This is a genomic window from Ruegeria sp. CF4 (assembly GCF_056537345.1).
On the sequence record NZ_JBQFRJ010000001.1, the window covers coordinates 451,959 to 563,492 of the forward strand.

At 59.5% G+C, this 111,534-nt stretch carries 114 protein-coding genes (1 of these 114 cut by a window edge); 64 read left to right on the plus strand and 50 right to left on the minus strand.

Annotated elements, in window-relative coordinates; translation table 11 throughout:
- Nucleotides 1-92 precede the first annotated feature (92 nt).
- Entirely contained in the window at nt 93-1,424 is a 1,332-nt protein-coding gene (tig, locus tag ACR0NF_RS02200) for a trigger factor (protein WP_480471888.1), read from the plus strand.
- Between the two features lie 101 nt (nt 1,425-1,525).
- Here the strand turns inward: tig and ACR0NF_RS02205 are convergent, their stop codons facing one another.
- The 6 genes from ACR0NF_RS02205 to rpsF all read right to left on the minus strand — a co-directional run bounded on the left by ACR0NF_RS02205 (nt 1,526) and on the right by rpsF (nt 5,366).
- On the minus strand, nt 1,526-2,380 hold the full coding sequence (locus ACR0NF_RS02205; protein ID WP_480469446.1) for an acyl-homoserine-lactone synthase: 855 nt from the start codon (nt 2,378-2,380) through the stop codon (nt 1,526-1,528).
- A gap of 120 nt (nt 2,381-2,500) precedes the next feature.
- Nucleotides 2,501-3,202, minus strand: a complete 702-nt coding sequence (locus ACR0NF_RS02210; RefSeq protein WP_480469447.1) for an autoinducer binding domain-containing protein — start codon at nt 3,200-3,202, stop codon at nt 2,501-2,503.
- 281 nt (nt 3,203-3,483) lie between these two features.
- Nucleotides 3,484-3,969: a transglycosylase SLT domain-containing protein gene (locus tag ACR0NF_RS02215; protein ID WP_480469448.1), complete on the minus strand. Its 486-nt coding sequence runs from the start codon at nt 3,967-3,969 to the stop codon at nt 3,484-3,486.
- 155 nt (nt 3,970-4,124) lie between these two features.
- On the minus strand, nt 4,125-4,745 hold the full coding sequence (gene rplI / locus ACR0NF_RS02220) for a 50S ribosomal protein L9 (protein WP_170414354.1): 621 nt from the start codon (nt 4,743-4,745) through the stop codon (nt 4,125-4,127).
- Nucleotides 4,746-4,757: 12 nt separating this feature from the next.
- On the minus strand, nt 4,758-4,985 hold the full coding sequence (gene rpsR / locus ACR0NF_RS02225; protein WP_005608650.1) for a 30S ribosomal protein S18: 228 nt from the start codon (nt 4,983-4,985) through the stop codon (nt 4,758-4,760).
- Between the two features lie 27 nt (nt 4,986-5,012).
- Nucleotides 5,013-5,366: a 30S ribosomal protein S6 gene (gene rpsF / locus ACR0NF_RS02230; RefSeq protein WP_170382745.1), complete on the minus strand. Its 354-nt coding sequence runs from the start codon at nt 5,364-5,366 to the stop codon at nt 5,013-5,015.
- Between the two features lie 279 nt (nt 5,367-5,645).
- Between rpsF and ACR0NF_RS02235 the strand changes: the two genes are divergently transcribed.
- Nucleotides 5,646-6,155: a hypothetical protein gene (locus ACR0NF_RS02235; RefSeq protein WP_480469449.1), complete on the plus strand. Its 510-nt coding sequence runs from the start codon at nt 5,646-5,648 to the stop codon at nt 6,153-6,155.
- Nucleotides 6,156-6,281: 126 nt separating this feature from the next.
- The gene (locus ACR0NF_RS02240) at nt 6,282-6,854 is read left to right on the plus strand and encodes a YceI family protein (protein ID WP_480469450.1); all 573 of its coding nucleotides are present in this window, start codon (nt 6,282-6,284) and stop codon (nt 6,852-6,854) included.
- Between the two features lie 61 nt (nt 6,855-6,915).
- On the opposite strand, the gene ACR0NF_RS02245 is transcribed toward ACR0NF_RS02240, so the two are convergent.
- Entirely contained in the window at nt 6,916-8,142 is a 1,227-nt protein-coding gene (locus ACR0NF_RS02245; protein WP_480777698.1) for a cytochrome b/b6 domain-containing protein, read from the minus strand.
- A gap of 173 nt (nt 8,143-8,315) precedes the next feature.
- Here ACR0NF_RS02245 and fabD point away from each other — a divergent pair, with 173 nt between their 5' ends.
- The 9 genes from fabD to ACR0NF_RS02290 all read left to right on the plus strand — a co-directional run bounded on the left by fabD (nt 8,316) and on the right by ACR0NF_RS02290 (nt 15,989).
- Nucleotides 8,316-9,254, plus strand: coding sequence for an ACP S-malonyltransferase (fabD, locus tag ACR0NF_RS02250; protein WP_480469452.1), 939 nt, complete (start codon nt 8,316-8,318; stop codon nt 9,252-9,254).
- Between the two features lie 44 nt (nt 9,255-9,298).
- Complete coding sequence (fabG, locus tag ACR0NF_RS02255) at nt 9,299-10,036, plus strand: 3-oxoacyl-[acyl-carrier-protein] reductase (RefSeq protein ID WP_480469453.1); 738 nt, start codon at nt 9,299-9,301, stop codon at nt 10,034-10,036.
- A gap of 210 nt (nt 10,037-10,246) precedes the next feature.
- Nucleotides 10,247-10,480: an acyl carrier protein gene (locus tag ACR0NF_RS02260; RefSeq protein WP_008756330.1), complete on the plus strand. Its 234-nt coding sequence runs from the start codon at nt 10,247-10,249 to the stop codon at nt 10,478-10,480.
- Nucleotides 10,481-10,621: 141 nt separating this feature from the next.
- The gene (locus ACR0NF_RS02265) at nt 10,622-11,161 is read left to right on the plus strand and encodes a GNAT family N-acetyltransferase (protein WP_480469454.1); all 540 of its coding nucleotides are present in this window, start codon (nt 10,622-10,624) and stop codon (nt 11,159-11,161) included.
- A 123-nt stretch (nt 11,162-11,284) separates the two neighbouring features.
- Complete coding sequence (locus ACR0NF_RS02270) at nt 11,285-12,028, plus strand: 1-(5-phosphoribosyl)-5-[(5-phosphoribosylamino)methylideneamino]imidazole-4-carboxamide isomerase (RefSeq protein ID WP_480469455.1); 744 nt, start codon at nt 11,285-11,287, stop codon at nt 12,026-12,028.
- Between the two features lie 209 nt (nt 12,029-12,237).
- Nucleotides 12,238-13,503 carry a beta-ketoacyl-ACP synthase II gene (gene fabF / locus ACR0NF_RS02275; RefSeq protein ID WP_480777699.1) on the plus strand — a complete coding sequence of 422 codons (1,266 nt, stop codon included), beginning with the start codon at nt 12,238-12,240 and terminating at the stop codon, nt 13,501-13,503.
- The gene (gene mltG / locus ACR0NF_RS02280) at nt 13,504-14,661 is read left to right on the plus strand and encodes an endolytic transglycosylase MltG (RefSeq protein ID WP_480469457.1); all 1,158 of its coding nucleotides are present in this window, start codon (nt 13,504-13,506) and stop codon (nt 14,659-14,661) included.
- A gap of 125 nt (nt 14,662-14,786) precedes the next feature.
- On the plus strand, nt 14,787-15,131 hold the full coding sequence (locus ACR0NF_RS02285) for a copper resistance CopC family protein (protein ID WP_480657337.1): 345 nt from the start codon (nt 14,787-14,789) through the stop codon (nt 15,129-15,131).
- A gap of 3 nt (nt 15,132-15,134) precedes the next feature.
- Nucleotides 15,135-15,989 carry a copper resistance D family protein gene (locus ACR0NF_RS02290; protein WP_480777700.1) on the plus strand — a complete coding sequence of 285 codons (855 nt, stop codon included), beginning with the start codon at nt 15,135-15,137 and terminating at the stop codon, nt 15,987-15,989.
- A 33-nt stretch (nt 15,990-16,022) separates the two neighbouring features.
- On the opposite strand, the gene ACR0NF_RS02295 is transcribed toward ACR0NF_RS02290, so the two are convergent.
- Nucleotides 16,023-17,282 carry a DEAD/DEAH box helicase gene (locus ACR0NF_RS02295; protein WP_480469460.1) on the minus strand — a complete coding sequence of 420 codons (1,260 nt, stop codon included), beginning with the start codon at nt 17,280-17,282 and terminating at the stop codon, nt 16,023-16,025.
- A gap of 298 nt (nt 17,283-17,580) precedes the next feature.
- Nucleotides 17,581-18,117: a winged helix-turn-helix transcriptional regulator gene (locus ACR0NF_RS02300; RefSeq protein WP_480657340.1), complete on the minus strand. Its 537-nt coding sequence runs from the start codon at nt 18,115-18,117 to the stop codon at nt 17,581-17,583.
- A 39-nt stretch (nt 18,118-18,156) separates the two neighbouring features.
- On the opposite strand from ACR0NF_RS02300, the gene ACR0NF_RS02305 reads away from it, so the two are divergent.
- From ACR0NF_RS02305 to ACR0NF_RS02400, 20 genes are all read left to right on the plus strand, one after another.
- Nucleotides 18,157-18,537 (plus strand): VOC family protein, encoded by a 381-nt coding sequence (locus ACR0NF_RS02305; protein ID WP_480469462.1) that lies wholly within the window; start codon nt 18,157-18,159, stop codon nt 18,535-18,537.
- Nucleotides 18,538-18,711: 174 nt separating this feature from the next.
- Entirely contained in the window at nt 18,712-19,056 is a 345-nt protein-coding gene (locus tag ACR0NF_RS02310) for a hypothetical protein (protein WP_480469463.1), read from the plus strand.
- The gene (locus tag ACR0NF_RS02315; RefSeq protein WP_480777701.1) at nt 18,965-20,335 is read left to right on the plus strand and encodes a DNA-packaging protein; all 1,371 of its coding nucleotides are present in this window, start codon (nt 18,965-18,967) and stop codon (nt 20,333-20,335) included. Before ACR0NF_RS02310 ends, ACR0NF_RS02315 begins: the two co-directional genes overlap by 92 nt.
- A gap of 108 nt (nt 20,336-20,443) precedes the next feature.
- On the plus strand, nt 20,444-21,247 hold the full coding sequence (locus ACR0NF_RS02320) for a class I SAM-dependent methyltransferase (protein ID WP_480469465.1): 804 nt from the start codon (nt 20,444-20,446) through the stop codon (nt 21,245-21,247).
- A gap of 120 nt (nt 21,248-21,367) precedes the next feature.
- Nucleotides 21,368-22,528, plus strand: a complete 1,161-nt coding sequence (locus tag ACR0NF_RS02325) for a phage portal protein (RefSeq protein WP_480777702.1) — start codon at nt 21,368-21,370, stop codon at nt 22,526-22,528.
- Nucleotides 22,521-22,739, plus strand: coding sequence for a GTA head formation protein, RCAP_rcc01685 family (locus ACR0NF_RS02330; RefSeq protein WP_010442100.1), 219 nt, complete (start codon nt 22,521-22,523; stop codon nt 22,737-22,739). Before ACR0NF_RS02325 ends, ACR0NF_RS02330 begins: the two co-directional genes overlap by 8 nt.
- A 26-nt stretch (nt 22,740-22,765) precedes the next feature.
- Nucleotides 22,766-23,311 carry an HK97 family phage prohead protease gene (locus ACR0NF_RS02335; protein ID WP_480777703.1) on the plus strand — a complete coding sequence of 182 codons (546 nt, stop codon included), beginning with the start codon at nt 22,766-22,768 and terminating at the stop codon, nt 23,309-23,311.
- A 30-nt stretch (nt 23,312-23,341) separates the two neighbouring features.
- Nucleotides 23,342-24,520, plus strand: coding sequence for a phage major capsid protein (locus ACR0NF_RS02340; RefSeq protein WP_170646364.1), 1,179 nt, complete (start codon nt 23,342-23,344; stop codon nt 24,518-24,520).
- 172 nt (nt 24,521-24,692) lie between these two features.
- Nucleotides 24,693-25,292 (plus strand): head-tail connector protein, encoded by a 600-nt coding sequence (locus tag ACR0NF_RS02345; protein ID WP_480666764.1) that lies wholly within the window; start codon nt 24,693-24,695, stop codon nt 25,290-25,292.
- Nucleotides 25,289-25,627, plus strand: coding sequence for a phage head closure protein (locus ACR0NF_RS02350; RefSeq protein ID WP_480469470.1), 339 nt, complete (start codon nt 25,289-25,291; stop codon nt 25,625-25,627). The genes ACR0NF_RS02345 and ACR0NF_RS02350 overlap by 4 nt, the downstream gene beginning before the upstream one ends.
- Nucleotides 25,624-26,037, plus strand: coding sequence for a DUF3168 domain-containing protein (locus ACR0NF_RS02355; protein WP_480469471.1), 414 nt, complete (start codon nt 25,624-25,626; stop codon nt 26,035-26,037). Before ACR0NF_RS02350 ends, ACR0NF_RS02355 begins: the two co-directional genes overlap by 4 nt.
- Before the next feature lie 20 nt (nt 26,038-26,057).
- Nucleotides 26,058-26,471, plus strand: coding sequence for a phage major tail protein, TP901-1 family (locus ACR0NF_RS02360; RefSeq protein WP_170374021.1), 414 nt, complete (start codon nt 26,058-26,060; stop codon nt 26,469-26,471).
- Complete coding sequence (locus ACR0NF_RS02365; protein WP_480777704.1) at nt 26,471-26,785, plus strand: gene transfer agent family protein; 315 nt, start codon at nt 26,471-26,473, stop codon at nt 26,783-26,785. Before ACR0NF_RS02360 ends, ACR0NF_RS02365 begins: the two co-directional genes overlap by 1 nt.
- Nucleotides 26,782-26,991 carry a rcc01693 family protein gene (locus ACR0NF_RS02370; protein WP_480777705.1) on the plus strand — a complete coding sequence of 70 codons (210 nt, stop codon included), beginning with the start codon at nt 26,782-26,784 and terminating at the stop codon, nt 26,989-26,991. The genes ACR0NF_RS02365 and ACR0NF_RS02370 overlap by 4 nt, the downstream gene beginning before the upstream one ends.
- On the plus strand, nt 26,978-27,640 hold the full coding sequence (locus ACR0NF_RS02375) for a phage tail tape measure protein (RefSeq protein ID WP_480777706.1): 663 nt from the start codon (nt 26,978-26,980) through the stop codon (nt 27,638-27,640). The genes ACR0NF_RS02370 and ACR0NF_RS02375 overlap by 14 nt, the downstream gene beginning before the upstream one ends.
- 12 nt (nt 27,641-27,652) lie before the next feature.
- Entirely contained in the window at nt 27,653-28,285 is a 633-nt protein-coding gene (locus ACR0NF_RS02380) for a phage distal tail protein, Rcc01695 family (protein WP_480469475.1), read from the plus strand.
- A complete protein-coding gene (locus ACR0NF_RS02385) occupies nt 28,285-29,169 on the plus strand; it encodes a DUF2163 domain-containing protein (RefSeq protein ID WP_480469476.1) in 885 nt (294 codons plus the stop codon). The genes ACR0NF_RS02380 and ACR0NF_RS02385 overlap by 1 nt, the downstream gene beginning before the upstream one ends.
- A complete protein-coding gene (locus tag ACR0NF_RS02390) occupies nt 29,169-29,609 on the plus strand; it encodes an NlpC/P60 family protein (RefSeq protein WP_480471889.1) in 441 nt (146 codons plus the stop codon). Before ACR0NF_RS02385 ends, ACR0NF_RS02390 begins: the two co-directional genes overlap by 1 nt.
- Entirely contained in the window at nt 29,609-33,574 is a 3,966-nt protein-coding gene (locus ACR0NF_RS02395) for a baseplate multidomain protein megatron (RefSeq protein WP_480777707.1), read from the plus strand. Before ACR0NF_RS02390 ends, ACR0NF_RS02395 begins: the two co-directional genes overlap by 1 nt.
- A gap of 7 nt (nt 33,575-33,581) precedes the next feature.
- A complete protein-coding gene (locus ACR0NF_RS02400; RefSeq protein WP_480777708.1) occupies nt 33,582-33,878 on the plus strand; it encodes a DUF7742 family protein in 297 nt (98 codons plus the stop codon).
- On the opposite strand, the gene ACR0NF_RS02405 is transcribed toward ACR0NF_RS02400, so the two are convergent.
- Complete coding sequence (locus ACR0NF_RS02405; RefSeq protein ID WP_480777709.1) at nt 33,859-34,197, minus strand: TraR/DksA family transcriptional regulator; 339 nt, start codon at nt 34,195-34,197, stop codon at nt 33,859-33,861. The two genes, ACR0NF_RS02400 and ACR0NF_RS02405, sit on opposite strands and share 20 nt — an antisense overlap.
- Nucleotides 34,198-34,281: 84 nt before the next feature.
- Here ACR0NF_RS02405 and cysE point away from each other — a divergent pair, with 84 nt between their 5' ends.
- On the plus strand, nt 34,282-35,091 hold the full coding sequence (gene cysE, locus ACR0NF_RS02410; protein WP_480469480.1) for a serine O-acetyltransferase: 810 nt from the start codon (nt 34,282-34,284) through the stop codon (nt 35,089-35,091).
- A gap of 3 nt (nt 35,092-35,094) precedes the next feature.
- Here the strand turns inward: cysE and ACR0NF_RS02415 are convergent, their stop codons facing one another.
- The 7 genes from ACR0NF_RS02415 to ACR0NF_RS02445 form a co-directional block, all read right to left on the minus strand.
- A complete protein-coding gene (locus ACR0NF_RS02415; protein ID WP_480469481.1) occupies nt 35,095-35,337 on the minus strand; it encodes a hypothetical protein in 243 nt (80 codons plus the stop codon).
- 148 nt (nt 35,338-35,485) lie between these two features.
- On the minus strand, nt 35,486-36,784 hold the full coding sequence (locus tag ACR0NF_RS02420; RefSeq protein WP_480777710.1) for a pyruvate dehydrogenase complex dihydrolipoamide acetyltransferase: 1,299 nt from the start codon (nt 36,782-36,784) through the stop codon (nt 35,486-35,488).
- Nucleotide 36,785: 1 nt separating this feature from the next.
- On the minus strand, nt 36,786-37,046 hold the full coding sequence (locus ACR0NF_RS02425) for a hypothetical protein (protein ID WP_480469483.1): 261 nt from the start codon (nt 37,044-37,046) through the stop codon (nt 36,786-36,788).
- Complete coding sequence (locus tag ACR0NF_RS02430; RefSeq protein ID WP_480469484.1) at nt 37,046-38,416, minus strand: pyruvate dehydrogenase complex E1 component subunit beta; 1,371 nt, start codon at nt 38,414-38,416, stop codon at nt 37,046-37,048. The genes ACR0NF_RS02425 and ACR0NF_RS02430 overlap by 1 nt, the downstream gene beginning before the upstream one ends.
- Nucleotides 38,417-38,430: 14 nt before the next feature.
- Nucleotides 38,431-39,420: a pyruvate dehydrogenase (acetyl-transferring) E1 component subunit alpha gene (pdhA, locus tag ACR0NF_RS02435; protein ID WP_170585104.1), complete on the minus strand. Its 990-nt coding sequence runs from the start codon at nt 39,418-39,420 to the stop codon at nt 38,431-38,433.
- Between the two features lie 172 nt (nt 39,421-39,592).
- Nucleotides 39,593-39,892, minus strand: coding sequence for an FtsB family cell division protein (locus ACR0NF_RS02440; RefSeq protein WP_480469485.1), 300 nt, complete (start codon nt 39,890-39,892; stop codon nt 39,593-39,595).
- A gap of 130 nt (nt 39,893-40,022) precedes the next feature.
- Nucleotides 40,023-41,213, minus strand: a complete 1,191-nt coding sequence (locus ACR0NF_RS02445; RefSeq protein WP_480777711.1) for a phosphoglycerate kinase — start codon at nt 41,211-41,213, stop codon at nt 40,023-40,025.
- Between the two features lie 136 nt (nt 41,214-41,349).
- Between ACR0NF_RS02445 and ACR0NF_RS02450 the strand changes: the two genes are divergently transcribed.
- Both ACR0NF_RS02450 and ACR0NF_RS02455 read left to right on the plus strand, forming a co-directional pair.
- Complete coding sequence (locus ACR0NF_RS02450; RefSeq protein WP_480469487.1) at nt 41,350-41,856, plus strand: peptidylprolyl isomerase; 507 nt, start codon at nt 41,350-41,352, stop codon at nt 41,854-41,856.
- Nucleotides 41,849-42,397: a peptidylprolyl isomerase gene (locus ACR0NF_RS02455; protein ID WP_480777712.1), complete on the plus strand. Its 549-nt coding sequence runs from the start codon at nt 41,849-41,851 to the stop codon at nt 42,395-42,397. The genes ACR0NF_RS02450 and ACR0NF_RS02455 overlap by 8 nt, the downstream gene beginning before the upstream one ends.
- Nucleotides 42,398-42,436: 39 nt before the next feature.
- On the opposite strand, the gene ACR0NF_RS02460 is transcribed toward ACR0NF_RS02455, so the two are convergent.
- The 7 genes from ACR0NF_RS02460 to ACR0NF_RS02490 all read right to left on the minus strand — a co-directional run bounded on the left by ACR0NF_RS02460 (nt 42,437) and on the right by ACR0NF_RS02490 (nt 48,567).
- Nucleotides 42,437-43,279 carry an alpha/beta fold hydrolase gene (locus ACR0NF_RS02460; RefSeq protein WP_480777713.1) on the minus strand — a complete coding sequence of 281 codons (843 nt, stop codon included), beginning with the start codon at nt 43,277-43,279 and terminating at the stop codon, nt 42,437-42,439.
- Nucleotides 43,280-43,382: 103 nt separating this feature from the next.
- The gene (aqpZ, locus tag ACR0NF_RS02465; protein WP_480469490.1) at nt 43,383-44,072 is read right to left on the minus strand and encodes an aquaporin Z; all 690 of its coding nucleotides are present in this window, start codon (nt 44,070-44,072) and stop codon (nt 43,383-43,385) included.
- A 444-nt stretch (nt 44,073-44,516) separates the two neighbouring features.
- Nucleotides 44,517-45,002, minus strand: coding sequence for an NAD-dependent epimerase/dehydratase family protein (locus ACR0NF_RS02470; RefSeq protein WP_480777714.1), 486 nt, complete (start codon nt 45,000-45,002; stop codon nt 44,517-44,519).
- A 208-nt stretch (nt 45,003-45,210) separates the two neighbouring features.
- Nucleotides 45,211-45,711 carry a bactofilin family protein gene (locus ACR0NF_RS02475; RefSeq protein ID WP_480469492.1) on the minus strand — a complete coding sequence of 167 codons (501 nt, stop codon included), beginning with the start codon at nt 45,709-45,711 and terminating at the stop codon, nt 45,211-45,213.
- Nucleotides 45,701-47,026, minus strand: a complete 1,326-nt coding sequence (locus tag ACR0NF_RS02480) for a DUF5930 domain-containing protein (protein WP_480777715.1) — start codon at nt 47,024-47,026, stop codon at nt 45,701-45,703. The genes ACR0NF_RS02475 and ACR0NF_RS02480 overlap by 11 nt, the downstream gene beginning before the upstream one ends.
- Before the next feature lie 178 nt (nt 47,027-47,204).
- Nucleotides 47,205-48,023, minus strand: a complete 819-nt coding sequence (locus ACR0NF_RS02485) for a ferritin-like domain-containing protein (RefSeq protein WP_480658550.1) — start codon at nt 48,021-48,023, stop codon at nt 47,205-47,207.
- A gap of 82 nt (nt 48,024-48,105) precedes the next feature.
- Entirely contained in the window at nt 48,106-48,567 is a 462-nt protein-coding gene (locus ACR0NF_RS02490) for a peroxiredoxin (protein ID WP_480469494.1), read from the minus strand.
- A gap of 69 nt (nt 48,568-48,636) precedes the next feature.
- Between ACR0NF_RS02490 and ACR0NF_RS02495 the strand changes: the two genes are divergently transcribed.
- The 4 genes from ACR0NF_RS02495 (at nt 48,637) to ACR0NF_RS02510 (ending at nt 55,183) form a co-directional block, all read left to right on the plus strand.
- Nucleotides 48,637-52,020: a YhdP family protein gene (locus tag ACR0NF_RS02495; protein ID WP_480777716.1), complete on the plus strand. Its 3,384-nt coding sequence runs from the start codon at nt 48,637-48,639 to the stop codon at nt 52,018-52,020.
- Nucleotides 52,021-52,065: 45 nt separating this feature from the next.
- Nucleotides 52,066-53,112, plus strand: a complete 1,047-nt coding sequence (queA, locus tag ACR0NF_RS02500) for a tRNA preQ1(34) S-adenosylmethionine ribosyltransferase-isomerase QueA (protein WP_480777717.1) — start codon at nt 52,066-52,068, stop codon at nt 53,110-53,112.
- Nucleotides 53,113-53,219: 107 nt separating this feature from the next.
- The gene (locus ACR0NF_RS02505) at nt 53,220-54,494 is read left to right on the plus strand and encodes an MFS transporter (RefSeq protein ID WP_480469497.1); all 1,275 of its coding nucleotides are present in this window, start codon (nt 53,220-53,222) and stop codon (nt 54,492-54,494) included.
- 107 nt (nt 54,495-54,601) lie between these two features.
- Nucleotides 54,602-55,183: a DUF924 family protein gene (locus tag ACR0NF_RS02510; protein WP_480469498.1), complete on the plus strand. Its 582-nt coding sequence runs from the start codon at nt 54,602-54,604 to the stop codon at nt 55,181-55,183.
- Here ACR0NF_RS02510 and ACR0NF_RS02515 read toward each other — a convergent pair.
- On the minus strand, nt 55,180-55,614 hold the full coding sequence (locus tag ACR0NF_RS02515) for a hypothetical protein (protein ID WP_480469499.1): 435 nt from the start codon (nt 55,612-55,614) through the stop codon (nt 55,180-55,182). The two genes, ACR0NF_RS02510 and ACR0NF_RS02515, sit on opposite strands and share 4 nt — an antisense overlap.
- Before the next feature lie 203 nt (nt 55,615-55,817).
- Between ACR0NF_RS02515 and lpdA the strand changes: the two genes are divergently transcribed.
- Nucleotides 55,818-57,212 (plus strand): dihydrolipoyl dehydrogenase, encoded by a 1,395-nt coding sequence (gene lpdA, locus ACR0NF_RS02520; protein ID WP_480469500.1) that lies wholly within the window; start codon nt 55,818-55,820, stop codon nt 57,210-57,212.
- A gap of 133 nt (nt 57,213-57,345) precedes the next feature.
- Here the strand turns inward: lpdA and ACR0NF_RS02525 are convergent, their stop codons facing one another.
- Nucleotides 57,346-58,731, minus strand: coding sequence for a dipeptidase (locus tag ACR0NF_RS02525; protein ID WP_480469501.1), 1,386 nt, complete (start codon nt 58,729-58,731; stop codon nt 57,346-57,348).
- 300 nt (nt 58,732-59,031) lie between these two features.
- Here ACR0NF_RS02525 and hemA point away from each other — a divergent pair, with 300 nt between their 5' ends.
- The 3 genes from hemA to ispG all read left to right on the plus strand — a co-directional run bounded on the left by hemA (nt 59,032) and on the right by ispG (nt 62,791).
- On the plus strand, nt 59,032-60,255 hold the full coding sequence (gene hemA, locus ACR0NF_RS02530; RefSeq protein WP_480666780.1) for a 5-aminolevulinate synthase: 1,224 nt from the start codon (nt 59,032-59,034) through the stop codon (nt 60,253-60,255).
- A 129-nt stretch (nt 60,256-60,384) separates the two neighbouring features.
- The gene (locus tag ACR0NF_RS02535; RefSeq protein WP_480469503.1) at nt 60,385-61,599 is read left to right on the plus strand and encodes a helix-turn-helix domain-containing protein; all 1,215 of its coding nucleotides are present in this window, start codon (nt 60,385-60,387) and stop codon (nt 61,597-61,599) included.
- A 70-nt stretch (nt 61,600-61,669) separates the two neighbouring features.
- Nucleotides 61,670-62,791, plus strand: coding sequence for a flavodoxin-dependent (E)-4-hydroxy-3-methylbut-2-enyl-diphosphate synthase (ispG, locus tag ACR0NF_RS02540; protein ID WP_480777718.1), 1,122 nt, complete (start codon nt 61,670-61,672; stop codon nt 62,789-62,791).
- Nucleotides 62,792-62,961: 170 nt separating this feature from the next.
- On the opposite strand, the gene ACR0NF_RS02545 is transcribed toward ispG, so the two are convergent.
- The 3 genes from ACR0NF_RS02545 to ACR0NF_RS02555 form a co-directional block, all read right to left on the minus strand.
- The gene (locus tag ACR0NF_RS02545; RefSeq protein ID WP_480777719.1) at nt 62,962-63,672 is read right to left on the minus strand and encodes a CHAP domain-containing protein; all 711 of its coding nucleotides are present in this window, start codon (nt 63,670-63,672) and stop codon (nt 62,962-62,964) included.
- Nucleotides 63,673-63,794: 122 nt separating this feature from the next.
- A complete protein-coding gene (locus ACR0NF_RS02550) occupies nt 63,795-64,553 on the minus strand; it encodes a DsbA family protein (RefSeq protein WP_480666782.1) in 759 nt (252 codons plus the stop codon).
- Entirely contained in the window at nt 64,550-65,932 is a 1,383-nt protein-coding gene (locus tag ACR0NF_RS02555; RefSeq protein ID WP_480469507.1) for a M48 family metalloprotease, read from the minus strand. The genes ACR0NF_RS02550 and ACR0NF_RS02555 overlap by 4 nt, the downstream gene beginning before the upstream one ends.
- Here ACR0NF_RS02555 and ACR0NF_RS02560 point away from each other — a divergent pair.
- The 3 genes from ACR0NF_RS02560 (at nt 65,931) to ACR0NF_RS02570 (ending at nt 70,966) form a co-directional block, all read left to right on the plus strand.
- Nucleotides 65,931-67,094 (plus strand): pyridoxal phosphate-dependent aminotransferase, encoded by a 1,164-nt coding sequence (locus tag ACR0NF_RS02560; protein WP_480657375.1) that lies wholly within the window; start codon nt 65,931-65,933, stop codon nt 67,092-67,094. The two genes, ACR0NF_RS02555 and ACR0NF_RS02560, sit on opposite strands and share 2 nt — an antisense overlap.
- Nucleotides 67,095-67,160: 66 nt before the next feature.
- Nucleotides 67,161-68,381: an N-acetylmuramoyl-L-alanine amidase gene (locus tag ACR0NF_RS02565; RefSeq protein WP_480666783.1), complete on the plus strand. Its 1,221-nt coding sequence runs from the start codon at nt 67,161-67,163 to the stop codon at nt 68,379-68,381.
- A gap of 95 nt (nt 68,382-68,476) precedes the next feature.
- Nucleotides 68,477-70,966: a penicillin-binding protein 1A gene (locus tag ACR0NF_RS02570; protein ID WP_480657377.1), complete on the plus strand. Its 2,490-nt coding sequence runs from the start codon at nt 68,477-68,479 to the stop codon at nt 70,964-70,966.
- Here ACR0NF_RS02570 and ACR0NF_RS02575 read toward each other — a convergent pair.
- Nucleotides 70,960-71,790, minus strand: a complete 831-nt coding sequence (locus tag ACR0NF_RS02575; protein ID WP_480777720.1) for an aminoglycoside phosphotransferase family protein — start codon at nt 71,788-71,790, stop codon at nt 70,960-70,962. The genes ACR0NF_RS02570 and ACR0NF_RS02575 overlap by 7 nt on opposite strands.
- 77 nt (nt 71,791-71,867) lie before the next feature.
- On the opposite strand from ACR0NF_RS02575, the gene prfB reads away from it, so the two are divergent.
- The 3 genes from prfB to ACR0NF_RS02590 all read left to right on the plus strand — a co-directional run bounded on the left by prfB (nt 71,868) and on the right by ACR0NF_RS02590 (nt 75,382).
- Nucleotides 71,868-72,992 (plus strand): peptide chain release factor 2, encoded by a 1,125-nt coding sequence (prfB, locus tag ACR0NF_RS02580; RefSeq protein ID WP_480469512.1) that lies wholly within the window; start codon nt 71,868-71,870, stop codon nt 72,990-72,992.
- Between the two features lie 180 nt (nt 72,993-73,172).
- Complete coding sequence (locus tag ACR0NF_RS02585) at nt 73,173-74,570, plus strand: amidase (protein WP_480777721.1); 1,398 nt, start codon at nt 73,173-73,175, stop codon at nt 74,568-74,570.
- Nucleotides 74,571-74,596: 26 nt separating this feature from the next.
- Nucleotides 74,597-75,382 carry a DUF2189 domain-containing protein gene (locus ACR0NF_RS02590; protein WP_480777722.1) on the plus strand — a complete coding sequence of 262 codons (786 nt, stop codon included), beginning with the start codon at nt 74,597-74,599 and terminating at the stop codon, nt 75,380-75,382.
- 17 nt (nt 75,383-75,399) lie between these two features.
- Here the strand turns inward: ACR0NF_RS02590 and ACR0NF_RS02595 are convergent, their stop codons facing one another.
- The 3 genes from ACR0NF_RS02595 to ACR0NF_RS02605 form a co-directional block, all read right to left on the minus strand.
- Nucleotides 75,400-76,125, minus strand: coding sequence for a helix-turn-helix domain-containing protein (locus ACR0NF_RS02595; RefSeq protein ID WP_480657380.1), 726 nt, complete (start codon nt 76,123-76,125; stop codon nt 75,400-75,402).
- A 282-nt stretch (nt 76,126-76,407) separates the two neighbouring features.
- Nucleotides 76,408-76,974, minus strand: a complete 567-nt coding sequence (ilvN, locus tag ACR0NF_RS02600; RefSeq protein ID WP_480657381.1) for an acetolactate synthase small subunit — start codon at nt 76,972-76,974, stop codon at nt 76,408-76,410.
- A gap of 67 nt (nt 76,975-77,041) precedes the next feature.
- Nucleotides 77,042-78,793, minus strand: a complete 1,752-nt coding sequence (locus ACR0NF_RS02605) for an acetolactate synthase 3 large subunit (protein WP_480777723.1) — start codon at nt 78,791-78,793, stop codon at nt 77,042-77,044.
- A gap of 424 nt (nt 78,794-79,217) precedes the next feature.
- On the opposite strand from ACR0NF_RS02605, the gene ACR0NF_RS02610 reads away from it, so the two are divergent.
- Complete coding sequence (locus tag ACR0NF_RS02610) at nt 79,218-80,063, plus strand: HalD/BesD family halogenase (protein WP_480657383.1); 846 nt, start codon at nt 79,218-79,220, stop codon at nt 80,061-80,063.
- A gap of 3 nt (nt 80,064-80,066) precedes the next feature.
- Nucleotides 80,067-80,492, plus strand: coding sequence for a bleomycin resistance protein (locus tag ACR0NF_RS02615; RefSeq protein ID WP_480692652.1), 426 nt, complete (start codon nt 80,067-80,069; stop codon nt 80,490-80,492).
- A 74-nt stretch (nt 80,493-80,566) separates the two neighbouring features.
- Here the strand turns inward: ACR0NF_RS02615 and ACR0NF_RS02620 are convergent, their stop codons facing one another.
- Together ACR0NF_RS02620 and ACR0NF_RS02625 are read right to left on the minus strand one after the other, a co-directional pair.
- Nucleotides 80,567-81,211: a response regulator transcription factor gene (locus tag ACR0NF_RS02620; RefSeq protein ID WP_480469520.1), complete on the minus strand. Its 645-nt coding sequence runs from the start codon at nt 81,209-81,211 to the stop codon at nt 80,567-80,569.
- The gene (locus tag ACR0NF_RS02625) at nt 81,211-82,644 is read right to left on the minus strand and encodes a cache domain-containing protein (RefSeq protein ID WP_480469521.1); all 1,434 of its coding nucleotides are present in this window, start codon (nt 82,642-82,644) and stop codon (nt 81,211-81,213) included. The genes ACR0NF_RS02620 and ACR0NF_RS02625 overlap by 1 nt, the downstream gene beginning before the upstream one ends.
- Before the next feature lie 245 nt (nt 82,645-82,889).
- Between ACR0NF_RS02625 and ACR0NF_RS02630 the strand changes: the two genes are divergently transcribed.
- The 3 genes from ACR0NF_RS02630 (at nt 82,890) to ACR0NF_RS02640 (ending at nt 87,390) form a co-directional block, all read left to right on the plus strand.
- Nucleotides 82,890-83,972 (plus strand): TRAP transporter substrate-binding protein, encoded by a 1,083-nt coding sequence (locus ACR0NF_RS02630; RefSeq protein WP_480469522.1) that lies wholly within the window; start codon nt 82,890-82,892, stop codon nt 83,970-83,972.
- 119 nt (nt 83,973-84,091) lie between these two features.
- The gene (locus tag ACR0NF_RS02635; RefSeq protein WP_480469523.1) at nt 84,092-85,018 is read left to right on the plus strand and encodes a TRAP transporter small permease subunit; all 927 of its coding nucleotides are present in this window, start codon (nt 84,092-84,094) and stop codon (nt 85,016-85,018) included.
- 17 nt (nt 85,019-85,035) lie between these two features.
- A complete protein-coding gene (locus ACR0NF_RS02640; protein ID WP_480777724.1) occupies nt 85,036-87,390 on the plus strand; it encodes a TRAP transporter large permease in 2,355 nt (784 codons plus the stop codon).
- Nucleotides 87,391-87,440: 50 nt separating this feature from the next.
- On the opposite strand, the gene ACR0NF_RS02645 is transcribed toward ACR0NF_RS02640, so the two are convergent.
- The 5 genes from ACR0NF_RS02645 to ACR0NF_RS02665 all read right to left on the minus strand — a co-directional run bounded on the left by ACR0NF_RS02645 (nt 87,441) and on the right by ACR0NF_RS02665 (nt 91,274).
- Complete coding sequence (locus tag ACR0NF_RS02645) at nt 87,441-88,799, minus strand: dicarboxylate/amino acid:cation symporter (RefSeq protein ID WP_480777725.1); 1,359 nt, start codon at nt 88,797-88,799, stop codon at nt 87,441-87,443.
- A 241-nt stretch (nt 88,800-89,040) separates the two neighbouring features.
- Complete coding sequence (locus tag ACR0NF_RS02650) at nt 89,041-89,448, minus strand: VOC family protein (RefSeq protein WP_480777726.1); 408 nt, start codon at nt 89,446-89,448, stop codon at nt 89,041-89,043.
- 5 nt (nt 89,449-89,453) lie between these two features.
- Nucleotides 89,454-90,278 (minus strand): arginyltransferase, encoded by an 825-nt coding sequence (locus ACR0NF_RS02655; protein ID WP_480469527.1) that lies wholly within the window; start codon nt 90,276-90,278, stop codon nt 89,454-89,456.
- Between the two features lie 75 nt (nt 90,279-90,353).
- Nucleotides 90,354-90,785 carry an RDD family protein gene (locus ACR0NF_RS02660; RefSeq protein WP_480469528.1) on the minus strand — a complete coding sequence of 144 codons (432 nt, stop codon included), beginning with the start codon at nt 90,783-90,785 and terminating at the stop codon, nt 90,354-90,356.
- A gap of 63 nt (nt 90,786-90,848) precedes the next feature.
- Nucleotides 90,849-91,274, minus strand: coding sequence for a DUF2852 domain-containing protein (locus ACR0NF_RS02665; protein ID WP_480777727.1), 426 nt, complete (start codon nt 91,272-91,274; stop codon nt 90,849-90,851).
- A gap of 145 nt (nt 91,275-91,419) precedes the next feature.
- On the opposite strand from ACR0NF_RS02665, the gene ACR0NF_RS02670 reads away from it, so the two are divergent.
- From ACR0NF_RS02670 to ACR0NF_RS02690, 5 genes are read left to right on the plus strand one after another with little or no spacing between them, the layout of a single operon-like run.
- On the plus strand, nt 91,420-91,809 hold the full coding sequence (locus ACR0NF_RS02670) for a DUF4440 domain-containing protein (RefSeq protein WP_480469530.1): 390 nt from the start codon (nt 91,420-91,422) through the stop codon (nt 91,807-91,809).
- A complete protein-coding gene (locus ACR0NF_RS02675; protein WP_480666791.1) occupies nt 91,806-94,577 on the plus strand; it encodes a [protein-PII] uridylyltransferase family protein in 2,772 nt (923 codons plus the stop codon). The genes ACR0NF_RS02670 and ACR0NF_RS02675 overlap by 4 nt, the downstream gene beginning before the upstream one ends.
- 2 nt (nt 94,578-94,579) lie before the next feature.
- Nucleotides 94,580-94,852 carry a hypothetical protein gene (locus tag ACR0NF_RS02680; RefSeq protein WP_480777728.1) on the plus strand — a complete coding sequence of 91 codons (273 nt, stop codon included), beginning with the start codon at nt 94,580-94,582 and terminating at the stop codon, nt 94,850-94,852.
- Between the two features lie 41 nt (nt 94,853-94,893).
- Entirely contained in the window at nt 94,894-96,096 is a 1,203-nt protein-coding gene (locus ACR0NF_RS02685) for an RSP_2647 family RNA methyltransferase (protein ID WP_480777729.1), read from the plus strand.
- Nucleotides 96,093-96,635, plus strand: a complete 543-nt coding sequence (locus ACR0NF_RS02690; protein ID WP_480469534.1) for an RSP_2648 family PIN domain-containing protein — start codon at nt 96,093-96,095, stop codon at nt 96,633-96,635. The genes ACR0NF_RS02685 and ACR0NF_RS02690 overlap by 4 nt, the downstream gene beginning before the upstream one ends.
- Before the next feature lie 49 nt (nt 96,636-96,684).
- On the opposite strand, the gene ACR0NF_RS02695 is transcribed toward ACR0NF_RS02690, so the two are convergent.
- The 7 genes from ACR0NF_RS02695 to ACR0NF_RS02725 all read right to left on the minus strand — a co-directional run bounded on the left by ACR0NF_RS02695 (nt 96,685) and on the right by ACR0NF_RS02725 (nt 103,505).
- The gene (locus tag ACR0NF_RS02695) at nt 96,685-97,374 is read right to left on the minus strand and encodes a M48 family metallopeptidase (RefSeq protein ID WP_480469535.1); all 690 of its coding nucleotides are present in this window, start codon (nt 97,372-97,374) and stop codon (nt 96,685-96,687) included.
- An 85-nt stretch (nt 97,375-97,459) separates the two neighbouring features.
- On the minus strand, nt 97,460-99,214 hold the full coding sequence (locus ACR0NF_RS02700; protein WP_480657396.1) for a hypothetical protein: 1,755 nt from the start codon (nt 99,212-99,214) through the stop codon (nt 97,460-97,462).
- A gap of 161 nt (nt 99,215-99,375) precedes the next feature.
- Nucleotides 99,376-100,560, minus strand: coding sequence for a vWA domain-containing protein (locus ACR0NF_RS02705; RefSeq protein WP_480657397.1), 1,185 nt, complete (start codon nt 100,558-100,560; stop codon nt 99,376-99,378).
- 4 nt (nt 100,561-100,564) lie between these two features.
- A complete protein-coding gene (locus ACR0NF_RS02710; protein WP_480469538.1) occupies nt 100,565-100,732 on the minus strand; it encodes a hypothetical protein in 168 nt (55 codons plus the stop codon).
- 6 nt (nt 100,733-100,738) lie between these two features.
- Complete coding sequence (locus tag ACR0NF_RS02715) at nt 100,739-102,103, minus strand: DUF2927 domain-containing protein (RefSeq protein ID WP_480469539.1); 1,365 nt, start codon at nt 102,101-102,103, stop codon at nt 100,739-100,741.
- A complete protein-coding gene (locus ACR0NF_RS02720) occupies nt 102,100-102,549 on the minus strand; it encodes an N-acetyltransferase family protein (protein ID WP_480469540.1) in 450 nt (149 codons plus the stop codon). The genes ACR0NF_RS02715 and ACR0NF_RS02720 overlap by 4 nt, the downstream gene beginning before the upstream one ends.
- Before the next feature lie 110 nt (nt 102,550-102,659).
- Nucleotides 102,660-103,505, minus strand: a complete 846-nt coding sequence (locus ACR0NF_RS02725; protein WP_480777730.1) for an AAA family ATPase — start codon at nt 103,503-103,505, stop codon at nt 102,660-102,662.
- A 352-nt stretch (nt 103,506-103,857) separates the two neighbouring features.
- Between ACR0NF_RS02725 and dksA the strand changes: the two genes are divergently transcribed.
- Entirely contained in the window at nt 103,858-104,280 is a 423-nt protein-coding gene (dksA, locus tag ACR0NF_RS02730; RefSeq protein ID WP_170432517.1) for an RNA polymerase-binding protein DksA, read from the plus strand.
- Between the two features lie 71 nt (nt 104,281-104,351).
- Entirely contained in the window at nt 104,352-105,503 is a 1,152-nt protein-coding gene (locus ACR0NF_RS02735; protein ID WP_480777731.1) for an FAD-dependent oxidoreductase, read from the plus strand.
- A 4-nt stretch (nt 105,504-105,507) separates the two neighbouring features.
- Here the strand turns inward: ACR0NF_RS02735 and xth are convergent, their stop codons facing one another.
- Both xth and ACR0NF_RS02745 read right to left on the minus strand, forming a co-directional pair.
- On the minus strand, nt 105,508-106,287 hold the full coding sequence (gene xth, locus ACR0NF_RS02740) for an exodeoxyribonuclease III (RefSeq protein WP_480469543.1): 780 nt from the start codon (nt 106,285-106,287) through the stop codon (nt 105,508-105,510).
- Nucleotides 106,288-106,575: 288 nt separating this feature from the next.
- Nucleotides 106,576-106,899, minus strand: coding sequence for a HesB/IscA family protein (locus tag ACR0NF_RS02745; protein WP_480469544.1), 324 nt, complete (start codon nt 106,897-106,899; stop codon nt 106,576-106,578).
- Nucleotides 106,900-106,975: 76 nt separating this feature from the next.
- On the opposite strand from ACR0NF_RS02745, the gene ACR0NF_RS02750 reads away from it, so the two are divergent.
- On the plus strand, nt 106,976-108,133 hold the full coding sequence (locus ACR0NF_RS02750; protein WP_480666795.1) for a deoxyguanosinetriphosphate triphosphohydrolase: 1,158 nt from the start codon (nt 106,976-106,978) through the stop codon (nt 108,131-108,133).
- On the opposite strand, the gene ACR0NF_RS02755 is transcribed toward ACR0NF_RS02750, so the two are convergent.
- Entirely contained in the window at nt 108,115-108,666 is a 552-nt protein-coding gene (locus ACR0NF_RS02755) for a putative pterin-binding protein (RefSeq protein ID WP_480777732.1), read from the minus strand. The two genes, ACR0NF_RS02750 and ACR0NF_RS02755, sit on opposite strands and share 19 nt — an antisense overlap.
- Nucleotides 108,667-108,795: 129 nt before the next feature.
- Here ACR0NF_RS02755 and argS point away from each other — a divergent pair, with 129 nt between their 5' ends.
- Nucleotides 108,796-110,541 carry an arginine--tRNA ligase gene (gene argS, locus ACR0NF_RS02760; RefSeq protein ID WP_480469547.1) on the plus strand — a complete coding sequence of 582 codons (1,746 nt, stop codon included), beginning with the start codon at nt 108,796-108,798 and terminating at the stop codon, nt 110,539-110,541.
- An 88-nt stretch (nt 110,542-110,629) separates the two neighbouring features.
- Nucleotides 110,630-111,534, plus strand: the 5' portion of a protein-coding gene (locus ACR0NF_RS02765; RefSeq protein WP_480469548.1) for an SPOR domain-containing protein. Its footprint extends 139 nt past the window's final position; the window shows 905 of its 1,044 coding nt (coding positions 1-905); it begins with the start codon at nt 110,630-110,632; the stop codon falls past the right edge of the window.

Sequence of the window (111,534 nt, forward strand, 5' to 3'; positions counted from 1 at the left end):
CCCTTGCACGTAGGGGGCTGGGCAAATAGAAGGCGTCAAATTTGCCCGGCGCGCCCTTTTTGCGCGCCCCGAATCCTATGGGGACTACCATAATGCAGGTTACCGAGACGCTGAACGAAGGTCTGAAACGCGGCTACAACATCGTTGTGACCGCAGCCGAGCTGGACGACAAGGTCAATGAGAAACTGACCGAAGCGCAGCCGGAAATCGAAATGAAAGGTTTCCGCAAAGGTAAAGTACCGATGGCTCTGCTGAAAAAGCAGTTCGGCCAACGTCTGTTGGGCGAAGCGATGCAGGAAACCATCGACGGTGCGATGAACAAGCACTTTGAAGACAGCGGTGAGCGTCCTGCGCTGCAGCCCGAGGTCAAGATGACCAATGAGGACTGGAAAGAAGGCGACGACGTTGAGGTCGCCATGTCCTATGAGGCGCTGCCTGAGATTCCCGAAGTCGACCTGAAATCGGTCGAGCTGGAGAAGCTGGTTGTTAAAGCCGATGAGGCAGCCGTTGAAGAAGCGCTGAACAACCTGGCCGAGACCGCTCAGAACTTCAAAGCGCGCCGTAAAGGCTCCAAAGCCAAAGATGGCGACCAGATCGTGTTCGACTTTGTTGGCAAGGTTGACGGCGAAGAGTTCGAAGGCGGATCGGCCGAGGACTACCCGCTCGTTCTGGGCTCGAACAGCTTCATCCCCGGCTTTGAAGAGCAGTTGGTTGGTGTGAAGGCCGAGGAAGAAAAAGACGTTAACGTCACCTTCCCCGAAGAATACGGTGCCGAGCATCTGGCCGGTAAAGATGCCGTTTTCACCTGCACCATCAAAGAGGTGAAAGAGCCGGTCGCGGCTGAGGTTGACGACGAGCTGGCCAAGAAATTCGGTGCCGAGGATCTGGCCGCGCTGAAAGCACAGATCGCCGAGCGTTTGGAAGCCGAATATGCCGGTGCTTCGCGCGCTGTCATGAAGCGGGCTCTGCTGGACGTGCTGGACGAGAAAGTCTCGTTCGACCTGCCGCCGTCGCTGGTTGAAGCCGAAGCCAAGCAGATTGCGCATCAACTGTGGCACGAAGAAAACCCGGATGTCGAAGGCCACGATCACGATCCGATCGAGCCCACCGATGAGCATAACAAACTGGCCGAGCGCCGCGTACGTCTGGGCCTGCTGCTGGCTGAGCTGGGCCAGAAGGCCGAGGTTGAGGTGTCTGATGCCGAGATGACTCAGGCAATCATGAACCAGGCGCGTCAGTATCCGGGTCAGGAACGCCAGTTCTTTGAGTTCGTGCAGCAGAACGCTCAGATGCAACAGCAACTGCGCGCGCCGATCTTTGAAGACAAGGTTGTCGACTACATCGTCGAGCTGGCTCAGGTCGAAGACAAAGAAGTCAGCAAAGACGATCTGCAGAAAGCCGTTGAGGCACTGGAAGAGGAATAATCCTCTTCCTTCCCCCACCATTCATGGGGGCACAAAAAAGCGGAGCCGTCTGGAAAAAGGACGGCTCCGCATGGGTGGCTTTGTGCTATGAGGTGAGGGGGTCAGGCCTCATGAGCAAAAGCACGGGGGGTCTGTAACAGAGCGGTCTTTTGCTCTGGGGTGAATGTGTCGGACAGAGCTTCGATCAATTTCAGCACTGCCTCTCTCTCTGCCTCGGTCTTTGCGGCACTCATCTGCTCGACAAAGTATTTCTCAAGATCAGTGAGCGGTTTGTGGTCGCGATTTGCCGGGCTGAGTTTCTCGGCCTTTTTGGCCTCGAAGAACTCCAACGCCTTTTCTTCCTCGATAAAGACATCGTGGTGAATGTCTGCGAATTCACGAAGGCCCGAAATCCTCTCTTCACTGCAATCCAGCAGAGCGGCCATCGCCGGCACCTTACCCATCGGAACGGTTTCGCCCACATAGTCGTAGGGCGCACAGTTTGAGCGTTTGAGGACGCGGTTCATAACCGGATCAATCACGGTGATAATGTCCTGAATACCCGCGTTGCGACAGTATTCCAGCGATCCGATCATCAATTCACAAGTCGCATAAGAGACCGAGTTCTTCTCTTTGCCACGTGTCAGGCGTTGCGTATCGACGCAGAACCGGGTGGATTCCCACATGGTCGCACTGCGCATTGGCGCCTCGCCGCATAGGATGTCCGAAAACACATCCGAAAGCATATGTGGACCGGTGGTCTGGAGTGCACGTACTGCGGCTACGACGTTCCCCTCATCGTCGAGACCAATTACGTATGCAGGATCCAGGTGATCGAACTGATCGATTTCTTTGCCGTCTTCGATGTGGACATCCCATCCAAGTCGTCCACCAAAAACCCGAGCGCGCAGTTCGAACATATCGTCAAGAACTTCGGTGAACAGATGTCTGTTCAGCCCATCAACTACCAAAATCATGTTAACCCCCTTCGAGTTGTCTGTCCTGTGGATAAGACGTTACCCGGATTCGCGAGCGAATCTATTGGGGGTTTCCCGTAATATTGGCTTTTTTAGGTCGGATTTCGGGGGAATTTTGCTTTAGCCCGGGTAAATTAGCCCGATTCCAATCGCACGGCCCACCGCCTGCGGTGTGGTCAGCGCATTAAGCTTTTCGCGAGAAGAGCGCAAGTGCACTTCAACTGTGCGGTGAGAAATCGACAGGATATCGCCGATATCCTGTTGCGATTTACCTGCTGCGGCCCATTGCAGAATTTCCAATTCACGGCTTGAAAGCGTCGGGTGATACAGCATCCGGCTGATCGTATCCGACGTCATCACGTTGTCATGGATGTGCACGGCCAGCGATTGCAGATCGCTGATCACGTTAGGGACCAGCTTTTTCCACTCCTCACGGCTGCAATCACGCACCGCACTCAGCAGGCCAATGTCGCCATAAGGGCCGCGTACGGGGATCGTGACCCCTTGATCGGGGATGCCGAAGTCGTGGGCGTCGCGAAACACACGCTGAAAGTCTTTACCACGTTCCAGGCGACTCCAGTCCACGGGTGCAATGCTGCGCTGGCTCATATGCAGGGTCGGGTCAATCAGGTGAAGGCCTTGTTCCTGATAATGATTCTTCCAGTCGTCGCCATATGTCACATGGCCGTGGATCGTGCCCGCAGCCGGATTCATCCCGGCATAGGCCGCGTGGTCCATTTCGTATTTGTCACAGACCTGGCGCAGGAACTCATCATAGCGAGAGTCCTGTTCGGGAAGAGTGCTGAGATCAACAATATCCATACGGTAACGACCAGCTAGACCCGAGTGAGCGGGCGGATCCCTTTGGCCAGGAAAAAAGATACTGCCTTCCCTGACGTCATAGAGCACATCACATTTCCCATATTATGACAAGAAGATGTGGGAAATGTCTGCTTTTTTAGGGGAAATGTGCCTTTAATACACATCAAATTCGCCCCTCCTGAATGAGGTTCCGCAAGGTTCCTCTGTTTGGCGATGGTGTCCGTTGTTGCGTTCGAGTGGTTATGTTTGAGCTTTAACGGGGAAATGCGCAACAAAAATGCCTATTCTGTGGCAGAAACCAGACCAGTTTCCACCAACATGCCGCGTTTTTTCGCCTCTGGGTAGTATCCCTTGGCATATAGGAAGATCGCGCGTTGCTGATCTCCGTCCGATAACAACCAAGCCCCGCGCAGGTATTTGCCTGCATACTCCAGGTTCGTATCTGCATCCAGCAGGCCCTGAGCGTTCCCGGTATAGCCCATTGAACGGGCCGTGGCGGGCAGAATCTGCAGCAAGCCGTAATAGGGACGATTCACGGCCCAAGGGCGGTGAGTGCTTTCGCGGATCGCCAGCTTATGCACCAACTCACGAGGCAACTCGTAGTGGTCTGCCCATTTATTGATCGATGCGCGCAGTTCCGGCGTTTCGTTCGGATAGAGAGGGGGATCAAACGTGTCCGCCCGGCTGGGCGTATCCGGACCGCCACACGCAGTGAGCGGTGCTGCAATCAGAAAAGCAATGACAGTGCGTCGAACGAGGGGGGGCATGGCAATACTCCGTTTTGCAGAGTCGGATGATATGGATCGAGCATCTGACCGCAAGGCCCAGGGCGGTTTCGGGCCAAAACTCGCTGCTGATGAGTGCGACAGAAAAAAAGGGCCACGCAAACGCGTGGCCCTTTAGCATTGATAGCTTCGCCAGATCAGGCTTTGGCTTCGTCTTCTTCAGCCGGAGCTTCCTCAGCAACCAGCTCTTCGTCGTCCGAAGCGGCGGAACCGATGTCGTCGAACAGTTCGGCGATTTCGAATTCAGCAGCGGCTTCTTCTTCAGCAGCCAGTTCCTGGATCGATTTACCCGAAGCCTGCAGTTCGGCTTCTTCTTCCGAACGGGCGACGTTCATCTTGATCTCAACTTCGACCTCGGGGTGCAGTTTGACCGCCAGCGAGTGCAGACCCAGTTCCTTGATCGGAGCGATCAGGGCGATCTGTTTCTTGTCGACGGTGAAGCCTGCTTCGGTCGCAGCGTCTGCGGCGTCACGCGGAGTGACCGAGCCGTACAGAGCGCCGGCATCCGATGCCGAGCGAATCACGATGAACTGCTGACCGTCCAGCTTTTCAGCCAGTGCTTCAGCTTCTTTCTTGGTTTCCAGGTTGCGGGCTTCCAGCTGCGCTTTCTGGGCTTCGAACGAAGCGATGTTCGACTCGGACGCGCTCAGGGCTTTGCCCTGGGGCAGCAGGAAGTTGCGGGCGTAGCCTGGCTTGACGTCAACGACGTCGCCCATCTGACCCAGTTTCGCAACGCGTTCCAGAAGGATAACTTGCATGTCAGTCTCTCCTTACTTCACGGCGTAGGGCAGCAGGGCGAGGAAACGGGCGCGCTTGATAGCACGGGCCAGTTCACGCTGCTTTTTCGCCGAAACGGCGGTGATGCGCGAAGGTACGATCTTGCCACGCTCAGAGATGTAGCGCTGCAGCAGACGGGTGTCTTTGTAGTCGATTTTCGGCGCGTTCTCACCCGAGAACGGGCAGACCTTGCGGCGGCGGAAAAATGGTTTTGCGGCCATGGTTTATGTCCTTTCGTCAGGCGTTGATCAGCGGCGCTCGCGGCGGCCTTCGCGCTCATCGCGCTTCTGCATCTGGACCGAGGGGCCCTCGGCATGCTCGTCGACCTTGATGGTCAGAACGCGCATGACGTCTTCGTGCAGGCGCATCAGGCGCTCCATTTCCTGAACGGCGCCAGCGGGGGCGTCGGTCTTCAGGAAGGCATAGTGGCCTTTGCGGTTCTTGTTGATCTTGTAGGCCATCGTCTTGACGCCCCAGTACTCGCTGTCGACGACGTTGCCGCCGTTGTCAGCCAGAACGGTGCCGAAATGTTCGACGAGGCTTTCTGCCTGCGCGTTGGACAGATCCTGACGCGCGATCATTACATGCTCATACAGTGGCATGTGCACTCCTGTTTATATCAAGGCGCATTTCAAAGGCGGGGCCATATGGTCCTTCGCGACCCTGCCACGAGAGGCTGCGCGATTCATAACTCCTGCGAAGGATGGCCCCGTATACACGTTTATGGCGGCGGAGCAAGCCCTGCCACAGATGCCCTTGTGAAGTCGTCCAATTTCCTTTGAGGCGCCCAATTCCTGACTCTTTTCGCCGTGAGGTTGTTCATGAAACCGGGAACACCCGGATACTTGGAAAACCACAGACAGGGCAAGACAATGGCCGTCATGAACACAAATACTTTTGTAGAAGCAGCACCCGCCGCTGCATTTGAAAAATCCGTTCCCGTTCTGATCACTTTCGCGCCCAACTGGCGTGCCCGGATGGTGCTTCTGCGTGTGGTCGGGGCCTTTCTAATTCTGTCTGCCTTTTCCATGTGGCTGATGCCTGGATCGATCATGGGTGCCGAAGTCTGGCCGCTGAAGCTGGTTGCGTCGCTGATGTTCCTGATTGTCGGGGTAAGTCTGCTGACGATTGAGGTTATGGATGCACGTCCTGATGCTTATTTCGACCCGATCCGCCGCGAAGTGCGCATCCTGCAGAAGAATGAAAACGGTCGCCCGCAGACGGTGCTGCGCCGCAGCTACGACTCGCTGGGCGGCGCGCGCTTTGCGGATGATCAAGTCGAGTTGTTTGACGTTGACGGTAGCCTGCTGATGAAGCTGCCGCTGGAATCGGCGGATGTCGGCTCAGCGCTGAAAGGTCAACTCAGCCAAAACGTGACGATTTTCGCCTGAATTCAGTTCTGTTCAAATAGGAACAGAATTTGTGAATCGAAAAGACTTGTGTGCTGCCTTTGGGCGGCACATTTTTGTTGGTGAGCAACCCACCCGGTTTGCAACACCACCACTGCGGAGATTGTTATGAAATCCACCCTTCTTGCTGCCGCTCTGGCCGTGTCGGCCACGACTGCTTTCGCCAGCGCCGAAAAATATGTTTTGGACCCCAGCCACAGCCAGGTCATCTTCAGCTATAATCACCTTGGTTTTTCAACCACCACGGGCATGTTCTCGGGCTTTGAGGGCGAGATCATGTTCGATCAGGAAGACCCCGCCGCGTCGAGCGTGACTGTGTCGATGCCGGTCATTGAAATGATCACCGGTTGGAAACCGCGCGAAGATCACTTCATGACCGAAGATTTCTTTGGCGCAGCCGAAGGTGATCTGGTGACCTTCACTTCAACCGGTATCGAGGTGACGGGCGAGAACACAGCCAACATCACTGGTGATCTGACCATGAACGGCGTCACCAAATCGGTCGTTCTGGATGCCAAGCTGAATCAGGTGGGTGAGCACCCGATGGCAGGCAAGCCATGGGCGGGATTTGACGCCACCACCACGCTGGTTCGCAGCGATTTTGATCTGGGCCAATTCGCACCGTTTGTTGGCGATGAGGTCGAAATACGTATCTCGGTTGAGGCTCAGAAGGCCGACTAACAAGCGTCTTCGATACGTAAGTCAGACCGCCGGAGGCACCCCCTCCGGCGGTTTTTTTGTTTCATTCAGCGCGTGTTGCGGTGAGTTCCGCACTGACCGTGACCGTGAAGCCCAGCGAGTCCTCGGTGGGTTGGGACGTGCCCACACCAAAGTCCAGCCGGTTCACGTCAACCGATCCGGACATGATGGCGCTGCCGTCTTCCATCTCGAGCGTAAATGGCAGCACGATATCCATTGACTGGCCTTTGATTGTCAGCGGTCCGCGCGCCTCGTAGCCGGTTTCGGTCTTAAACAGATCGGCTTTGAACTGCGCGGTAGGAAACTGGGCGTTGTCGAAGAAATCAGCAGCCATGGCCTGGTCGGTGACGGTTCCAAGGCTGAGCGAACCGATGGAAATGGTCACGTCTGCTGAACCGGCCAGCCCGGGTTCTTCTGGCTCGTCAAAGGCGATCGCAGCGGTCCAGTCAGAAAAGGTGCCGGTCACAGGGCTGTTCAGCTGAGAGATCGTGATAGACAGGGTGCCATCCTGAACCTGCCAATCCGATTGGACCTCGGTCAGTTCAGCTGTGTCGATTGCGGCGTCAGAGCTGTGCGAAAACACGCCGATGGACCAGCCTCCGGCAAGCACCGCAACCCATACCGCAAGCGCAGCAACTGCGGGTGCGGCCGAGTGATGTTGCGCGGGGGGCTCTGGGGCGTTCGCGTCGCCCGGCAGCATCCGCCGTAGCGTGCTGTCCTTGTCTACAACATGGTGCTTCAATGCCCCAAGAATGTGCAGGACCAATGATCCGCCCAATATCCAGACAAACAGCCAATGCAGGCTGGCAGTGAACTCGGCCAGAAGGGGCGATTTCGGAACCAAAGGCAGGTTCTGGCCAAAGGGCCACAGGATCGGGGCAAAGCCCTCTGCTGCGGCATGGTGGACCCAACCGCTCAGGGGGGCAAAGACAAGGGAGCCGTATAACAACCAATGGACCGTTTCTGCAGCAAAAGCCTCGGGCTTGTTATCGGCGTTGAGCAGCCCGGGCTTGGTCTGGGTCAGTGCCCAGAGGATTCGGGTCAGAGCGACGAAGAAAACGGTAACCCCAACGGTTTTATGCAGCGAAAACAGCCGAGCCGCCCGTGCTATGTCTTCTTCGGTGGTTGCGATATTGGGGTCGTAGATCGCATGCGCCAGTTCGTTGGCGAACCATCCCAGTGGCAGGGCGGTCAAGATCAGTAGGGCAGTCAGCCAATGAAACGCTTTTGTTACACCGCCATAGCTGGAATGCGTGTTCGTCAGGGGCATGAGGGGAGCTCTCTACTTTGCTTGTGTGCTGCTAGGGTAGTGGGATGATGTGCGGACACAAGGCAGAGAAATGCACATTAACGGTGTCCTGATGCAGAACGCAGGCAATGCTTGTGCCGCGCCGTCAGTCAGTTTACACCCCGCCGAAACCTGACGTCACGCAAGAGGCACCAATGACACGCGCGTTTGTTTTCCCGGGGCAGGGCGCCCAGACCATCGGAATGGGCAAGGCACTGGCCGAGGTCTATCCGGCTGCTCAGGCGGTTTTCGATGAGGTGGATGAAGCCCTGGGCGAAAAGCTGAGTGCTCTGATCTGGGAAGGCGATATCGCGGAGTTGACCTTGACGCAGAATGCGCAGCCGGCGCTGATGGCGACCTCGATGGCAGCAATGCGCGCGCTTGAGGCCGAGGGAGTTTCGATCTCGACAGCGTCTTACGTGGCAGGACACTCGCTGGGGGAATATTCGGCATTGGCTGCTGCCGGGGCCCTGTCGGTTGCAGACACCGCGCGCCTGTTGCGGACGCGCGGGCAGGCAATGCAAAGCGCCGTTCCGGTGGGCGAAGGTGCGATGGCTGCCATTCTTGGGCTGGACCTTGAGGCTGTGCGCGTCGTCGCCGACGAAGCCGCGCAGGGTGAGGTCTGTCAGGCCGCAAATGACAATGATCCGACTCAGGTGGTTGTGTCGGGGTCCAAGGCTGCTGTTGAGCGTGCCGCTGAGATCGCCAAGGAAAAAGGCGCCAAGCGTGCAATTATGTTGCCGGTAAGTGCACCATTTCACTGTGCACTGATGCAACCTGCTGCAGATGTTATGGCGGACGCTTTGGCTGCTGTTGAGATCAAGGCACCTGCTGTGCCCCTGATTGCGAATGTTCGGGCGGAGGCCGTGAGCGATCCGGATATGATCCGTCAGTTGCTGGTGGAACAGGTGACGGGTTCGGTCCGGTGGCGCGAGAGCGTGCAATACATGGTTGCGCAAGGCGTTTCTGAGGCATGGGAGATCGGCGCGGGCAAAGCGCTGTCGGGCATGATCCGCAAGATCGACCGGTCGCTAGCCTGCACAGCGGTCGGGTCGCCCGAGGATGTACAAAAGGCCGTTAATCCCGGCGCATGAACTGAGAATAGTCGCCGGTCTCGGCGGCCAGAGAGGGACAATAGATGTTTGATTTGACAGGTAAGAATGCGCTGATCACGGGCGCTTCGGGTGGCATTGGCGGCGATATTGCCCGCGCGCTGTATGACGCGGGTGCCTCCGTTGGCCTATCGGGGACACGGGTTGAACCGCTGCAGGCGCTGGCCGAAAGCCTGGGAGACCGCGCGCATGTTCTGCCCTGTAACCTGAGTGACCCTGAGGCGGTCGAGGCGCTGCCTAAGCAAGCGGCCGAGGTGATGGGCTCGGTTGATATTCTGGTCAACAACGCAGGCATCACACGGGACAACCTGTTCATGCGCATGTCGGACGAGGAATGGCAGAGCGTGATCGATGTAAACATGACCGCGACGATGAAGCTATGCAAAGGCGTGATCCGTGGCATGATGAAGGCGCGCTGGGGCCGGATCGTAAATGTCTCGTCTGTTGTGGCCGCGATCGGTAATCCGGGTCAGGCGAACTATGCTGCGTCCAAGGCCGGGATGATCGGCTTTTCCAAGGCGCTGGCGCATGAGGTTGCGACCCGTGGTATCACCGTGAACGCGGTTGCGCCGGGCTTCATCACCACGGCGATGACTGAAAAGCTGACCGATGAGCAAAAGAAGGGTCTGCTGCTCAAGGTTCCGGCGGGCCGGATGGGTGATCCGCAGGAAATCGCGGCTGCCGTTCTGTACCTTGCAAGCCCCGAAGCGGGTTATGTGACCGGAAGTACCTTGCATGTGAATGGCGGCATGGCCATGTTGTAATCGCAATTCGGGGCGGATGCGAAAGCGTTTGCCTTGCGCGTTGTCTGTGTTATAGGCGGCGCGTATGCGCAGGGACCGGTCGGAAGGCCGGTTCTCTGATTTCCCGGGGACCCGGGACCCAAACCGCCCGGAACGGGCAAAACAAGTCCATCCCGAACGGGCAAGGGCAGAACCGGGCGGACCGCCCTGAAATTGAAATGAGGAATAGACATGAGCGACGTCGCAGATCGCGTTAAGAAGATCGTTGTTGAGCACCTGGGTGTTGAAGAGGACAAGGTTGCTGAAAACGCCTCGTTCATCGACGATCTGGGCGCAGACAGCCTGGACACCGTTGAGCTGGTAATGGCGTTCGAAGAAGAGTTCGGCATCGAGATTCCGGACGACGCAGCCGAGACCATCCAGACCTTTGGCGACGCGGTCAAATTCATCAGCGAAGCTTCCTAAGCTTACCCGTCTGATCCAAAAGCGGCGCTTCCGGGCAACGGAGGCGCCGTTTTTTTATGCCTTGCCACAATTCACACTTGCCTTGAGAGGCGTGCGCTCGTCACTCTGAAGCCTGAGGCACAATTCCGAGCGGGCAAGGGCATGATAAGATCCACCCCGATGATCAATACGGCGCGTCTGACTTTATGTGCGATGCGCCCTGAGGATTTTAAGAGATTCGCTGAAATCTGGCGTGACCCCGAGGTCGTGCGCCATATCAGTGGCACTCCGCTGACGCGAGGTGAAGCGTGGGACAAGTTTCTGCGCAACGCCGGGCACTGGCACATGACCGGTTTCGGTCAATGGGGCGTGGTTCTGCAATCGAATCGAACATTGATCGGCCAAGCCGGGTTCTTTTATGGAAACCGTTCTCTGGGCGAGGATTTCGATGGTTTCCCCGAAGCCGGATGGGTTCTGGCCACCGAGATGCAGGGGCAAGGGTATGGGCAAGAGGCCGCGCAGGCAGCTCATGACTGGTTCGACCGGGTCATTCCCGGCCCGTTGGTCGCGCTGATCGATGCCGACCATGTGGCATCACAAAGGTTGGCTGAAAAGCTGGGGTACAAGCTTCTGCGCGAAACCGAGTACAAGGATACGCCGGTCCATCTGTTTCGCCGTGACGGACCTCCCGCACGGGTGTGAAACGCATCCGGTATGACGATGCCGCAAAATGGACGAACTGTGCCGATCTTGGTGAATTCTGCGCCAGATTGAGACTCTATGCTATCGTGGAAACCCGGAGTGATTCAGCGGAGGATATGGATCATGATGATTTACCCCACGATGGAGCTTCAGAACGGTCGATGCGTCACGTTGGACAAAGGCCGTATCGAAGACGCGATGATCTGGCATGTGGACCCGGTTGAGACCGCGCGCGGCTGGACTGCCGCGGGCGCCGAATGGATGCACCTGACGGATTTCGATGCGATCGAAGGCCGTGATACCAACGCAGAACTGGTGGAAGAGATCATTCGCTCGGCTGAGGTTCCGGTGCAACTGGCTGGTGGCATGCGGACCCGTGAGCATGTGGAACATTGGATCAACAAAGGTGCGGGGCGAATCGTGATCGGCACGCTGGCGGCTTGGGATCCCCAGCTGGTGAAAGAACTCGCCAAGCTCTATCCTGACCAGATCGTATTGGCCGTTGATGTATGGCAGGGTCAGGTGATGACCGAAGGCTGGCGCAGCCAAAGCGCCTTTACGCCAGACGCCTTCATCCAAGCCTTCGCAGATACGCCATTCGCCGCCATTCTGGTCACAGATATCGACAGTGACATGGAAGATGTCGAAGCGCAGTTGGGCCTGATCTCGGGTCTGGCCGAGAAATCGCGCACGCCGATCATTGCCAGCGGGGTGGTACGGACATCCGATGATATATCGCGCTTGGCTTATATCCCGAATATCTCGGGCGCGATTGTTGGACGCGCGCTGTTCCGCAAGACAGTCGATCTGGGCGAGGCGCTGGAAGTGGCGAAGTTGGCCCACGAGCCGATTGCTGAGTTCCAATAAACCTCTGGTATGAGGCGAAGATCCGCCCTGACTGATCGGCAGCCGGGGCGGGTTTTGGTATCCGGGTATACGTTTAAGCTGGTCGGCGGACCGCTCTCGGACATGCAAGACCTAGGTTGCTAGGTCAGAATCCGCCGTTGCTCTTGCCCCCGGACCCCGGGCCGGGGTATGAGCGGTTCTCATAACAGGAAGCAGGCAAGAGGCATTTCATGCGCAGAGTCGTTGTAACCGGTCTGGGATTGGTCACTCCTTTGGCCAGCGGGGTCGAGGAAACCTGGTCGCGTCTGCTGGACGGTGAGTCCGGCGCAGGCCCCATCACGCTGTTTGATGCCGAAGGCAGCGGGGTCACCACGACCTATGCCTGCGAAGTTCCGCGTGGCGATGGCACCACCGGGACGTTCAATCCCGATGACTGGATGCCGCCGAAAGAGCAGCGCAAGATTGAGGATTTCATCCTCTATTCCATCGCTGCGGCCGAGATGGCCTGCAAGGATGCGGGCTGGCTGCCTGATGATGAAGAAGACCGTCTGCGCACCGGTGTGCTGATTGGCTCGGGCATTGGCGGGTTGGGATCAATTGCCCAAACTGCGAACCTGATCCGGGACAAGGGTCCACGCAGGGTGTCGCCGTTCTTTATTCCGGGTGCGCTGATCAATCTGGCCTCAGGGCAGGTATCTATCCGGTTTGGCTTCAAAGGCCCCAACCACTCGGTTGTGACCGCGTGTTCGACCGGTGCCCACGCGATTGGCGACGCCAGCCGCATTATCCGTGCGGGTGATGCGGATGTCATGATCGCAGGTGGCGGTGAAGGCTGTATCTGCGAAATCGGCATCGCGGGCTTCAACGCTTGCAAGGCTCTGTCCACCAAGTATGCCGATGACCCGAAGAAGGCGAGCCGCCCTTATGACATCGACCGCGACGGCTTTGTCATGGGTGAGGGCGCTGGCATTGTGGTGCTTGAGGATTATGAACACGCCAAAGCGCGTGGCGCGAAGATCTATGCCGAGGTGCTGGGCTATGGCATGTCAGGTGACGCCTATCACATCACCGCGCCTTCCGAGGATGGTGACGGGGCCGAGCGTTCGATGAGAGCCGCTCTGCGCAGCGCTGGGCTGGAGCCGAAAGATCTGGACTATATCAATGCGCATGGCACATCGACCATGGCTGATACCATTGAACTGGGCGCGGTCGAGCGTTTGCTGGGTGATCATGCCAGCAACGCGACCATGACCTCGACCAAGTCTGCAACGGGTCACCTGTTGGGTGCGGCGGGCGCGATTGAGGCGATCTTTTCGATCCTCGCGATCCGGGATCAGGTCGCCCCTCCGACGATCAACCTGGACAACCCCGCGGTCGAGACGCCGATCGATCTGGCCCCGAATGCAAAGCGCGAGCGTGAGATCAACGTGGCCCTGTCGAACTCGTTCGGATTTGGCGGAACCAATGCAAGCGTGATCTTCGGAAAGGCCAGTTAAATGTGGCGGGCGTTGGCGTCGAACGCACTGACCGTTCTGATCGTTTGCTTGTTCCTGTTGGGCGGCGTCGTGCTGTGGGGTCAATCGCAATACACGTCAGATGGCCCGCTGGAAACTGCGATCTGCCTGCAAGTCAGACCGGGTTCGAACATGACCCGCGTCAGTCAGGAACTGGAAGATCAGGGTGCGATCAGCAGCGGGCTGATCTTTCGCCTTGCCGCTGATTATGCTGATAAATCTCAGCAACTGAAAGCTGGTAGCTTTCTGGTGCGCGAAGGGTCGTCGATGGAGCAGATCGTAGACGAGATCACGAGCAGCGGGGCCAGTACCTGTGGCACCGAGATCGAATATCGTATCGGTGTAACCCGGATGCAGACCCGTGTGCGCGAGTTGAATCCGGCGACGCTGAATTTTGATGAGGTCGCTTCGTTTGTGATCGGCGAAGAGGAAGCGCCTGAAATCTATGCGGAAAAACGCGGTGAAGCGGATACGCGTTACCGTGTTTCTCTGGCTGAAGGGGTCACCAGCTGGCAGGTTGTCGAGTCGCTTAAAGCGATGGATCTGCTGACTGGTGAGGTGGCTGAACTGCCCGCCGAAGGAATGCTTGCCCCTGATAGTTATGAGGTCAGGCCCGGTGAGGATCGGAATGTAATCCTGGCAGATATGCAGGAAAAACAGCAGCTTAGGATCAATGCGGCTTGGGAGGGGCGTCAGGACGGATTGCCTTTGAACAGTCCTGAGGAGATGTTGATTCTGGCTTCGATCATCGAAAAGGAAACTGGGCAGCCGGAAGAGCGCGGTCAGGTGGCGAGCGTTTTCGTCAACCGTCTGAACCAAGGTATGAGGCTGCAGACAGACCCGACAGTGATCTATGGTGTCACCAAAGGGCAAGGGACCTTGGGTCGGGGCTTGCGACGGAGTGAATTACGCCGTGTAACGCCCTGGAATACTTATGTAATCGAAGGATTACCGCCGACCCCGATTGCCAATCCGGGTCTTGCCAGCCTTGAGGCCGCGGTTGCACCGGACAATACGGATTTCATCTTCTTTGTTGCGGATGGGACCGGGGGGCATGCTTTTGCCAAAACGCTGGAAGAGCACAATCGAAACGTCGCCAAATGGCGCGAGATCGAAGCGGATCAGAATTCGGGGAATTGAGCCGCGTGGCCTAGAATGTCCGAGTTGTACGTCGCCGGAAACACGGATCTTCCGTTTTGTACAAACCGGAGGTCCGCAGTATCTCGCGGATCGTCGTGCGCAGTAACAGTTTGGAAAGATCTGCCATGATAAGAATTGCCCTGACAGTTTTTACCCTGCTCGTGACGGCGACGGTCGCGATGGCGCATTCGCCTGTGCAGCGAACCACTCCGGTGGATGGCGCGGTTATCGATCAGGTCCCGTCTGAGATATCGCTCGTCTTCGGGCGCAAGATTCGTCTGACGCGGGTGGATTGGCAGTTGAACGGGGATCAGATGGGTACAGTTGATCTGGGCGCGGCAGGTGAATTCACGACGGAAATCGTGCTGCCCTTCGATGCGGCAGGACCGGGCGCGTATCAGATCGAATGGCGTGGCTTGTCCGAGGATGGACATCCGCAAATGGGCAGCTTTAGCTTTACGGTCGAATGACGGGTGACTGACCCGATCAGCATAGCCTCGATCCTCGCAAAATGGGCGCTTTATGTCGGTGTGCTGGGCGCCGCCGGATCCGTGTTCTGCGCGGCGCTATTTCGGGTTGAGATACGGCAGAGCCTGATTGCCTCATTCGCGGGAATTGGGATGCTGTGCGCCGTCCTCTCTTTTGCATTGAAGGGCAGCGCTTTGACCGGCGATATGTCGGGGGTTGTCGATCCCGAGATGCTGGGCCTGCTATGGCAAACTCAGAGCGGCGTGGCTCTGAGATGGCAGTTGATCGGGCTGGCGTTGATGCTTGTTGGCCTGTTTAGGCTGCGCTTTGCCCGGGTTCTGCAGATATTTGGCGGGGTGCTTGCCCTTTGCGGTCTTGCAGCTATCGGTCATGTGCATGACCGGGAGGTTCCCGTTATGCTTTACAGCCTTGTCCTGCATCTGATCTGTGCGGCGACGTGGATCGGAATATTGATCCCCTTGCATCGGTTGGCCTCTGATCCGGAGCAGGCAGAGGCTGCCGCGTGGCTTGGAGAGCGATTTGGTCAGGTCGCGATGGTGTTTGTGCCGCTGCTGCTGGTTGCGGGGGGGTATATGGCCTATGGGCTGACGGGTTCGGTCACGGCGATGCTGACCTCGGGCTATGGGCAGGTGTTGTTGGCGAAAGTGGCGCTTGTTGCTGCGTTGCTGGCGTTGGCGGCGCTGAACAAGCTGCGCTTTGTGCCCGGTTTGCGCGCAGGGAACTCCTTGGCGGCATCTGGTTTGGTCCGCACGATCAAGGCCGAAGCAGGGCTGATGGCCGTGATCCTGCTGGTGACCGCGATCCTGACAACAAGTGTGACGCCGCCAAGCCTGCATTGACCAGAGGGGCGGGAACCCCTCTGACCCTGTGCATCACGCCGCCTTGGGGCGACGCGGACGGCGGCGTTTTTGGCCAGCGGGTTTCGGCCCGCTGTTGTTCTGCGGTTTCGGACCCCGGCGGCGATTATTCTGTCGACGGGCAGGTTTGGCGGGAGTGATCGCCTCGGGCATCTCACCACTGGCCACCGGAATTTCGATCTTCATCAGCTTTTGAATCTGACGCAGCAGATCAACCTCTTCGGCTGAGCAGAAGGCAATGGCTTCGCCCTCGCGCCCCGCGCGGGCGGTGCGGCCGATGCGGTGGACATAGTTGTCGGGCACTTCGGGCAGGTCGTAGTTGATCACATAAGCCACGCCGGGAATATCGATGCCGCGTGCAGCGACATCAGTGGCGACAAGCACATTGACCTCACCCGCGCGGAAGGCCTTGATCGCGCGGTCGCGCTGGCCCTGGCTTTTGTTGCCGTGGATCGAGGCCGCGTTGTAGCCATCGGCGACGAGGCCTTTCATCAGCTTTTCAGCCCCGTGTTTGGTGCGGGAAAAGACCAGCGTCAGCGCGTCCATATCCGCCGACAGGATCTCGCGCAGCTTGGCGGGTTTTGCCGGCTTTTCAACGAAATGGATCGACTGGGTGATCTTGTCCGCCGCTTTGCCGGGGGGCGAGACCTGCACCCGTTGCGGGTTGGTCAGGTAGGCCCGGCTGAGCTCTTCCATCTGCTTCGGCATGGTGGCCGAGAACAGCATGGTCTGGCGCGGCGTGCCCAGTTCCGGCGCGATGCGGCGCAGGGCGTGAATGAAGCCCATGTCGAGCATCTGATCGGCCTCATCCAGCACCAGATGGCGGACCGAACTGAGGTCGACGGCCTTGCGCTCCATCAGGTCAATCAGACGGCCGGGCGTGGCCACGAGGATATCGGTGCCGCGCGACAGGAACATGATCTGCTTGTTGATTGACTGGCCGCCGACCACGGTGGCGACGCGCAGTTTGGTCTTTTTGGTGAGGTTGCGCAGGCTGTCGGCGATCTGGTTCACCAGCTCGCGGGTCGGCGCAAGGATCAGGGCCTTGGCGGTTTTGGGATCGGGCTTGCCGGGCTGCGCCAGCAAGTGGTCAATCAGCGGCAGGCCGAAGGCCAGCGTTTTGCCGGTGCCGGTCTGAGCGAGGCCGAGGATATCGTGGCCGTTCAGCGCCAGCGGAATCGCCTGATTCTGGATCGGCGTGGGTTGGGTGAAATTGGCGCGTTGCAACGCGTCGTTCAGGGCGGGCGCGAGGCCCAGCATGTCGAAGTCGAACAAAGAACTATCCTTTTTCGCCCATGGCTTTGGCGCATGGGCAAGTCGCAATGGGCCGCATCCGCGACCGGCAGGGGTTGTGCGAGACCTCGGGACAGGCAGGCGGTTCCTGCGATGTCCGGTCGTCGCGTCAAGAACCCTGCGTGATGGGGAACTATGGGTGGATCGGGCGCTGTGGGGGCTCTGGATGGCCCGAATGCTCACGCTTCAGCGCTGTTTGAAGGGCACATGCGGGTTGGGCGCGAGAATGTCAAGCTGTCGGGTCGGGTTTTCCGCGTGCTTTCTGAGAGTGTTGCAGCGTTTACTGGGCCAGTCCGACCGCCTGATGGATCGCAAATCCTGTTTTGACCGCGCAATAGGTCGGGAACGGCATCCGTCCCGAGGTCTCGATATCGCGCCTTATCCAGTCGTGATCTTCCAGCTGATGCAGGGATGACGAGAGGGCGCGGTCGGTGATGGGGGTCAGGTCAGACTTGATCGCCGAAAAGCGATGCGGGGTGCCGGTCAGGGCCAGGATGGGTACGGTCCATGACTTACGAAGAAGCTTGTGCGCACTGGTGTCCGGGGCGATCTGAATGATCGCGCTGGCGATCCCGGCGGCCTGGATCCCGGCTGGGGTCAGGCGAAATTCTGGGCGCAGAGGGTGACCGTGGCCGGGGTTTCGCTCGATCAGGCCAAGCTGGGCAAGGTGATCGAGACTTGCCGCAAAGGCTGTTCGGCTGGCGCTGGTTGCGGCGAGCAAAGGGGCCTGACGACCGGGAACACCCGAATGCATCAGGGCCAGGATGTTCAGCGACCATGCGCGCGCGGTCAGCTTGACAAGTAAATTAATGTCCATAAAGTATAGTAACTATATTTTCAGACAAGGGAAAGACCGATGCCGCTCGTTTCATTGAAAAACACGATCACATTTGCGATTTCGGTCCGGGATCGCCACACCAGCGCGGATTGGTATCGCGATATGCTCGGGTTCGAACTGATCCACCATATCGATGAAGCCGGGTGGAGCGAGATGCGCACCAATGTGGAAGGCGTGACATTGGGTCTGGGAGAACAGGCAGAGCCGTCGCCGGGCAATTGCGTCCCGGTCTATGAGGTTGGTGATATTGCCACGGCGCGGGACGCTTTGGAGACCGCAGGGGTGGCGTTTGATGGCCCGACGGAAACGATCGAAGGCATGGTCAGCACGGCCACATTCTATGATCCTGATCAGAATGCCATGATGCTGGCGCAGGATTTGACAGGCGGTTCATCTTAACGCTGCGTACGGTGCGTGTTGCACTGTTGTTGCGTAACTTATTGACTTTGCGCACTTAATCTCGTACTCCTTATGTCATGCTAGAAGAAGTGGGCAACGGCCCTGGGGCGACCCGGTGGCCGTTTTTCATTTCTCTCGTGCGGAGAAAACTCACGCATGAGGTCACAGGCAAACATGACTTTGATTACCCCGGAAGAGCGGATTTCCCAGACGGCTGAATTGTTGCAGTCGCTTGAGCGGTCCATTCGCGATCTGCGTCAGGCAGCGGAAGAACTGCGAAAACAGATCGGTGCCGGGGAGGATGCAGACCTTGCCGGAACAGGCAAGCAACTGGGTCAGCTAGAGGGGCTGATCCGAAGTTGCCAGAAAGTGGAGACAAGCTTTGTCGAACAACATCACAGACAAGCCGGAATTGCCCAAGGGGGCTATGCGCTCGACCTTGATCGGGCACGATCTGAGATCGGGTGCAGGCTGGCTCGCCTCCGCGCCTGCTGCGGTGCAGGACAGATTTCTGAGTGAGATCGGGGAGGGGGGGCTGTGTGCCCTCCCTTTCCTGTTCGAGTTCTGGGCCCTGCCGCATCAGTTGCCGCCCGAGGGCGACTGGCGGTCGTGGGTGATCATGGGCGGGCGCGGGGCTGGTAAGACGCGGGCCGGGGCTGAGTGGGTGCGGTCGATGGTCGAGGGGTCTTTGCCTTTGGACAAGGGCGAGGCGTATCGCGTGGCCTTGGTCGGTGAGACCTTTGATCAGGTGCGCGACGTGATGATCTTTGGCGATAGCGGGATCTTGCAGTGTTCGCCGCCGGATCGGCGGCCTGCGTGGAAAGCGTCCGAACGCAAGCTGGTCTGGCCCAACGGGGCCGAGGCGCAGGCGTTTTCGGCGCATGATCCTGAGGGGCTGCGTGGTCCTCAATTCGATGCGGCCTGGGTGGATGAGTTGGCCAAGTGGAAGAAGGCAGGTGAGACCTGGGATATGCTGCAATTTGCGTTGCGGTTGGGGGATCGGCCTCGGGTCTGTGTGACGACCACACCACGCAATGTGAAGGTTTTGAAGGACTTGCTGGCGTCGCCGTCCACCGTGCAGACCCACGCGCCGACCGAGGCGAACCGGGCCAATCTGGCGGACTCGTTCCTGGCCGAGGTACGCGCGCGCTACGCAGGCACGCGGCTGGGGCGGCAGGAGTTGGACGGGGTGCTGCTGTCGGATGCTGAGGGTGCGTTATGGACGGGCTCGATGCTGGAGGCGGCGCGCTGTGCGCAGGTGCCCGCGTTGGATCGGATCGTTGTGGCGCTGGACCCAGCGGTGACGGCGGGGGCGGATGCGGATGCCTGCGGGATCGTGGTTGTGGGTGCTCAGCTGCAGGGGCCGCCCGAGGCGTGGCAGGCCTATGTGCTGGCCGACCGGACGGTGCAGGGTGTTGGCCCGGCAGGCTGGGCGCAGGCGGCGATAGACGCGATGGACGAATTCGGAGCCGAACGGCTGGTGGCCGAGGTCAATCAGGGCGGGCAACTGGTGGAAGAGGTCGTGCGGCAAGTGGACCCTCTGGTCCCTTATCGGGCCGTGCGGGCCTCGCGCGGCAAGGTCGCGCGGGCCGAGCCTGTGGCGGCTTTGTACGAGCAAGGGCGGGTGGCGCATGTGGCCGGGCTGGACGCGCTGGAGGAGCAGTTGTGCCAGATGACCGCGAGGGGGTTCGAGGGTCAGGGCTCTCCCGACCGGGTCGACGCGCTGGTCTGGGCGCTGCATGAGTTGGTGGTGGGGCCTGCGGGGGTGTTTAGAAGGCCGAGGGTAAGGGCGTTGTAAAGCGATGGGCGCAAGGACGTATGAAATGGTCGTGTGCCTCGTCTCGAATCGCGAAAAAGTGTAAGCTCTGACGTGTCGGGGTTCTGAAAGCTGAGCCGGAGAGACGCCATGGAACCTGCTGTTTCACAAGACGAACTGGACGCTGGCCGCGGTTATGAGCAACTGTTCGTGCCAGCGCTGTTTGCATCTTGGCCCCCACATTTGGTGAAGTGCGCCGGAGTGAAAGCTGGCCAGCAGGTTTTGGACATTGCATGCGGTAGCGGTGTTCTGGCGCGGCACTTGCTGTCAGTGGTGGGCGATGGAGGCCGCGTAACTGGACTCGATCCAGCGCCGGGAATGATCGCGGCTGCGCGCGAGGTTGAGCCACGCATTGACTGGGTTTTGGCGGGTGCAGAGGATACTGGGTTGGAGAGCGGGACGTTTGATGCCGTGCTGTCCCAGTTCGGGATGATGTTCTTTCGGGACCGAGATGCGGCAGCGTGGGAAATGCATCGCGTCCTCAGGCGGGGCGGCGCGCTGGCCGTAGCGGTCTGGAACGATCTGGATCACAATCCGGCCTATCACGCCATTATCAAGCTCTTGGAGTCCGAGATCAGCACTGCGGCGGGGGATGCTCTGAGATTGCCTTATTCGCTTGGGAACCCTGCAGAGGTTGTTTCAGTCTATGAAACGGCTGGATTCCTGGACATCGAGGTGGTGAGCGACACTGAACCGGCGCGCTTTCCAAGTGCCCGGACGATGGTTGAGGCTGATTTGCGCGGCTGGCTTCCGCTTTTTGACATTCATCTGAGCGAAGAAAAAATCGCGAGTGTCTTAGCCTGTGCTGAGGATGCGTTAGCAGCGTTCCGTACTGCTGATGGTAAGGTCGTATTTCAGGCGTCAGCCTATATTGTGAGTGGCAGGAAGCCTTGAGCGGTTGGTGACGCGATCGCGTTGCCCACCCTCCGTACGCCCCATTCCCAAGGCTTAAACTTCTTTCCGTCATAACTCCTTTCAACAAGCCGGGCAGAGCGGCGGCAGAAAGGAGCACAGATGGTATTCGATTTCTTGCGTCGTGGATCGGCTGAGGCAGCGCCGGAGGTGAAGGCGAGCGCGGCGGGGCCTGTGGTGGCGTGGCAGACGGGCGGGCGCGTGGCGTGGAGCCCTCGGGACGCAGTATCGCTGACGCGCACGGGGTTTTCGGGGAACCCGGTGGGGTTCCGATCCGTCAAACTGATTGCCGAGGCGGCGGCTGCGTTGCCATTGGTGTTGCAGGATCAGGCGCAGCGGTTTGATACCCATCCAATCTTGTCCCTCATGCGCCGTCCGAATGCGGCACAGGGGCGGGCGGAATTGATGGAAGCCTTGTTTGGGCAGTTGCTGCTGTCGGGCAATGCATATGTTGAGGCGGTTCAGGCCGAGGAAGGGCTGCCGGTTGAGCTGCATGTCTTGCGCTCGGACCGGATGAGCGTGGTGCCGGGGGCGGATGGGTGGCCCAAGTCGTATGACTATGCCGTTGGCGGTAAGAAGCACCGGTTTGCGGCGGAAAACATCTGTCATATCAAATCGTTCCATCCGCAGGATGACCACTATGGGTTCTCGCCTATGCAGGCGGCGGCGATGGCGATTGATGTGCATAACAGCGCGTCGCGCTGGTCAAAATCACTGTTGGATAATGCGGCACGGCCTTCTGGCGCTTTGGTCTGGAAGGGCGATGGTCATGGGGTGATGGCCGAGGATCAGTTCCGGCGTCTTTCAGACGAGATCGAGCAGAACTATCGCGGGGCGCGCAATGCCGGGCGGCCGATGGTTCTGGAAGGGGGGTTGGATTGGAAGCCGATGGGGTTCTCTCCGTCCGACATGGAGTTTCAAAAGACCAAGGAAGCCGCCGCCCGCGAGATCGCGTTGGCCTTTGGGGTCCCGCCGATGTTGCTGGGGATACAAGGCGACGCGACCTATTCGAACTATCAGGAGGCCAACCGGGCGTTTTATCGCCTGACCGTGCTGCCCCTGGTGACGCGGGTGGCGGCGGCGGTGTCGGAGTGGCTGGCGGGCTTTACCGGCGAGGATCTGATGCTGAAGCCCGATCTGGATCAGGTGCCGGCGCTGTCGGCGGAACGGGATGCGCAATGGGCGCGGGTCAGCAACGCCGAATTCCTGACAGACGCCGAGAAACGCGCCTTGCTGGGGCTGCCGGAGCGTGCCGATGGGTGACGGGTATCCTCCGTTCGATTGCGCGCCGGGCCTGCGCTTGGCCGCGCATGAGCGGGTGGCGGAGATCCAGCATGCGCATCTCTGTCGGCGGCTGGATCAGATCGAGGAAATGATGGAGCGGCTGGAGAAGCGGTTGTGGCTGACAGTCTATGGCGTAGCGGCGGTGATTTTGGCGCAGGCGTTTCAGTCATTCCTTGTGGTAACGCCATAATGTCAGTGGGTTACATGGAGAAGTTTATGGATTTGGAACATAAATTCGCACAGTTCGGAGACAGCTTGTCGGTGACCGACGATGCGGTGATCGAAGGGTATGCCAGCCTGTTTGGGCAGGTCGATCAGGGCAGCGATGTGGTGCAGCGCGGGGCGTATAGGGGCTCGCTGGAGGGGCTGGCGAAGGCGGGTCAGCGGGTCAAGATGCTGTGGCAGCACGATCCGGCGCAGCCTATCGGCGTCTGGGATGAGGTGCGCGAGGACGACAAGGGCCTATGGGTCAAGGGGCGTCTGCTGGAGAGCACGCAAAAGGGCCGTGAGGCGGCCGAGTTGATCCGGGCGGGCGCTATGGATGGCCTGTCGATTGGTTATCGTACCAAGCGGGCTGTGAAGAATGACAAGGGCCAGCGGGTCCTGACCGAACTGGAGCTATGGGAGGTGTCGCTGGTGACTTTCCCGATGCTGCCCAGTGCGCGGGTGGCGGCGAAAGGCGTGGAGCCTGACGTTGAAAACACCTGGCGCAGTATTGCTGAGGTGTTCAACGACGCCCGGCAGGAGCTGGCGCGGATCTAGCGCCTCTAACCCCCCAATAAGGAAGTGCTGATGAGCAAGACCGAGACCCCGGCCTTGACCGGAGAGGGTGCGCCCCTGGTTCAGGAGGTGAAGCAGGCGATGGCTGGCTTCGTGAATGAATTCAAGGGCCTCAAGGCCGAAGTTAAAACCCAACTGCAACAGACAGAAGAGCGACTGACCATGCTGGATCGTAAATCAACCATCGCGGCACGCCCGCATCTTGCGGCCTCGATCGAGGACGGCGCACCGCATCAGAAGGCCTTTGACGCCTATGTGCGTTCGGGCGAGGATGACGGGCTGCGCGGGCTGGAGATTGAAGCCAAGTCGCTTTCGACGGCGGTCAACAGCGATGGTGGCTATCTGGTCGATCCGCAGACGGCTGAGATGATCAAGTCGGTGTTGAATTCGACCGCTTCGATCCGTTCGATTGCGTCGGTGGTGAATGTCGAGGCGAACTCGTTCGACGTGCTGATCGACCACACCGATGTGGGTGCGGGCTGGGCGGATGAAAACTCGGCCACGGCTGAGACCTCGACCCCATCGATTGATCGGATTTCGATCCCGCTGCACGAGCTGAGCGCGCTGCCCAAGGCGTCGCAGCGTCTGTTGGATGACAGTGCGTTTGATGTCGAAGGCTGGTTGGCCGGTCGCATCGCCGACAAGTTCGCACGGGCCGAGGCGGCGGCGTTCATCAATGGTGATGGTGTGGACAAGCCCAAGGGTATCCTGACCCACCGCACGATGGAAAACGGCAGCTGGGGCTGGGATAGCCTGGGTTATGTCGCGTCGGGCATTGATGGTGGCGTCGATGCGGATGCGATTGTGGACGTGGTCTATGCGCTGGGCGCGCAGTACCGGGTGAACGGCACTTTCGTGATGAACTCGAAAACCGCGGGTCTGATCCGCAAGCTGAAGGACAGCGATGGCCGCTTCCTTTGGTCGGATGGCCTAGCCGCTGGTGAGCCTGCGCGTCTGATGGGCTATCCGGTGCTGATTGCCGAGGACATGCCGGATGCGGCGACCGACAGCTATTCGATTGCCTTCGGTGACTTCCAGTCGGGCTACACCATAGCCGAACGTCCCGATCTGCGGGTGCTGCGCGATCCGTTCAGCGCCAAGCCGCATGTCCTGTTCTACGCGACCAAGCGCGTGGGCGGTGATGTGAGCGATTTTGCTGCAATCAAACTGCTGAAATTCGGCATCGCCTAAGCGGTGGCGGATCCGGGGGGCTGCAAGGCCCCTCGGGCGGCGGGCGCGGGCCGGGGTGAGATCCCCCGCGTTGTCTAGCTGCTCCCCTCCGTCCGAGCAACGTGGGGCGGCGCGTGCCCGTCATTTTCCAAGGATACGGCCCCGGAGGGGTCCGAGATTGCGGAGTGAATGGATGATGTTGATCGAAGAAACCGCCATCGCGGATGCGGCGCTGCCGGTGGATCAGTTCAAGGCGCATCTGCGGCTGGGCACGGGGTTTGCCGAGGGCAATGTGCAGGACGAGGTGTTGAATGGCTTTCTGCGTGCGGCCATTGCGGCGATTGAGGCGCGCACCGGTAAGGTGCTGATCGAACGGGATTTCTCGTGGAGCCTGAACGGTTGGCGCGATCCAGCAGGTGAAGTGCTGCCGGTGGCCCCGGTGGTCTCGGTTGCTGCGATCACGCTGACGGATGCGGCGGGGACCGACATGGTTGTGGATGCCGAAGCTTACCGTTTGGAGCGCGACATGCAGCGCCCTCAGTTGCGTCCGGTTGGCGCTTGCTTGCCAAGGGTGCAGACCGGCGGCTCGGTGAAGATCGTTTTCACGGCCGGAATGGCTGCGGATTGGGGCGGGCTGCCCGCTGATCTGGGGCAGGCGGTGCTGCTGCTGGCGGCGCATTACTACGAATATCGCGATGAGACGGCGCTGGGCGCAGGGTGCATGCCGTTTGGCGTGACCAGCCTGATCCAGCGCTATCGCACGGTGCGTTTCGGCGCAGGGGTGACGCAATGAGCGCGCCGCGATTGAACCGCAAACTGGTGCTGGAGGCTCCGGTTCGTAGTGCCGATGGTGCGGGAGGTTACACCGAGACATGGGCCGCACTGGGTGCGCTTTGGGCTGAGGTCTCTGCGCGCAGCGGGGCGGAACGGGCTGTTGGTGGTGCCTCGGTGTCGCGGGTTGGCTATCGGATCGTGGTGCGCGGCGTGCCGGAGGGGTCCTCGATGCGGCCTGCGCCGGATCAGCGGTTCGCCGAAGGGACGCGCCGGTTTGTCATTCGTGCGGTGGCCGAGCGCGATCCGCGCGGCCAGTACCTGACCTGTTTCGCAGATGAAGAGGTGGCGGCATGAGCTATGGCGTTGCAGCCGCGTTGCAGGCGGCGATGTTTCAACAGCTTTCGGGGGATGCGCAGGTTAACACGCTTTCGGGCGGTGCGATTTATGACGCGGTGCCCTCGGGGGTGTTGCCGCAGACCTACGTGACCCTGGGGCCGGAAGAGGTGCGGGATGCCTCGGATCGGTCGGGCACGGGTGCCGTGCATCGGTTCACGGTCTCGGTGGTGTCCGAAGCGGCGGGTTTTGGTGCGGCCAAGACACTGGCCGGTGCGGTTTGCGATGCGCTGGAAGGTGCGGCGCTGACTTTGGACCGGGGCCATTTGGTGGGGCTGTGGTTCGAGCGTGCCAGCGCCCGGCGCACGGGAACTGGCGGCGCGATCCGCCAGATCGATCTGAGATTCCGCGCCCGCGTGGAAGATGACTAAGCAATCAACGGAGAGAGCATATGGCTGCCCAGAACGGAAAAGACCTGTTGGTCAAAGTGGATATGAACGGCACCGGCCTGTTCGAGACCATCGCGGGCCTGCGCGCCACGCGGATCAGTTTCAACGCGGAAAGTGTCGATGTCACCAGCCTGGAAAGCCAGGGCGGGTGGCGCGAGCTGTTGTCTGGGGCGGGGGTCAAATCGGCCTCGATCTCGGGTTCGGGCGTTTTCAAGGATGAAGGCACGGATGAACGTGCGCGCCAGTTGTTCTTTGACGGTGAAACGCCCGGTTTTCAGGTGATTATCCCTGATTTCGGCATTGTCGAGGGCCCGTTTCAGGTCAGCAGCATTGAATATGCGGGCTCGCATAACGGTGAGGCGACCTATGAGATGAGCATGGCAAGCGCCGGTGCGCTGAGCTTTACGGCGCTCTGATGGCAAATCCGTGGGCGGGCGAGGTGGCGCTGACCATCGATGGGCAGCAGCGGGTGCTCAAACTGACTTTGGGTACCTTGGCGGAATTGGAACAAAAACTGCAGGCCGGTTCTCTGGTCGAGCTGGTGCAGCGGTTTGAAGGCGGTGCTTATTCCAGCGGTGATGTGCTGGAGCTGCTTGTCGCTGGGTTGCGGGGCGGAGGAGCGCAGGTCACACGCGATGATCTGCTGCATGCCGAGATTGCGGGCGGGCCGATGGCGGGGGCCAAGGCGGCAGCCGAGTTGCTGGCGCGGGCCTTCATGGTGCCTGAGTGAGCGGGTTCGACTGGCCCGCGCTGATGCGGGCCGGAATCCTCGGCCTGCGCCTGACGCCGGACCAGTTCTGGCGTCTGACACCAGCCGAGTTGCGGCTGATGCTGGGCCACGGCGCGGGGATGCCAGCGATGAATCGGGCGGGGCTGGATGCCTTGCTGGCGGCCTATCCGGACAAAGAACAAGGAGAGGGTGATGACGGATCGTGAGGGTTTTGACGACCTGCAGGAGCGGGGAGAGGCGCTGGGCGATGCGCTGGGGGATGCCGCCACCATGGCCTCGGCCTTTGATGGTCAGATGCGGCGGATCAAGGCCGCGTTCGAGGAGACCGGCAAGGATGTGGCCACGCTGGAGCGTGGCATGTCCGGCGGGCTGCGCAAGGCGTTTGATGGCGTGGTGCTGGACGGGATGAACCTGTCGGGCGCGCTGGATGTGCTGAAAAACTCGATGATCCGCACGGCCTATTCGGCGGCGATCAAGCCGGTGACGGATCATTTTGGCGGCATGCTGGCCAATGGGGTTGGCGGCTTGGTGCAGGGGATACTGCCCTTTGCAGATGGTGGCAGTTTCTCCCAAGGCCGCGTGATGCCGTTTGCCAATGGTGGCGTTGTCAGCGGCCCGACGATGTTTCCGATGCGCGGTGGCACCGGGTTGATGGGTGAGGCGGGCCCCGAGGCGATCATGCCGTTGGCGCGTGGAGCGGACGGCAAGCTGGGCGTGCGGACGCAAGGCGCGGGGAGGGCGGTGAATGTGGTGATGAACATCTCCACACCCGATGTGCAGGGGTTCCGCCGCTCACAGGGCCAGATCGCGGCGCAGATGAGCCGGGCCTTGGGCCGCGGCAATCGCAACAGATAAGGGGAGCAGGTGATGAATTTCCACGAGGTGAGATTTCCCGCCAGCCTGAGCTTTGGCTCGGTCGGTGGACCGGAACGGCGCACCGATATCGTGACGTTGGCCAACGGGTTTGAGGAACGCAACACCCCCTGGGCGCATTCCCGCAGGCGCTATGACGCCGGGCTGGGGATGCGGTCGCTGGATGATATCGAGACTTTGATCTCGTTTTTTGAGGCGCGGCAGGGGCAGATGTTTGGGTTTCGTTGGAAGGACTGGTCGGATTTCAAATCGGGCGCGGCGACGGCTGAGGTCGACAAGGGCGATCAGGTCATTGCGCGCGGGGATGGCGAGACCACGGTGTTTCAGCTGATCAAGACCTACAGCTCGGGCGGGTTCAACTATGTTCGGCCAATCCTGAAGCCGGTGCTGGGGACCGTGAAGCTTGGGCTGGATCAGGACGCGCAGCGCGAAGGCGTGGATTTTGAGGTCGATCTGGCGACCGGGCGCGTGATGTTCTCAGCCCCGCCGCCTGAGCAGGTCGAGATTACAGCCGGGTTTGAGTTCGACGTTCCGGTACGGTTCGACACCGACAAGATCCAGACCAGCGTGGCCAGCTTTCAGGCCGGTGACGTCCCGAACGTACCGGTGGTCGAGGTGCGGGTCTGATGAGCGGGGACAAACAGGCGCTGCAGGCGCATTTGCAAAGCGGGCTGACCACCACCTGTCGTTGCTGGGCGATTACGCGCAGCGACGGGCAGGTCTATGGTTTCACGGATCACGATATGGAGTTGCGCTTTGACGGGCTGGTGTTCAAAGCCAGCACCGGTCTGACCGCTGCGGCGATCGAGCAGGCAACCGGCCTGTCGATCGATAATACCGAGGCGATGGGCGCGCTGTCTGATGCCTCGGTCCGGGAAGAGGATATCGAAGCGGGGCGCTTTGATGGGGCCGAAGTGCGGGCCTGGTTAGTCAATTGGGCTGATCCCCAGCAGCGGATGCTGCAGTTTCGCGGCTCGATTGGCGAATTGCGCCGCGCGGGCGGAGCGTTTCATGCGGAGTTGCGAGGGCTGACCGATCTGCTGAACCGGCCTTTGGGACGGATTTATCAGAAACCATGCACGGCGGTGCTGGGGGATCGCGCATGCCGTTTTGCTCTGGACACGCCGGGGTATCGCGCCGAGGCCGAAATTGTCTTGGTCGAGGGTACGGTTTTGCGTTTGCAGGGCGCGGAGGGTGCCGATGCGGGATGGTTTGAGCGGGGCAGGCTGGACGTGCTGGACGGTGCGGCGCAGGGTCTGTGGGCTTCGGTCAAACTGGACGAACAGGCCAGCGGCGGGCGCGTTGTTACGCTGTGGTCCGCGATTGGCGGCGGGCTGGTTGGCGGTGACCGCGTTCAACTGACTGCCGGCTGCGACAAGCGTATGAGCACCTGCCGTCTGAAGTTCGACAACATCCTGAATTTTCAGGGCTTCCCTGATCTTCCACATGAAGACTGGGTGATGGCCACACCGAAGAAAAGCGATCCAAACAGAGGGGGCAGCAGGCGGTGATCGGGGTAAAGCAAGATATTGTTGACGAGGCGCGGCGCTGGCTGGGCACGCCTTATGTGCATCAGGCCTCGGTCCGTGGGGCCGGGGCGGATTGTCTCGGCCTGCTGCGGGGCGTTTGGCGCGCCGTGAAGGGGCACGAGCCCGAGACGGTGCCGGTCTATAGCATGGACTGGTCCGAGCCGCAGGGCGAGGAGCGCATGTGGGCCGCAGCCCGCCGCCATCTGATCGAGAAATCGTCCGACGACATGGCCTCGGGCGATGTGCTGTTGTTTCGGATGCGCGACGCGGCGGTTGCCAAGCATCTGGGGATCGTCAGCGGGTCAGACCCGGTGCGTTTCATCCATGCCTATTCCGGGCATGGCGTGGTTGAAAACACTCTGAGTGAGCCCTGGCGCCGCCGTGCCGTTGCTTGTTTCGCGTTCCCGCTGGAGGATCTCTGATGGCTACTATTCTTCTATCCGCTGCGGGTGCGGCGCTGGGCGGGTCGATTGGAGGGTCGGTTGCGGGTCTTTCGACGGCCATTATCGGTCGCGCGGTGGGCGCAACGCTGGGCCGGGTGATCGACAATCGTCTGATGGGCCAATCGGTCATGGGCGGCGGCAGCGAGGTGGTCGAGACCGGCCGTCTGGACCGATTCCGCCTGACCGAAACCGGCGAGGGTGCGCCGGTGGCCACGGTGTTTGGCCGTATGCGTGTGGGCGGCCAGGTCATCTGGGCGTCGGACTTTCTGGAAACGCGCAGCACTTCGACCACGACCCAGTCCACCGGAGGCGGCAAGGGCAGCTCTCCGAAACCGGCTGAGGTGAAGACGACGACCCACAGTTATAGCTATTCCGTCTCGCTGGCGATTGCGGTCGGGGCGGGCGAGGTTGCTGACATCACGCGCGTGTGGGCGGATGGCGAAGAGGTTGAGCGCAGGTCACTGAACATGCGCATCTATCGCGGCGGTCCCGAGCAACTGCCCGACCCGTTGATCGAGGCCATTGAAGGCGTGGGTCAGGTGCCGGCATATCGCGGTACGGCTTATGTGGTGATCGAAGACCTGCAGCTGGGTCCTTATGGCAATCGAGTGCCCCAATTTTCGTTCGAGGTGGTCCGGCAGGAACAGGAGGGGATGCCCGATGCCGAGGATGCGCTGTCGCGGATCGTGAAAGGCGTCGCGCTGATGCCGGGAACGGGCGAATATGCGCTGGCTTCATCTCAGGTGAACTACAGCAAGGGCAGGGGGCGCAGCTGGGCAGCGAATGTCAACTCGCCCTCTGGTCGATCCGATCTTGTGACTTCGACGCGGGCGCTGACCCGAGAATTACCGGGATGCGAGGCGGCCTCGTTGATCGTATCGTGGTTTGGCGACGATCTGCGCTGCGGTGAGTGTCAGATTCGTCCTAAGGTCGAGCGCAAGAGCGCTGATGGCGAGAACATGCCCTGGAGCGTGTCCGGCGTTTCCCGCGTGGCGGCCAGCAAGGTGCGCTGGGTCGATGGGCGCCCGGTGTATGGCGGAACCCCAGCCGATGCGGCGGTGGTTCAGGCGATCAAGCACCTGAAGAAGACCGGCAAGCGGGTCATGTTCTATCCGTTCATTCTGATGGAGCAGTTGCAGGGGAACGGTCTGCCTGATCCGTGGTCGGATGCAGGCGATCAGCCGCATCTGCCGTGGCGGGGCAGGATCACGTTGGACGTTGCTCCGGGGCGAGAGGGCTCGTCGGATCAGACTGCCGCAGCCGATGCGCAGGTGGCGGCGTTTTTTGGCACTGCACGGGCTTCTCATTTCTCTACCGGCAGTGGCCGGGTCACCTATAGCGGCCCGCAGGAATGGGGGCTGCGGCGGTTCATTCTGCACTATGCGGCCCTGTGCAAAGCAGCCGGAGGTGTGGAGTCGTTCTGCATCGGCTCAGAGCTGCGCGGGTTGACGCAGATCCGTGGCGCTTCGGGCTTCGCCGCGGTTGCGCAGTTGAGGTCACTGGCTGCTGAAGCGCGTGAAATTCTGGGGTCGGGCACCAAGATTGGTTATGCCGCCGACTGGTCCGAGTATTTCGGGTATCAGCCGCAGGATGGCAGCGGTGACCGGTATTTCCATCTGGATGCGCTGTGGGCTGACGACAACATCGATTTCGTGGGCATCGACAACTATATGCCTCTGTCCGACTGGCGCGAGGGTGAGGGTCATCTCGATGCCGGGGTCGGGTCGATCTATGATCTGGGCTATCTGCGCGGCAATATCGAGGGCGGCGAAGGCTACGACTGGTACTATGCCTCGCCCGAAGCGGCAGATGCGCAGGTGCGGACGCCGATCACCGATGATGCTTATGGCGAGCCATGGGTCTGGCGTTACAAGGATTTGCGCAACTGGTGGGCCAACCGGCACCATGAACGCATCGGTGGGGTCCGGCAGGAGAACCCTACGAGCTGGGTGCCCGGGTCAAAGCCGATCTGGTTCACTGAATTGGGCTGTGCCGCCATCGACAAAGGCACCAATCAGCCGAACAAGTTTCTGGATCCGAAGTCATCGGAATCGGAATTGCCAAAATATTCCAATGGTATGCGCGACGACTTTATACTGGTTCAATATCTTCGTGCGATGTTGGCTTATTGGGGTGATCGGCAGACCAATCCGACGTCCGAGATCTATGGCGGCCCGATGGTGGATATGTCGAACGCCTATGTCTGGGCCTGGGATGCGCGGCCTTATCCGACCTTCCCGAACCTGCGTTCGCAATGGACGGACGGCGACAACTATGCACGCGGGCATTGGTTGAACGGGCGTTCTGGCTCACGCACGCTGGCCTCGGTGGTGACCGAAATCTGCCATGGCGCGGGGGTAAGGAATATCGATGTCTCGGCGCTCTATGGTGTGGTGCGCGGCTATGCGGTCGAGGATGTGATGAACGCGCGTCAAGCCCTGCAGCCCCTGATGCTGCGCTATGGGTTCGACGCGATTGAGCGCGATGGCGTGCTGGTGTTCCGCACCCGTGACGGACGTCGACCGCATGAGCTGGAGTCTGAGCAGATCGCTATCAGCTCCGACCTTGATGGGTCAGTCGAGTATCGGCGTGAGGCCGAGGCTGAGATGACGGGCCGCGTGCGGCTGCGCTTTGTTCAGTCGGATGCCAATCACGATGTGGTTGCCGAGGAAGCGGTGCTGCCGGATGACAGCACCCATGCGGTGGCAGTGAATGAGATGCCCCTGTCGATGACCCGCGCCGAAGGGCGGCAGACGGTCGAGCGGTGGCTGAGCGAGTCGCGCATCTCGCGCGAGACGGCAAGATTCGCTTTGCCGCCGTCTCTGTTGCATGTGGGGGCGGGGGATGTGGTGCGTCTGCCTGGCCTCGGGCAGGGGGCGGGAGCGCTCTATCGCATCGACCGGCTGGAGCAGGCCGAGATGCAACTGGCTGATGCGGTGCGGATCGAACCGGGGGTTTATGCGCGCGCTGACATGCAGGATGACGGGGTGACGGCGAAACCGTATACGGCCCCGGTTCCGGTTCTGCCGGTGTTCATGGATTTGCCCTTGATCACCGGTTCAGAGGAACCTCACGCGCCTTATCTGGCGATCTCGGCTGATCCCTGGCCCGGCAGCGTGGCGATCTATTCCGCAGCGCAGGACGAGGATTATGCCCTGCAGGAGGTTATAGCCGGGCAGGCGGTCATCGGGTTTACGGAAACCCCGCTGCGGCGCACCAGTGCTGGCATCTGGGACGAGGGACCGGCGCTGCGAGTAAATCTGATCGACGGGTTGCTAGAATCGCGACCCCGGTCGGCTTTGCTGAGCGGGGCCAATCTGGCGGCGATCGGGGATGGCACTCCGGGCAATTGGGAGCTGTTCCAGTTCGCCGAGGCCAGCTTGCAGGAGACCGGCATCTACCATCTGTCTGGTCGTTTGCGTGGGCAACTGGGAACGGACGCGCTGATGCTGGATGTTTGGCCCGAGGGGTCAAGCTTTGTTCTGCTGGATCAGAGGGTTTACCAGACCAGCCTTTTGCGCACCGAACGGCGGGTGGCCAAGCATTATCGTATCGGTCCTGCAATGCGCGGGTACGAGGATCCGGCCTATGTGCATCTGGTCGAGGCCTTCGACGGCAATGGGCTGCGCCCTTACGCGCCAGCGCATCTGCGGCGGGCGCCGACTGACGCGGGGGACATGTTCACATGGGTGCGACGCACGCGGATTGACGGGGATGACTGGGATGGGCTTGAAGTTCCGCTGGGGGAAGAGGGTGAATCCTACCTGATCCGAATTATCGCTGACGGGGCGGTTTTGCGTGAGACGGTCGCAAGTGCGCCGAGCTGGGAATACTCGGCCGCGATGAAGGCCGAGGATGGCCTGAGCGGTGCGTATGAGATCACGGTTGCGCAGGTCTCGGCCACCTACGGGCCCGGAGCAGTTGCCCGCTTGATGGTTGTCTGACGCGCCCATGCGCCCCGTCTTACACGGAGATATCAGCGCGGCGGCGCGGGCTTTGCTGGCCGCGCCGCCGCCGGAACGTCGTCGATTATGCGTCCGGATGATCGCCGAAGCCGAACGCGCGGACAGGCATGTCCAAGCGACCGGACGGTTGCACCCGGTCTATGGCAACGGCGCGTTGATGAGCGCGGCACGCAGCCGGGCACTGGCGGATGAGCCGGGTTTTGACGATCTGCAATATTGCCAGTGTTTTGAAATGGTTCTGAGCGCCCTGATCCGGTTTCATATCAGCCAGAGGCGCAGCTGACGCATTTGGTGGCGGCCAGATCCAGCTTTAACCTGCCGCGCGGTATATCCTCACCGCAATCCTCGCAATAGCCGTATTCACCCTCGGCCATGCGATCCAGCGCGGCCTGAAGGCGCAGGGTTTCGGTATCCCTGCGCGCCTGCTGCGCCTTGGCCATGGCCTGATTCTGCAAGGCATCCATCCGGCTGAGCCGCCCAACTGCCTGCTGATCGAGCTCGACCACGGCCTGCGCCTCTTGCCCGCTTTCGGATTGGGTTTGCAGGGCAGTCAAGTTTTGGTGGATCAAGTCTTTGAAATACTTCAGATCGTCAGGGTTCATTTTTTGTTGTAGGGCACATCAAGGGTTTGCGTTTGGTGATTTTATCACTAGATGGCATTCTAGGCGGAGCAAAGGATCAAAGCCATGTTTGAAACGCGCAGCCAAGTCACCCCTGTCGATCCGGTTTGGGATCGTATCACATCCGAGGCCCAGGCGGCCGTGGAGAAAGAGCCGCTGATGGGCGGGCTGGTGCATGCCTGTGTTCTGCATCACCGCAGTCTTGAACGCGCATTGTCCTACCGTATCTCGGCCAAGCTGTGCTCGAACGAAATGTCGATGATGGTGCTGCGCGAGATCGTGGATGAGGCCTATGCCGACGACAAGGGGCTGATTGAAGCCGCGCGTGCTGACCTGATGGCGGTGTATGAGCGCGATCCGGCCTGCCACCGGTTGTTACAGCCGATCCTGTACTTCAAAGGCTATCAGGCCATGCAGGCCTATCGCGTGGCCCATTGGCTGTGGCGCAAGGGCCGCCATGATCTGGCCTATTTCTTCCAGATGCGCTCGTCCGAGATTTTCGGGATCGACATTCATCCTGCCGCCAGAATCGGCAAGGGGATCATGATCGACCACGCCCATTCCATCGTGATCGGCGAAACCGCCGTGGTGGGCGACAATGTCTCGATGCTGCATTCGGTGACGCTGGGCGGGACCGGCAAGGAAGAGGAGCAGCGCCACCCCACTATCGGCGACGGTGTTCTGATCGGAGCCGGGGCCAAGGTGCTGGGCAATATCGAGGTTGGTCATTGCAGCCGCATCGCGGCGGGTTCGGTGGTGCTGCAAGAAGTGCCGCCATGCAAGACCGTCGCTGGCATTCCCGCCAAGATCGTGGGTGAAGCAGGCTGCGAGCAGCCTTCGATCTCGATGGATCACATGCTGGGGAAAGACCAGTAAGGATCAGTTCGAGCGGTTGTTCTTTCGGTTCTGCCGCTCGCGCCGCCGCTCTTCACGCTTTTGTTTCCGCAATTCGATGCGCCTCTGACGCTCGGCTTTTTGCTGTGCGATCACGGCAGGGTCGGTGGAATTGAACTTGGAATTCTCACCCGGATAGCTGTTGGGCTTCGCGATTGCAGCCGCAGGGAGTGTAGTTGCGGTCACGGCAACCAGAAGCAGGGTTTTGGTCAGGTCAGAAATGCGCATGGTCCACCTTTGGATTGCAAAACTGTCTGCATGAAGGTGGGGAAATCGGGGGGCGTGAGCAACCGTCGGGCTGATCACGCTTTCTCACATCACAGCGGTGATCGCGAGAGGCCCCGCCGGGGTCTGAACCCCGGCAGCGGCGATTGTGTCAGGCCAGCATGACCATCGGGTTTTCCAGATTATCGACGATGGCTTGCAGCAACTGCGCGCCAAGAGCGCCGTCGATGACGCGGTGATCGACTGACATTGTAACGGACATGACAGTTGCAACCGTCAGCTCGCCATCATCACCTACAACCGGTTTCTTCAGACCAGTGCCTACGGCCAGAATACCTGCATGCGGCGGGTTCACGATAGCGTCGAAATTGTCGATGCCGAACATGCCGAGGTTCGAGACCGCGAAGGTGCCGCCCTGGTATTCATGCGGGGCCAGCTTGCGCTCGCGTGCGCGACCGGCGAGGTCCTTCATCTCGGTCGAGAGTGCCGAGAGTGATTTGGTGTCAGCGTCCTGCAGAACCGGTGTGAACAAGCCGCCTTCGATCGCAACGGCAACCGCTACGTCGGAAGGTTTAAGTTGCAGAACCCGGTCGCCCGCCCAGACAGCGTTGCATTCGGGAACCTGCTGCAACGCGTTGGCGACGGCCTTGATGATGAAATCGTTGACGCTGAGCTTCACGCCCCGGCCTTCGAGCTGCTTGTTCAACTGGCTGCGGAACTTGAGCAGCGCGTCCAGCTTGATATCGCGGCGCAGATAGAAATGCGGGATGGTCTGTTTGGCTTCGGACAGGCGTGCGGCGATGGTCTTGCGCATGCCGTCGAGTTTGATTTCCTCGTAATCGCGCCCTTCGTACATCTTGGCGACAGCATCCGCCGAAGGCCCTGCAGGCGCGGCGGCTGGGGCTGCTGCAGCTGCGGGCGCTGCTGCCGCAGCAGGCGCGGCAGTTGCGCTTTCGACATCCGCCTTGACGATACGTCCATGTGGGCCGGAGCCGGTAATCTGAGCCAGATCCAGACCCTTTTGCGAGGCAATCCGACGGGCCAGCGGGGAGGCGAAGATGCGACCACCATCGGCTTTGACCGGAGCTGCCGGAGCAGGGGCGGGCGCCTCGGGTGCCGCTGACGCGGCAGCCTCGTTGCCCGCTGCGGCTGCAGGTGCAGCCGCTGGAGCAGCGGCGGGTGCGGCCGCGATATCATCAGCGCTTTCACCATCTTCCAGCAGAACTGCGATGGCGGTGTTGACCTTGACGCCTTCGGTGCCCTCAGCGATCAGGATCTTGCCGATGGTGCCTTCGTCGACGGCCTCGAACTCCATCGTCGCCTTGTCGGTTTCGATTTCGGCCAGCAGGTCGCCCGAGGAGACAGTGTCGCCCTCTTTGACGAGCCATTTTGCAAGCGTGCCTTCCTCCATCGTTGGGGACAGGGCGGGCATCAGGATTTCGGTGGGCATCTCAGCGCTCCTCAATCAAAGTAATTTGGTCAAAAGGCGCCCTTGGGCGCCCGGTGCCGCGTGCGAGCGTCGCAATCGCAGCCTCGATTTTATCTTTGTTTTCAGCCATCCAGACATAGGCTGTCTGGTGCGAGGGGCGCGCGCCGATCAACCGCATATCCGCCGCCAGCCGTTCGGGCACAAGCGCCCGCACGGTCCGGTCATCGAGGTCAATCTCGACACGGTAGCATTCGGTTGCTGGATCGCGGCCCCTGATCTCCATTACCGGTAGGTCACCTGTTTCACCGCTGCGATCACCTCATCCGTGGTGATCAGCGCCAGCTTTTCGAGGTTCGCCGCATATGGCATCGGAACATCTTTACCGGTGAGGGTGATGACCGGTGCGTCGAGGTAATCGAACGCTTCCTGCATTACGACCGAACTGATGTAGCTGCCGACCGAACCTTGCGGCCAGCCTTCTTCGACGGTTACCAGACGGTTGGTTTTCATCACCGAGTTGATGATTGCGCCGGTGTCCATCGGGCGGATGGTGCGCAGGTCGATCACTTCGGCGCTGATGCCATCCTCGGCCAGTTTGTCGGCGGCTTCCAGTGCGTATTGCATGCCGATGCCAAAGCTGACGATGGTCACGTCAGAGCCTTCGCGCCAGATGCGCGCCTTGCCCAGCGGGATGGTCAGGTCATCCACCTGCGGTACGTCGAAGGACCGACCGTAGAGGATTTCGTTTTCCAGGAAGATCACCGGGTTGGGATCACGGATCGCCGATTTCAGCAGACCTTTGGCGTCGGCTGCCGAATAGGGCATGACGACTTTCAGACCGGGAATCTGCATGTACCACGCGGCGTAGTCCTGAGAGTGCTGCGCGGCCACGCGGGCGGCGGCACCGTTGGGGCCACGGAACACGATGGGACAACCCATCTGACCGCCGGACATATAGAGCGTCTTGGCAGCCGAGTTGATGATGTGGTCAATCGCCTGCATGGCGAAGTTGAAGGTCATGAATTCGACAATCGGTTTCAGGCCACCAAAGGCCGACCCGACCGCGATACCGGCAAAGCCATGCTCGGTGATCGGCGTGTCGATCACGCGTTTAGGGCCGAATTCGTCGAGCAGACCTTGCGAGATTTTATAAGCGCCCTGATACTCGGCGACTTCTTCACCCATCAGGTAGACGTCTCCGTCACCACGCATTTCCTCGGCCATCGCATCGCGAAGCGCTTCGCGGACGGTCTCGGTCTTCATTTCAGCGTCGGCCGGCCAATCGGGCGACAGGTCCACAACCGGAGCAGCAGGGGCTGCTGTCGGAGCGGGGGCCTCAACCGCCGCAGGGGCGGCTTCGGTCACCGCTGCGGCTGCGGGTGCAGCCGCGGGCAGGGCGGAGGCGTCTTCGCCTTCCTCTACAAGGATTGCGATGGGGGTGTTGACCTTGACCCCTTCGGTGCCCTCGCTGATCAGGATCTTACCGACGATGCCTTCATCGACGGCTTCGAACTCCATCGTCGCCTTGTCGGTTTCGATCTCGGCCATGATATCACCAGAGGATACGGTGTCGCCTTCCTTGACCAGCCATTTGGCCAGCGTACCCTCTTCCATCGTGGGCGAAAGGGCGGGCATGAGAATTTCGGTTGCCATGTCTATTCGTCCTCTCAGGCGTAGATATCGGTCCAGAGCTCGTCCAGTGACGGCTCGGGGCTTTCTTTCGAGAATTCGGCGGCCTGATTGACGATCTCCTTGATCTCTTTGTCGATCGCTTTCAGGTCATCCTCGGTCGCGTGTTTGCCGGTCAGCAGCAGCTCGCGCACATGTTCGATCGGGTCGCTTTGTTCGCGGACCTTCTGAACCTCTTCGCGGGTGCGGTACTTGGCCGGGTCGGACATCGAGTGGCCGCGGTAGCGGTAGGTCTTGACCTCAAGGATGTAGGGGCCTTTGCCCGCGCGGCAGTGGGCCACCGCTTTTTCGCCGGCGGCTTTGACCGCCAGCACGTCCATGCCGTTGACCATTTCACCGGGTATCCCAAAGGCCTGACCGCGGTGGTAGATGTCGGCGGAAGAAGTCGAGCGCGCCTGAGCGGTGCCCATGGCGTATTGGTTGTTCTCGATCACGAACACCACCGGCAGTTCCCACAAGGCCGCCATGTTGAAGGTCTCATAGACCTGACCCTGGTTGGCCGCGCCGTCCCCGAAATAGGTGAAGGTCACGCCGCCATTTTCTTTGTACTTGTCGGCGAAAGCCAGACCCGCACCCAGCGGCACCTGAGCACCGACAATACCGTGACCGCCGTAGAAATGCTTCTCTTTCGAGAACATGTGCATTGAGCCACCTTTGCCCTTGGACAGGCCGCCCTCGCGCCCGGTGAGTTCGGCCATCACGCCGCCGGGATCCATACCGCAGGCCAGCATGTGGCCGTGATCACGGTAGGATGTGATCCGCTTGTCGCCCTCTTTGGCGGCAGCCTCAAGGCCGACAACAACCGCTTCCTGACCGATATAGAGATGGCAGAAACCGCCGATCAGACCCATTCCGTAGAGTTGACCCGCTTTTTCCTCGAATCGGCGGATCAGCAGCATCTCGCGGTAATATGTGGTCAGTTCTTCCGCAGAAACATTTGGTTTCTTTGTGGTTTTTCGCGCAGCCATAGTGGCGATCTCCCCCTTTCGGCAAGATAGTTTAGCGTTAAACTATCTATTAAGGCATTTCTCCTCATCTGGCGAGGGTAAAAGTGACGCGGAGGCAAGCGCGCGAATTGCGGCTGACGGGAGCTTATTTAATGGGCGAGACGGTGCAGAGATTTTTCGACGAAAAATCTTGTCAGCGGATGACGATCTCATCCGCGCGGATCATACCAAGGACCGAGCGGGCCTGCTGATCCAACAGATCGAGATCCAGATAGGTGTCCGACAGGCGACGGGTCAGGTTTTCCATCCGGTCGATCTCGGCGTTCAGTTGGGCCAGATCGCGCGACAGGGCGTTGCGTTCCGCTGCAATCTCAACGCGACGAAACAAGCCATAATCCCCCTGCACTGCGGCAAAGGTGAAATATACGCCCAGCATGAAGGCAACCGAGAAGAAGATGAAAGCCCCCAGACCGGGCCGATGGGAACGGGTCACTGTGTTAACCGCCGTATAACAAACTGCCTCAGAAACGCACCCTTTGCGGATGTCTGAACGCACTATGTCACAGGTGATTCGCCTTGTGAATCCCCTGTGACGAAAAAGCTGAGGCCTGAGCTTTGGGCGCTTATTGATCCAGTGCTGCCACGCCCGGCAAGGTCTTGCCTTCCATCCATTCCAGGAAGGCGCCGCCAGCGGTGGAGATATACGAGAAATCGGTCGCCGCGCCGGAGGCGTTCAGCGCTGCGACCGTGTCGCCTCCGCCAGCGACCGAGGTCAGTTTACCGTCGCGGGTCAACGCTGCGGCTTTCAGGGCAGCGGCGTTGGTGGCCGCGTCGAACGGGGTGAGCTCGAACGCGCCAAGGGGGCCGTTCCAGATCAGGGTCTGGCTATTTTCCAACACTTCGGACACTGCGACGACGCTTTCGGGGCCTGCGTCCAGGATCATGGCGTTCGAGGGGCATTGATCAGCGGGCAGGACCTGATGCGGCGCGTTGGCCTCGAATGCCTCGGCCACGACGATGTCACGCGGCAACACAATGGTGCAGCCTGCGGTTTCGGCCTTGCTCAGGATTTCGGCGGCTGTATCGGTCATCGTGTGTTCTGCAAGGGACTTGCCGACGTCGACGCCTTTGGCCACCAGGAAGGTATTCGCCATGCCACCGCCAATAACCAGGTAATCAACCTTCTCGATCAAGTTGCCCAGCAGGTCCAGTTTGGTCGACACTTTTGCGCCCCCGACAACTGCGGTGACAGGCCGCTTGGGCGCGCCCAGAGCGGCCTCAAGGGCGCTCAGCTCCTGTTGCATCAGGCGACCGGCGCAGGCGGGCAGCAGGCGGGCAAGCGCCTCGGTCGAGCTATGGGCGCGGTGCGCGGCTGAGAAGGCATCGTTGCAATAGATATCGCCCAGCTTCGCCATGCCTTCGGCCAGGGCGAAGCTGTTCTTAGTCTCTTCGGCATGGAAGCGAGTGTTTTCCAGCAGAAGAACTTCTCCGTCATCCAGTGATGCGGCAGCGGCTTCTGCTTCTGGCCCGACGCAATCATCGGCAAAACGAACCGGCGTGCCGAATGCGGCCTCAAGGGTGGGAACCAGTTGTTTCAAAGACATCTCGGCAACGCGTTCGCCCTTGGGGCGTCCGAAGTGCGCCAGCAGGATCGGCTTGCCACCTGCGGCGAGGATGTCGCGTACGGTGGGCACGATGCGCTGGATACGCGTGTCATCCGTGACTGCGCCATCTGCGACGGGAACATTGATATCCACGCGCACCAGAACCCGTTTGCCGTTCAGATCCATATCGTCCAGAGATTTCCAGCCCATCGCGCTTGTCCTTGCCCATTGCATCCAGTGTCAGGCGGTTCTTTTCCTGCATTTTGCCCTCAGGTCAATGCGTCACTTGGCATTCGTGCGCCCGCGTCATAGGTATTTGCGCAAGTTTCAAAGACAGGAGGGCCACATGGCCGAGATCAAAGACCCCGAAAACACAATCATCGTCGAGCTGAAAGACGGCAATGTCGTCATCGAGCTCTTGCCTGATGTGGCCCCTCAGCATTCGGCCCGCATGAAAGAGCTGGCCCGTGGTGGTGAATATGACAACGTTGCTTTCCATCGCGTGATCGACGGGTTCATGGCACAGACTGGCGACGTGCAGCATGGCGACATGGAAGACGGGTTCAACCTGCGCATGGCGGGCACCGGTGGTTCGTCTCTGCCCAACGTTCCGGCTGAGTTCTCGAAACTGCCCCATGATCGCGGAACGCTGGGCGCCGCGCGCTCGGCCAACCCGGATTCGGCCAACTCTCAGTTCTTCATTAACTTCAAGGACAATCACTTCCTGAACGGCCAGTACACCGTCTATGGCCGCGTCATCGAAGGGATGGAACATGTGGACGCCATCACCCGTGGCGAGCCGCCTGCAAGCCCTGACCGCATGATCAGCGTCAAGGTGGCCGCCGATGTATAAGCTGGCCGCCGCGTTTGCACTGCTGGCCAGCCCGGCGCTGGCCACCGGTCTTGAAATCGAAATCGAAGGTGAAGGGGCCAATGGCACCATCACCGTTGATCTGTTCGAAGACCTGGCACCTAAACACGTTGAACAGATCACCGCCCTGGCTGCTGCCGGTCAGTATGATGGCGTGGTGTTTCACCGCGTTATCGACGGCTTCATGGCGCAGACCGGCGATGTCGAATTTGGCCGTATCGGTGGCGACATGCGTCGCGCGGGTACCGGCGGTTCGGATCGTCCCGATCTGCCTGCCGAGTTTTCGGACTATAACTATGATCGCGGCGTTGTCGGCATGGCGCGCGCGCAGGATCCCGACAGCGCGAACTCGCAATTCTTCATCATGTTCGAGCCTGGCCCGTTCCTGAACGGCCAGTATACAGTTGTCGGTCAGGTGACAGATGGCATGGATGTGGTTGATGCGATCAAGCGGGGCGATGGCCCGAATGGCGCTGTCATCGGTCAGCCTGATGCGATGAAAAAAGTCACCGTTACGGAATAAGAAATAAGCCCGGCGCTGGTTGCGGCGCCGGGCTTTGGACTATTGATCAATAAAGTCCCGGATTGCCTTGGTATATCCTTCCGCGTCCTGAAAAGACGCAAAATGACTCACATCTTCCAGAATCAGAAGATCGGCACCGGGGATAGCCTCGGAGATAGCCTTTGAATGTTCGGTCAGGATCGCTTCGTCATGTGCGCTTTGCACGACCAGCGTGGGGACCGTAACCGATGCCAACCCTTCAAGGCCGCCGGGCTTTTCCGTCGCCCACATGGCCGCGACTCCACCCAGAAACGCTTCGAACCCATCCGGGGTAGGTGACATCTGGGCATAATCCTCTGCCATCATGCCGACATAGGTGCCGAAAACTGCGTTGGTTTCGACCGACGGGTCGATACCGTCCAGCGTGACGTTGCCCGCATGGGCGAAGTGGCTGGCCAACCGATCCGGTGCGGTGGTCGAAATCGTATAGCCGATATTGGCGCCGTCCGACCAACCGACAAGATGGACCTGATTGATGGCCAAATGATCCAGCAGAGCCAGATAATCCTGCGCCAGAAGATCATAGGCATAGGTGCTGCCGTCGTTGGTCGAGCGTCCGTGCCCGCGTGTATCCGCAACGATGACAGAGTGGTCCTGCGCGAGGTCCGCCACCTGCGCTGCCCAGATATCCCCATGCGCGAGGCCGCCATGGATCATCAGGATGGGGATGCCGTCGCTCTCTCCATAGGTGGCGTAATACATGTCGATGCCGTTAACCTCGGCGGTGCCGGAGGTTGCGGCTTTGGGCATGGCCGGGGCCTGCGGAATGGTCAACCATTGCTCGTTGGCCCAGCTGGCCGAAGCCAAGCAGCCCAGAAACGCCGTTGTGATGAGCTTGTTCATTGCGTCCTCCCAAATCTATGGCGCGACGCTGGATACCGCCGCCCTGTCGCGCGATGGTATCGCGATTTTCAGGGCGGCGGGTAGAATTTATCTGACGTCCAAGTCAGTCGTCGGTTGTCATAACCTTCCAGATCAGCGCGCCAATCGCGCCACCGATCAATGGTGCCACCCAGAACAGCCAAAGCTGCGCCAGCGCCGGACCATCGGCAAACAGCGCCACGCCGGTTGAGCGGGCGGGGTTTACAGATGTGTTGGTCACCGGGATCGAGATCAGGTGGATCAGTGTCAGCCCCAATCCGATTGCTATCGGGGCGAATCCGGCGGGGGCTCCGCTGGAGGTCGCGCCCAGGATGATCACGATGAAAAACGCCGTGAGGACGATTTCGATCACCAGGGCAGACATCATCGAATACCCTTCTGGTGACGCCTCGCCATATCCGTTGGAGGCAAAGCCGCCCACACCCTCAAACCCCGGCGCGCCACTGACGATCAGATAGAGAACGGCTGCCGCAACGATGGCGCCGATTACCTGAGCGATCCAATAGGGGATCAGATCCTTGGCGTCGAACCGCCCGCCGATCATCAGCCCGAGGCTGACCGCCGGGTTGAAGTGCCCGCCCGAGATATGACCGACAGCGTAGGCCATGGTCAGTACGGTCAGGCCAAAGGCGAAGGATACGCCCAGCCAGCCGATGCCCACATCGGCCACACCCGCGGCCAGCACCGCGCTGCCGCAACCGCCCAGCACCAGCCAGAACGTGCCGAAGAATTCGGCCATGAGTTTTGATGACATGGAATCTCCTCCGAAAAACAATGGCTTTAAGGGTAATTCAAAAAATACTTTTTGTGAAATTGTGAATGGTCGGGGAATTCCGGCTAAGATACGTCAGATTGGAGGCGTTGTTGCGGAGCTTGGTTCCGTGTCCGGTTGATCAAGAATGTTTGTTCTGCGTCCTTTTCGACCGGTTCTGCATCGCGACCGAACGTCGATATTAGGCAGAGGGTATCGGGAAGGTCGAAAATGCGTCATCCTGTGGCGCGTATCCCAGAACTTTGCAGGTTTCGGTCAAATCTAGCCGTTTGAAACGATTGTTTGAGATTCCGTGTGCAATGAAACTCCCGTTAATCTCAGCTAGAATTGCTCGATCAATCAGGTGAGTTGCATCACGATGGCTAAGCCAAGCGCTGAGATCGCGCTTGGTTTCAAGCGGCGGGCCGTCAGCAGGCTCGAACGCCCCTATTCGCAAGGAAACGCAGGACATACCGAAGCGCGTTGCGTAGAGTGAACACAGAGCTTCCCCATAACACTTGGAGACACCGTAGAGATTGGCCGGAGCGACGGCCATCCCGGCACAATCTGCCGGTCTACAGGGTATCCTTCGATAGTTTGCGCGCTGCTGGCATAGACGAAGCGACTGACCTTTGCCTTACGAGCGGATTCAATCAAATAGGTTGTCGCCAAGATATTGGCGGGCAGCACATCGTCAAATTCAGCGTCTGGGTCTGGCACGCCAGCAAGATGCACAACCGCGTCCACGCCCTGGCACAATGCGTCAGCGGCATTTACATCAGAAAGATCAGATTGCACAAAGCGATGCGGACCCGGGACCGGTTGCGTAGGCTCCTTCATATCAGTCAGCACAAACTCATAGCGCTCCTGATACGCGGTAAAGAATGCCTGGCCGATCCGACCGGATGATCCAGTAACCAAAACCTTCCGCATTGTTTGTTCCCTCTAGCTTTACGAAACGGCTGCTAGTCCTAAAGAAGTGGCTGGCCAAAGGAAAGTGGACTTTCAGTAGAGCGGCCTCTTCGGCCTTTTTGTCCACATTGTGATCATTGCCAGGCTTAGGCGAACACCCACAAAACAAAAAAACGCCGCAGGTAGTCCTGCGGCGCCAATTGATTTTGCTACTTCGTTGACCGGAGCGTTACTGCTTCACTTCCGCCGCCGGATTGGCACCGGATTTGCCACTGCGGCCCGGGTTCAGCGGGTCGTCTTGACGCTGTACGGAGCCTTCGAAATGCGCGCCGCTTTCGATGGCGATGGTCTTGTGGATGATGTCGCCTTCGACACGTGCGGTCGAGGTCAGGCGGACCTTCAGGCCACGCACGCGGCCCACGATACGACCATTGACCACGACGTCATCTGCGGTGACTTCGCCCTTGATGGTGGCGGTTTCGCCGATGGTCAGCAGGTGGGCGCGGATGTCGCCTTCGACAGTGCCCTCAACCTGGATATCGCCCGAGGTCTTCAGGTTACCGGTGATGTGCAGATCCGACGACAGGACCGATGCAGGTGGCTTGGCCTTGGGCGGGGTGCTGGCCTTGGTTTCAGCCGGTGCGGGCGCCGCCGGGGTGGCCGGTGCGGCCGGTTTTGCTGCCTCAGTCTCTTTCGATCCGGGCTCGTTGATTTTGCTCTTAGAAAACATTTCTCGCAGCCTTGATGTAAGTCATTGGGTTTACAGGTTTTCCGTTCACGCGCACCTCATAGTGCAGGTGTGTGCCGGTCGACCGTCCGGTGCTACCCATATCAGCAATATGATCCCCGCGCGAGACCCTTTGACCAACCTTTACGCGTAACTTGGTGTTATGAGCGTAAAGTGTCTCAATCCCGAACGCGTGCCTGATCTTGACCAGCCGTCCAAAGCCCGATTGCCAGCCCGCGTGGGTGACGACTCCGTCAGCGGTCGCGAAGATATCAGTGCCCTGCGGACCCGCGAAATCTGCGCCGTTATGCATACGGCGTCCACCGGTCTTGGGGTCGCGACGGGTGCCGTAGCCGCTGGTGAAGCGAACTGCGGCGCGCACCGGGCTGGCGAAGGGGGCCTTTTCGGCAGCGATGCGATAGAGATTCAGCTGGTCCATCTGTTCCAGTAGGATATTGGCGCGGATCTGGTCGGGGGTCAGTTCCTCACCGCGTGTGCTCAGGGATAAAGGGGTCAGCGGACCGCCCATACCGCTATATCCGCGCCGGACCTCTTCGAGGATACGATCTGTTGGCATACCTGCGCTGCGGAACATCTTGTCCAGCGGTTCGACCGAGATCAACATGGCCTCTTCCAACTGGCGGAAGATCTCGTCGCTGCGTTCCTGCATGAGGCGAATTTCAAGCTCAAGCTCATCCTTTTGATCCAGAGCTCCCTGTGCGTCGGCAGCGATCTGGTCGCGTTGCGCTGCAGTGCGCGCCAATGCGTCGGTCATGAATGCCATCTGGGCCGGATTGGCCGAAGCCATCACATAAGCTGCATCTCCATTGGCGCTTTGCTGCAGATCCGCCAATTCGATGCGGGCCTCTTCACGCTGCTTCATGGTGGCGCGCAGGGTGGTCTGGATAACCTCGATTCCCGTTTCCAGCTCGCGACGGCGATTTTCCGATTCCAGCAATTCGGATTGCATGGCCGAGACCTGCTCAAGCGCTGCATTGAAGCGCTCATGGGCGGCCAACGCCTCTGCTGCGCGGGCGTCCCGTTCCGATGACAGGATGTTCAGGCGTTCCTGATAAGTGGCCTGATCGCGCTTGGCCTGCTCGCGGAAATTGCCTGATCCGATGCTGTCCATCAGCAGGATCGAGGTGGCAATCGCGGTCCAGGCGACCATGATGCCGACCCCTGTCACGGCCGCGATCTGAGTCTCAGAGCTCAGCCGAATGAACCGTGTGTCATTGTCGGATTTCAGAAATACCCGGCGTTCAGGAAAGTGCCGCTCGAGCAGCGAGTGTAGTTTGATTGCCAGACGTGTCCGCACGCGTCCTACCTCAGTTGTCCCCATATCCCGGAGCCGATCGTGAGTGAGTAGCCGCTCCTTGGGGCGATTGCATAATGCGGACGGATCATTCGGGCAAGTTTGTTAACCAATTCACAGCCCGAACCGGGGGTTTCCCGCAGGCGATCGGCGGGAATTTGCCTAAACCGGGCGTTTGCGGTCAGTCTGCCACACCTCCGGGCGGTGGCAGATCTTCGGTCAGAGGCCAATAGAAATCGGGCGGTAGGCCGGCCTCGGCGCGTTTCTCTTCGTTGAAGGGAGGCTTCAGTGCGCCATGGAAATAGCGGCGGACGAGGTTGTGAAATACATCTTTGGGGTCGGCGTTTTCACGTCCGCACAGGAAGTGGAACCATTTCGAGCCATAGGCGACGTGGCCGACCTCTTCGGCATAGATCACTTCGAGCGCGGCGACAGCGTCATCAGCTTTGGCTTTGCGGAAGATGTCGATCATGCCCGGGGTTACGTCCAGCCCGCGCGCCTCGAGCACCATGGGCACTACGGCGAGGCGGCCCATCAGATCGTGGGCGGTGTCTTCGGCGGCGCGCCACATGCCCGCATGGGCGGGCAAGGCGCCGTAATGGCTGTCCATCTGCTCAAGGCAATCGCAGACCATCTCGAAGTGGCGCGATTCTTCTTCGGCGCATTTTACCCAGTCGTCGTAGAAACCGATGGGCATCGGGACATGGCCGAACCGGGCGATGATGTCCCAATGCAGGTCCACCGCGTTCAACTCAATATGCGCGACGGCGTGCAACAGCGCGATCCGTCCTGCCTCGGACCCCGGTCTGCGGCGCGGCACATCGCGGGGTGACAGGAGTTCGGGCTTATCCGGACGCGCGGGCGACAAGGGCGGTTCTGCCGTGCCGATCTCGATTCCCGGCGTTTCGCCGTTGCGGGCGGCAAACCACGCGGCGGCATGGCGTTTGGACAATGCGGTCTTTGCGCGCCCGTCTGCTGTGGTCAGAACCTCGGTCGCCATTTCGGTCAGTGTTTTCGCCACGGTCGCCCCCTGCGCTGCATCGCGCGGGGCATACCCCGTATGTCCGCGCGGGTCGAGAGGGTCAGAGCGCCTGCACAGCCTCCAGCACTTCGTCGACATGGCCGGGCACTTTCACCTTGCGCCAGACGCGCGCGATCTTGCCTTCGGCATCGATCAGAAAGGTCGAGCGTTCGATGCCCATGGATTTCCGGCCGTACATGTTCTTTTCGACCCAGACGCCATAATCCTCGCACACGGTCTGGCCTTCGTCAGACAATAGCGGCGTCGTCAGCCCGTGTTTGGCGACAAACTTGTCATGCTTGGCGACGGTATCACGCGAGATACCGAAAACGTTAGCGCCTGCGTCACTAAATGCTTGAAGCTGTTCCGAGAAACCGATGGATTCCTTGGTGCAGCCCGGCGTATCATCGCGGGGGTAGAAAAACAGAACGACGGCGCGGCCACGCTGTTCCGACAGGGTCACTTCTCCGCCGCCGTCGCGAGGCAGCGTAAAGTCTGGGGCGATGTCTGAAACGTCGGGCATATGAAAACTCCGGCTGAGAAAATTAACGGTTGGCTCATATCATAGGGCGCCGCGAGCAGGTTGAAAGGCGTGGAACGCAAATTGGTCCAGCAAGATCAGCAGGATGAGACTGAGAGCGGCAAGAAGCCGCGTCGCCGGTCGCGTCGGCGGACGGCTGGCCTGTGGGCTATGCGCGGCGTCTTTGTTCTGGTGTTTCTGGGGCTGGTGACCGGATTCATGGTGGTCGGGCAGCGGATGCATGCTCCGGCCTGGGTGCGCGACCGCGTCGAAGCACGGCTGGACAAGGCATTGGGCGGCGTGCAGGTCCGGTTCGGCGACGTAAGTTTCATCATTCATGAGGGGTGGCGGCCGCGTCTGCGCCTGACGGATGTGCGCATCAGTGATGCGGCCGGGCAACAGATAGCCGAGGTGTCGGACCTACGCGCCAGCCTAGCGATGCGGCCTTTGTTGCGGGGCCATGTTCGGCCCAAGCGGATCATCCTGCAGGGCGCGCAGATTGCACTGACACGAGGCGAAGATGGTGCGCTATCTCTGACCGTGGGCACCGGCAGCGCGCCGGTTGGCGAGGCGCCGAACCTTGCGCAGTTGATCGAGGCCTCGGATGAGGTGTTTCGATCCCCCGCGCTGTCGGCGCTGACCTCGGTTCGGCTGGATTCGATCACTCTGGACTATCGTGACCTGCGGCTGGGTCGCTCGTGGGTGCTGGATGGCGGCCATATTCAAGCCACCCGCAGTGCGCGCGAGGTACGGCTCGCCACCGGTTTCTCGGTACTGGCCGGGCGCGATTATGTAAGCGGGATTGAGGCGAACTATACTAGTTCACTGGACAGTGCAGCGGCGCAGTTCGGTATCTCGATCACCGATCTGCCTGCCGAAGATATTGCCGGACACAGCCCCGCGCTGGCCTGGATGCAGGTGTTGCGCACGCCGATCTCGGGCGCCTTACGCGGGAGTGTCGATGCCGATGGCGCGCTCGGGCCGGTCTTTGCCACACTGAATCTTGGAGAAGGGGCGGTGCAGCCAACGCCCGAGACCCGCCCGGTCCGGTTCGATTCGGCGCGTACCTATTTCACCTATAACCCGCAGCAGGAAGTGCTGGACTTCAACGAAATCTCCATCCACTCCGCCTGGGGCGAAGTCCATGCCGAGGGTAAGGCGTTTCTTGAAGGGGTCGAGGCCGGGCGTCTCGACAGTATGGCCGGGCAGTTCCGGCTGAGCGGGATCGAGGTCAACCCGGCAAACCTGTTCCCCGAAGCGCTGAACCTAAAGCGCGCGGATGTTGATTTTCAGATGAAACTTGCGCCCTTCCGGATGCGCGTGGGGCAGATGACGGTCGAGGATGGCGCGCATCGTCTGCGGCTCAACGGTGCGCTGGCCGGGTTGTCCGACGGATGGTTGGCCGAGGTTGACGCGCAAATCGACCAGATGAACTCGGACCAGTTGCTGAACTATTGGCCCGAGCGTCTGGCCCCCAAGCCGCGCCTTTGGGTGACCGAAAACCTGCATTACGGAGAAATGTCGGATCTTGACTTCGCCTTGCGCCTGCGCCCCGGCGAAAAGCCTGACATCTACGCGGATTTCGAGTTTGAAAACACCAGTCTGAGATTTGCGAAAACGCTGCCCCCGGTACAAGACGCGCAAGGACAGGCCAGCCTGTTGAATCGGCGGTTTACCGTGACCGCGCAAAAAGGTGTGGTGGTTGCCGATCAAGGGGGGCAGGTAGATGCCGCTGGCACCTCTTTCATCATTCCCGATACCGGCATTAGGAAATCGACCCCGGGTATCGCGCGGATACAGGCGCGTGGCAGCGTCACGGCGGCACTGTCTTTGCTGGACCGCCCTCCGTTGTCGCTGCTGACCAAGGCCAATCTGCCAGTCGATCTTGCCGATGGACAGGTCAGTCTTGACGGCACGCTGTCTCTGCCGCTGATCAAGGGGCTGACGTTGGAGGATACGCGGTTTCATTTCGACGGCACTCTGGCGGATCTCGACAGTGATAAACTTGTGCCGGGGTTCGAGGTCAGTGCGGATCGGTTGAACCTGTCCGGAGATCAGACCGGGGTCTTGATTGACGGACAGGGTCTCTTTGGTGTGGTGCCGGTCACGGCCCTTTGGCAGCAACCTATCGGAGGGGATAAGGCGCAGCGCAGCACGCTGAGCGGGCAGATCGAGCTTTCGCCTCGTCTGATGGATCAGATCAACGCCGGTTTGCCGCGCGGCATGCTGACGGGGCAGGGGGTGGCGGATTTCTCGTTGGGCATAGGGGCAGGCGATCCTCTCAAACTAACGGCGCAATCCGATCTGGTGGGTGTCACACTTGCGATCCCCGAACTTGGCTGGCGCAAGGCGGCGGCGACCAGCGGCTCTTTGACAGCCGAGGCAACGCTGGGCGCAAATCTGAGTGTCGATTCCCTGCGGATCAATGCCGCTGGGTTGCGAAGCGCGGCCTCGATTTCATTCCATGATGGGGCTTTTGATCGGGTCCGGTTCAGTTCGTTCGAGATCGGAGATTGGCTGGCCGTTCCTGCCGAGCTGATCGGACGTGGGGCCGCGCTGCCTGATATTCGGGTCCTGGGGGGCGTGCTGAATCTGGGCAAATCGACCTTGGGCGAAGGCGGCGGCGAGGGGGGCGCTGGCGGGCCGGGGCCGAAGATGGATGTCACGCTGGACAGGTTGCAGGTAACCGAAACGGTTGCACTGACAGGGTTGACCGGTTCGTTCCAGACCACCGGAGGGCTGACCGGTGCCTTTGCCGCGCAAGTGAATGGTGGTGCGCCGATCAGGGGGCAGGTGTCTCCGCGTGGCGGTCGCAGTGCAGTTAGCCTGACCTCTGAGGATGCAGGTGCCGTGATGCGGTCCGCGGGTCTTATCACTCAGGCGCGCGGCGGCAACCTGCAGGTGCAGCTCGACCCGATTGCCGAGCCCGGAAACTATGATGTGGACCTGCGAATCGAGAATACGCGGATCAAGGATGCCCCTGCGATGGCGGCCCTGCTGAATGCGATCAGCCTGGTTGGCTTGCTGGACGAAATGGCGGGGCAAGGGATCTTCTTTTCCGCGATCGAAAGCACGATGCGCCTCACGCCGACCGAGGTGAAGGTTTTAAGTGGCAGTGCCGTCGGCCCGTCGATGGGCCTGTCCTTCGATGGCACCGTCGACACTGTCGCCGGGAGGCTGAACCTGCGCGGTGCGATTTCTCCGATATATCTGTTGAACGCGATTGGAAGTGTTTTGACCCGGAAAGGGGAGGGTGTGTTTGCGTTCAACTACACACTGACCGGGCCGCTGGCCAATCCGAAGGTGTCGGTGAACCCGTTGTCAGGCCTTGCCCCGCTGTTTCTGCGCAACCTATTGCGGCAGCCTGCGCCAACCGTCTCGGATGGTCCGAACGCAACGCCCGACCGATCCGAGCGCCCGCATCCCGCCTTCCAGTCGCGCGGCGAAGATCGCTGATCTCAGTAGTGGCCGAATCTTTAGCGGCATTGTATTGGCGCGGCCATGAAACTCAGCGATTTCGACTTCCACCTGCCTGAACACCTGATTGCCACGCGGCCTGCCAGCCCGCGATCCTCGGCGCGACTGCTGGTGGCGCAGGGTGATGGCATCCGCGACCGGCATGTGTTCGACCTGCCTGATCTGTTGCAGCCCGGCGACCGTCTGGTGCTGAACGACACCCGTGTCATCCCGGCGCGGCTCAACGGGCGACGTCACCGTGACAGCGCGCAAGGTCCGGTCTCGGCCGCAATCGAAGCGACCTTGCTTGAGCCGCAGGCCGATGGCAGCTGGACCGCGCTGGTAAAACCGCTGAAGAAGGTCAAACCGGGAGAAGAGATCGTATTCTCCGATGACCTGAGCGCCACCTTGGAACGGGTCGCCGACGGGCAGGCCTATCTGCGGTTTAATCTGACAGGTGAGGATTTCGACAAAGCGCTGGAACAGGCCGGAGCGATGCCGCTGCCGCCATACATTGCAGCCAAGCGTGCGGCGGATGAGCAAGACAAGACCGACTACCAAACGGTCTGGGCACGCCATTCCGGGGCGGTTGCGGCACCGACCGCCTCGCTGCATTTTGATGATCCTTTGTTGCAGGCCCTCACCGCGCGTGGGGTGGAGTTCACCCATGTCACCCTGCATGTTGGCGCTGGTACGTTTCTGCCTGTGAAGGTCGAGGATGTTACAACGCACAAGATGCATGCCGAATGGGGGTGCGTCAGCCCTCAGGCCGCTGCCGAGATCGCCGCGACCAAGGCCGCAGGCGGGCGCGTCATTCCGGTGGGCACGACCGCGCTGCGCCTGATTGAAAGCGCAGCAAGGGGCGGAGAGATCACCCCATGGGAAGGTGAGACCGACATCTTCATCTATCCCGGCTTCCAGTTTCATGCCGCCGATGCTTTGATGACCAATTTTCACCTGCCGAAATCTACGCTGCTGATGCTGGTCTCGGCGCTGATGGGGCAGGACCGGGTGCGTACGATCTATGACCATGCAATCGCGGGGGAATATCGGTTCTTCTCGTATGGCGATGCATCATTGTTGATCCCCTGAGGCGCGGATTTTCGGTTAGCGTCCTCACAATGTCGTAGACAAGCGCGACGCAGGCTGTAAGTGGGCATCAGGTAAACTGAAACTACTTTGGCATTTGGATAGGCAGCATGCTTCAGGTTCTTTCCAGCGCTTGGGCGCTTCTTCTTGGAATGGGATTGCTGATGATCGGCAATGGCCTGCAGGGCACGTTGCTGGGTGTGCGGGGCGATATTGAGGGGTTCTCGACCCTTGAGATGTCGTTCGTGATGTCTGCTTATTTCGTGGGCTTCCTTGGCGGTTCGCGCCTTGCGCCCGAGATGATCCGGCGGGTGGGGCATGTCCGCGTGTTTGCGGCGCTGGCCTCGTTCATCTCGGCTGTGATGATCATGTATCCGATGCTGACGGACCCGATTGCCTGGTCTCTGGGCCGGGTGGTGATCGGGTTCTGTTTCTCGGGCGTGTACGTGACCGCAGAGAGCTGGTTGAACAATGCGGCCAGCAACGAAAACCGGGGGCAGGCGCTGTCTCTGTATATGATCGTGCAGATGGCGGGTGTGGTCAGTGCGCAGGCTTTGCTGCTGGTCGGAGATCCCGCGGGGTATGAGACTTTCGTGATCGCATCGATCCTAGTTTCGGTCTCGTTTGCCCCGATTCTGCTGTCGATCTCGCCGACACCGGCTTTTGAGACCACCAAACCAATGACATTGCGCAAACTGATGGAGACATCACCACTGGGTTGTGTGGGGATGTTCCTGCTGGGCGGCGTGTTTTCGGCCCAGTTCGGGATGAGCGCGGTCTACGGCGCGCAAGCAGACCTGTCGCTGGTCGAGATTTCGACTTTTGTTGCGGCGTTTTACATCGGCGCGGTTGTGCTGCAGTATCCGATCGGTTGGATATCGGACCGTGCGGACCGGCGTATCCTGATCATGTTGGTGGCAGCCGTTGGCGGCGTCGGGGCCTTGATCGGCATGTTTTTCGGGGCAGGATCATTCCCGATCCTGCTGCTCTCAGCGTTTGCGATCGGGGGCATGACAAGCCCGCTCTACTCGCTGTTGATCGCCTATACGAACGATTATCTGGAGTATGATGACATGTCCGCCGCCTCTGGCGGGCTGATTTTCATCAACGGTCTGGGCGCCATTGCAGGCCCGGTCATCACGGGTTGGTTGATGGGCGTTGGCCTGCTTGGCCCTGCCGGGTTCTTCCTGTTCATCGCGGCGCTGATGTTCGCCATGGCGATCTACGGTGCCTACCGTATGACTCAGCGCGCTTACGTGCCCGTGGATGAGACCGGAGCCATCGCGCCGATTTACCCGACCTCATCCCCGGTTGCGCTTGAAGTTGCACAGGAAGTTGTCATCGAAGCGGCCCAGGAAGAGCAGGATACGCAAGAACCTGCCTGACGCCGGATTTGTGACTTTTGTGTTGCAATATGTTACTGTCACAAATCTGTAAAAGAGATTTAAATGACGCTACGTCCCTGGGGAGGACAATTACGGAGTTTAGGGCAATGGTTGCTCCTGAAAAAGTATTGAGTTTTTGGTTGGATGAGGTTGGGCCCAAGGGCTGGTACCTGCAGGATGAGGCGCTGGACGAGCAGATCCGCGACAAGTTTCTGTCAACTTGGAAGGCCGCGTGCGAGGGAAAATTCTCGCTCTGGCTGACCTATCCCAGCGGTGCGCTGGCTTATATTATCCTTATGGATCAATTCCCTCGCAACATGTTCCGCGGCAGCGCCAAGGCGTTTTCATCGGATCGTGCAGCGTTGGCGGCTGCGAAATGTGCGGTCGACAAGGGATGGGACATGAAGATTGACGAGCCGGCGCGGCAGTTCTTTTACCTGCCGATGATGCATTCGGAAAATCTGTGTGATCAGGAGCGCTGCGTGCGTCTGATGCACGAGCGGATGCCGCAGGCCGGCGAAGGAAATCTTCTGCACGCTCGGGCGCATCGCGAAGTGATCCGCAAGTTCGGTCGTTTCCCGTATCGAAACGATGCACTGGATCGCAGCACAACTGAACACGAAGCCGCATATGTCAGCAACGGTGGCTATGGCAGCACCGTTCGTGAGTTGCAGGCAGCTGCGACCTAGGTTGCGGGCGTGCACCCTCTGACCGACTGAAGGCCGTGGGTCACGCTATCCACCGTGGTGGTAATGGCGTGATCGATCAGATCTTCAGGAGAGTCCACCAGGCCCGCCAGTCGGGCCTGTGTTTTTTCCAGACCTTTCTCCAACCCGTTCAACCGCTGCAGTGCTGCATTCAGTTGTCGTGCCGTTGCAGGATCAGATGCATCATCCTGCGCGCGAATTGCAGCCATGTCGCTGCGCAACGCCGCAAGCTCTCCGCGAAGGCCCTGCGCCTGATCTCGTAACGGTGTCACCAACTGCAGGTTTTCTGCAAAACCGGTTCGGATATTGTCGACCGACTGCGCCAGCTTCCAACCCAAGAACAGGCACAGGGCCAGCAGGATCAGGGTGGCGTTCAAAAGGGCAAGCAAAAGATCTTTGAGTGTTTTTGCCATCATGGCCTCTCTCAAATACACAGGTTTGGAAACGAATTGGTTCGGTTCTAGCCTTTGGTGAGGCGTGGGTATAGGCTGAATTCAGCGCCTGACGGGCGATTTGACCCCGCGTCACATATGTCGCGGGCGGAGTTGTTGATGCGCTGTGAAAAATAGTTTAACGGTAAACTAGTTTTGAAACCGATCTGCGCCGAGAGGGACACATGGCTGCAAAATCTTATGATCTGATCGTAATCGGGGCCGGCCCCGGAGGCTATGTCGCTGCCATTCGCGCAGCCCAGCTGGGCCTGAAAACCGTCGTTGTCGAGCGTGAGCATCTGGGCGGCATCTGTTTGAACTGGGGCTGCATCCCGACCAAGGCGTTGCTGCGCTCGTCGGAAGTCTTCCATCTGATGGAGCGCGCTAAGGATTTCGGCCTCAAGGCAGACAAGGTGGGTTATGACCTCGACGCGGTCGTCAAACGCTCGCGCGGGGTTGCAGCCCAGCTGTCGGGCGGGATCGGTCATCTGATGAAGAAGAATAAGATCGACGTCGTGATGGGCGAGGCGACGATACCTGCGAAAGGGAAGGTCAGCGTCAAGACCGACAAAGGCTCCGAAGAACTGACGGCGAAGAACATCGTACTCGCAACCGGCGCGCGGGCCCGCGAACTTCCCGGTCTGGAGGCGGATGGTGATCTGGTCTGGACCTATAAACACGCGCTGCAGCCGCCCCGGATGCCCAAGAAACTGCTGGTCATCGGCTCGGGCGCGATCGGCATCGAATTCGCCAGTTTCTACAACACGCTGGGCGCAGATACGACGGTGGTCGAGGTTATGGACCGCGTGCTGCCGGTTGAAGACGCCGAGATCAGCGCCTTTGCCAAGAAAGCCTTTACCAAACAGGGCATGACCATCATGGAAAAGGCGATGGTCAAGCAGCTGGATCGCGCCAAAGGCAAGGTGACTGCGCATATCGAGGTGAAGGGCAAAGTAGAGAAGCATGACTTCGATACGGTAATCTCGGCGGTTGGTATCGTGGGGAATGTTGAAAACCTGGGGCTTGAGGCTCTGGGCGTAAAGATCGACCGCACCCATGTGATCACTGATGAATTCTGCCGTACCGGTGTCGATGGGCTCTATGCCATTGGCGACATCGCGGGCGCGCCCTGGCTGGCGCATAAAGCCAGCCACGAAGGTGTGATGGTGGCTGAATTGATTGCGGGTAAACACGCGCATCCGGTCAAGCCCGAAAGCATAGCGGGTTGCACATACTGCCAGCCGCAGGTCGCATCGGTAGGTTATACCGAAGCGAAGGCCAAGGAGCTTGGTTTTGACATCAAGGTCGGTCGCTTCCCCTTTATCGGCAACGGCAAGGCCATCGCCTTGGGCGAACCTGAAGGAATGATCAAAACCATCTTTGATGCCAAGACGGGTGAGTTGCTGGGCGCACATATGATCGGCGCCGAAGTCACCGAGCTGATTCAGGGCTATGTGGTTGGTCGTCAGTTGGAGACCACCGAAGAAGACCTGATGAATACGGTCTTCCCACACCCAACGCTGTCAGAGATGATGCATGAGAGCGTTCTGGATGCCTATGGGCGTGTGATCCACATGTAAGGGAAGGGGGCTCTGCCCTCGCCGCGGCAAGCCGCGACTCCCCCGGGATATTTATGGCCAGATGAAGCAGGGGATCCGGTCTTCATCTGGCCGAAAATATCCCGGAGCGCGAGGCAGAGCCTCGCTGGAATCCTTATTTGTTCAGCGCATCCAAAATGCGGGCCCAGGAGCGGATACCTTTGTGGAAGCTTTTGACGTCGTATTTTTCGTTCGGCGAGTGGATAGCGTCGTCGTCATTGGCATAGCCCACGAGCATTGAATCCAGCCCGAGCACGGTATCGAAATAGCCGACGACCGGGATCGAGCCGCCCATGCCGGTAAAAACGGCCTCGCGATTCCATTCGTCGGAAAGCGCGCCGCGTGCTGCTTCGAATTCCGGGCGGTTGAGGTTCATGACAGAAGCGGGCGAGCCTTCGAGGTCGTTGTCCCAGACGACTTTGACGTCAGGGGAAAGACGCTCTTCTACGTGTTTGCGAATTTTGTCGCGCAGTGCGTCTGGATCCATGTCACCGACAAGGCGGCAGGTGATCTTGCAATGCGCTTCGGACGGAATAACGGTTTTTGACCCTGCGCCATTATAGCCACCCCAGAGTCCGTTAACTTCGAGCGTCGGGCGTGCCCATTGCTGTTCCAGGGTAGAGTAGGCTTTTTCACCGTGAGGCTGGGTGTAGCCGACCGAGTTCAGATATTCCGCCTCGTCGAACCCGCAATTTTCCCATTGGCGTAATTGGTCGGCAGGCACCTCATGAACGCCTTCATAGAACCCTTCAACGGCGACACGCCCGGTTTCTTCGTCATAGAACGAGGTAACGATGCGAGAGAGTTCGCGCAGCGGGTTCAGGCCGGGTCCTCCGTAATGGCCCGAGTGCAGGTCGATGCGCGGGCCGATAATGGTGAATTCATCTTTCAGCATCCCGCGCAATTGTGATGCGATCGAAGGCACACCACGAGAGACCATCGAGGTATCGCAAACCAGCGCCAGATCTGCCTTCAACTCTTCCTTGTTCGCTTCGAGGAACGGCACCAGCGAGGGTGAGCCGGATTCCTCTTCGCCCTCGAAGAAGAATGTGATGCGGCAGGGCAAGGTGCCGTGGACAGCTTTCCACGCCCGGCAGGCCTCGACAAATGTCATGAGCTGGCCCTTGTCATCCGATGCACCGCGCCCGCGGATTACATCCCCATGTTCGGTTTGTTCCAGTGCCGGATCAAACGGGTCGCGGTTCCATAGCTCAAGCGGGTCAACCGGTTGCACATCGTAATGGCCATAAAACAGGACATGCGGCCCGTCGCTGTCTTCGCCAACATGGCCTACCACCATCGGGTGGCCTGGGGTCGGGCGTTTCTCGGCCGCGATGCCGAGGCTCTGCAGATCGGCCACCAGCCAGTCAGCGGCCTTGTCGACATGCTCTTTATAGGCGGGGTCGGTCGAGATTGAAGGGATGCGCAGGAACTCCATCAGGCGATCGATAGAAGGGGTCAGATCAGTGTCGATCCGGCTCAGTACGGCGTCAAGCGACATGGGGCTCTCCTGAAAAGTGCTGAATTCGGGCAGAGCCTAGCAGCATGGGCGGGGCCGTCCAGCAGGATTCTGGGGCAAAGGCATAGGGGCGGCCTGCGTCGTTTCCTCGCGTTTTCTGGCCGTAACTTTGCTTGTCGGTTCGGGCGTTAGGCGTTATTTGATGCAAATCAAAGTTGGGTTCAACGTTTCGGCGGTAGGCAAGTCGGACAGATGAACGCGACGCCACATTTGCAGAAACCCTGTAGTGTAGCGAAAAAAGTAGTCCGGAGGTATGATGGCCGGGCATCCAAGGAGGGTCCGGTGGACTATACTGCTCAGCTCGATACAGCGATCGCCAAGCTGCATGACGAAGGACGTTACCGGACCTTTATCGATATTGAACGCCGGAATGGTCATTTTCCGCATGCGGTGCGGACCTGTCCGGACGGGTCGCAGCAGAACATCACCGTGTGGTGTGGCAACGACTATCTTGGCATGGGGCAGAACCCGGTTGTTTTGAACGCCATGCACGAGGCGGTCGACGCGGCGGGCGCGGGCTCGGGCGGGACGCGCAATATTTCGGGCACCACCGTTTATCATAAGCGGCTGGAGGCTGAGCTTGCTGATCTGCATGGCAAAGAAGCCGCGCTGCTGTTTACCAGCGCCTACATCGCCAATGATGCCACGCTTTCGACACTGCCCAAGCTGTTTCCCGGCCTGATCATCTATTCCGACGCGCTGAATCATGCCTCAATGATCGAAGGCGTGCGCCGCAATGGTGGGGCAAAGCGTATCTTCCGTCACAATGACGTCGCTCATCTGCGCGAGCTGATGGCGGCGGATGATCCGGCTGCGCCCAAGCTGATTGCGTTTGAATCGGTCTATTCCATGGATGGCGATTTTGGTCCGATCGAAGAGATCTGCGACCTCGCTGATGAATTCGGTGCGCTGACTTATATCGATGAGGTTCACGCGGTCGGTATGTACGGCCCGCGCGGTGGCGGCGTGACCGAGCGGGATCGTCTGACCCATCGGATCGACATCATCAACGGAACACTGGCTAAAGCTTATGGTGTCATGGGTGGCTATATCGCCGCCAGCGCCAAGATGTGCGACGCGATCCGGTCATATGCACCCGGCTTCATCTTCACCACCTCGCTGCCACCTGCGGTTGCAGCAGGGGCGGCGGCGTCGGTGGCTTATCTGAAAACCGCGCCCGAGCTGCGCGAACAGCACCAGACACAGGCCAGCATTCTCAAGCTGCGTCTGAAGGGACTGGGCATGCCTCTGATCGATCACGGCAGTCACATCGTGCCAGTAATCGTGGGCAACCCCGTCCACACCAAGAAGTTGAGCGATATGCTGTTGGATGACTATGGCATCTATGTGCAGCCGATTAATTTCCCGACCGTTCCACGTGGCACTGAACGCCTGCGGTTTACCCCGTCTCCGGTACATGGACCTGACGAAATGAACCGTCTGGTTCAGGCGATGGACGAACTTTGGTCACATTGTGCGCTAAATCGCGCCGAACTTGCTGGATAACCTCACGCTAAAGTGTGCAACGAGTTTGCTGCGTGTTAGGCTTACGCTAACAAAACTGGCAGACGAATCGTTTAGGGTCGATTCGCTGACGGCGCGTAACACGCGACAGGCAAAGATGGGGCAGCAGGAATGATTGGGCGCAGATCACAGCGCGATTCCGGAGAAGACATGGACGTCAGACCAAAAGGGTTTGATGACTATGAGGTGCGACTTGGCGATGTCATGCGCGGCGAGCGTGCGACGATGGGCAAGTCTCTTCTGGACGTACAACGCGAACTGCGGATCAAGGCCAATTATATCGCCGCCATCGAGAACGCTGACCCGGACGCCTTTGACACTCCTGGCTTTATCGCTGGTTATGTGCGGTCCTACGCCCGTTATCTGGGTATGAACCCGGATGAGACGTTCCAGACTTTCTGCAAGGAAAGCGGTTTCGAGGTCGCTCATGGCATGTCGGCTGAGGCGTCAGTCGTTAAGAAAGCGCAAGGCGGTTTGCCTGCGCGTGGGCCGATGGGGCGCGACCCCTTTGTTTCGCCCAACACTCCTTATATCCCCGGTCGAGAATCCGTTGTCAGCCAGATTGAACCACGGGCTATTGGTTCGACACTGGTTCTGCTGGCCGTCATTGGCGGCATTGGCTATGGCGGCTGGTCGGTCCTGAACCGTATTCAGCAGGTGCAGGTTAGCCCGGTTGAACAGGCACCCGTCGTCCTGACCGATCTCGACCCGCTTGATGCGGCACAGGTGCGGTCGGATGAGGTTGAACTGGCCAGCGTGGACACTCCAAGCTCCGAAGCGCTGGATCGTCTGTATCGTCCGCAGGCGCTGGATGTGCCTGTTCTGGTGGCGCGTGACGCCCCGATCTCGACACTCGATCCGCGCACGGTTGGCACTTTCAGCCCGCCAGAACCGCCGCAGATTCAAGTGACAGAGGTTCACACGGTCGAGCGTCCGGAGTTGCCGCAGGTTGTTGAGAAGATTGACACAAACCTGAAAATCGTTGCTGTGAACCCGTCGTGGATGCGCGTCACGGCTGCCGATGGCAGTGTCATTTTCGAGGGGACGCTTGGGACGGTTGAACAGGGTAGCACGTTCGAGGTTCCGCTTACGGAAGAGCCGCCGCAGTTGCGCGCAGGCGCCTCTGGCTCCGTCTATTTCTCGATGAATGGTGAGCATTTTGGCCCGGTCGGCGCGCCCGGCACGGTGACCAAAGGGGTCGTGCTGTCGAAAGATTCGGTGGCCGAGAACTTCACCGTGGCCGATCTTGAAGCCGATCAGAACAGCGCGCTCAAGCAATTGGTGGCCGAGCTGCAGACCGAGGCGACAGAAGCGCCCGCCGAGTGATCTTGGCATTGCTCCTTCGGGGTTGGCGAACTATCTAAGGCGCAACTCAGGCTGATCCGGATCGATCCTTATGTCGCTCAATCACGTGCGTCCGTGGCGCAACATCTATCGCCGCAAATCCCGTCAGATCATGGTTGGCAACGTGCCCGTCGGTGGCGACGCGCCGATTGCCGTGCAAACCATGACCAACACGCTGACCACCGATGTCGGGGCGACTGTTGCACAGGTACAGGCGGCGGCAGAGGCGGGGGCGGATATCGTGCGCGTCTCGGTCCCGGATGAGGCATCGTCGAAAGCGCTGAAAGAGATCGTGCGCGAAAGCCCTGTGCCCATCGTGGCCGATATTCATTTCCACTATCGACGCGGCATTGAATCCGCTGAGGCCGGCGCAGCCTGCCTGCGTATCAACCCCGGCAACATTGGCGATGAGAAGCGTGTGACAGAGGTCATCGCTGCCGCGCGCGACCACAACTGCTCGATCCGGATCGGGGTGAACGCAGGGAGTTTGGAAAAGCATCTGCTGGAGAAATATGGCGAGCCGTGCCCCGAGGCGATGGTTGAAAGCGGGCTCGAGCATATCCGCATCCTTGAGGACAACGACTTTCACAATTTCAAGATCAGCGTGAAGGCCAGCGACGTGTTCCTGTCGGCCGCGGCCTATCAGGGCATTGCCGAGGCCACAGACGCCCCCATCCATTTAGGCATCACCGAGGCCGGAGGGTTGGTCAGCGGTACGATCAAATCGGCCATCGGTCTGGGCAACCTGCTGTGGATGGGTATTGGCGACACGATCCGCGTCAGCCTGTCCGCCGATCCGGTGGAAGAGGTCAAGGTGGGCTATGAGATCCTGAAATCTCTGGGCCTGCGCCATCGTGGGGTGAACATCATTTCATGCCCTTCTTGCGCGCGGCAGGGGTTTGACGTGATCAAAACGGTTGAAGCGCTGGAGCATCGGCTGGAACACATCAAAACGCCCATGAGCCTGTCGATCATCGGCTGCGTTGTGAACGGCCCGGGTGAAGCGCTGATGACAGATGTCGGTTTCACCGGCGGCGGGGCAGGGTCCGGTATGGTTTATCTGGCGGGCAAGGCCAGCCACAAAATGTCGAACGACCAGATGATCGACCATATTGTGGAAGAGGTCGAGAAGAAAGCCGCTGAGTTGGACGCCGCGGCTGAGGCCGCAGAATAGCGCCGCAACGAAACAAACTCCGTTGAAACCGAGATCGCTGCGGATCGTAAACAGACTATGCCACCGTTCAGCTTTCTTACGCGAGAGGCTGCTATCTCTGATTTGCGACCGTGACGAAGATCGCCTGTGGCGCATTCCTGGGTTATTTGGCGGCGCGAGGAGAAATTGGGTTACTCGCCAAATTTCGGGTATATGAACCCGTTCACCGGATAGTTGCTGCCATATTGCCCCGGTTGGCTTTCGACCCGGACCAGCGTCCAATCATTGTTTTTGGATACGTCCTTGACGCCCATTTTCAACGATACTTTGTTGCGGTGCCAGTTGGCGTGGTTGATGATGACTTCGCGCTCGGTGACAATATCGGATACGACCGCCACATGGCCCAAAGGCATTCCGCTGGTTGCCCGAAACGACATCACCGAACCCACAATCGGTTCGTTGCCCCGGTCAAAAGCACTGCGCGCTTTCCCCCACCAGTCTTTGGCGTTGCCGCGAATTTCAATGCCGCTGAGGTTTCGTGCGTAGGGCACACACCACACTCTTTGCCCCCGGGCCTGTTTTTTCGAGACCTCTTGCAGCGCCATTGCCTGACGTTCCGGATCGAGATCCACTTCGTTCGGGTTCTTAGCGCAGGCGGAAACAAGAACAATTAACCCCACCGCAATTGCAGCGCGGGCGGGCAGGCGTGAGCTGATCGTATTTGTTTTCCGAGTGCGGTTTTGCAAGAAACTTCGGTGCCGGTTTGAGTGGTAACCGAGTTCTAGTGTGATCTTGCGGGTGATGAAAAGAGGCCCGTTAAGACCCGGCAATTTTTTGCCTGTTCTAGATGCCGAATGTGACCCAATAGCTGCGCTGGACAATCCGCTCACATCCTTAGTCACGAGTGATGCGCTTGGTCAGTCAGCTTGCAAAAAAAGTTCACATCCCAAAAAGGCGGCTTTGTAAATCAAAGCCGCCTGAGCCTGTTAAAGACGTGAACCCTGGCCAAACTGCCGCCTCGTGCTCACCCTTGTTCCGCGCGCACCCCATTCGCGATCTGCTGCATCTGATCGGCAGGCAGGAACCCACGCAGCATCTCGGTGCCCAGAACGAAGGACGGCGTGCCCGAAATCCGCATCTTTTGTGCCAGTTCGCGTGTCTGCGCGATTTCGGCGGTGACCTCATCGCTGTCCATGGCTGCGACGATGGCGTCGCTGTCCAATCCCAGCCCATCCGATATCCGGCGCAGGGTGATCTCGGAGGGCTCACCGCTGAATTCCAACAAGGCATCGTGGACCTGCTTATAAGCGTCGTCTCCGGCCACCTGTTTCGTCGCAATGGCGAACCGGGAGGATACGACCGATGCATCACCCAAAATCGGCAGTTCCTTGATCACCAATCGGATATTGCCATCCTCGGCCAGCAGGCTGGCCACCTCAGGCACGGCACGGCGGCAGTAGCCACAGCGGTAGTCCATGAACTCGACCAGAGTGATGTCACCGTCGGGATTGCCACCCACCCAGCTGTAGCCGTCATTGAACAACGCGTCCGCGTTGGCGGCGACCAGTTCCTTGTCGGCGGCGGCCTCGGCGGCAGCGTTGCGTTCTTCCAAAATGTTGATCGCTTCGATGATCACTTCGGGGTTTTCCAGCAGGTATTCGCGTACCTGCGCACCGAATTCGACCTTTTCGGCGTCGCTCATGGCGTTCAGGTCCAGCGCGTGGGCCGGAGCGGCAAGCATGGAAAGCCCCAGAAGGGCGGGTGCTGTATGTCTGAGGATCATTTCCGTTTCCTTTTCTTTTTCTTCGCCCGTTCCGAGGCGATCAGCACATCCTGTGCCCGTTGCCACCCCGGAGACCCCTCGGGCAATTGCCCGATGGCGCGTCTTGCGTGAATTCCTGCATCGTCCAGTCGACCATGCAGGGCATATCTTTCTGCGGTGACCGCCGAAGCCATCCCGGTGTTGCCCACCTTGGCGTAGGCTGCGCCAAGATCCTGCATCAACCGGGCGTTTCGGTAGTCCCTTGCGCGTGCTTTTTCAAGCGCTTGCAAGGCTTCTTTCGTCTGACCGTCCGCCAGCAGGGCGCGCCCGTACCCGGCAAGGATCAGCGAGTCATTGGGTGCCATATCAACAGCTGCGCCGTAAGCTGCAACCGCTTCTTTCAGACGGCGGTTTTCCAGCAGGATTTGGCCTTTCAACTCATAGAAGAATGGGTCATCGGGCCGGATTTCAAGAGCCTTGTTGATGGCGGCGCGCGCACGGGCCAAATCTCGGTTTTGGTGATGGGCCGAGGCCTCGCGCATCAGGCGGATGTCGGGATCGGTCTCCTCAGCAGCTCGGCGCAGAGTCCAGCCGGGTGATCGCAACCACGCTGACAGCTTGCCTTTGACCCTCGCGAACCAATAGTCGGCATTGGCGTTCTGTTTGGCCTTGTCTCCGAACTCATCAAGGAAATGCTCGGCCGCGCGCAAACGTTCCCGGCTGGTGGGGTGCGAGCGCATATATGGGTCCTGATTGGCCTCGCTCAGCAGTTCCTGACCGGCGAATTTACGATGCAGGTTGACCATTCCGCGCGGAGAGATGCCCGCCCACCGCAGATAGCTGGCCGCGCTGCGATCGGCCGAGGCCTCTTCCGCGCGCGTGTGTCCCAAAAAGCTGCGCAGGGCCGAGGACGACGTGCCCGCGGCGATACCAGCCGCCGCTTCCCCTCCACCGGCGGCAGCGACGATCAGCGCCAGCGCAGTACCGAATTGGGCGTTGCGCTGGGCTGCGCGCAGGTTCTCGGCCCGACGGGCCAGATGACCGTTTGCGATATGGGCAGCCTCGTGGGCGATGACGGCCTGCAACATCTCGGGCGTGTCGACCGACAGGATCAGCCCGTAGTTTACGTAGATGGTGTTGTAGTCGATGACGAACGCATTGAAGGTGCTGTCATTGACCACCAATATCCGGACGCGGTTGGTGCTTAGACCTGCTGCGCGCAAGATCGGAAAGGCCAGTTCGCGCAGGCCATGTTCGATATCAGGATCGCGGATCAGGTTTTGCGCCTGGCTTTGTGCGCTTGCGGCCAGCCACATTACCGCAGCCAGCATCAGGGCCGGGATTGACGCCAGCCGGGATACGCGTTCAAAAGCCATGGCTGCAACATGGGAGATGGGCATGAGAAACTCAACCCGGTCCGGGGTCGATCCGTTTATTGTGATGGATGTGATGGAAGCCGCGCGCAAAGCCGAAGAAGCCGGGCGTCACATCATCCATATGGAGGTTGGCCAGCCCGGAACCGGCGCGCCCAAAGGCGCGACCGAAGCGTTGGCGAAGGCGATGGCGCAAAGCCCGCTGGGCTATACGGTCGCCCTTGGGATGCCCGCCCTGCGCCAACGCATCGCGCGACTTTATGGCGAGTGGTACAATGTCGACCTGAACCCCGAGCGGGTGGTTATCACCCCCGGGTCCTCGGGTGGGTTTCTGCTGACCTTCACCGCGCTCTTTGACAGTGGCGATCGTGTCGGCATCGGCGCACCCGGCTATCCGTCCTATCGGCAAATTCTCAAGGCGCTGGGTTTGGTGCCTGTCGATCTGCCCACCGCGCCCGAAAACCGGCTGCAACCGGTGCCCTCCGACTTCAACGGACTGGATTTGCAAGGCCTGATGGTCGCATCGCCTGCCAACCCCACGGGCACGATGCTGGATCACGCCGCGATGGGGGCGCTGATCGAGGCGGCGCAGGGGCAGGGGGCGTCATTCATCAGTGACGAAATTTACCATGGGCTTGAATACGAGGCCAAAGCGGTCACGGCGCTGGAACTCACCGACGAATGCTATGTGATCAACTCGTTCTCCAAGTATTTCTCGATGACCGGCTGGCGGGTGGGCTGGATGGTCGTCCCCGAGGATCAGGTGCGTGTGGTTGAGCGGATCGCGCAGAACATGTTCATCTGCGCTCCGCATGCCAGTCAGGTGGCCGCGCTGGCTGCGATGGATTGCGATGAAGAACTGCAGGCCAATCTGGACGTCTATCGCCGCAATCGTGCGCTGATGCTGGATGGTCTGCCCAAAGCCGGGTTCACCAATATCGCGCCGCCGGATGGGGCGTTTTATGTCTATGCCGATGTCTCGGACCTGACCGATGACAGTCGTGCTTTCGCCGCCGAGATTCTTGAAAAGGCAGGTGTTGCCGTCACGCCGGGGCTGGATTTTGACCCCCAGCGCGGTCACACGACTCTGCGCTTTTCCTATGCGCGTGCGACGGCTGACATTCAGGACGGGCTGGAACGTCTGCGTCGGTTCATGGCAGAGCGCGGTGCGATCGCTGCACCGGTCTAGGGCGTTCACAAAGCTTGGTTGATGCTATAGGCTTTGCGCCAATCGATCTCGGGATAACTTGAGGCCATGAGCAGGATTTTCTACGCATTCGCCCTGATCTGGGCGCTGTCAGGTGTTGCCGTCGCGCAAGAGTTCAATGCGCTCGCCCGCGTGCTGCCCGAGCAAAGCCGCATCAGCGATGAAGGCCGATCCGGTGTGCGCGTCGATCTTGGCCTCAGCCAGGGTGTGCCCTATCGCGTTTTCACGCTGCGCGATCCTTACCGCATGGTGCTGGATTTTCAGGAGGTCGACTGGACCGGGCTGGACCGTCAGAGCTTTCTGCAATCCAACCGCATAAGCGGGGTGCGGTTTGGTGCCTATGTGCCCGGCTGGTCACGGCTGGTGTTGGAGCTGGGCGCGCCTCTGGCGATTGAAACAGCTAATCTACGGGTCGATGAAACTACTGGCGCCGCGCATCTTTCACTGCAACTGGTTGGCACCGATTTTGACAGTTTCGCAGCCAACGCAGGCGCTCCGCGCCAGCCGGGGTGGGATTTGCCCGAACCTGTGCTCACGCCCGAAGCCTCAGGACGGGACAATGCGGGAGTCTTGCGGGTGATGCTGGACCCCGGCCATGGTGGCATTGATCCGGGGGCCGAAGTTCCGAATACGAATGAAAAGACACTCATGCTGACCTTCGCGCGTGAGCTGCGCGAAATGCTGCTGCGTGCCGGTGGGTTCGAGGTGGTGATGACACGTGTGGACGATCAGTTCGTCAGCCTTGAACGCCGCATTGCCTTGGCACACCGGGCAGGGGCCGATGTGTTCGTTTCGCTGCATGCTGACTGGCTGTCCGAAGGGCGCGCGCATGGGGCAGCGGTCTATACCCTTGCTGATGAGGCGTCAGACATTGCCAGCCAGAAACTGGCCGAGCGGCATGACAGGGGGGACTTGATCGCTGGGATCGATCTGAGTGGATCGGATGATCAGGTTGCCGATGTGCTGCTGGATCTGGCGCGGCAAGAAACCAAACCACGTACGAATGCACTGGCGCAGGCACTGGCCGAAGGGATGACCCAGCAGGGTGGACCGATGAACAGCCGCCCGATCCGTACCGGATCATTTTCGGTCCTCAAGGCTGCGGATATTCCGTCGGTTCTGGTCGAGCTTGGGTTTCTGTCTAGCCCACGCGATTTGAACAACATCCGGAACCCGGAATGGCGTGCCCTGATGGCGCATGGTATCGTGCAGGGGCTTGAGGCTTGGCGGCAGGATGATCAGGTGAAACGCAGCCTGATTGGGCAATGACGCAGCGGCGCAAAATGGCCATTGTAGGGTTTCGTGTTTTGACCCGGGACAGGCGCATCCCTATATAGGCGTCACCGCGAGAAAAAGGCAGTAACGTGATCCGGTTTGTTCTTTCGTTTTTCGGGGCGATCTTCAGCCTCGTGACTTTGGGTATATTTATGGCCGCGCTGGTTGTTGGCGCGGTGTTCTGGATGTATGGGCGCGACTTGCCCAGCCACGAGTCGTTGGCGCAATACAAACCGCCGACGATCAGCCGGATATATTCGGGCGAAGGTCAGCTGATCGACGAATTCGCGCAGGAACGCCGCCTGTTCACCCCGTCCGAGGAAATTCCCGATCTGGTGAAACAGGCCTTTATCTCGGCGGAAGACAAGAATTTCTATACCCATCAGGGGTATGACCCACGCGGGATTGTCGCCGCCGGGGTCGAGGCGGTGCGTACCAAGGGGGAAACCGTACGCGGGGCGTCGACGATTACCCAGCAGGTGATGAAGAACTTCCTGCTGTCCGGTGACCGCCGGGCTGAGCGCAAGATCAAAGAGATCATCCTTGCCACGCGGCTTGAGGATACCTTGGATAAGGAACAGATCCTCGAACTCTATATGAACGAGATCTTTCTGGGCCAGAACTCTTATGGCGTGACCGCCGCGGCGCAGACCTATTTCAACAAGACGCTGCAGGAACTTGCCCCGCATGAGGCCGCGATGCTGGCGGCGATGCCCAAGGCGCCCTCGGATTACCACCCGGTCCGTCAGAAAGAACGCCTGCTGAACCGCCGCAACTATGTGCTGCGCGAGATGCAGCAGAATGGTTACATCGATCAGGCGACCTATGAGGCTGAGGTCGAGATGCCTTTGCGTTCGGTCCAGAACGGCGACTTTGAGAGCTTCCGCACCGCCCTGCCGCCGCGTGATTACTTCACCGATGAAATCCGCCGCCAGTTGAGCGAGGACTTCGGCGAAGGCGAATTTTTTACCGGCGGTTTCACCGTGCGCGCATCCGTGGATGAAGAGATGCAGGTCGAGGCCGCTAAGGCCTTGCGCACAGCGCTTCAGAAATACGACCGCTCACGCGGACGCTGGCGCGGCACAGGTGATGTGATCCCGGAAGAGAAGCTGGCGGATGAGGCGCAATGGCGCGAGGCGCTGGCGATCATGGAAATCCCACGCGACGTGGTGCTGCCGACGCAGTGGTACCCGGCGGTGGTGCTGAACGTTGCCGATCAGTCCCTGACAGTTGGTATCGAGGATGGCCCCGCTGACGGCGCCATTCCGCGGTCTGACATCCAGTGGATGCAGGGTAATTTCCAGGACAACTTCAAACGCGGCGACGTCATTCTGGTGATGGCCGGGGAAGAGGGTCAGTGGTCCGCCCGTCAGGTGCCCGAAGTGCAGGGTGGCTTTGTCGCGATGGACGTGAATTCGGGCCGTGTTCTGGCGATGCAGGGCGGGTTCTCGTATCAGGACACCGTGTTCAACCGCGCCACACAGGCGCAGCGTCAGCCGGGGTCGAGTTTCAAGCCCTTCGTCTATGCCGCCGCACTGGACAGTGGCTATAGCCCGGCGACGATCGTTGTGGACGCACCGATTGAGGTGAATACGCCACAGGGTCTGTGGCGGCCCAAGAACTCGTCGAACAAGTTCTATGGGCCAACGCCTTTGCGTACGGGCATCGAACAGTCGCGGAACCTGATGACTATTCGTCTGGCGCAAGAGGTGACGATGCCGGTGGTCGCAGGCTATGCCGAGCGGTTCGGCGTCTATGACCGGATGGGGGCGTTCCTTGCGAACTCACTGGGGTCCGAGGAAACCACACTCTACAAGATGGTCGCGGCTTATGCGATGTTCGCCAATGGTGGTGAGCGGGTTGAACCGACCCTGGTCGACCGTATTCAGGACCGGTATGGCAAGACGATCTATCGCCATGATGACCGGCAATGTCTGGATTGCAATTCGAGCTGGCTGGAACCGGACGAAGCGCCTCAGATCATCACGGATCGCAGTCAGGTAATGGATGCGATCACCGCTTATCAGCTGACTTCGATGATGAAGGGCGTGGTGGATCGGGGAACCGCATCCAGCGTCGTCAATCTGCCGGTGCCGACAGCAGGCAAAACTGGCACCACCAACGAATCCAAGGATGCGTGGTTCATCGGATTTACCTCGAACATCGTTGCCGGCTGCTATATCGGCTACGATCGCCCGCGCCCGATGGGGCGGGGGGCCTATGGCGGCACCATGTGTGGCCCGGTCTTCCAAAGCTTCATGGAAAAAGCCGTCGATAAATATGGCGGTGGCCCGTTCGAAGTGCCGCCGGGTGGGCAGTTCATCAAGATCGACCGATTCAGCGGTGCACGCCTGCCGGCAGATGCATCGGGTGACTATGTTGTCGCCGAATATTTCCGCGATGGCGTCGACGGCTTTATCGACCGCGTCTATGACGGTGGCTTTGCCGTGGGGTCGGAGCTGCCGTTGTTTGAAGAAGTCACCCGAGGCGGTCGCCAAGTGACGACCTCGACCGGCAACACGATTACGGTTGGTCCCAACGCCAGTCAGGGTGACCTGCAGGGCGGCGGTCTTTATTGATCTGTGATCTCTAGCAAAAGATGAAGCAGACCGGCCTCATGGTCGGTCTCGATCCTCCTATCGGCGCGCCAGAAGATAGACAGCGCGCATTTCGCGGCGGCCCATTCTGCGAGCCGCTGAGCACTGACGTTCATAGCATCGGAATAAAGGGTCAGGCATCGGTGGATCTGACCGTGTTGGCGCACCAGTTCGGGCATGCCCTTCGGGTGGCGCAAGGCGTTGGCAAGCTCAAACGCGGGATCACCCAGATAGCCTTTGGCGTCTATGACCCGCGGCCCCTTGGCGGTCAGTATTACGTTGTCGGGATGTAGGTCCCCGTGCAGCGGTACTGCTTCGGGCTGGTTGTCCAGCAAGGCGCGCGCCAAGTCGATAGCCCGGACCATGTCATGTCGAAACGGCACGAGGCAGTTCGGTGCAAACTCGCAGCAGAGTAGCGGGTCAAACACCTGCTGCAGCGGTTTCAGCCGTGTCGCCTTGACCACTGGCGCACGATGCAGGCGGCGCGCGGTTTCAGCCAGCGCGGCGAGGGTGGTATCGGGCTGTCCGGCGCGGGCCAGATCGCCCAGCGATGGCCCCTCCAGCCACTCCATCAGCACGGCATTGTTCTCCTCTGCCAGAACCGTGACCGCGCCGCGGTTTTGCCAAAGCCTGAGGAGGTCGGTGCCAGCCGCCTCGTTGCCCCGATCTTCGCGGCGATAGAGTTTCAGCGCTGCAGGACCATTGGCTGTTTGAACCTGCCAAAGCTGAGCGTGACCGGTGTCAGCGATATGTGACACGAAGCTCAGGCCCCACGCATCCGCAATCTTTTCCGCAGCGCTTTGCATTCCGATCCTGCCTGTCTTGTGGTGGCCCGCACCTCTTGCTATCACGCAGGCCTGATTGAGCAAGTTGGGACAAGACCATGCGCGCCGAAACCCAGAACATCGTGGCGGAAATCGAAAAGTCGCTGGAGCTGCTGGCGCAGCGCATGGACTATGAAACTGCGCCGCATCGGTTGGAGGAATTCAACGCGCGCGTCGAGGATCCGAATCTGTGGGATAACCCCGAGAACGCGCAGAAGCTAATGCGCGAGCGGCAGTTGCTGGTTGATGCCATCGAGACATATGAATCCATCAAGACCGATCTGAGCGACAATATCGAACTGATCGAACTTGGCGAGATGGAGGAAGATCAGGAAGTCGTCGACGACGCCGAAGCTTCGATCAAGGCGTTGCGGGCCAAGGCCGCCAAGAAAGAGCTTGAGGCGCTGCTGGATGGTGAGGCCGACGGCAATGATACATTCCTTGAGATCAATTCGGGCGCGGGCGGCACAGAGAGCTGTGATTGGGCTTCGATGCTGGCGCGGATGTATGTGCGTTGGGCCGAGAAGAAGGGGTATACGGTCGAACTGCAATCCGAGACAGCCGGTGAAGAGGCGGGGATTAAATCTGCCGCTTATAAGATTTCCGGGCATAACGCTTATGGCTGGCTGAAGTCGGAGAGCGGTGTGCATCGGCTGGTGCGCATTTCTCCTTATGACTCGGCTGCGAAACGGCATACCTCGTTCAGCTCGGTTTGGGTCTACCCGGTGGTGGACGACAATATCGAGATCGAGGTGAACCCCTCCGACATTCGTATCGATACTTACCGGTCTTCGGGCGCGGGGGGACAGCACGTGAACACGACGGACTCGGCGGTGCGGATCACGCATATCCCGACCGGGATTGTGGTGACGAGTTCCGAGAAATCGCAGCATCAGAACCGTGACATTGCCATGAAGGCGTTGAAATCGAGGCTGTATCAGCAAGAGCTGGATCGCCGGAACGCGGATATCAACGCGGCGCATGAAGCCAAGGGGGACGCGGGCTGGGGCAACCAGATCCGGTCTTACGTGCTGCAGCCCTATCAGATGGTCAAGGATCTGAGGACCAACCATGAGACTTCAGACACCAAAGGGGTGTTGGATGGCGATCTGGATGGGTTCATGGCGGCGACGCTGGCTTTGAATGTGGCGGGTAAATCCCGGTCCGAGGCGCAGGGCGACTAGGCCGGGCAGGGGGCGCTGCCCCCGTCGCGGCAGGCCGCGACTCCCCCGGGATATTTTGGGCCAGATGAAGCGGGATCCCGTTCGCGCCTCTGGTCGGGAAAAGATACATTGAAACAGTGGGTTTAAATGGTGAGGCGGCTTGGCTAGGCTGAGCGGCGAAAGCCTGATGTGAGCCTGCCTATGAACCTGAGCCAAACCTCTGCCACAGACCTGTTGGGCGCCCTTGCGCAGCGCTCGATCTCTGCGGGTGAGGTTATGCGCGCGACGCTGGATCGGATCGCTGAGGTCAATGGCCGCGTAAATGCGATCGTTGCGCTACGGGATGAAGCGGCGTTGCTGGCAGAGGCGCAGGCGCTGGATGACGGCCCGATCCGAGGGCCGTTGCACGGTTTGCCGATTGCGGTGAAGGATCTGGTAAACGTCGCGGGGGTGGCGTCGACGCAAGGCTCGCCGCTGTTCAAGGACCACGTTCCGCAGTCTGATGACTTGATCGCAGCGCGGATGCGGGCGGCTGGCGCGATTCTGATAGGCAAGACCAACTCGCCCGAGTTCGGGTTGGGATCGCACACGTTCAACCCGGTCTATGGCGCCACGCGCAACCCGTATGACCCAGCGCGATCCTGTGGTGGGTCATCCGGTGGTGCGGCGGTGGCTTTGGCCACTGGCATGGTAGCGCTGGCCGATGGGTCGGACATGATGGGCAGTTTGCGCAACCCGGCTGCGTGGAACAATGTGTACGGGTTTCGGCCCAGCTGGGGGCGGGTGCCCTCTGAACCTGTCGGGGACAGCTATCTGCATCAACTATCGACCCTTGGCCCCATGGCACGCAGCCCGGAGGATATCGGGATTTTGCTGGATGTGATCTCGGGCCCGGATTCGCGGATGCCGCTGAGCCTTGATGTCGATGATGTCTCTCCGGTTTCCAAGGCCGACCTGAAAGGCATGCGGATCGGATGGCTGGGCGATTGGGGTGGCGCGTTTCCTTATGAGGCTGGAATATCAGAGTTGTGTATAGGCGCTCTGGACGTATTTGCTCAGCTTGGGGCGCGTATTGAGTCGGTTGCCCCGCCATTTGACGCTGAACGGGTTTGGGACAGCTGGATTACCTTGCGATCCTGGAGCGTAGCCACAGGGTTGGAAGCCTTGTCGGACCGGAAAGCCTCACTCAAGGACAGTGCGCAATGGGAGTTGGAGCGTGGATTGGCGCTGAGCGCGATGGACGTGCATCATGCCAGTGTCACAAGGTCGGAGTGGTTTCGGCAGGCCGCGGCGATGTTTGAAAGCTATGATGCGCTGGTACTTCCGGCGGCTCAGGTTTGGCCCTTTGATATCGACCAGCCATACCCGACCGAGGTCGCGGGGCAGGTGATGGACACCTATCACCGCTGGATGCAGGTGGTTACTCCGGTCAGTTTGCTGGGTCTGCCCTGTCTGGCGGTGCCAGCCGGGTTTGGCGCGCAGGGATTGCCGATGGGTTTGCAGCTATTCGGGCCACGCGGTTCCGACGCGCGAATGCTGGCAGTCGGGGCAGCTTATCATGAGGCGACGTGCTGGCCACAGAAAAGACCGACCAACTAGATCGGTCACGGGAGGAGAGACAGAGAATGGATAAGCCTTTTGGTGTTCCAACAATGAAAGCGGTTGACGCAGCCATGCTGAAGGACGCGCTGCGTCAGGGTTGGCAGGATTTCCGCCGCGCGCCGGTCTTCGGTCTTTTGTTTGCCGGGTTCTACGTGGTGGCGGGCTGGGTGATGGCCTGGGTCACACTGCAGAGTGGAACCTCGTTCTGGCTGGTACTCGCCGCGATCGGGTTCCCGCTGATCGGTCCGTTTGCCGCCGTGGGTCTCTATGAAGTTTCTCACCGACTTGAGCAGGGCGAACCGCTGGATTTTGGTGCGATCTTTGGGGTTGTCGTGCAGCAAAGCCGCAGGCAGCTGCCGTCGATCTGTGCCATCATCGTGGTGATGTTCCTGTTCTGGTTTTTCCTCGGGCACATGATTTTTGCACTTTTCATGGGGCTGTCGACGATAACCAACATCTCATCGTCGTTTGAGGTGTTTCTGACACCAAATGGATTGTCCATGCTGGCCATCGGGACAGTCGTCGGGGCCATATTTGCGATCCTGCTTTACATGATCACGGTTCTGTCGATCCCGATGTTGCTGGATCGTGAGTTGGATTTCGTCACCGCGATGATATCGAGCTATGCCTATGTCGCTGCAAATAAAGGCGTGATGTTGGGCTGGGGCGCTTTCATTGCCATTGTCACCTTTCTGGCAATGATCCCGTGGTTTTTGGGTTTGTTGGTGGTATTGCCGCTGATGGGCCACGCCAGTTGGCGCCTCTATCGGCTGATCACTGAAGACGCAGTGGCAGACGAAGCGGCCTGAATACAGGCCCGGATGTGTCAGCGCGCTTCTGGGGCGTGCGGTGCTCTGCGTCTTAGACGCAGGGCTGCAGACAGATCGTACGCGAGGTGACGTAGTTCCAGCCGTTGAATATTCGGACCTAGGGCAGATCGGTCTGGTAGCCGCAGCAGATAACCCAGCCACCGCAACTCGGTGTCCGAGGGTTGTGGCGTCACTACCATCACCCGGCAATCCCGCCCGCCCTGACGGGACATCAGCGCGCAGATCTGTGTACCGGATTGCGTGACAACCCCTTGAAGCTCGCGTGCGGGGGCGGGTTCATCGGGCATCGCTGAGTGCGGCTCATAACCGCGCAGCAGGGCGCAATGGCCAATGCGGCGCACAAGCAGCAGCTGGTGCCGTGCGGCATCGCTTCCGTTCAGATCTGCCTCGATCGCGTGATAGAAACCGGGTGCGAACAGCGCGTTGGTTCCGGCAGCGAGAAAGCGGTCGATGGTGTCGGACGCCGGGTGCGCAGGGGGTGTTTCAATCTCTTCCAAAGGTTTCAGCAGGATACGGGCATCCACGGCAAAGAACCGACAAATCCGATCCAGCACGTCGGGTCGCGGAAAGCTCTCGCCACCCAAATATCGATTGAACTGTGTCCGGTTGATGCCCAACTGGCGGCAGAGTTCCGAAACCGAAGGATAGCTGCGCGCAAGCTGTTTGAGGTTTTCGCCAAACATGCTGCGCAATTCGGCGGGGTTGCGGATGGTATCGGTCACGTTCGTCCTGGGATTCTGCTGGTTTTTAGTAAAACGCGATCACATCGGCGCAATGGCCGAATGTCAGTCAGAAATCGTAACGAAGACCCTAGCGGAGGCCTGATGACACGCCGCTACAGGCTACACGCTAACGTGGCATGTGCCAAAATCAATAGGGTTTTGGCTAACTTGTCTGATCTTTTTTATGTTCTGGTCTAGATGTGATGAAAATAACCGCGCGTTTGTGTACGGGCGGTTATTTCAGTGATCGAACCGCGAATGAGGCGGCAGAGAGGTCGGATTTCAGGTTCTATCGCCACGCAACAAGGCAGCAACACCAGTGCGCGCGATTTCAGCAAGACCCAGGGGCCGCATCAGATCCGCAAACGCGTCGATCTTGTCTGGCGCACCTGTGATCTCGAAGATGAACGAATTCAGGGTGCTGTCGACCACATTGGCCCGAAAAATATCCGCCAGACGCAGCGCTTCGACCCGTTTTTCGCCTTCGCCGACGACCTTGATGATCGCCAGTTCGCGTTCAACTGATGAGCCTTCGACGGTCAGGTCATGCACATCCCGCACCGAAACGATCCGGCCCAGCTGTGCCTTGATCTGTTCGATCACCTGCGGCGTGCCGGTGGTCACGATGGTGATCCGGCTGAGATGTCCGGTGTGGTCCACCTCGGCGACGGTGAGACTTTCGATGTTATAGCCGCGGCCCGAGAACAGACCGATCACCCGCGCCAATACGCCGGGCTCGTTTTCGACCAGAACGGCGATCGTGTGCTGCTCCTGTACGTCCGAGAAAGTGGGGCGTAGGTTGTATGCGGAATGGCGGGTTGCGCCTTTTTTGATTTGTAGGGCAGACATTTATGTCCCTTTCATCATCCTGCGATGGTCGGACACCGAAGCGCCCGACAAAATTCGTCGAATTTTGTTAAACCAGAACCGATCCCTTGGAATCGATCACGCCCTGGGTCTCGGCTTCACCAAGCAACATCTCGTTATGGGCTTTGCCCGACGGGATCATGGGGAAGCAGTTCTCGTGCTTTTCGACCAGACAGTCAAAGATCACCGGGCCGTCATAGTTTATCATCTCCATGATCGCGTCATCCAGATCGGCGGGGTCAGAACAGATGATACCTTTGGCACCAAACGCTTCGGCGAGCTTGACGAAATCGGGCAGGGCCTCGGACCACGAATGCGAGTACCGTTCGCCATGCAGCAACTCCTGCCACTGGCGGACCATGCCCAGGCGTTCGTTGTTCAGGATGAACTGCTTCACCGGCAGGCGATACTGAACGGCGGTGCCCATCTCCTGCATGTTCATCAGCCACGAAGCCTCGCCGGCCACGTTGATCACCAAGGCATCCGGATGCGCCATTTGCACGCCGATTGAGGCCGGGAAGCCGTAGCCCATGGTGCCCAGACCGCCAGACGTCATCCAGCGGTTGGGGTCTTCGAAGCCAAGATATTGCGCGGCCCACATCTGGTGTTGGCCAACTTCGGTGGTGATATAACGGTCGTGGTTCTTGGTCAGTTCTTCCAGCCGTTGCAAGGCGTGTTGCGGTTTGATGGTCTTCTCGCTGGCCGTGAACGCCAGGCAATTCACCTTGCGCCAGTCATCGATCTGCTTTTGCCATTCGGCGACAGCTGGCGTGTTGGTTTTGCGGCCGCGCGATTTCCAGATGTTCAGGATGTCTTCCAGAACATGGGCAACGTCACCGACAATCGGGATGTCCACTCGGATGACCTTGTTGATCGAGGACGGGTCAATATCGATATGCGCCTTGACCGAATTCGGCGAGAACGCATCGATCCGTCCGGTGATCCGGTCGTCGAAGCGGGCACCGATGTTGATCATCAGATCGCAATCATGCATCGCCATGTTGGCCTCATAGAGGCCATGCATCCCCAGCATTCCGATCCAGTTCTTGCTTGAAGCCGGATAGGCGCCAAGCCCCATCAGGGTCGAAGTGATTGGAAAGCCGGTCGCATCTACCAACTCGCGCAGCAACTGGCTGGCCGCAGTGCCAGAGTTGATGACGCCGCCGCCGGTGTAGAAAACGGGCTTCTTGGCGGTCTCCATCGCGGCAACCAGTTCGGTGATCTCTTCCAGATCACCTTTGAGCACGGGTTGATAATGAGAGGTTGAAGGCTTCGGTCCGCTGTATTCTCCATTCGCAAACTGAACATCCTTGGGGATGTCGATCAGAACGGGGCCGGGGCGGCCCGACGTGGCGACGTGGAAGGCCTCGTGCAGGGTGCCGGACAGTGAGTCGGTGTCTTTCACCAGCCAATTATGCTTGGTGCAGGGGCGGGTGATGCCTACGGTGTCGGCTTCCTGGAACGCGTCCGAGCCAATCATGAAGGTCGGCACCTGACCGGTCAGAACAACGATCGGGATCGAATCCATCAGTGCATCGGTCAAACCGGTCACCGCATTGGTCGCGCCGGGGCCAGACGTCACCAGCGCAACGCCCGGTTTGCCGGTGGACCGCGCATAGCCTTCGGCCGCGTGTACAGCGCCCTGTTCGTGCCGCACAAGAATGTGACGGATATCGTTTTGCAGAAAGATCTCATCATAGATCGGTAGGACGGCGCCACCGGGGTATCCGAATACCGTGTCCACGCCCTGATCCTTAAGGGCCTGAACCACCATCTTTGCGCCGGTCATCTCACGTGTCATCTGCTTTGCTCCGTTCGCGACATGTGTCTTGCGTTCTGCATAAAAAAAGCCCCCGAGATTTTTCGGAGGCGCATGGGTTCGATTATGGTTTACCGTTACCGGCCCATGCGCGTGGTTCCTACGATTACGACTAGCGTTCTCATCGCCAGAGGCTCCTTCTTTGCGTGCAGGGACATTATGAGGGGCGCGCGGGGGCGTCAACAGGCAATTGCTCAAATTTTCTAACTCGGGGGCGGTATTTTGCGACATATTATTGCGCATTTTGCCGCATGTTGGGAATTTCCGCCAAAAATCGAAGTTATTCACTGATTTGGCGGAGGATGCGGAGGTCTGAAAGCGGCAACGCGATGTCCGAAACGGGCATGATCGGTCGACCTGTCTGCGTCACGCTTGTCTGTAACCGCACGAAAAAAGGAGATCAGTGATGCTGCACGATCTGGTGGATCTCGGGCGATACCCGATCGATTGTCCGGGATCCTGGGCGTATAACCGCATGATCGAGGATCTTCGGCGTGAGCTTGATCAGGACGGTTGCGCGGTGTTGCCCGGTTTTGTGCACGAAGCCGGGTTGGAGCATCTGGTGCGCGAAGCCGAAGCTACCGCCCCACAGGCGTATCGTTCGTTCAACCGGACCAATGCCTATTTCACTAAAGATGATCCGCGCTTTGGGATCGGCCATCCAATACGCCGTTTCTACGACCGGTCGAACGCCTTTGTTCCGGCGGATAACTTTGCCAAAGATGGTCCCCTGCGTCGGATTTACGAATTTGAAGAGTTCATGCCCTTTATCCGGACCGCTCTGAACGAGCCCGAGGATCGGTTCTTTCGATATGATGATCCGCTGGCCGATGTGATCATTAACGTGGTCGAGGAGGGGCAGGGCTTTCCCTGGCATTTCGACACCAACAACTACACGGTCACGCTGGCGATCCAGAATGGCGAAGAGGGCGGAGCGTTTCAGTATGCCCCCAACCTTCGCAGCGCTGATGAGGAGAATTTTCCGGATGTCGCGGCGGTACTGGATGGCAACATGGCGCGGGTTCACACGCTTGAGCTGCAGCCAGGTGATCTGCAGATATTCCGCGGGCGGTATTCATTGCACCGGGTGGCACCGGTCAGCGGCCCGCGCAAGCGGTATGTCGGGATTTTTTCGTTCGTCGAAACAGAAGGCATGTGTGGAGGAGTCGAGCGGACCCGCCAACTATACGGCCGCGTGTTGCCGCATCATCATGAGCGTGAAGGATTGCGAAACGATCAACTTATTGACTGAGCCATGCTAGAGTTTCAGCCATTGGATCGGGAGGATCAGATGGCGCGGATATTGCAGCTCACACCGTTTGTACTGTGCTCATCTCTGGACAGGCAAATCGAATTTTATTGCGCTCGGTTGGGATTTACCTGCACCTTCAAGCAGGACAACTATGCTTTCTTACGGCTTGATGTGGTTGCCATCCGTTTGCTGGAATGCCCGCCGCGCCCGGATGGGCGTCCGCTGGGTGACGAACAATCTTTCTATATCGATGTCGAAGGGATTGACGCTTTGTATGAAAAGCTGCGTCCTGGTTTGCAGGACTTGCCCGAGGGGCGCGTGCGGCCTCCATTCGATCAACCCTATCGACAGCGCGAGTTCCACGTCATCGACGAGGACGGGACGCTGGTGTTTTTTGGCGAAGACATCAGCCCGCGCGGCAGCGGGTAGCACTCCCGCCCGTTGTCAATGCGCCTTTGGCGCACCTCCTCCGGTTGGGCCGGGCAGCGCGTGCCGCGCTGCGGTCAGAACCCGGGACTGGTGCCTTGCAGCACCCCATGTTCTAGCGCATAGCGGGTCAGGCCCGCGGTGGAGGAGATGCCAAGCTTGCGTTTGATGTTCTTGCGGTGGGTCTCGACGGTACGTACCGAGATATCCAGCGCCAGCGCGACCTCTTTGTTGGATTTGCCCTGCGCCAGTTCCAGCAGAATGGTCTGTTCGCGGCCTGTCAGCGCCTCGCGCGTGTTGCCGTCCTTTGGCTCCAGCGATCCGCTGGCCCCGGTGCAGAGGTAGCGCTCGCCGCGCATCACCGCATCGATGGCCTGCTTGATCTCTTCAGTGGGCACGTCCTTGAGCACATAGCCCTTGGCCCCGTGGCTGAGCGCGGTCGAGATGTATTCCGGGCTGTCATGCATCGACAGGATCAGGATGCGCGTGTCGGGCACCCGTTCGAGAATGAGTTCGGTTGCGCTGAGCCCGCTGAGACCTGGCATGTTGAGGTCCATCAGTATTACGTCCGGTTCCAGCTGTGTCGCCTGATCGACCGCCTCCTGACCGTTGGAGAGGGTGCCGACCACTTCGATCTCGTCATAGCCTTCGAGCAGAGATTGGATGCCCTCAGCCACCATCGGGTGATCGTCGACAATAAGAACCCGGATCGAATCAGACATCAGGAACCGGCCTTTCGTTTCGGTGTTGCGTCTTCCTGCGGTGGCAGCAGGTGGCTGAGCGGCAGGCTGGCCTCGATCACGGTGCCGCTGCGTTGACCGCGGGATGACAGAATGCGAAGCGAACCGTCAAGCTGTTCTATCCGTTCCTGCATGTTGCGCAGGCCGATACCGGTGGAGGTGCTGTCCGTTTCGCTGCGCAGCCCGCAGCCATTGTCCGTGATGCGCATCGTGGCGCCTTTCTTGTGGCCGCGCAGGTCGATTGTAACACGGGTCGCGCCCGAGTGACGCTCGATATTGGTCAGCGCCTCTTGGGCAATCCGGTAGAGCGCGATCTTACTGTCCTGATCCAGCCGGTTGCGGAACACCACTGTGGTGAACTCGGTCTCGATCCCTGTGCGTTCGCGGAAATCGTCGGTCAGCGCCTTAAGCGCGGGGCCGAGGCCCAGATCGTCCAGCACGCCGGGTCTAAGATCGCGACTGATGCGGCGCACTTCGGTAATCGCGGTACCCAGATTGTCGATGCCTTTCTCTAATGGTTCCTGCGCACCTGTATCGTCGCCGCGGGTCAAGCGGCGGCGGGCGTTGTCCAGCGCATAGCGGACACCGACGAGGATCTGGCTGATGCCGTCATGCAGTTCGCGCGCCACGCGGCCGCGTTCTTCTTCCTGCGCGTCGAACACGCGCTGGGTCAGCTCTTTGAGTTTGGCATCGGCCAGACGGCGCTCACGGAAATTCAGCAACATGCCTGAGGCGAAAACGATCAGCACGGCAGCCAGAACGATGCCTCCGATATAGAGGAAGGTGCGCTGAACGCGCGCTTCGACTTCGGCCCGTGCATTAGCGACTGTTGCGACTATATCATCAATAAAGACGCCGGTGCCGACGACCCAGCGCCAATCCTGCAGGCCGACGACATAGGCAATCATCTGCGCCTCTTCCCCGGTCGAGGGTTTTTGCCACATGAAGCTGTGCCAGCCCGCACCCTGACGGGCGAGCGTGATGAACTCGTCCACGATCGGTATGCCGTCGCTGTCGGTCAGATCTGACCAGTTGCGGTTGATGAACTCGGTCTGGCGCGGGCTGACAAGGTTGTTGCCGTCATAATCGTAGACGAAGAAAAACCCGTCCTTACCATAGATCATCGCCGACAGGATCTGTGTAACGAGGTTCTTTGCAACTTCATCATCTGGCGAGGCGCGACCGTAGATATAGGCAAACCCGTTGCGGGCCTGAGTCACATAGTTGCGCAGTTCATCCTTCTTGGCCTCGATCAGACGACGTTCGAGGGCTTGTATCTCGCGTTCGGCGGTTGCACGGGATTCATAGGCGACCACCAGCGCAATCGCAGCCACCGCTGCAAGCAGCGGGATAGCAGCGACCAGCGACAGTTTCTGCGCATAGGTCAGCGAGATGAGATTTCGGAATCCTCTCATGGTCGAATCGATACGCAAGCTGCCAGGAAATTGCAAAAAGATTGGGCGATCAGTGGTCCCGGCACTCGATTTTTAAGAAGGGGCAGGTGAAATCGGCCTGATTTATGCCCCGAGCGCGGAAAAATCGGCTCGGCTACGTAGTAGTAGGTATTCACATTCATGTGCTTGCAATTAGGCTGACGCGCACTGGAAACGATCGGCCCGGCATCAGCCGGGTAATGAATATGTAGGGGAGGAACACTCATATGGATCGTCGTAAGTTTCTGAAAACGTCAGCACTGGGCGGCTCGGCTGCTGCCGCGACCACTCTGGCCGCGCCCGCTTATGCGCAGGGCAAGCGGACGCTGACCATGGTCACCTCGTGGGGCCGTGGCCTTGCGGGCGTTTTCGACAGCGCGCAGCGTTGTGCCGACAGCATCACTACAATGTCGGATGGTGACCTGAACGTTGAAATCAAAGCCGCCGGTGAACTGGTTGGTGCGTTCGAAGTGTTCGACGCGGTATCGTCCGGTCAGGCCGATATGTACCACGCGGCGGATTACTATTTTGTGGGTCAGCATCCGGGCTATGCCTTCTTCACCGCTGTTCCGTTCGGCATGACCGCGCAGGAACTGGTGAACTGGTACTACCATGCCGGCGGTATGGAGCTGCATGACGAACTGGGCGAAATCTTCGGCCTGAAATCCTTCCTGGCCGGTAACACCGGTGCGCAGGCAGGTGGCTGGTACTCGAAAGAGATCAACAGCCCCGAAGATTTCAACGGTCTGAAGTTTCGTATGCCGGGTCTGGGCGGTAAGGCACTGGGCAAACTGGGTGCATCGGTTCAGAACATTCCGGGCTCGGAAGTGTATCAGGCGCTGTCGTCCGGCGCGATTGACGGTACCGAGTGGATCGGTCCGTGGGCCGACGAAAAAGCGGGCTTCCAGGAAATCACCAAGACCTATTACACTGCAGGCTTCCATGAGCCGGGTGCGGGTCTGTCGCTGGCCACCAACCGCGAAGTATTTGACAGCCTGTCCGCGGCTCAGCAGAAGATCATCGAGATCGCAGCTGCCGAAGCGCACCAGTGGAACCTGGCGCAATTCCTGGCCAACAACGGCGCGGCGCTGCAGCGTCTGCAGGCCGGTGGTGTCAAGGTCATGGAATTCCCCGACAGCGTCTGGGATGCCTTCGGTCAGGCCAGCCAGGAAGTGCTGGACGAGAACATGGGCGACGAGCTGTTCAAGCGGATCCACGACAGCGCCATGGAGTCGATGGCGGCGTCGTCGGGCTGGAACAACCTGTCGTCGGGTGTCTACACCGCACAGCGCGACCGCGTGCGCGGTTAAGCACTCCCGCTCAATGCAATCGGTTCCCCCGTTCGGCGGGGGAGCCTTTCCCGTTGCACATAAGCGGTTCGGACATACCGCAATAATGAAACGTGCAACCGATGCGACCTGGGGACAACATGCAGGACGAAAACGGTATCTCGTTCTTCGGCGCCCTGTGGAATGGACTGGTCTGGTTCATTCAGAACATTGCCGAAGCCTTCTATAATTTCGGATACGCCATCACGCATCCGCAGCTCTGGCTGAACTGGTCGGACAAAGAAGCAATCATGCGCTTTGTCTATTACGGCGGTTCGGTCGAGTTCTTCTTCGTGATCTTCGCGCTGTTTCTGGTGCTGACGGCTATTGGTCTTTACTACCGGAACTTCATGTGGGGAATGGTGCGCGTGTTGGAAGGATTTGCCAACACAACGGGTCGCTTCTTTGCCTGGGCGGGTCTGCTGATGGTCATTCAGCAGATCGTTATCGTTTTCATGCAGCGGGTGTTTACACGCCCGGATATGTCTTTTGGGCTGGGTATCCCTTTTCAGATGGATATCAGCTGGTTCGCAGAAGAACTTAAACTCTATAACGCCATGGTGGTCTGCCTTTGCTGCACTTACACGTTTGTGCAGGGCGGTCACGTACGCGTTGACCTGATCTATGCCGGTATCAGCCATCGCGCCAAGCGCGTTGTCGACATGTGCGGGGCGGTTCTGTTCATGATGCCCATGGCGGTGCTGACATGGATGTATGGCTGGTACTTCATGTGGCGGCACCTGATTGTGCCGAAGCCCTCGGCCAGCGATACTCTGGACCGGCTGATCGCCAAGTCCCGCGCGTTGCGCTGGAACGTTGAAACCATCGGGTTCAGCCCAAACGGCTTCAACGCTTATTTCCTGTTCAAAATTCTGTTGGTGGCCTTTGCCGCGATGGTGTTCCTGCACGCGATCGCGTTCCTGTATCGGTCTTATCTGGAATATGTGGAAGGGCCGGAAAGCATTGGAAAATACCTCGACAAGGACAGCCTTGGTGAGGGTGAAGAAGCCTACGAAGGCGCGCATTAGGGACGGAGAACCAGACAATGCTATTCGGACTTGATGGCGTCGAGATAGGCCTCATTATCGTATTTTTCTGCCTTTTCGGAGGCATCCTCTCGGGCTTCCCCGTTGCCTTCGCCATTGGCGGGGCCGGGGTGATTTCCTTTGGGATCATCGCCGCGCTGGACAGCGCCGGGCTGTTGATCCATCAGGCGATCGACACCGGGTCACAAGCTTACCGCGACTTGGTAAATACCGGGGTCAAACCGGATGTCATATCCGTGTTCCGATACCCGGATTTGCCAAGGATAGGTGAGCCGGTCTTTTTGCAGGGTTGGGAAACAGCGCTGGACCGGAATGTTTCCTTCATCGTGAACCGGATGAACGAACGGGTTCTGGCCGGGCAGTCGATTGAAACCCTGCTGGCAGTGCTGATGTTCGTGCTGATGGGCATCACGCTGGAGCGGTCGAAGATCGCAAACGACCTGTTGACCACGATGGCGCGCGTGTTTGGCCCGCTGCCCGGTGGTCTGGCCGTGTCGATTGTGGTTGTGGGCGCCTTCCTGGCTGCGTCGACCGGCATCGTGGGCGCAACAGTTGTCACCATGGGCCTGCTGGCCTTGCCGACCATGTTGCGCAACAACTATTCGCCAGAACTGGCGACGGGTGTGATCGCAGCCTCGGGTACGCTGGGGCAGATCATTCCGCCATCCATCGTGATTGTTCTTCTGGGAACGCTGGCAGGTGACCTCTATTCAACCGCACAGGAAACCCGCGCGGTTGAGGCGGGGTGTACTGACGCACTGACCTATCTGGGTGAGCCCGCCGTTGTCTCGGTGGGTACGCTGTTCCAGGCGGCTCTGCTGCCGGGGATCATGCTGGCGCTGCTCTATGCGCTCTATGCCTTTGGCTATGCGCTGTTGAACCCGGAAAAGGCTCCGGCGGTTGAATTGTCGGGCGGGTCTGGTGAGACCATCACCCGGTCCGAGGGCCTGACTTGGCTGCTGGGTGCTCCGGTGGCTCTGATCGCAGGTGCGATGCTTCTGGGCAGCGCGGGCGTGATCGGCAGCCAGAATGTCTCGGTTTCGGCCTTTTCGGATATCGGGCAGGGCGCATCGCTGCGCACCAATGTGTCTGAGGAATGCAAAGCCTCGATGATCGAGCTGCATGGCCAATCCGCCTGGGATCAGGCTGTGACCGAACAGGAAGCAATTGATGCCGCGGGCGGAGCTTCTGAGGCGCAGCGTCTGAGCGAAGAGGAGTTGGCCGCTGCGCAAGAGGCCAAGATCGCCGCCGCCGCGCCGATTGGAAACGGCGTAGCCGTGATCATAATCCTGCTGGGTCTGACACTGGTGTTGGGCCGCGGGATTGCGCCGTCGCGGTCGCCGCAGCCACTGATTGTGGGTGCTATCGGCTTGTTGCTTATGCTGCTGGTCGATGTGCTGCTGATTGCGCCAACAACTTCATCGGGGGCGACGTTCCTGTTGTTGGCCATACCCTTTGCAATCGCCATGTACGGCTGCAAAGAAGCGGCCGCGCGCTGCGCCACCAATGATCTGATCCGCGTGGTCTTTCCACCGCTGGTTCTGATCATCGCGGTTCTGGGGTCGATCCTTGGCGGTGTCACCAACCCGACGCCCGCAGCGGCGCTGGGCGCGGGCGGAGCCATCATGCTGGCGGCCTATCGCAAGCTTCAGGATCAGGGGCGGTCAGGCAAGGTGATCATCTGGTCGACCTTCGCCGTGATCATCGCACTGCTGATGGGCGTGAACTTCGATCTGCGTATCAACCAGGGCAATGTCTCGGTTGAAAGCTGGATCGCCTTCATCATCGCCTATTCGGCCTATCTCTATGCGCTGTTCGGTCTGCTGTTCGGCTGCTGGGTACTGTTCGCCAGCGGGGTTCTCACGCCCGTGGTGCGTGAGACGGCCAAGGTGACCTCAATGGTCTTCACCATCCTGATTGGCTCGCAGTTGCTGAACCTGGTGGTGATCTCGTTCGGGGGTGAGCACTATATCCAGCAATTCCTGCGCAGTTTCGACAACGAGTTCACGGTCTTCCTGATCGTGATGCTGGTGCTGTTCATTCTGGGCTTCGTGCTCGATTTCCTTGAGATCATCTACATCGTGATCCCCATCGTGGGCCCGGTGATCTATGGCGGATCGTTCGATCCGAAATGGGTGACGATCATGGTGGCAGTGAACCTGCAGACCTCGTTCCTGACGCCGCCGTTTGGATTTGCGCTATTCTACCTGAGGGGCGTTGCACCGAAAGAGGTAACAACAGGCCATATCTATCGCGGCATCATACCGTTCGTGATCATTCAGGTGGTGGGTATTGGGATCCTATGGTTTTTCCCGACGATCGTGACCATCGTCCCCGATCTGATCCCGAACTGATCCGGAAATCAAACGTTAAGGAGGCCCCGCGGGGGCCTCCTTTTTTCGTGTCAGGTTTGTGGCTGAGGATGTGTCAGTCTGGCAAATTCCTGTTCGACATTGTGGTCGATCCCAAGATCGGCGGTATCGAACGTCCCGGCCTCAGGGTTGTCGAACACGGTCTTGTCCAGCTTGCCGACCTTTTGCCCGACAATGGTGGTCACAACCGCATCGCCGGTGATATTCACAACTGTCCGCATCATGTCGAGAATACGGTCGACGGCCAGAATGATCCCGATACCCTCCAGCGGCATGCCCAACTGGTTCAGAACCATCGCCAGCATCACGATCCCCACGCCCGGCACACCTGCGGTACCGATCGAGGCCAGAACCGAGATCGAGATCACGGTCAGATAGCCGCTCAGGCCCAGATCCATGCCATAGGCGTTGGCAAGGAACACGGTGGCCACGCCATGCATGATCGCGGTGCCATCCATGTTGATCGTCGCCCCCAGAGGGATGCCGAATGAAGCGACCGAGCGATCCACGCCGATGCGCTGTGTCACGCATTGCAGGCTGGCCGGGATCGTCGCGTTTGAGCTGGACGTCGAAAACGCAAACACCTGGGCCGAGCGCATCTTGCGCAGGAAGGTGCGCGGGTTGAGTCCCGTTGTGAAATAGAGCAGAGCCATCAACGTGACACAGAGGTGGAACACCAGCGTCAGGCTGATCGTGGTCAGATAGCCGATTACCGGGCCGAACAGGCCAAAGCCCTCCATCGCAAAGGTCTTGGCGATCAGGCTGAATACACCGACAGGAGCAAAGGCCATGACGATCTTGACGATTTTCATTGCCAGTTCATTCATGAATTCACAGCCTTCGACAAAAGCTTTGGCACGGCTGCCCATCATCAGAACCGCAATGCCAACCACCATTACGTAAAAGATGATCTGCAGCATCTCGCCATTGGCCAGAGCGTTTATCGGGTTCTTGGGGATTATATTCGCCAGAATCTCCCACGTGGTCTGCGGGTTGGCTACTGTCACGCCGTCTCCGGCAAGATACAAGCTTTCGAAGCCTTTGCCGGGGCCGATCAGGCTGGCGAACATCAACGCAGTGGTTACGGCCAGTGCGGTGGTTGCCAGATAGGTGACAAACGTCATGCCGCCCACGCGACCCAAAAGCTTGACGTCCCCGATCCCGACCACTCCGCAAAGCAACGAGAACACGACGAGCGGGACAACCAGCATCTGCAGGGCGTTCAAAAACATCTGGCCGAGCATCGACAGCGCTCCGTCCACCAACGTGGTGTTCAGGGCCGAGATATCCAAATAATTCAAAACCAGCCCAAAAACCGACCCAAGGGCCAGGGCGATCAGGATCTGGGTCGTCAGATTGGCCGAGACCAGTCGGCGCATGGCGTTTACCATTTTCCCCTCCTTCAAAACCTCTGCAACAGAGTGGGAAGTCTGTTGCAGTAATAAAAAACCAGCCCTGACAGCAGATAGTTTGCTGCAGGCGTCAGAACTGGACTGAGCATCAAGAAGTTCGGTTAACTTGGTGACCCTAGGTCAATTTTCAACTGCCTAAAAATTACGCAAGGTGTTCCAAATTGCCGCATGATTGAGCAACTTACTGTTGATGGTGTCTAGAGATCTGAAAAATATAGATTTAATCAAGAAGAGAAGGTTCTGAAAACTCGATGAGGTCCCATCGATTTCCAAATGGATCATGCCAGACCGCGACGATTCCATAGGGTTCATGTCGTGGCACTTCCTCAAATCCAACGCCAGCCTCAAGCATGGCTGCGTGATCCCTGTAGAAATCGTCGGTTTCGAGGAAGAAACCAACGCGCCCTCCGGTCTGGTTCCCGATCGACGCCGCCTGGTCTGCATCGACCGCCTTTGCCAACAGCAATGACGCGCCAGCAGACCCCGGTGGTGTCACACGGACCCAGCGTTTGTCGTCGCCCAGATCGATATCCTGCGTCAGTGCAAAATTCAGAACCCCAGTGTAGAACGCAATCGCAGCGTCATAATCCGGCACTACCAAAGTAATCGCATGAAGGCTCTGCCGCACGCCGGTCAGCCTTTGGTCGGATGTCGGTCGGGCAATTGGATATTCGCCACCTGCTCGGCGATCGGGGCCGAGGACAGAGGGTGATGCGCCGCATGCGCATATTCATTGGGGCTTTTGATCAACCGCCATTCACCCTGAATATAGGCCTGCAAGCCTGCGAATTTGGCCTTGTATCCCATCTTGGGGCTGCCGGGCACCCAGTAGCCCAGATAGACATAGGGCAGCCCAGCCTCGCGTGCGATCTCGATATGATCGAGGATCATGTATGTGCCCAGCGAGTTCTGCTGAAACTGGGGATCGTAGAACGAGTAGACCATGCTCAGCCCGTCCTCGAGGACATCTGTCAGGCTGACCGCGATCAACTCATCGGTTTTGGGGTCGGCATATTCGACAACGCGGCTGCGGATCGGGGTTTCCTCGATCATCGCGGCAAATTCGAACACATCCATATCGGCCATGCCGCCATCCGCGTGGCGGGCGTCGAGGTAGCGGCGGAACAGGTCGAACTGTTCATCCGTTGCCCAGGGCGAAGTGGCGCGCCGTTTCAGGTATCCGTTTCGCTTGCCGGCGCGTTTCTGGCTTTTGCTGGGGCGGAAGGCCGACACGTCGATCCGGGCTGACAGGCAGGCGGAACAATCGGTACAAGAGGGACGGTAGAGCACGTTTTGCGAGCGTCTAAACCCTTGTTGCGACAGGCAATTGTTCAACTGATCCGCGCCTTCCCCCTGAAGGGCGGTGAACAGCTTACGTTCCATCCTGCCCTCAAGATAAGGGCAGGGCTGGGGGGCGGTCACATAGAACTGTGGCGCGATTGGCAGCGTGTGTCGCATGAAGGTCCCGCATTTCCTCGGGACGGATGATAGCAACGGTTCCCGGCGCCGCCAAGAGACTCACAGAGTTGTTTTTCAGGCCCGCTGGTTGATCATCACGGTGCCTAGGAACGCGTCCGTAAGCCCCTGACAGCGTGCGCTTGTCATCATCATGATGACCGAGATGATTTGCAGCACCGGGATCGCCATGCTGACGAAATACCCCGCCGTGTGCGCGATGGCCTTGCCGGTATCCATGCGGGCACCAAAGGCGTCGCGTAGCTCAATCCCCATGAAGCGCATGCCCAAGGTGGCCGATCCGTTTGCGATGGTCACGACGCGATAGATGAAGCTGATGACGGCGTAAATCAGAGCGAGGATGAAAAAGCCCATGCCAAAGGTCAGCAGGATAGCGACGGTACACAGTAGCGAGATGAAGGCGATATCAAACAGCCATGCGAAGAAACGCTTGGTTGCGACGGATTGGTAGAATTCCGGCTGGCTGTCGGGATCGGGCAGGTGAGTCATGTCTTGGTCCGGTTGTTAGTCAAAAGCACCCTGTCCCGAAGGTCGGGGCAGGGCAAGTCAGGATCAGGCGGGTTGTTCGCCGTTTTCTGTATCATCGCGATTGTCGCGGGCACGTTCGTCCATGAACTGATCGAACTCGGCCTTGTCCTTGGCTTCACGCAAGCGGCGCAGGAAGGATTCAAAATCTTTCTGCTCACGCTCCAGCCGGGCCAGAGTGTCCGCTTTGTAGGCGTCAAAGGCGCTGTTGCCCGAAGGTTTCATAGCGCTCATGTGACTGTTCCACGACGAACGGCGGCTGCAGGATTTGCTGAACATGCGTTTGCTCCAGATCATATAGGCCAGAAAGGCCAGGCCAATGGGCCAGAAGAAGATAAAGCCAAGGACCATTGCGGCGATCCAGGCCCCTTTGCCCTTGCTGTCAAGCCAGGTCTCGGCGCGGTGCAGCCAGCCCGGGTTTGCAGGAACGGCGTGTTCGGACAATGCGGTCATTAGGTCTCTCCACTCAGGATGTAAATGCTCTTCACATTTCCTAGATGGGAGGGGTGAATGGCGTATGCAAGGGGTAATGTGAAAAAGATTTACATGGCCGTTTTCGACGGTTGACGCCGTGGCGGAACAGGCGCAATTTCTGATCATGCAAGATATTGAAAACAAACCCGCTCCGACGCTAGATCAGATCCTTTCGCTGGAAAAGCAGGTCTGGGCGGCGTTGGTTGATGGCAACGCCCAGGCTGACCGGGCGCTGTTGAGCCCGGATTTTCTGGGGGTCTATCCGAGCGGCTTTGCCAACCGGGATGATCATGTGGGCCAGTTCGCCGATGCGCCCACGATGGCGACCTACGAGTTGTCCGAGGCCAAGCTGCGGATTCTGACGTCAGACATCGTTCTTTTGAGCTATCGCGCGGATTACACGCGTCCGGGCGCGTCACAGGCCGAGGCGATGCTGATATCCTCGCTGTGGGAGCGGCGGCATGACAACTGGATCAACAGCTTCAGTCAGGACACGCCGTTGGAACGCATATGAGCCTTGCCATCAACAGAATCCCGCGCGCCTTTGATGCCGCGCTTGGGGTGGAAACCCGCGCCGCACTGGCGGATCTGACCACTGAACAGGGTGAGTTGATCACGGGCACGGCGGGGTCCAGCCCTTATCTGAAAGGGCTGATTGATCGCGAAAGGGACTGGTTGCCCGAAGCGTTGCAGGACCCAGATCAGGCTTTGGTGGACGTGATGGCCGCCGCGCGTGCGCTGCCAGCGGATCAGTTGAGGCCCGGCCTGCGACTGGCCAAGCGGCGGCTGGCGCTTCTGACTGCACTGGCCGATCTGGCGGGGGCATGGCCACTTGAGAAGGTGACAGGCGCTCTGACGGATTTCGGCGCGCTGGCCGCAGATGTGGCTGCCAAGGCGGAGATCGCTGCTCTGATCCGGCGTGGCAAGTTGCCCGGCATGACCGAAGAAGATGTCGAGACGGCTGCCGGGATGGTCATTCTGGCGATGGGCAAGATGGGCGCACATGAGCTGAACTACAGCTCGGATATCGACCTGATCGTTCTGTTCGATGAAACGCGTTTTGACCCGGATGACTTTTATGACGCCCGGCACGGCATGGTCCGGGCCACACGCAATTTCTGTGCCACGCTCAGTGATAAGACAGCAGATGGTTATGTCTTTCGTACCGATCTGCGTCTGCGCCCCGATCCGGCGGTGACGCCGGTCTGTCTGGCGATGGAAGCGGCCGAGCGCTACTACGAGAGCCTCGGGCGGACATGGGAGCGCGCAGCCTATATCAAGGCGCGCGCTTGCGCCGGCGACATTGCAGCGGGTGAGCGTTTTCTTGAGGCGCTGCGCCCGTTTGTGTGGCGACGCCATCTGGATTTCGCTGCCATTCAGGACGCCCATGACATGCGATTGCGCATTCGTGAGAACAAGGGAACGGGCGGCAGCCTTTCCATCCCCGGCCATGACATGAAACTGGGGCAAGGCGGCATTCGCGAGATTGAGTTCTTCACCCAAACACGACAATTGATTGCCGGAGGCCGGGATCCCGATCTAAGGGTGCGCGGCACGGTCCCGGGCCTGGCGGCGCTGGCCGCAAAGGGTTGGGTGCCCGAGGACGTGGCGGAAAAGCTGATCGATCACTACCGTGCCCATCGCGAGGTCGAGCATCGCATCCAGATGGTGCATGACGCACAGACCCACAAGGTGCCGCAATCCGAAGACGGGATTGAGCGGGTCGCCTGCCTGATGGGTCTCAGCAGCGCCGAGCTGCGGGCCGATCTGACCCGCCGCCTGACCGAGGTGCATGAACTGACCGAAGGCTTCTTTGCCCCCGGTGCCAGCCCGCGCCCTGCAGCCACGCAAGAGGTTGAATTCGACAAGGGTGTTCTGGCCCGCTGGACCACCTATCCAGCGCTGCGCTCGCAGCGCGGTGCGCGCATTTTCGAACGTCTGCGGCCCGAGCTTTTGTCACGCCTTGCCAAGACCGCGAAACCCGACGAGGCCCTGATGGCGCTGGATGGCTTTCTGGCGGGCCTCCCCGCCGGGGTGCAGTTGTTTTCGCTGTTCGAGGCGAATCCACAGCTGATCGATCTGCTGGTTGATATCGTCGGAACCTCTCACGCGCTGGCAACGCATCTGTCGCGCAACGCCGCCGTGTTCGACGCGGTAATCGGCGGTAGCTTCTTCAGCGAATGGCCGGGTCAGGCAGCGTTGCGGGAGGATCTGACGCAGGCTTTGTCTGCAGAAGATGACTATGAAACCCAGCTCGACCTCGCCCGGCGCTGGTGCAAGGAATGGCATTTCCGCATCGGCGTCCACCATCTGCGCGGGCTCATAGGCGGGGCGCAAGCGGGGCAGCAATACGCGGAACTGGCGCAGGCCGTCATCGCATCGGTTCTGCCTTGCGTTGAAACCCAATTCGCCAAAAAACATGGGCCAGCACCCGGGCGCGGGGCGGCGGTGCTGGGCATGGGCTCGCTCGGGGCCGGGCGGATCAATTCGCAATCCGATCTGGATATGATCGTCATCTATGACCCGCTGGATCAAGAGATGTCGGATGGTCCGCGTCCTCTGGCCACGCGCACCTATTACGCGCGCTTCACGCAGGCCCTGATCACCGCGCTGTCGGCCCCGATGTCGCAGGGACGCCTGTACGAGGTGGACATGCGCCTGCGCCCCTCGGGCAATCAGGGACCCGTCGCCACAAGCTGGAGCAGTTTCACCAACTATCAGCAGAACGAGGCCTGGGTTTGGGAACACCTCGCCCTGACCCGAGCGCATGTGGTGGCCGGAGATGCCGGGCTGGCCGAGGACATCGAAAGCTTCCGCACCGACCTACTCGCTCGTCCCCGCGATCGGGCCAAGGTTCTGAACGAGGTTGCTGAAATGCGCACCCGTCTGGCGGCGGCCAAGTCCCCGGCAGGCGTCTGGGATGCCAAGAATGGTCCCGGACGGATGATGGATATTGAATTGCTGTCCCAGAGCGGAGCCTTGCTGTCCGGCATGACAAAACGCGACGTACAGTCCGGGCTGGATGGCGCGGTCGCTGCCGGGCTGCTGGAGGTCGCGCAGACACAAACGCTGAAGGACTGTTACGCCCTATGCTGGTCCGTACAATGCGCGGCGCGTCTGCTTTCGGGCAAAGCCATCGAGGCGGACACGATTGGAGAGGGTGGCACGGCATTCCTCTGCCGGGCCACCGGTTTCGATCGGGTCGAAGAGCTGCAGACTGCGTTGCAGGACAGTTACACCACCGCCGCCGCGTTGATCGGCTATGTGGTTGAGGGAGGGTAAAGATGGCGCGCAGTGATGATCCGAATGATCACAAGGGGCTGATCCGCGAGGCCTATCGCATCGACGGCATTACCTTGCCCGAGTGCCGCAGCATCTTCCTTGATTGGGCGCTCAGCCTACCGGAAGACCGGGATCAGAAAGAGGCGTTAACCGCGCTGCATACGCTCTATGTCGCACAAGCGGGCGATCATCCGATGACGCAGGTTCTGGCCGAAGGGTTGCAATCGGCGCAGGCCTCGAAGCGGCGTGGCGGCTGGCGCAGCCGGAACCGCTAAGAGGGCTTTCACCTCAGCCGCTTCAGAGCTATGAGGGCGCCATGACCGCCTCATCCGACCGTCCCCGTATTCGCCTGAAACCCAAAGCCAACGCACGTGGGTTGCGCCATGGATTTCCATGGGTCTACGCCAACGACATCGTGACCGACCGGCGCACCCGCAAGATCGCTGCCGGAGCGTTGGCGGTGCTGGAAGACGACAAGCGGCAACCGATTGCGCTGGTTGCCGTCAATCCAGAGTCGAAAATCATGTGCCGGGTGCTGGATCGCGACATTGACGCCCAACTGAACACAGATTGGTTCGAAACTCGCTTGTGTCGTGCGCTGGAGATGCGCGAACGTCTGTTTGATGCACCATACTATCGCTTGATCCACGCTGAAGCCGACGGCTTTCCCGGCGTGATTGTTGACCGGTTCGGGGACGCCTGCGTCATCCAGCCCAACGCTGCCTGGGCCGAAGCGCATCTCGAAGCCCTGACGGATGCTCTGGTCTCGGTGACCGGGGTAACCACGGTACTGAAGAACGCAACCGGCCGCACCCGGGGGCTGGAGGGGCTCGACGACATAAACCAGACCCTGCGTGGAGCAGCCCCCGAAGCACCACTTCCGGTTCCCATGAACGGCGCGACCTACATGGCCGATCTGACCGGGGGTCAGAAAACGGGCCTGTTCTACGATCAACGTCCCAACCACGCCTTTGCAGCCCGCCTGGTGCATCCTGAGGCGCAGGTGCTGGACGTGTTCAGCCATGTCGGCGGCTTTGGTCTGGCCATGCTGGCGGGCGGTGCCGTCCAAGCACTCGCGATCGATGGTTCTGCCGCCGCTCTGGCGCTGGCGGAACAAGGGGCCGAGGCTGCAGGTGTCTCCGACCGCTTCCGCACCCGCCAGGGTGATGCGTTCGACGTTCTGACGCAACTGGGCGAGGAAGGGGCCAGATTCGATGTGGTGATCTGCGATCCACCGGCCTTTGCACCTTCGAAACAGGCGCTTGACGCTGGTTTGCGCGCCTATGAACGGATCGCGCGACTTGCTGCGCCGCTGGTGAAACCGGGCGGCTATTTGGGCCTGTGCTCTTGTTCCCACGCAGCGGACCTCGGTCGTTTCCGCGACGCTTCCTCACGCGGCATCGGTCGGGCAGGGCGGCAAGCACAGCTGATCCACACGGGCTTTGCCGGACCGGACCACCCGCAACTGCCGCAATTGGCCGAAAGCGGTTACCTCAAGGCCGTGTTCTACCGCCTATGAAAGCCGTTCTCGACACATGCGTCATCTATCCTACGGTGATGCGAGAGATGCTGTTGGGCGCGGCTAAGCTCGGTCATCTCCAGCCGATCTGGTCCGCGCGAATCCTCGAAGAATGGGCGCGCGCCGCCCGCAAGATCGGACCAATGGGCGAAACACAGGCCCGTGCTGAAATTGCCCTGACCCAATCACAATGGCCCAAGGCCGAACATCCTGCAGCGTCAGGATTGGAAAAACGCCTCTGGCTGCCGGATGCCGCCGATATCCACGTCCTCGCAACCGCCGTCGACAGTTCTGCCGATATCATCGTAACCGTGAATGCAAAGGACTTTCCCAAACATCTGCTGGCGGAAGAAGGTCTCGACCGTCGCGATCCCGACGGCTTGCTCCATAGTTTCTGGCTGAAAGACCCAGAAGGCATCGCCGCCATCGCCGCCGCTGTCCTGGCCGAGGCCAATCGTCTTTCTGGCGATCAATGGACCCTGCGCGCCTTGATGAAAAAAGCCCGTCTCCCGCGCCTCGGCAAAGCCCTCACAATCTGACAGGGTTCCTCCTGTGTCTCACGGCAGGGCCAGCCCCCTGCATCCGAACTTATCGACCCGATCTCCAACGCTGCTCAAGCACCTCTAGCGCTGCGATCCGTTCATCCGTCTTGGGATGGCTCATCAACCAGGCCGGAACCACGCCGGCGCGCTGCTCCGTCAGTTCCTCAAGCTTGTGAAACAGCGATTTCTGCGGCCCGATCCCGATCCCAGCCTTAGTTAGCAAGGCAGCGGCATACTCATCCGCCTCATACTCATCCCCACGCGACAGGCGCGAGGCCAGTAGGTGCGTCAGCATATTCGCAATCCACGCGCCGATGAAGGGAATGAACCGGTTCAGCAACATCATCAGCGCCGCCCGCATCGCGTTCTGGCCGGAAAAATCGATCATCCGCCGCCGTGCATGCCCCAACGCCACATGCCCCAGCTCATGCGCGATCACACTGGCCATCTCTTCGGCCGAGACCTCACCATTGCGAAACTTGCGATAGAACCCGCGCGTGATGAAAATACGCCCGTCCGGTGCGGCCAGCCCGTTCACCGGATCGATCTCGTAAATATAGACGGGCACCCGATCAATCTCCAACGCGGCTGCCAATCTGTCTGTCATGCGCTTGAGCGCAGGATCTGCCAATTCGGTTGACTTGGCATCCAGTTCACGATGGGTGCGCCAGACGGAAATCCGGTACATCGCAACGGCATAGGCAATGGCCAGCAGGATCGGGGTGAGGCGAAGCATGGCTTAGATATGGGCGGCCCGCCTTATAGAGGCAAGCCGCTATTCCCAACTTAACCCCGATTAGAGGGTGTTACGCAGTCCAATGCTACCGGCTAGGCGATGGCAACTGAAGGTTCGAGTGAAACTCGGAGAGAGACTGCTTGGTCAAAACCGCGCCCTTTGAAGCCTCGAAAAACGCATGTTCAGCCTCTTTCTCTGCAACCAAGGTGTCCGTTCTCAAATCCCTCACATCCGCCCGCAGATCGTCACGCGCCTCCTCATAGGCTTCCGCATCGCGTAGTTCGTCCTCAAATGCGCTGAGGTCGTCATCGTAATTCGGGTCTGTGGGATCAAGTGCGTCGATATCATCAGCGATGTCTTCACTGCTTCGGCCATCATAGCTCTCGTTCAGGTCACGCAGTTCGCGGCGTGCCTCATAGAGGTCTCCGCGCAGATTATAGTAGGTTTCCGCCGCGGCCTGATAGGTCGCGATCTTGCCCACATTGCTATTGGGTGAGGCGTTGCGGAACGCTGGGGTCGCCGCCTTGGACGCATTCAGGTTTCGTAGCTTGTCCGAGCCATAGGGGTCGGTGATCGCTGCAACAAGCGGATCACGGTAATAGCGGTAGCGGCCCTTCTTTCGATCGGAATATCGATTGCCATAGTGCAGCCGGTAATCAGTTTCTTCGTAGATATTCTTTTCGACCGAATAGTCGTAGTTACCGGGATCGTACGGCACCGGCTGGATCGTCGCCCCGTCCTTGTGCCGATAACCCGGCTGCGGCAGATCGAGATATCCATGGAACTCTTCCAGCGTTCCGTTAGTCAACGTCCGCCCTTTCGACGCGTCAAAGAACGCGGTTTCTGCATCCTGCAGAGCATCGCGGGTTTCGTATCTCAGATCCCTCACATCTGCCCGCAGATCGTCACGCGCCTCCTCATAGGCTTCCGCATCGCGTAGTTCGTCCTCAAATGCGCTGAGGTCGTCATCGTAATTCGGGTCTGTGGGATCAAGTGCGTCGATATCATCAGCGATGTCTTCACTGCTTCGGCCATCATAGCTCTCGTTCAGGTCACGCAGTTCGCGGCGTGCCTCATAGAGGTCTCCGCGCAGATTATAGTAGGTTTCCGCCGCGGCCTGATAGGTTGCGATCTTGCCCACATTGCTATTGGGTGAGGCGTTGCGGAACGCCGGGGCCGCCGCCTTGGACGCATTCAGGTTTCGCAGCTTGTCCGAGCCATAGGGATCGGTGATCGCTGCAACAAGTGGATCGCGATACTGACGTTTGTCGGATCTCTTCCCATTATGGGGCTTAGACTGATAATCCGTACGCGCAACCGGACGAGGAGAATACTCGACCGGAGCAACGGACGCCTTGCGGTGAGTTTTTTTTGTACGGTTCGCGCCCGATGTGGATTTCGCTCGCACGCGTTTGCCAAAGAGTTGCTCGACATCGCGTTTGAATTCTCGCCCCAGCCCGGCGAGCGTGGTTTTTTGAACCTTGCCGTTCTGGCCTTTGTTTTTGGCTGACCGTTGGGGCTTGGTTTTCTGCTTCTTATGCTTCTTGCCAAAGCCAAATGCCTTGTTCGAGCGTATGGTTCTGGATTTAGCCTTACCAGTATCTTTCCCAGCGCTTTTGGCGCCCTGACCTTTGCCGGATTTCCCTTTGTCTCCGCCTTTATTGCCTTTTCCAGAGTTACCCTTGCCGCCGCGTCCCTTGCCGTTCCCGTTGCTTTTGTCACTCTTCGCATAAGCAGCGTCTGGTGCCAGTGCGAAAGTGGCGACAGCGCCAGATGCAAGAACCAACGCGGTAATGGTCAATACGGAAGTCAGAATCTTGAGCAGTTTAGAATTGGTCATCTCAGCCCCCCAGCCTCAACCATTTTCTTTTTATATCACGAATTCGCGTGGGGCAGAGAATTTTACAACGATTGTCTCTGATGCGAGCATTGTGGGACGTGGATTACCAGAATATGAATCGATTGTTTCTGATATCGGGCCAATTCGGCGTCCAGCAAGGCTTAACGTGTCAGTTCTCGCATGCCCTGTTCCAGCCCGGCCAGCGTCATGGGCACCATGCGATCCTCGAAAATCTCCCGGATCATGCTGACCGAATGGGTGTACTCCCAATACTTCTCGGGCACCGGATTGATCCAGAGGTTCGACGTCCACTGCTCGCGTGCGCGCTGCAGCCAGACCTGACCGGCTTCCTGGTTCCAGTGCTCATTGGCACCGCCGGGATAGGCGATCTCATAGGGGCTCATTGAGGCGTCGCCGACAAAGATGCATTTGTAATCCGGGCCATAGGTGCGCAGAACCTCATGTGTCGGTGTCTGCTGGTCCCAGCGGCGGCGGTTGTCGCGCCAGACGCCTTCGTAAAGGCAGTTGTGGAAGTAGTAATATTCCAGATGCTTGAACTCGGTCCGGGCGGCGGAGAACAGTTCTTCGACCACCTTGATATGCGGGTCCATCGAACCGCCGACGTCCAGAAACAGCAGCACTTTGACGGCGTTGTGACGCTCAGGGCGGGTTTTGACGTCGAGATAACCGTGTTCGGCCGTGGCGCGGATGGTGCCGTCCAGGTCCAGTTCTTCGGCAGCACCTTCGCGCGCCCAACGCCGCAGGCGTTTCAGGGCAACCTTGATGTTGCGGGTGCCCAGCTCGACCGTATCATCGAGATTGCGAAACTCGCGTTTGTCCCAGACCTTCACAGCGCGCTGGTGGCGGCTTTCCTTTTGGCCGATGCGCACGCCTTCGGGGTTGTAACCATAGGCGCCAAAGGGCGAGGTTCCGGCGGTGCCGATCCATTTGTTGCCGCCTTGGTGACGGCCTTGCTGCTCTTTCAGCCGTTCGCGTAACGTCTCCATCAGCTTGTCGAACCCGCCGAGCGCCTCAATCTCAGCCTTTTCTTCGGCGCTGAGGTGCTTTTCGGCCATCTTTGCCAGCCAATCCGCCGGAATATCGACGGCTTCTAGGACCTGATCAAAGCTGATCTCGTTCAGGCCCTCGAAACTGGCCGCAAAGGCGCGGTCGAACTTGTCGATATTGCGTTCGTCCTTCACCATCGACACGCGGGCGAGGTAGTAGAACGCTTCGACGTCATAGGTCGCCAGCCCTTTCTTCATGCCTTCCAGAAAGGTCAGGTATTCGCGCAGGGATACGGGAATGCCAGCTTTGCGGAGGTTTTCGAAGAAGGGCAGGAACATAGGTCTAGACCATGCGAACCAGAATCAATGAGATGATCAGACCCAGCAGGGCAAAAGCGATGCCGTAACCGGCGGCATATTGCGCCATATCCGCGCCGCTGCCGTTGCGTTTGCGCGCGGCCCGGGCACCCAAAATCGCGCCCAGAATCGCCATGCCCAGAACCACTACCATCTGCCGTTATCCACCCGTGTTTGCAGTGGACGCCTGTGCAAGACCTTCCGACACCGAGCGCACCACCAAATCCGAGCCGAAGCCGTAGCGCGCCCACCCAATGCTGTCCAGTCTGACGGTGCGTGCCTGATCGATTTGTCCCGACTGTCGCAGGGCCTCGGACTTTAGTAACAGCAAAGTGGCAAGCAGGGCCGCATTTTCGGCCTTTGTCATGACCTTGATGGCATCGTTTAATTCAGGCAGCGCGTCTTCACCTTGGCCTTGCGCCAGCGCGAAGGCAGTGGTCTGCGCAGTCACATGCGCCCGCTGCACTTCGGTCCCGGGGGTGGCGTCGAGATACTTCAGAGCCAGCGCATATTGCAGTTGCGCCGCATCTGGATCATCGAACTGCCCCATGCGGCCCAGCAGATAATGCGGGTAGGCACGGCGGTGATCGGTCCAGCCTTGCTGCTTGCCGATCCGGGCGGCTTCTTCTGCGGCTTTGACCCGCTTGGCCGAGCCTGAGCCGGATCCCAAAGCACGTTGTACGGCGTTGATCCAGGCGCGAGGCGTCTCGGTCACAGGTTGCGGGGCAATCCGGTCGCCGCGCGGGTTCAGTCGGCTGAGTACGCCGGGCAGGACTGCCGCAACCTGTTCCTGGGTCATGCCGCTTTGCAGTTCGGGCGCATAGGCCGTGCGCAAGATCAGCATGTCGAACCCGGTTAACACGGTGTGGAAATTGTCGTCGTTGAACACCGAATCTGGCAGGCGATACAGGTCGTTCAGCGGACCGAGCGCCTGGGCCAGCTCTTCATGCAGGCAGTCGCGAACTTCCTGCGGGCTGGCGTCATAGGGGATGAAGATCCCGATCCGCTCGCGGCTGCGCAACTCGGTCCAGTTGCTTTTGCTTTTGCGTCGATCACGGCGGTATTCTTCCAGGCTTGAGGCATTGGGCACCACGAAACATGCCGCTTGCGGCAGGATACGACGGATTTGCTTCTGACTGACTGCTTCGATGGTGATGCTCGCCTGACCTTCCGGGATCTGGCGGATGTCGATTCGCGCCTCACGCTGCAACCGGGTCAGCAGGCGGCTGAGGTCGGTCTGCATCGAAGGCGGAGGCGTTCCGGTTAGTCGCACGGTGATTGGGCCTTCGAACCGGGTGAAGACCGGCAGTTCAGCACCGCTTTCCAGAGCGAAATGCAGCGATAGGAAATCCGCCGCGATGTTCTTGTTGGACCGGGCAGGCGCGCTGGGACGGGCGGTGCCAAACGTCTTGGACGGGGGCAGCGCCTCCTCGATCACCTTGATGCGCGTCGGCAGCTCGATCCGGTCGACCGAGGTACAGGCGGAGAGAGCCGCCAGCAGGAGGGCTGCACCCAGACGCTTCATGGTCGTTGATACTTCAGAAACGGCGTTAATTTGCCGATGCGGTCGTAAAGCTGGCGCGCGGTGTGATTGAATTCCTGCGTCAGCCAATAGACGTTCGGCGCTTGTTGCCGGTCAGCTTCGTCATAAACCGCCTGAATCAGCGCACGCCCTGCACCGGTGCCGCGCGCCTCGGGGCGGGCATAGAGGTCCTGCAGATAGCAGACGCGTTCGACCTTCCAGGCATGGCGGTGAAACAGATAGTGGGTCAGCCCCACCAGCCTGCCGTCCAGCTCGGCCACAAAGCAGGAAAAGTCTTGCGGATCATCACCTAAGAGGCGAGTGAAGGTGGTGTCATAGACCTCCTCCGAGACCTCGGACTCATAGAATGCCAGATAGTCGCGCCACATCTCGGCCCACGCCGCCCGGTCGTCGGGGCGCAAAGGGCGGATGATGGGGACGGTCGACATTTTCGGATTTCCTGCTCTGCGGGGCCCGTTTACATGCCGGGCTTTGGTTGTGGCAATGCTGACATCCGGCCCCGCGGAAGGCAAGCCGTGATCACCGGATGTTCAAGTGTTCAGCGTTTGCTGCGCGCCATAAATGCAAGGCGTTCGAACAGATGCACGTCCTGCTCATTCTTCAGAAGTGCGCCATGCAGCTTGGGCAGTGCATTGGCCCCATCACGCTTTAGGTCTTCTGCCGTCAGATCCTCGGCCAGCAACAGCTTGAGCCAATCCAGCACCTCCGAGGTCGAAGGCTTTTTCTTCAGCCCCTGCGTCTCGCGGATCTCGTAGAACTGCGTCAGGGCAGTGGTCAGCAGCGCATCCTTGATGCCGGGGTGATGCACCTCGACAATGCGGCGCATGGTGGCCTCATCCGGGAAACGGATGTAGTGGAAGAAACAGCGACGCAGGAAGGCGTCGGGCAGTTCCTTTTCGTTGTTCGAGGTGATTATCACGATGGGGCGGTTCTTGGCCTTGATCGTCGCGCCGGTCTCGTAGACATGGAACTCCATCTTATCGAGTTCCTGCAGCAGGTCGTTGGGGAATTCGATATCGGCCTTGTCGATCTCATCGATCAGCAGGACGACCTTTTCATCAGCTTCAAACGCCTGCCAAAGCTTGCCCTTGCGGATGTAGTTCGAGACATCGTGCACACGCTCTTCACCCAGCTGGCTGTCGCGCAGACGGCTGACCGCGTCATATTCGTACAGACCCTGCTGCGCGCGGGTTGTGGATTTCACATTCCATTCGATCATCGTCAGCCCCAGCGCGCCGGCCACCTGCTTGGCCAGCTCGGTCTTGCCAGTGCCGGGTTCGCCTTTGACCAGCAGCGGGCGTTCCAGCGTCACGGCAGCGTTCACGGCAATATTCAGGTCGTCGGTGGCGACGTATTCGGCGGTGCCTTGGAAGCGTGCGGTCATGTGACCCTCATGTAGTGGAGCAATATTCAATCCGGGTTACAGAGAGGCGACATTTTTGACAACCCGGATCGCAACGTCGCTACGCTCTGGCCGGACATTGAAGTGATTCGTCGATGCTTCATTAAGCTTGCGGTTGAACCTGCCCGGAAATTGCCCGGTTCCTTCCACAATGAATTTAGCTTTTGTTGTTAGTGGTCTCATATTTAGACATGCCGGAGCGACGGCGCGTCGGGTAACACGTTTGCATAGTGACATTCCTGACGTGGTCGGATACACGCTCCGCAGAAGGGGGTGCCGAATGTCAGGTGATACAACCGCTACCGACGTTTCAGCCCATACCGAGGGAGCAACAATGAAGCAGGAAGTTTTTCTGCCGGAGGATTACCGTCCGGCCGAAGATGAACCTTTCATGAATGATCGTCAGCTTGAGTATTTTCGTCGCAAGCTGCTGGATTGGAAAAACGAGCTTTTGGCAGGCAGCCGCGATACGATCGAAGGGCTGCAGGACAATACCCGCAACATTCCGGATGTCGCCGACCGCGCTAGTGAGGAAACGGATCGTGCGCTGGAACTGCGCACCCGGGATCGTCAGCGCAAGCTGGTCGCCAAGATCGACTCGGCCCTGCGTCGGATCGATGAGGGGGAATACGGGTATTGCGAGAAAACCGGTGATCCGATCTCGCTCAAACGTCTGGATGCGCGGCCGATTGCAACCATGACGCTTGAGGCACAAGAGCGTCACGAGCGCCGCGAAAAGGTTCACCGCGACGATTGATCGCTGGAAATAGACAGAAACATCAAACGCCGGGGTCTTCCACTCCGGCGTTTTTGCGTTATGGCGGAGGCATGAATATCAAGGGTCTGAAATTCTGCGTCATCGGTGGCGGTATCGGCGGGTTGGCGGCGGCGCTGGCGCTGCGTCAGCGCGGTGCACAAGTGACAGTGTTCGAACAGACTCCTGAACTTACCGAGGTTGGGGCAGGCCTGCAGATCAGCGCGAACGGCATGGTGGTTCTGCGTGCTTTGGGTGTGGTTGGAGACGTGCCTGAGGCCGGACAACGCTCGGCGGGGACTGTGCTGCGGGACTATCGCAAAGGGCGTGTGATTAGTCGGGTTGCCGGGCCTGCGGCAGGGGCCACCTATTATTATCATCGGGCCGATCTCCTGGACCTTCTGCATAAGGCGGCCGAGCGGGCAGGGGTAAACATCCGTCTGGGTGCGCGCGTTACCGAGGTCCGCAAACATCCCGGAGAGGCCGAGGTTGTTCTGGCCTCGGGCGAAAGGCTGCACGCCGAATGCGCCATCGCCGCCGACGGTGGCCGCAGCGTGATCCGCCCGTTGTTAAACGGCCCCGAGACACCGGAGTTTACCCATCAAATCGCATGGCGCGCGACCGTGCCCTGGTCTGAACGCGTCGAGACCCCACGCGCCTCGCTGACGATGGGCCCTGGCCGTCACGTGGTCAGCTATCCGCTGCGGAATCAGAGCCTGATGAATATCGTCGCTATCGAAGAACGTTCGGATTGGCGCGAGGAAGGCTGGCGTCGTGAGGGTGATCCGGACGACCTGCGCACGCGGTTTGCCGATTTCGGAGGGCCGGTTCGCGATCTGTTGAACCAGGTGGATGAGGTACATCTATGGGCGCTGTTCCTGCGCCCGGTTGCCCGAAGCTGGCAGAATGGTCGTCTGGCATTGCTCGGCGATGCAGCACACCCAACCCTTCCGTTCATGGCACAAGGTGCCTGTTTGGCGCTGGAAGACGCGTGGGTTCTGATCCGCGCGTTTGAGGAGCAATCCGGCGTGGCACAGGCTTTGTCCGCCTATGAGGCAAAGCGTCGACCACGCGCCAGACAGGTGGTGGCCGCCGCAAACGCGAATGCACGCAATTTCCATTTGCGCGGCCCGATGCGTCTGGCGGCGCAAGCGGCGCTCTCGGTGATTGGCCCGCGACTGTCACGTAAATATGATTGGATCTATGCCTACGACGCGACGGCGTGACCGGTCAGAGGTCGAGGTCGACCCAGACCGGTACGTGATCTGACGGCTTTTCATGCCCACGCACTTCGGCATCTATCCGGCAGTCGCGCATCAGGTCAGCCGCTTGCGGTGTCAGCAGGAAATGGTCGATCCGAATACCGTCATTCCGGTTCCAGGCGCCAGCCTGATAGTCCCAGAACGAATAGTGACCCGGTCCTTGAGTTCGGGCGCGAAATGCCTCTGTGAAACCAAGATTTAGGATTTTCCGAAACGCCGCACGGCTTTCAGGTCGAAACAGAGCGTCCTCACGCCAGGCCTCGGGCCTTTTGGCATCCTCTGCTTGCGGAATTATGTTGTAGTCACCGGCCATCAAAGCGGGCTCTTCCGAGGCCAGAAGCGCGCGCGCCCGGTCGTATAGCCGCTGCATCCACGCAAGCTTATAATCGTATTTAGGGCCCGGAACCGGGTTCCCGTTTGGCAGATAGAGGCCACAAATTCTAAGGGCCCGTTTACCCACCACTGTCGCCTCAATCCAACGCGCTTGTTCGTCCGCGTCGTCGCCCGGCAAGCCTCGCGTCACATCTTCAAGCGGGAGCTTAGACAGGATCGCAACACCATTGAAACTCTTCTGTCCGTGGGTTTCGACATTGTAGCCGCGCTCTTCGAACATTTCGCGCGGGAAGTTCTCGTCCACCGACTTGATCTCTTGCAAGAGTACGATATCCGGTTGCGCGTCATCCAGCCAACGGGGCAGAGCCTCAGCCCGCGCCTTGATGCCATTGATGTTGAACGTGGCGATTTTCATGCGCGATCCTCCGACAGCTTTATGGCAACCTATCGCGCAGAACCGGGCGAACGGCAAGTCGAGACGGTGGGAAGCGAGGGGCCAGCCCCTCGCGCTCCCCGGGATATTTTTGGCCAGATGAAGAAACGGATTCTTAACCAGTTTGTTTGTAAAGTGATCAGGCGGTACAGGCGGGGACGCCGATGACCGCGCCAGGTGAAGCTCTCTGGTCTTCGGCTCAGAGAGCGGATCCCTCTTCATCTGGCCAAAAGTATTCTGGGGGTGTGGGGGCAAAGCCCCCACGCGAGCTTACATCGAAAATGATGTGCCACAGCCGCAGGACGAGGTGGCGTTCGGGTTTTCGATCACAAACCGTGCACCGATCAGTTCCTGGGTGAAATCGATCACCGCGTTTTCCAGAAACGGCAGTGAGATCGCGTCGACAATGACTTTCTGGCCCTTGCCTTCGAGGATCAGGTCGTCGTCTTTCGGAGTGTCCAGTGCGATTTCATATTGAAAACCGGAACATCCGCCACCTTCAACCGCGACGCGCAGGGCTTGGCCCTGATCTGCAGCGCCGATTTCGGCCAGGCGATCGAAGGCGCGATCTGTGACGATTGGGGGCAGATTCATGCCGGTCTCCAAAGGTTTATTTCCTCAGCGCAGTACAATATATGAAACCTGAAGACAGGCGACAAGGACAAGACCTTTGGAAAGAGCGGGTTTTGCCTCGGATCCGGGCCGCGCAAGGGGGCGGCTTGTGCCGGAGGAAGAGAGCAGCTTTCGGTCGTGCTTTCAGCGCGACCGCGACCGGATCATTCATGCCAGCGCGTTTCGGCGCCTCAAGCATAAGACGCAAGTATTTGTGGAGCATGAGGGGGACAGCTACCGCACGCGCTTGACCCATTCGATTGAAGTGGCGCAAGTCGCGCGGACCATTGCTGGTGCGCTGGGCTTGAATCCGGAATTGACCGAGGCTGTGGCGCTGGCGCATGATCTGGGTCATACACCGTTCGGACATACAGGCGAGGATGCGCTTCATGCGCTGATGGCGCCGTATGGCGGCTTCGACCACAACGCGCAGGCCATTCGGATCGTGACCAAGCTTGAGCGTCACTATGCCGAGTTCGACGGATGCAACCTGACCTGGGAATGTCTGGAAGGTATCGCCAAGCACAATGGACCTGTGGTTGGCGAGTTGCCCTGGGCTTTGGCTGAATGCAATCAGGGCTTTGATCTCGAACTCCATACACATGCGAGTGCCGAGGCGCAGGTGGCCGCGCTTTCAGATGATATAGCTTACAACAATCACGATCTGTTTGATGGGTTGCGCGCGGGACTGTTCAGCGATGAGGATATCCAGCAGCTTCCCATAATCGATGCCTGTTTCGATGATGTGGATGCTAAATATCCAGATCTGGACGCTTACCGCCGCAGGCACGAGGCATTGCGGCGGGTCTTTGGTGTGATGGTCTCGGACGTGATCGACACGTCGCGCGGGCTGATCTCAGCTTCGGGGGCACAGACGGTCGAAGAGATCAGACATCTGGGTTATCCGGTCATTCAATTCTCGGATGCGCTGTGGATGCAGCTCAAGCAGATCCGGGCATTCCTCTTTTCACGTATGTACCGCGCGCCCAGCGTGATGCAGGTGCGTGCCAAGGTCAGCAAAGTGGTTGAGGAATTATTCCCGATCTATCTGAACGATCCGAAGCAAATGCCGCGACATTGGCATCGCGATATCGAGGCCGCAACCGATGAAACTGCTTTGGCCCGGATCGTCTCAGATTACATCGCGGGCATGACCGACAGGTTTGCGCTGCAGGATCATGCCCGACTGACCGGAGATCACTCGATCGCGATATAGGCGATGGCCCAGACCTGCTGGCTGGCATGTGTTTGAGCCAATTCTGCGTCATCCGTAGCCGGAAAAACGATCATGGTAGGGCCGTAACCACCGATGCCCATGGGTGCACCATCTGCATGGGTGGCCACGATGGGTCGGTGTGTTTCGATGCTTTGCCACGGGATTTCCGCCTGATAGCCGTCCAGCGCCATGGGCAGGGCAGATTTGCCCTCGGCCCCGGCCATCGCCATCACGTCAGACAGCAGAGGCCCTGAGAAGGTATAGTCGCGCTGGTTGTCTGGGGGGCCGTAGGGGATGGTAATCTCGATCTGCTCCAACCCGTCCAGCATCGCCGCGTCAAAACCTGATGCGCCGGCATGTGTAACTTCGAGGTGGTCGAGCAGGCCGCCGTCATTCTCACCACGTGGGGGCAGGTTGGTTTCGGTGACGGCGCCACCAAGCGTTAGCAATATATGGCCCTGTGGCGAGGGCATTTCGGCCCAGCTGGGCAAGGCGGTAGTCAGCAACAGGGCAAAGGGCAGGGTGAGGCGCATCAAAGGGCTCCGGTCAGCTTTTTTTCGACCTTAGCCCTGTTCGCGGCTAATCCAAGCTCAAACTTTAGGCGTCCATTGACCTTGGCGGTTTGCGTGGTAAACCCCGCGACAAGCAAAAGGACATCCGAAATGAACCTGTTTTCCGAGATCCGCGGCCTTGTACTGGACGCGCTGGCGCAGATGCAATCCGAAGGTGCGCTGCCAGAGGGGTTGAGCTTTGACAACGTGGCGGTCGAACCGCCGCGCGATGCCGCGCATGGAGACATGGCGACCAACGCGGCCATGGTGCTGGCAAAACCGGCGAAGATGAAGCCGCGCGACATTGCTGACGTACTGGCCGGAAAGCTGGCGGCAGATGAACGGGTCACCAGTGCTGAGGTGGCAGGGCCGGGCTTCCTGAACCTGCGTCTTGTGCCGTCGGTTTGGCAGGGCGTTCTGGCGGCGGTGCTTGAGACGGGCACGGACTATGGCCGCTCAACCATGGGGCATGGGCAGAAGGTGAATGTCGAGTACGTCTCGGCCAACCCGACCGGTCCGCTGCATGTGGGCCATACGCGGGGCGCGGTGTTCGGTGACGCTCTGGCAAGTTTGCTGGCCTATTCCGGCCATGACGTGACACGTGAATACTACATCAACGATGGCGGCGCGCAGGTCGATGTGTTGGCGCGCTCAGCCTATGAACGGTATCGCGAAGCCAACGGGCTGAGCCCCGAGATTGCCGAGGGGCTGTATCCCGGCGATTACCTGATCCCGATCGGTGAGGCGCTGAAGGAGAAATACGGCGACAGCCTGATCGACAAGCCGGAAAGCGAATGGCTGGAAGAGCTGCGCAACTTTGCCACCGACGCAATGATGGACCTGATCCGCGCCGACCTGAAGGCGCTGGGTGTTGAGATGGATGTGTTCTTCTCAGAGAAATCACTCTATGGCACGGGCCGGATTGAGGCTGCACTGCAGTCGCTGACCGATAAGGGCCTGATCTATGAAGGCGTGCTGGAGCCTCCCAAAGGCAAGAAACCCGAAGATTGGGAACCGCGCGAGCAAACTCTGTTCAAATCGACCGAGCATGGCGATGATGTCGACCGCCCGGTCAAGAAATCGGACGGCAGCTGGACCTATTTTGCACCGGATATCGCTTATCACTACGACAAGGTAAGCCGTGGCTATGACGCTCTGATCGACGTATTTGGCGCGGATCACGGAGGCTATGTGAAGCGGATGAAAGCTGCTGTGTCGGCGCTATCAGATGGCAAGGTGCCGCTGGATATCAAGCTGACTCAGTTGGTGAAGCTGTGGAAGAACGGCGAGCCCTTCAAGATGTCCAAACGCGCCGGGAACTTTGTTACGCTGCGCGATGTGGTCGATCAGGTCGGGCCTGATGTGACCCGTTTTGTGATGCTGACTCGCAAGAACGACGCGCCGCTGGATTTCGATTTCGATAAGGTGCTGGAACAGAGCCGAGAGAACCCGGTGTTCTACGTGCAATACGCCCATGCCCGGGTCATGAGTGTCCTTCGCCGTGCCGCTGAGGCCGGGATTGCCACCGATGACGCAACCCTTTCCGGGGCTGATCTGGGCAAGATTGACCACGCATCTGAGCTGACCGTTGCCAAGAAGCTGGCAGAATGGCCACGTCTGGTTGAAATCGCTGCGCGCACCAATGAACCGCACCGGGTTGCTTTCTATCTATATGAATTGGCAGGAGATTTTCACGCGCTGTGGAACAAGGGCAACGACGAAACCCAGCTTCGCTTTATTCAGGATGGCGATGTTGCCACAAGCCAGTCGAAAATCGCATTGGCGCGCGCTGTTTCTGTTGTGATTTCAGCGGGCTTGGGTATTCTTGGCGTTACCCCGGCGCAGGAGATGCGGTAAACAATATCGCCCGAACCGCCGGTCTGAGGTAGGCAAGAAATGACCCGCGCGCCACTTTTTAAGGCGCGAAACGGGCGGTGAGGCGGATATGGCACGTTACGATTACTCGGGGCAGGCAAGCCCCGAGCAGATGCATTACTCGAATCAAACGCATCCTGAAGATGCGTATGGCTATCCCGACGAAAGCTATGGCTATGACGAGGCCCCGCGCGCAGGCGCAGGGTTGGGTCGCATTGTCAATGTGCTTGGGGCGGTTGCGTCTCTGGCACTGGTCGCAGGCGTTGGCGTCTGGGGTTATCAATTGATCATGCGCGACGTCAGCGGCGTGCCGGTTGTGCGGGCTGCCGAAGGGCCCATGCGCGTGCAGCCCGAGAACCCGGGTGGCACGCCTGCCGATCATCAGGGTCTGGCTGTGAACGCTGTGGCCGCAGTTGGAACTGCAGCCCCCCCGGCGGATCGCCTGATCCTTGCCCCGCGCCCTGTGTCGTTGACCGACGAAGACACGCCTATGGCTGCGCTTGAGGCGACAAACGCCGTGCAAGTGATCGAAGAACCCGCCACCGATCAAGCCGTCGTGAATGCACTGGTCGAAGGGCTTGCCGCCGAAACCCAGCCTGAGCAGGGTGAAGAGCAGGGCGTGCAACTCGCCGCGCTAGTCACGCCAGAAGAAGAGCCCGCAATTGATCCGGTTGATTACGCCGCACAACAGCCTGACCCGGCGATTGCTGCGCTGCCGGGCGTGCGCCGGTCGCTGCGCCCGCAGGTGCGTCCGGCCCGCGCTACGCCCAGTTCCATCACGTCTAACAGCGCCACCGAGGCGGCGATCAACGCGGCCGTAAAGGCTGCCGTTGGTCAGGATGTGGACCCCGACACGTTGGCCAAAGGGACACGGCTGGCGCAGCTTGGTGCCTATGAAAGCGCTGATGTAGCCCAGGCCGAATGGGCGCGATTGAATGGTCGCTTTGGCGAGTATATGGATGGAAAGCAGCGCGT

Excerpts from the sequence above, each read along its gene's own strand:
- tig (WP_480471888.1), top strand. The coding sequence starts at position 93 with ATGCAGGTTACCGAGACGCTGAACGAAGGTCTGAAACGCGGCTACAAC.
- ACR0NF_RS02205 (WP_480469446.1), bottom strand. The coding sequence starts at position 2,380 with ATGATTTTGGTAGTTGATGGGCTGAACAGACATCTGTTCACCGAAGTT.
- ACR0NF_RS02210 (WP_480469447.1), bottom strand. The coding sequence starts at position 3,202 with ATGGATATTGTTGATCTCAGCACTCTTCCCGAACAGGACTCTCGCTAT.
- ACR0NF_RS02215 (WP_480469448.1), bottom strand. The coding sequence starts at position 3,969 with ATGCCCCCCCTCGTTCGACGCACTGTCATTGCTTTTCTGATTGCAGCA.
- rplI (WP_170414354.1), bottom strand. The coding sequence starts at position 4,745 with ATGCAAGTTATCCTTCTGGAACGCGTTGCGAAACTGGGTCAGATGGGC.
- rpsR (WP_005608650.1), bottom strand. The coding sequence starts at position 4,985 with ATGGCCGCAAAACCATTTTTCCGCCGCCGCAAGGTCTGCCCGTTCTCG.
- rpsF (WP_170382745.1), bottom strand. The coding sequence starts at position 5,366 with ATGCCACTGTATGAGCATGTAATGATCGCGCGTCAGGATCTGTCCAAC.
- ACR0NF_RS02235 (WP_480469449.1), top strand. The coding sequence starts at position 5,646 with ATGAACACAAATACTTTTGTAGAAGCAGCACCCGCCGCTGCATTTGAA.
- ACR0NF_RS02240 (WP_480469450.1), top strand. The coding sequence starts at position 6,282 with ATGAAATCCACCCTTCTTGCTGCCGCTCTGGCCGTGTCGGCCACGACT.
- ACR0NF_RS02245 (WP_480777698.1), bottom strand. The coding sequence starts at position 8,142 with ATGCCCCTGACGAACACGCATTCCAGCTATGGCGGTGTAACAAAAGCG.
- fabD (WP_480469452.1), top strand. The coding sequence starts at position 8,316 with ATGACACGCGCGTTTGTTTTCCCGGGGCAGGGCGCCCAGACCATCGGA.
- fabG (WP_480469453.1), top strand. The coding sequence starts at position 9,299 with ATGTTTGATTTGACAGGTAAGAATGCGCTGATCACGGGCGCTTCGGGT.
- ACR0NF_RS02260 (WP_008756330.1), top strand. The coding sequence starts at position 10,247 with ATGAGCGACGTCGCAGATCGCGTTAAGAAGATCGTTGTTGAGCACCTG.
- ACR0NF_RS02265 (WP_480469454.1), top strand. The coding sequence starts at position 10,622 with ATGATAAGATCCACCCCGATGATCAATACGGCGCGTCTGACTTTATGT.
- ACR0NF_RS02270 (WP_480469455.1), top strand. The coding sequence starts at position 11,285 with ATGATGATTTACCCCACGATGGAGCTTCAGAACGGTCGATGCGTCACG.
- fabF (WP_480777699.1), top strand. The coding sequence starts at position 12,238 with ATGCGCAGAGTCGTTGTAACCGGTCTGGGATTGGTCACTCCTTTGGCC.
- mltG (WP_480469457.1), top strand. The coding sequence starts at position 13,504 with ATGTGGCGGGCGTTGGCGTCGAACGCACTGACCGTTCTGATCGTTTGC.
- ACR0NF_RS02285 (WP_480657337.1), top strand. The coding sequence starts at position 14,787 with ATGATAAGAATTGCCCTGACAGTTTTTACCCTGCTCGTGACGGCGACG.
- ACR0NF_RS02300 (WP_480657340.1), bottom strand. The coding sequence starts at position 18,117 with ATGGACATTAATTTACTTGTCAAGCTGACCGCGCGCGCATGGTCGCTG.
- ACR0NF_RS02305 (WP_480469462.1), top strand. The coding sequence starts at position 18,157 with ATGCCGCTCGTTTCATTGAAAAACACGATCACATTTGCGATTTCGGTC.
- ACR0NF_RS02310 (WP_480469463.1), top strand. The coding sequence starts at position 18,712 with ATGACTTTGATTACCCCGGAAGAGCGGATTTCCCAGACGGCTGAATTG.
- ACR0NF_RS02315 (WP_480777701.1), top strand. The coding sequence starts at position 18,965 with ATGCGCTCGACCTTGATCGGGCACGATCTGAGATCGGGTGCAGGCTGG.
- ACR0NF_RS02320 (WP_480469465.1), top strand. The coding sequence starts at position 20,444 with ATGGAACCTGCTGTTTCACAAGACGAACTGGACGCTGGCCGCGGTTAT.
- ACR0NF_RS02325 (WP_480777702.1), top strand. The coding sequence starts at position 21,368 with ATGGTATTCGATTTCTTGCGTCGTGGATCGGCTGAGGCAGCGCCGGAG.
- ACR0NF_RS02330 (WP_010442100.1), top strand. The coding sequence starts at position 22,521 with ATGGGTGACGGGTATCCTCCGTTCGATTGCGCGCCGGGCCTGCGCTTG.
- ACR0NF_RS02335 (WP_480777703.1), top strand. The coding sequence starts at position 22,766 with ATGGATTTGGAACATAAATTCGCACAGTTCGGAGACAGCTTGTCGGTG.
- ACR0NF_RS02340 (WP_170646364.1), top strand. The coding sequence starts at position 23,342 with ATGAGCAAGACCGAGACCCCGGCCTTGACCGGAGAGGGTGCGCCCCTG.
- ACR0NF_RS02345 (WP_480666764.1), top strand. The coding sequence starts at position 24,693 with ATGATGTTGATCGAAGAAACCGCCATCGCGGATGCGGCGCTGCCGGTG.
- ACR0NF_RS02350 (WP_480469470.1), top strand. The coding sequence starts at position 25,289 with ATGAGCGCGCCGCGATTGAACCGCAAACTGGTGCTGGAGGCTCCGGTT.
- ACR0NF_RS02355 (WP_480469471.1), top strand. The coding sequence starts at position 25,624 with ATGAGCTATGGCGTTGCAGCCGCGTTGCAGGCGGCGATGTTTCAACAG.
- ACR0NF_RS02360 (WP_170374021.1), top strand. The coding sequence starts at position 26,058 with ATGGCTGCCCAGAACGGAAAAGACCTGTTGGTCAAAGTGGATATGAAC.
- ACR0NF_RS02365 (WP_480777704.1), top strand. The coding sequence starts at position 26,471 with ATGGCAAATCCGTGGGCGGGCGAGGTGGCGCTGACCATCGATGGGCAG.
- ACR0NF_RS02375 (WP_480777706.1), top strand. The coding sequence starts at position 26,978 with ATGACGGATCGTGAGGGTTTTGACGACCTGCAGGAGCGGGGAGAGGCG.
- ACR0NF_RS02380 (WP_480469475.1), top strand. The coding sequence starts at position 27,653 with ATGAATTTCCACGAGGTGAGATTTCCCGCCAGCCTGAGCTTTGGCTCG.
- ACR0NF_RS02385 (WP_480469476.1), top strand. The coding sequence starts at position 28,285 with ATGAGCGGGGACAAACAGGCGCTGCAGGCGCATTTGCAAAGCGGGCTG.
- ACR0NF_RS02395 (WP_480777707.1), top strand. The coding sequence starts at position 29,609 with ATGGCTACTATTCTTCTATCCGCTGCGGGTGCGGCGCTGGGCGGGTCG.
- ACR0NF_RS02400 (WP_480777708.1), top strand. The coding sequence starts at position 33,582 with ATGCGCCCCGTCTTACACGGAGATATCAGCGCGGCGGCGCGGGCTTTG.
- ACR0NF_RS02405 (WP_480777709.1), bottom strand. The coding sequence starts at position 34,197 with ATGAACCCTGACGATCTGAAGTATTTCAAAGACTTGATCCACCAAAAC.
- cysE (WP_480469480.1), top strand. The coding sequence starts at position 34,282 with ATGTTTGAAACGCGCAGCCAAGTCACCCCTGTCGATCCGGTTTGGGAT.
- ACR0NF_RS02415 (WP_480469481.1), bottom strand. The coding sequence starts at position 35,337 with ATGCGCATTTCTGACCTGACCAAAACCCTGCTTCTGGTTGCCGTGACC.
- ACR0NF_RS02420 (WP_480777710.1), bottom strand. The coding sequence starts at position 36,784 with ATGCCCACCGAAATCCTGATGCCCGCCCTGTCCCCAACGATGGAGGAA.
- ACR0NF_RS02425 (WP_480469483.1), bottom strand. The coding sequence starts at position 37,046 with ATGGAGATCAGGGGCCGCGATCCAGCAACCGAATGCTACCGTGTCGAG.
- ACR0NF_RS02430 (WP_480469484.1), bottom strand. The coding sequence starts at position 38,416 with ATGGCAACCGAAATTCTCATGCCCGCCCTTTCGCCCACGATGGAAGAG.
- pdhA (WP_170585104.1), bottom strand. The coding sequence starts at position 39,420 with ATGGCTGCGCGAAAAACCACAAAGAAACCAAATGTTTCTGCGGAAGAA.
- ACR0NF_RS02445 (WP_480777711.1), bottom strand. The coding sequence starts at position 41,213 with ATGGGCTGGAAATCTCTGGACGATATGGATCTGAACGGCAAACGGGTT.
- ACR0NF_RS02450 (WP_480469487.1), top strand. The coding sequence starts at position 41,350 with ATGGCCGAGATCAAAGACCCCGAAAACACAATCATCGTCGAGCTGAAA.
- ACR0NF_RS02455 (WP_480777712.1), top strand. The coding sequence starts at position 41,849 with ATGTATAAGCTGGCCGCCGCGTTTGCACTGCTGGCCAGCCCGGCGCTG.
- ACR0NF_RS02460 (WP_480777713.1), bottom strand. The coding sequence starts at position 43,279 with ATGAACAAGCTCATCACAACGGCGTTTCTGGGCTGCTTGGCTTCGGCC.
- aqpZ (WP_480469490.1), bottom strand. The coding sequence starts at position 44,072 with ATGTCATCAAAACTCATGGCCGAATTCTTCGGCACGTTCTGGCTGGTG.
- ACR0NF_RS02470 (WP_480777714.1), bottom strand. The coding sequence starts at position 45,002 with ATGCGGAAGGTTTTGGTTACTGGATCATCCGGTCGGATCGGCCAGGCA.
- ACR0NF_RS02475 (WP_480469492.1), bottom strand. The coding sequence starts at position 45,711 with ATGTTTTCTAAGAGCAAAATCAACGAGCCCGGATCGAAAGAGACTGAG.
- ACR0NF_RS02485 (WP_480658550.1), bottom strand. The coding sequence starts at position 48,023 with ATGGCGACCGAGGTTCTGACCACAGCAGACGGGCGCGCAAAGACCGCA.
- ACR0NF_RS02490 (WP_480469494.1), bottom strand. The coding sequence starts at position 48,567 with ATGCCCGACGTTTCAGACATCGCCCCAGACTTTACGCTGCCTCGCGAC.
- queA (WP_480777717.1), top strand. The coding sequence starts at position 52,066 with ATGAAACTCAGCGATTTCGACTTCCACCTGCCTGAACACCTGATTGCC.
- ACR0NF_RS02505 (WP_480469497.1), top strand. The coding sequence starts at position 53,220 with ATGCTTCAGGTTCTTTCCAGCGCTTGGGCGCTTCTTCTTGGAATGGGA.
- ACR0NF_RS02510 (WP_480469498.1), top strand. The coding sequence starts at position 54,602 with ATGGTTGCTCCTGAAAAAGTATTGAGTTTTTGGTTGGATGAGGTTGGG.
- ACR0NF_RS02515 (WP_480469499.1), bottom strand. The coding sequence starts at position 55,614 with ATGGCAAAAACACTCAAAGATCTTTTGCTTGCCCTTTTGAACGCCACC.
- lpdA (WP_480469500.1), top strand. The coding sequence starts at position 55,818 with ATGGCTGCAAAATCTTATGATCTGATCGTAATCGGGGCCGGCCCCGGA.
- ACR0NF_RS02525 (WP_480469501.1), bottom strand. The coding sequence starts at position 58,731 with ATGTCGCTTGACGCCGTACTGAGCCGGATCGACACTGATCTGACCCCT.
- ACR0NF_RS02535 (WP_480469503.1), top strand. The coding sequence starts at position 60,385 with ATGATTGGGCGCAGATCACAGCGCGATTCCGGAGAAGACATGGACGTC.
- ispG (WP_480777718.1), top strand. The coding sequence starts at position 61,670 with ATGTCGCTCAATCACGTGCGTCCGTGGCGCAACATCTATCGCCGCAAA.
- ACR0NF_RS02550 (WP_480666782.1), bottom strand. The coding sequence starts at position 64,553 with ATGATCCTCAGACATACAGCACCCGCCCTTCTGGGGCTTTCCATGCTT.
- ACR0NF_RS02560 (WP_480657375.1), top strand. The coding sequence starts at position 65,931 with ATGAGAAACTCAACCCGGTCCGGGGTCGATCCGTTTATTGTGATGGAT.
- ACR0NF_RS02555 (WP_480469507.1), bottom strand. The coding sequence starts at position 65,932 with ATGCCCATCTCCCATGTTGCAGCCATGGCTTTTGAACGCGTATCCCGG.
- ACR0NF_RS02565 (WP_480666783.1), top strand. The coding sequence starts at position 67,161 with ATGAGCAGGATTTTCTACGCATTCGCCCTGATCTGGGCGCTGTCAGGT.
- ACR0NF_RS02575 (WP_480777720.1), bottom strand. The coding sequence starts at position 71,790 with ATGCAAAGCGCTGCGGAAAAGATTGCGGATGCGTGGGGCCTGAGCTTC.
- prfB (WP_480469512.1), top strand. The coding sequence starts at position 71,868 with ATGCGCGCCGAAACCCAGAACATCGTGGCGGAAATCGAAAAGTCGCTG.
- ACR0NF_RS02585 (WP_480777721.1), top strand. The coding sequence starts at position 73,173 with ATGAACCTGAGCCAAACCTCTGCCACAGACCTGTTGGGCGCCCTTGCG.
- ACR0NF_RS02590 (WP_480777722.1), top strand. The coding sequence starts at position 74,597 with ATGGATAAGCCTTTTGGTGTTCCAACAATGAAAGCGGTTGACGCAGCC.
- ilvN (WP_480657381.1), bottom strand. The coding sequence starts at position 76,974 with ATGTCTGCCCTACAAATCAAAAAAGGCGCAACCCGCCATTCCGCATAC.
- ACR0NF_RS02605 (WP_480777723.1), bottom strand. The coding sequence starts at position 78,793 with ATGACACGTGAGATGACCGGCGCAAAGATGGTGGTTCAGGCCCTTAAG.
- ACR0NF_RS02610 (WP_480657383.1), top strand. The coding sequence starts at position 79,218 with ATGCTGCACGATCTGGTGGATCTCGGGCGATACCCGATCGATTGTCCG.
- ACR0NF_RS02615 (WP_480692652.1), top strand. The coding sequence starts at position 80,067 with ATGCTAGAGTTTCAGCCATTGGATCGGGAGGATCAGATGGCGCGGATA.
- ACR0NF_RS02620 (WP_480469520.1), bottom strand. The coding sequence starts at position 81,211 with ATGTCTGATTCGATCCGGGTTCTTATTGTCGACGATCACCCGATGGTG.
- ACR0NF_RS02625 (WP_480469521.1), bottom strand. The coding sequence starts at position 82,644 with ATGAGAGGATTCCGAAATCTCATCTCGCTGACCTATGCGCAGAAACTG.
- ACR0NF_RS02630 (WP_480469522.1), top strand. The coding sequence starts at position 82,890 with ATGGATCGTCGTAAGTTTCTGAAAACGTCAGCACTGGGCGGCTCGGCT.
- ACR0NF_RS02635 (WP_480469523.1), top strand. The coding sequence starts at position 84,092 with ATGCAGGACGAAAACGGTATCTCGTTCTTCGGCGCCCTGTGGAATGGA.
- ACR0NF_RS02640 (WP_480777724.1), top strand. The coding sequence starts at position 85,036 with ATGCTATTCGGACTTGATGGCGTCGAGATAGGCCTCATTATCGTATTT.
- ACR0NF_RS02645 (WP_480777725.1), bottom strand. The coding sequence starts at position 88,799 with ATGGTAAACGCCATGCGCCGACTGGTCTCGGCCAATCTGACGACCCAG.
- ACR0NF_RS02655 (WP_480469527.1), bottom strand. The coding sequence starts at position 90,278 with ATGCGACACACGCTGCCAATCGCGCCACAGTTCTATGTGACCGCCCCC.
- ACR0NF_RS02660 (WP_480469528.1), bottom strand. The coding sequence starts at position 90,785 with ATGACTCACCTGCCCGATCCCGACAGCCAGCCGGAATTCTACCAATCC.
- ACR0NF_RS02665 (WP_480777727.1), bottom strand. The coding sequence starts at position 91,274 with ATGACCGCATTGTCCGAACACGCCGTTCCTGCAAACCCGGGCTGGCTG.
- ACR0NF_RS02670 (WP_480469530.1), top strand. The coding sequence starts at position 91,420 with ATGCAAGATATTGAAAACAAACCCGCTCCGACGCTAGATCAGATCCTT.
- ACR0NF_RS02675 (WP_480666791.1), top strand. The coding sequence starts at position 91,806 with ATGAGCCTTGCCATCAACAGAATCCCGCGCGCCTTTGATGCCGCGCTT.
- ACR0NF_RS02680 (WP_480777728.1), top strand. The coding sequence starts at position 94,580 with ATGGCGCGCAGTGATGATCCGAATGATCACAAGGGGCTGATCCGCGAG.
- ACR0NF_RS02685 (WP_480777729.1), top strand. The coding sequence starts at position 94,894 with ATGACCGCCTCATCCGACCGTCCCCGTATTCGCCTGAAACCCAAAGCC.
- ACR0NF_RS02690 (WP_480469534.1), top strand. The coding sequence starts at position 96,093 with ATGAAAGCCGTTCTCGACACATGCGTCATCTATCCTACGGTGATGCGA.
- ACR0NF_RS02695 (WP_480469535.1), bottom strand. The coding sequence starts at position 97,374 with ATGCTTCGCCTCACCCCGATCCTGCTGGCCATTGCCTATGCCGTTGCG.
- ACR0NF_RS02700 (WP_480657396.1), bottom strand. The coding sequence starts at position 99,214 with ATGACCAATTCTAAACTGCTCAAGATTCTGACTTCCGTATTGACCATT.
- ACR0NF_RS02705 (WP_480657397.1), bottom strand. The coding sequence starts at position 100,560 with ATGTTCCTGCCCTTCTTCGAAAACCTCCGCAAAGCTGGCATTCCCGTA.
- ACR0NF_RS02710 (WP_480469538.1), bottom strand. The coding sequence starts at position 100,732 with ATGGTAGTGGTTCTGGGCATGGCGATTCTGGGCGCGATTTTGGGTGCC.
- ACR0NF_RS02715 (WP_480469539.1), bottom strand. The coding sequence starts at position 102,103 with ATGAAGCGTCTGGGTGCAGCCCTCCTGCTGGCGGCTCTCTCCGCCTGT.
- ACR0NF_RS02720 (WP_480469540.1), bottom strand. The coding sequence starts at position 102,549 with ATGTCGACCGTCCCCATCATCCGCCCTTTGCGCCCCGACGACCGGGCG.
- ACR0NF_RS02725 (WP_480777730.1), bottom strand. The coding sequence starts at position 103,505 with ATGACCGCACGCTTCCAAGGCACCGCCGAATACGTCGCCACCGACGAC.
- dksA (WP_170432517.1), top strand. The coding sequence starts at position 103,858 with ATGAAGCAGGAAGTTTTTCTGCCGGAGGATTACCGTCCGGCCGAAGAT.
- ACR0NF_RS02735 (WP_480777731.1), top strand. The coding sequence starts at position 104,352 with ATGAATATCAAGGGTCTGAAATTCTGCGTCATCGGTGGCGGTATCGGC.
- xth (WP_480469543.1), bottom strand. The coding sequence starts at position 106,287 with ATGAAAATCGCCACGTTCAACATCAATGGCATCAAGGCGCGGGCTGAG.
- ACR0NF_RS02745 (WP_480469544.1), bottom strand. The coding sequence starts at position 106,899 with ATGAATCTGCCCCCAATCGTCACAGATCGCGCCTTCGATCGCCTGGCC.
- ACR0NF_RS02755 (WP_480777732.1), bottom strand. The coding sequence starts at position 108,666 with ATGCGCCTCACCCTGCCCTTTGCCCTGTTGCTGACTACCGCCTTGCCC.
- argS (WP_480469547.1), top strand. The coding sequence starts at position 108,796 with ATGAACCTGTTTTCCGAGATCCGCGGCCTTGTACTGGACGCGCTGGCG.